Source organism: Acinetobacter gerneri DSM 14967 = CIP 107464 = MTCC 9824, from assembly GCF_000368565.1.
GTDB lineage: Bacteria > Pseudomonadota > Gammaproteobacteria > Pseudomonadales > Moraxellaceae > Acinetobacter > Acinetobacter gerneri.
On record NZ_KB849539.1, the window covers coordinates 115,362 to 230,704 of the forward strand.

Below are 115,343 nucleotides of genomic sequence, written 5' to 3' on the forward strand. Positions count from 1 at the left end.
CTGTTGATAATTACGATATTGGAGAGTTGATTAAATTTCCATCTAAAAAGATATTGGTTAAGGCACTTATTTTGTTCAAAAAAGAGCTGGTTAAAAATTTTTACCACTTTGGTTATGGTGAAAAAATAGCTCAAAAACCAGTCGAATTTTACTTAAATATTGGTGGTAAAAAATCTTTACTGGTTAAAAATTTTTACCACTTTAAAGCTGTGGATAACTTTCCAATGTGGTCAATTTTTTTTACCGCTAAAAATGGCAAGTGGTCAAATATTTTAACCACAGGTGGTAAAGATTTTTTACCTCAAGTGGTAAAGAATTTTAACCCACAAAGTAACACTATCAAAAGACACTATCAAAATAAAAAAAATTGGCTTTCTTTTGAAAATTTAAAATCTCAAATTATTTCTGCCAATACTTCGGTAAATGCTGACGAGATTTTGAACGCTTCGTGGTTTAAACGTGAGCTGGAACAATTTGAAAATTACAACGCTGAAAAGAATCATTCTGATGAAATGATGATTTACTTTTTTGCAGATTGGTTAATCAGAGCATATTTGAAATACGAAAAATATAATTCTGCGAATTCTCAAGGACAATTTTCAAAATCACCTGTAGGTGAATCAGTTGGTAATACCAATTCTGATTTTCTAGTTTTTGCATCACCAAGTCAGATGTACATGTTTGCGAACAAACTTGCTCGACATCCTGAAGTTATCAGCAAGTACAGCACTGCAGGTGAATCATATGAAAATCTTGCTGGCCGCATTGCTGCAAAACTATCAGATCCAGCAGAACGTCAAAACTGGAAATCATATCTTGCTGACGTAGGTTTTAAACCTAAGGGCAAGGGAGAGGCGGCATGAAATACGGTTCAGTATGCTCAGGAATTGAAGCTGCTACAGTCGCATGGCATGGGCTTGGATGGCAACCAGAATGGTTTGCAGAAATTGAAAAATTCCCTAGCCAAGTTTTAGCTCATCATTACCCTGAAACACCAAATTTAGGCGATATGACTGAAATTGCAAAAAAAGTAAAAAACAATGAAGTGGAAGCACCAGATATTTTAGTCGGCGGAACACCATGCCAGGCATTTTCTGTAGCAGGGTTAAGAAACTCATTAGATGACGATCGAGGACAATTAAGCCTTGAATTTGTGAGATTAGCGAATGAAATTGATTCAGCAAGACTTATTCGAGGACTTGAGCCAACCATTATCGTTTGGGAAAACGTCCCTGGTGTGCTTAACACCAAAGACAATGCTTTCGGATGTTTTTTGGGAGCATTGTCAGGCGAGGGGTGTGAGTTACAACCGACAGGGAAAAAGTGGCCAAACGCTGGTTGTGTGTTTGGACCACAACGACAAATCGCTTGGAGAGTCCTTGATGCTCAATATTTCGGACTCGCACAACGACGCAAGCGTGTGTTTGTTGTCGCAAGTGCTAGAACAGAATGTGTCGCCAAAATATTATTTGAGCGCAAAAGCATGTCTGGGGATATTGCGTCGCGCAGAAGCCAAAAAGAAAGTACTGCCAGAAGTGGTGTTTCAAACACTCTCAATGCAAGCAAAACTGTTAGCGGAAAGCGAATAGTACCGCCGTTGCTTGCATCGCATGGTCAAAAAATGTGGCTTGGCAATCAAGAGGCATTTTGTGGTGATTATTACATTAAACATGCAATCGGTGTGGGTGGATGCAATTCTAATGCAACAATAATACCTGAAACATCAGCAACACTTCTGAGTAATAACGATCGTGGTTATGTAATAAAAATTTTCGGCATCCAAGGCAATATCATTGGCAGAAACATCAATGCAGGCGGTAATGGTATTGGTTTTAAAGAAGAACAAGCACCAACACTCACATCCACGGATCGTCACGGTGTTGCACTATGTGGCACGTTCAATGATGCATTGCGTGATTTATCCGTAAATATCGCACCTACTTGTAGAAGTGGTGGCAAAGGTGGTGGACCTATAAGACACGCCGTGTTTGAACCTGCGTACGCAATGATAGCAGACACAACGCCCAAAATATCAAAAGAAATTAACGGCACTCTGCGCTCAAGCGGTGGCGGTGGAATAGTACCATCAAGCGTGACTTATCAATCAATTGCACGTTATTTAACTGAAATTGAATGTGAGCGTTTACAAGGCTTTCCAGATAACTACACAGGCATACCAGGTGCATCAAAAAGCAATCGTTACAAGGCATTAGGCAATTCTATGGCTGTTCCAGTTATGCAGTGGATTGGTAAGCGCATTAATGAATTTTTTGCAGACGTGGAAAGCGTAGGGGGTGGGGTGTGAATAAAGAAAAATTACTTTTCAACATTATGACTTATGAGGAAATGATGAGCCTGCGTAAAGCCTATAACTACGGTGTTAGAAATTTCAAAACACGTCAAGCCAACACAATTTACATGAAGTACAGAAAACAGCAGATGAAAAATAAGGTGGCTCTATGACAACGATAAATAACCTGATAGATCAAGTCGGCGGTATTGAGAAAGCGATAGAGATTGTGAGTGGGGCGCCTGATAAGACCGCTCTTTATTACAGTGATGAAGATGGAGACCTTGTTTATTTTAGAGATGGTGATTATTTCGATAATGATTACGGTGATTGGTTTGAAATTTATTTCATGATGCCTGAGTTGAAATCACTAAACGACCTCCGCACCGCCATTGCTTTACATGGTGAAGATCATGAATAACAAAGACTTTTTGATCTGTCTATTACTAAGCACTTTCGTATTTTTCGCAGTCAAGTTCTTTTGGAAGTGGGTGAATGGTGGCTTCAACAATATCGCTGTCAGAGAGTGGCTAAATCGCGGGTTTTTGTTTGGCCTTGGGTTTTCGATTGCCCTAGTTACTGTGATTTTGGTTTTTAAATTAATTGCAGGTAATTGATGACCAGTATCTCACTCGCTGACTACAAAGCGAAATATGCAAAACCACGGCGTAAAACAACACGCCGTGCATCAGTTAAAAAAGAACGTGTTGTAAGTGAAGGAGAGGCAACACTAATACAGCATTTACAAGCATATCGAATCGAATTTGAGCAAGAGTTTCAATTCAATAAGGGTCGCAAATGGAGAGCAGATTTTTATTTAGTTGGCACCAATATTTTAATTGAAGTTGAGGGTGGGATCTGGAGCAATGGTAGGCATACAAGGGGAAAAGGGTATTTAGGGGATATGGAGAAATATAACTCAGCAACGATGCTGGGTTATTCGGTGTATAGATATAGCACTGAGCAGGTTAAAAGCGGTAAAGCGATTGAAGAAATTAGACGGTTATTGGCAAGGTGATAGTTATGAATATGGCGGCAGATAAAAAACATTTTTCAGTTGCAATTAACTGGGCAGAAAAACCAATAGAATGGCATTTAGAGCAATACGGATCATGGTTGTTATTAGATGATCATTATATAGGCTGTTTAGGTGCATCTAGCGTATTAGGGCATCTAATTGATACGGCTAATGGTGTGGTAGTTGATAAGCGAGAGCGTGTTGCGCCGTTGTGTAAAATCAATGATTCTCATGCAGACGCAGTAAGTGATATGCTTGAAAATATTATAAAAAGTGAAAATTTAAAAGTAAGAAAGTGGTTAAGGATTGTAGTCATGTTTTATGTAGAATTTAAAACAGAACAAACCATAGCTAAAAAACTAGGTATCTCTGAATATGCGGTTACTCGAGATAAAATGCTTGGTTTGGTTCGACTGGCTACTAAGTATAAATTTAAAAGTCGTATCATAGGGGCTTGAAAGTCAGGGTGCATTATGGCATATTTCTGCTATAGTGGACGAAGTTATGGTAATCCACACAGTTTTTAAGAAGCGCAATATGGACTCACAAGACCTATTAAAGCAGTTAAATGATTTAGTAAAGCTTTCTGATGAGTTTCCAGAGCAGGCAATGGAACAAGTTGAGGACTTTAAAGTTCCCAAAGAGTTTGAACCAATCTTAAAGGCTGTTAAGGAATATGTTGAAGTGAAATATGGTGATCTTTATGAGTTTCTTGTAAACTTACATAAAGATCAGTAGTTGCTTTTCCTGCTTCACTCCAATGGGCAGGTTTTTTATTCAGTTTATATACCTGCAATTACCCCTTATTGTGGGTATTTTTTTGGAATATAAGATAGTTAAATGGTTAGAGTAAAACGATCAACAAATAATAAGCCTTTCTTAAGGAAAAGTGATCACTCATTTGTTTGGGTGGCTTCTTTTTTATCTTATGTACAAAAAAATAAAAGATGGGGTTATGCTAAAGTTCAAAAAATATTAGCAGATGCTTATTCAAAAGATCGTGAACATATGTATTCTACATTGCAGAAATATATGGATGAAGATTAATTGGTTTTGAATATGTTTAATTTTATATACCCACAACCCATAAGTGGGTATTTTTTTTGCATAAAGATGTTGAAAATATTAATTTTTTAGGTCAATATGAGAAACTTTCTCAATTGAAGTTTAATTGTGAATTTGTTGACAGCTCGGAAAGACGAGTAAAAGCTCACTTTTTAGTGGGCTTTTTTTGTTGCCTCAACCCTTGGCATTGGTTTACCACCAGCACATCATAGGGGCGTAAAGGGTTAGACTGGGTTTTATTAGCCTAATCACACATCCGCTTGTATGTGGTCGAGCACAAGCAAACAGAGTTACTTGTCAAGCTCTTAAATGTTGATAAGCGCTTTATTTGGTCAATAAAGTGATAGAAAGGGTGCGGAGTTTGATGTAAGCATAAACACTACCCTTGGATTGACCACCTAAAAAGAGGCGAGTATTTACTTGGGATTGGCGACCTCTTAACGCATACAGTAGCCATTACAAGAACCGTGTGTTACTCAGCCCAGCTATTCATTTTGGATGGTTGGGCTGTTTTAATTAGGTTAAATTTAACAGGTGATTTATGGAACATACAAAAACCCGGGTTTCTGTAGAGATAGATGATGATCTTCAGTATTCTTATTTTAAGAAATCTGGTGAAAAAGGCGGTGTTGCTTCGCTAGATTTAAAAGTATTAAAATATGTAGAAGCTCAACTGCAAGAATCGCTTCTACATATTCAAAGTCTAATTAACCACAAGTGAGCTCTTTGTTTAGGCTACTTATCACAGCATTCCAGCTTAATGTTCTAAAAAAAGGGTGCCATGGTTGTGGCGCTATAAAGTACATACTCCCACCATGTAGCCAAACTGGAACAACCGTTCCTGCTAAACCAGCACTTGATGCGCAAGATTGTAGTGCATTTTTGATTCCTGATTGTTCATCACTTGTCTTGTGATGAAAGCTACTATCCAGTGGGATAATAATCATTTGTTGCCCCTGTTCTTTAACATGTGCAATTTTATATTTACTCATTAACAAGCCTTTAATTTCTATGATGAAGATTGAAGTTTTTGCGAAGTTAAGTGAGCTGTCTATTAAACATTCTGGTAATTGTTTTTTAAACCGCCTCAACGGTGGTTTTTTAATGCCTAGAGGAGAGTGGGATGCAAAACCAACACCAAAAAATCAAAGGTTATCGTGACCTATCTCAAGAAGAAATCGACTTGATGAATGAGATCAAAGCAATTGGTCCACAAGTCCAAGCTGTTATTGAGAAAGTTCAAAACCACATTTCGACACAGCGTTATAACTGTAAGTGTGATGCTGGTCAGCAAGTTCATGATTTAGATGAATGGGATCGTCTTGAATCTGCAACACCTGAACGTTTTGCTGCTATGGCTAAGACAGATTTTCAAACAGGTTTAATGTATTTGGTTCGTGCGGTTGCTCAACCAACAACGTTCTAACCTTTCGTTACGTTTCCTTAGCCCCGAAAAAAAGGGGGGTATTTTGTCAGGTGAAATATGACAAACAGAGTTCAAGCAAAACAAGAATTAAAGCTCTGTACTGATGAGCTTTCTAAATATCAGATATTGAGTAGAACAGGATTGACTCGTAATGAGATGTTAGCAATAGATGGTATCATGATTAAGTTGAAAGAGCGTATCAAGAATTTGCGTGAAGCACTTTATGTTTGAGTCTCGTGCGACATTATTTAACGTAGCTTTCCTCGAAGTGAGTTACAAATTCTACTGGAATGTGGTAGATGAAAAACATTGACCGAAAAATAACAATCTAATATAGTTGCAATAAATGAGATGCTACTAGAATCAATTTATGAAACGATTGATTTAATTGAGAATATTATGCGTATTTATCCTGCATTGAAACAAATACCAGATTTTGTTCAAAAAAACGGGAAGAAAAATTTAACTCAAGCTACTATTAATGAGCTTAATGTTTTAATTCGTGATTTATGCAAAGTCAGTCCGCAGGATAAAGCACGCGCATTTAATAGGGTTGGTTTGATCTATACTTATCTTAATGATTTTGAAAAAGCTAAAGATTATTACTACGAATCATATAGCTTGGATCATGATGAAAATGTTTATGTGAATTACTTAATTACCCTGCAACGTTTAAATCAAATTTCTCTAGCATTTGATGAGGCTTTTTCCTTTCTGGATATGAATCTCAATAATAAGGTTGTTTTTAATTCACTACTACAAATGACTTGTAAGTATCCCTCTCAATTCCGATTGAATAAATTATATGAATACAGGAATTTTCAAACAGAAAGCTTGGATTTAAGTGAGCAATATGATCAGCTTCTCAACGGTTTAGTTGAGGATATTAGTGTACTCAGCAAATACGAAATTGATTTAGAATATTTTGAAAGATATATGACACTAGCTGTTGAAGTTGTTAATTCTGCATTTAAATGTAAATTAAATATAGAAACCTTTGATAATGAAGAAATTAATCAATTTGTTATTTGTGTAGGAAGCCAGTTTTTCAATATTGAAGATATAGTTTATTTAAACCAAAAATTTGAATCCAGTCTTCATATTTTGGTTAATGAGGAAGAGTTGAGTAAGGATCAATATTTCGATCATTTAACAAAAATATCCTTGGTTTTTGCTTCTATTCATCCTGACAGTATGGTGGCTGCCTAAATGGATCACAAAGATTTTTTTTATCAAGGGATTTCGATAAATTTAGATTGTAGCAATCCTCCTAAAGAGGTTGTTATTAGGAATGCTATTGGAAGGATGTATTATTATATCTATCACGAAGCCTTAGTTTTTATTCAAAATAATGATTTTTTATCTTCTATTTTTAACGATGAATTATTTAAAAATAAAAACCCAAGCTCACACATGCGCCTAGTGAATACCTTTTCTGAATACGCTAGAATTAGCCAAGATCTTAAGTATGGTTCCATCTCAAGGTATATTGGTAGTTTGCATTCATTGCGTTGTTTATCTGATTATAATTTAACTAAGGTAGTTAAAGAAAATGATTTCTTTAGTTTTTTAGCTAATTTAGAATCCTTGAAATTAGAAATTGCAAAAATTAATTCTGATTTCTTTAGAGTCGATACTAAGTTAAAGTCTGAAAGTATTACTCAAAGCACTACAAATATTGGACAAATTGTGGTTAAGAAAAAACCTTCCTTGCGAATACTCGAATAACTTTATAATTACCTCCCTCGGGAGGTTTTTTATTATTAGGTGAGCTATGGAAATTGACCAATACAAACAACTGACCAAGAAGTCTGAAATTAGAAGAAAGCCTAGAACTAAACCATTACCGAAAGCTACAGAAAAATATTTAGAAGCTGAAGAAACGTTGTTTCAAGAATTAGAAGAAAATCTCATCGGTTATCGCCGTAAATTTCAATTTGAATCTACAAGAAATTGGCGGTTTGATTTTTATATTGTGAAGTTAAATCTTCTTATTGAAATCGTGGGTAGCCCGTGGGCTGTTGGTCGTGGTGGCAAGAAGATAGCAAATTCTTTTAATAAATATGATTTGGCTGAAGATATGGGCTATAAGATTGAGCGGTTTCATCCGGATTCGATTCTTTCAGGTCATGTGATTAATTGGATTAAAGAACAATTAGAGAGTTCAGAAAATGGAACAGATCAGACCATTTCCACCAACAGACTTGATAGATCAAGCTGAGGAAGAGGAAGCGATTCGCTTGGCACCTGCAGCGGATCTAAAAGAATGGGTGATTGCGAATTGGCTTACTGTTGGTGGTCACTTACACAATCCTGATCATGACCATATTGCCGAGCTACTTCACGATGATGAAACCTTTTTATCATTTGCATGGGCATCGAGTGCCGCCGTGGCTAAAAAGAGAATGGTATTAGGTCAATGTGAAAAAGTGATGTTCAATCAAGGTGGATGGAAGAAAGCACGACAAGAACAACAGATGCGTGATTGGTTTGGGTTTGTACCAGTGTATCTCATTACAGTTAATGCGAGTTTCTGTGAAAACTCGAATGATGTTGAGTTTTGCCGTTTGATCGATCATGAGCTATACCACATTGGTGTAGAACGTGATGAAGATGGCGAAATCATTTATAGCGATCATACTGGCTTGCCTAAGCATTACTTGGCTGGCCATGACGTGGAAGTGTTCTTCGGTGAAACCAAGCGTTGGGGCGCAGATGCAAATGTTAAACGATTATTGGAAATCGCAAAGAATGCGCCGTTTGTATCTGAAAAAAATATTGCAGCGTGCTGTGGGAACTGTGTAATCAATTGAGCCAAAAGGCTCTTTTTTTTGCCTGCTTCCTTGATGGGCCTTGATGGATTTTGATTTATGGCAAAGCTAAGAAAAGCCGAGCAATTCTATATTATTCGGTCACTTGCACAGTTCATGACACCCACTGAGGTAGTAAAAGACATCAAGGAAAAATTTAACATTGATGTATCACCTCAGCAGGTCGAAGGGTATGACCCAACCAAGGTGGCAGGTCAGGACTTAAGGCAAGAGTTTAGAGAAGAATTTGAAAAGGCACGTGAAGAATATTTGCAGCAACCCATCCACAATATCAGCGGGGCAAACGATATTGTGCAGCTGAAGATTTTGAGCGATTTATTATTTCAGAAAAAAAACAACGTACCGATGACGATAAAGATCATCGATCAGATGCAAAAAATTGTGAAGGGCTTTTATGAGAAAAGAATCGAAATCACTGGTAAAAATGGTGGACCACTGGAATCGATTCAAACAGCGGTTTCTGTCTCTAAAGAGGAATATCTTAAAGCTCGTCAGGAGGTGGTGGATGACTACTGATTCTGCCCGTGACTTAGCGATTCAGATCGAAGCACAGCAGGATTTGTATTTCTTCACGCGCTATATGTTCAAGGAGCGCCGTGGTTATAAGTGGAAGCATAATTGGCACCACCGTGAAGTTTGTGATGCTCTGATGCGTGTTTATAACGGCGAAATTAAGCGTTTAATCATAAATATTCCGCCACGATATTCTAAGACCGAAATCGCCGTCATTAATTTTATGGCATGGGCATTAGGTAAAAATCCTGACTGTGAGTTTATTCATATCAGTTACTCGGCAATGTTAGCTGCGAATAATGCCTTTCAAACACGTAACTTAGTACAAGAAGAATCCTATAAAAAGGTATTCCCAGACTTAAAACTACGTGATGATAGTAAAGCAAAGGATAACTGGCGCACGGCGGATGGCGGTGTCTGCTATGCCACGGGTACTGGTGGTACGATCACAGGCTTTGGTGCGGGAAAAATGCGAGAGGGCTTTGGTGGATGCATTATTATTGATGACCCACATAAAGCCGATGAGGCATCATCTAAAACCATTCGTGAAGGCGTGATTGATTGGTTCCAAAATACGCTTGAATCACGTACCAACTCACCGGATACGCCAATCATTGTCATTATGCAGCGTTTGCATGAAGAGGATTTGGCGGGATGGTTGTTGGGAGATCGTAAAGACGGCGAACCAATTGCAGGTGGCAACGGTGAAATATGGGAGCACATTTGCTTGTCAGCGATTCAAGATGATGGCTCAGCGTTATGGCCAGCTAAGCACAATATCCAAAAGCTAACACTAATGGAAAAAGCTGCGCCGTATGTCTTTGCTGGTCAGTATCGTCAGCGTCCAGCGCCACCTGCGGGTGGTTTTTTTAAACCTGATGAAATTGAAATTGTAGATGCATTGCCTGCTGGCATTCTTAAAAAGACACGCGCATGGGATTTGGCAAGTTCAGAAGGTGAAGGTGCGTACACGGCGGGTGTGGGTATGGCAAGTGCTAGTGATGGTTATACATATATCTTTGGTGTTGAGCGTGAACAACTTGGTCCCGAAAACGTCAATAAGCGGATTAAGAGCACTGCTGATCTGGATGGCACGACGGTCACTATTCGATTGCCTCAAGATCCTGGTCAAGCTGGTAAATCTCAAGTCAAATCTTTCACCAAACTTTTAGCTGGTTATAACGTGGTTGCCTTACCTGTTTCAGGGGATAAGGTCACACGCGCACAGCCTTTTGCAGCACAAGTCAACGTCGGGAATGTACGAATGCTTCGTGGTGATTGGAATAAAGATTTCAAGGATGAGCTCAGAAACTTTCCCAATGGTAAATACAAAGACCAAGTGGATGCTGCTGCGGATGCTTTTAACGATTTATACGAAGGCTTTACGCCGTTCTTTCCTAAAATGGGGTTTGCTCGATGAGTGATGTAACCTTTAAACACCCTGAGTACGTCAAAAACTTTCACATGTGGGACAAGGTTGATGATGTATGCAAAGGGCAAGATGCGGTTAAAGCAAAAAGTACAGCTTATTTGCCGCGAAATAACCCGCATGATACTAGTCAAGAAGCCAATGGCTTTTATGATTCCTATCTAAAGCGTGCTGTGTTTTATGGTGTGACAGGTAAAACTTTGGGGAGTTTGGTAGGTGCTGCTTTTTCTACTGATCCAACCTTTAAATTTCCTAAAGATCTTGAGCACTTAGAACGTAATGCTAATGGTGCTGGTGTGAGTCTATACCAGCTATCACAATCAGCTTTACGGCATATCCTGAAGCATTATCGTTGTGCTTTATATGTAGACTTTCCTGATGTTGAACCATCGCGTAATCGTGCGGAGGAAAAAGCCAAACAAGCCTACCCAATGGTGCACTTACTTTCATCAAAAAGTGTTATCAACTGGGATACGATTACAGTTGGCAACCAAGTAAAGTTAAATTTAGTTGTGATTGAGGAGATTATCTCCGAGCGTGGTCAAGATGGCTTTAGTACCGAATCTAAGCAGCAGTACCGGGTACTACGTTTAGAGGATGTGGGGCACGGCGAGTTTGCTTATACCATTGAGGTTTACAGCAAATCGGATAAAGGCGTGTGGGTTGGCAGCGGTCGAAAGATGCCAACGGATTATAATGGCAACCCTTGGAGTTATATTCCATTCACCTTTGTTGGTGCGGTTGATAACTCAGCACAAATAGATAATTCGCCTTTGTTAGAGCTTGCCGACTTAAATCTTGCTCATTATCGGGATAGTGCAGACTTTCAGGAGTCGGTCTATTACATGGGGCAGCCACAGTATTATGTTACAGGTGTAGATTGGAATTGGTTTAAAGAGGCACGAAAGAACGGTGTTTATATCGGCTCTAAAACTTTAATGCCTATTCCTACTGATGGAACATTTGGGATTGCACAGGTTGAGCCTAATACACTGTCACGGGAAGCCATGAAAGATAAATGGCAGCAAATGAAAGAAATGGGGGCGCGCTTAGTCGAAAAAGGCTCAGCTAGTAAAACGGCGACCGAAGCTAAAAACGATGATGCAGTTCAACATTCAGTATTATCCCTGTGCACAGTCAATATCAATGAAGCGATTACGATGGCGCTGCGTTGGTGTGCCAAGTTTGTGATGCCAAATGTCGATATATTGACGAAAGATGATTTGCTCTATGAAATTAGTCAAGAGTTCAATAAACAAGGTTATTTAGCAGATTTATCTCGACAGTTATTTGAAAGCGCCGTGCAAGGTCATAGCTCGTTTAAATCATGGTGGGAATACAACCAGTCGGGCATGTTCCCTAAACAAAGCTATGATGAAGAGCAGAAAAATCTAGAGGCTGAGCAAGAAGGCAAACTTGATTTAACTGGTGAATAATATGGATGATAAAAAAGATGATTCATTGCTCAACTCAATCATTCGTCACCAATCTTATCTTTACCGTCTTTCATCGGGTGAGGTGATTGCGCTTTTAAAGCAATTTAACAGTGAATCAAGCTCAATGTTGAGCAAGCTTCGTGATTTACTAGATGAATTAAGTGATTCTGAAAGAGTTGCTTTATCTGGTGCGAGATATACCACGGCGAACTTAAAAGAAATAAAGCGCATTCTTGATGATTGGCAGAGCTTTGTTGTCACTGCACTACCTGAATCCTTTGCTGTTTCTGCGGTTGCATTGGCTGTGTATGAGTCTCAATATCAAGCTAAGACATTGGGTAAGAAAATCAAAGAGTCGAATGGTGAAAGCATTCTAAAGCAAGCCAAGCGTAAGCCATTTGCTGGCGGTATGCTCATTGATCACATGTTTAGTGATATGGCTGAAAGTACTCGTCGCCGTGTCGAATACGCAATTCGTGATGGTATTTCTATCGGGCAGACAAATCAGCAAATCATTCAGCATATCAAAGGAACTTCAAAGCTAAATTATGAAGATGGGATATTAAATCAGTCTCGACAGTCTATTGATATGATGGTGAGGACTGCGCGTAGTCATGTTAGCAATACTGCTTATGAGGAGACTTATAAAGCATTAGGTGTAAAGAAGCTTAAGGTGTCAGCAACTCTAGATAGTCGCACGTGTAAGTTTTGTGCATCTGAAGATGGCAATGTTTACGATATTGATGATCCGAACCGTCCACGCTTCCCAGTTCATCCACGTAATCGAACTGTTTATGTTCCTTATGTTGAAAATGAAGATGAAAAGTTTGCAGGGAAACGTCCTTTTGTTCGCTCTGCCGGTGATGCTGGTCAGGTGAGTGCCGATACAAATTATAAAAAATGGTTTGAAGAGCAGAGTGAAGATTATCAGCGTGAATGGCTTGGTAATAAGCGTTATGAGCTTTATAAAAATGGTGGCTATACGATTGATAAGTTTGTGGATCCTGAGCGTAAGCTATATACGTTGAAAGAGCTAAAGGCATTGGATGAAAAGACTTTTGTGGATTTAGGACTTTAACTAAATTTAAACCATGACCCGAAAGGGTATTTTTTTATGTGAGAAGAAAATGGAAAACCAAACAGCACCACGAGTTACCAAAGAGCAAATTGATACCTTATTGAATCGAGTTGAAGTACATACCACAACTTGCCAATACCCAACACCGCATGTAATGGCTATTGCGTGGCTTGATGGGAAATTCCATCTTGGAACAGCAATTTCAAAATCGGTTGATCCTGCGAACTTTAATGAAGAATTGGGAATTAAATATTCAACTGAAGATGTTTTAAAGACAGCAGAAAACAAACTTTGGGAACTAGAAGGTTATCGACTGTTTGCCAATATCTAAAACATTCAAAACTAAATTACAGCACCTTAGGTGCTTTTTTATTGCCTGAAATTCGGATGAATAGGGCGCAACGGGCGGATGCTCAATTAAATATAGGGTCGGATGACTTATGAAACTTAAAACACAAACAATCGATGGTAAGACTTATGCAGAAGTGAATGAACAGGGTTTTCCGATCTATGTTCATGATGATGGCAAAGAAGTAGCGCATGACGCAGCACAAACCGTGGCAACAATCACTCGTTTAAATGGCGAGGCAAAAACCAATCGAGAACGCTATGAAAAAGCCGAATCAACACTCCAAACATTTGCTGGTATTGATGATCCTGCTGCAGCTAAAAAAGCTTTAGAAACTCTGAAAAATTTCGATGATAAAAAACTGGTGGATGCTGGTGAAGTCGAAAAAGTCAAAGCTGAGGCGATTAAAGCGGTAGAGGATAAATACGCTCCAATTGTTCAAGAGCGTGATTCATTCCAAGCGCAACTACATAAAGAGCTTATCGGCGGTGGTTTTTCTCGTTCTAAGTTTATTCAAGACAAAATCGCCGTGCCAGTGGACATGCTTCAAGCCACTTTTGGTCAAAACTTTAAGATCGAAGATGGAAAGGTGGTGGCATACGGCGTAGATGGTCAAAAAATCTTTTCACGCTCTCGCCCAGGTGAAGTTGCTGAGTTTGATGAAGCCTTGGAACAGCTTGTAAGCAGCTACCAATTTAAAGATCAGATCTTAAAAGGTGGGCAGGGTAATGGTGGTGGTTTCGGAGGTCAAGGCAATCTAAACACTGGCCTAAAGCGCAGCCAGATGGATGCTAAGGCAAAATCTGAATACATCCAAGCACATGGCCAAGCAGCATTTTTAAAACTTGAAAAATAAGGAGTCATTATGACTACAACCGTAAACAGCGACATGATTATTTATAATCAATTAGCACAAACAGCATATTTAGAACGTCTTCAAGATAATTTAAACGTTTTTAACCAAGCATCTAATGGTGCAATCCGTTATTTAAATGAAATTATTCAAGGTGATTTTAATCAGCAATCCTTTTACCGTGTTGGTGGGAGTATTGAGCATCGTGATGTTAATTCCACGGCGAAAGTTACAAACAAGAAAATCGGTGCTGGTGAATCAGTGGGCGTTAAAATTCCATTTAAATATGGTCCATACACATCAACAGAAGAAGCTTTTAAACGCCGTGCACGTTCTCCTGAAGAATTTGCAGAAATTATCGGCTACGATTTGGCAGATGCATTGGTGGCTGGTCGATTGCAATACAGCTTAACAGCTCTCAAAGCTGCTATTACAAGTAATCCTGAAATGGTAGCTAAGGGCAGCATAGCTACTGATGGTCGCAAGGCGCTTACAAAAGGTATGCGTAAATTTGGTGATAAATTTGGTCGAATTGCACTTTGGGTTATGAATTCTGATACTTATTTCGATATCGTTGATGAAGCATTAACAAATCAAATTTATGGTGAATCTGAAATTGTGATTTATGGTGGTTTGCCAGGTACTTTAGGTAAACCTGTTTTAGTCACAGATCTTGTTGAAGATGATGATGCATTTGGTTTGCAAGCAGGTGCGGTAACTGTCACAGAATCACAAGCACCAGGTTTCCGAGCTTATGATATTAATGACGAAGAAAACCTTGCCATTGGTATGCGTGCTGAAGGAACTTTCAACCTTGACTTACTGGGTTACTCTTGGGATACATCCAAAGGTGCAAATCCAACATTGGCATTACTTGGTGCCGATGCGAATTGGAAAAAGTATGCTACTAGCAACAAAATGACTGCTGGTACATTGCTTGATTTAAGTGGTACACCTTAAGGTAGCTGATAACTTTACTATTAGAGAGGCTTAGGCCTCTTTTTTTGTGAGTAAAAAATGAAAATTATTTATGCAAAAAAAAGCACTGGTATCAATGAAGATGGCTCATTTCAAAATCCTAAATACTTTGATCATCCAGATAGTACTGCCACATCCGTAGTTATTTATGGTGATTATCCTGATATTAAGGATGCTTATGAAAAACTAGGTATTAGTGTTGAGGTTCGTAAAAATCCACATATGAAAGTTGAATCATTAACCATGAATGTTCAAGTCGGCGTTACGCCAGAACTTCAACAATTCATTGATGATGCAAAAGCTGAATGCGCAAAAGTGGTTGCTGAAAATACTGAGTTAAAAAACCAGATTTCAGTTTATGAGCAAGCGAATAAAGACCACTCTGAATTGCTTTCGGAAAACTCAAGGTTGAAAGATGCTTTGCTTATCCTGGAAAATCAGTGTGCTGAATTAAAAGCTCAATTGGCATTAGGTAATGAATCTCCTGCCTCCCGAGTTGAAACAACTGACACCAACTATGAAAGCTGGACAGTACCTCAAATTAAAGATTTCTTAGCATCAAAAGAAATCGGCTTTAAGTCATCTGCATCAAAAGATGAATTGTTAGCACTAATTCCAAAGGAATAAGATTATGAGCTTTATCACAATTGAACAAGCTGAAACGATTCTGGGTGCTAATTTCTCTGAAGATAGTGATAAAGCTCGTCTTATTTTGCTTGCTAATACATGGATGAAAAAGAATGCTGGACCAGCACCTGATCCAGTACCGCATGAGTTAAATGTGGCAGCATGTGAAATTATCAAAGGCATTATTGGTAAAGTAATTTATAACGGGCAAGCACAGGCTTTAAAGCGTGAGAAGGTTAAAGCAGACGGCGTTGAATCTGAAGAGGAATATCAAGATGGTAGTAGTAGTTTATCGAGCTATGAACAGATTGCTTTGGATATTATTGCAGCCATTGATGTTGATCAACCTAAAACGCCGTACGGTATTTATTTGACGCGGGTGTGATATGGGATTAAGAGATAAAATTCAATCCAAGCTATCCAAAGCATTTGATAATAAATTAGCTGACGCCGTGCACACCTTCACATGCCAGCGCATCACTTACAGTGGTAAATATGACCGGGTAACTGGTAAATATGAATTTGAGGAAGTGGTAAATTATTCAGGTCATGGTGTGCTTTTTGGTAGTTATAACCAGTATGAAGTTCAATCCTTAGGCGTATTGGCTACAGATAAAAAAGCGACATTGCTTCAAAACGAAGTAACGGCGAAACCACTGGTGAATGATGAGTGGATTACACCATCTGGAAAATTCAAAGTGATGTTTGTTGGTCAAGATCCTGCTAAAACGATTTGGAAAGTTCAACTAAGGTCTGTTTAATGATCAATAACAATTATGTTCCTGAGTGGTATGAAACACCATTTCAGCACCTTAACTACACGCTTGTTAGAAATCAAATCCAATTAGATATTTTGTTTGATACAGTGAAAGCACCATTTAAATTTCTAGATGGTGGAGCGGATGCGAGAGTTAATTTCACACAAGGGTACGCAATAGTTCAAATTGCTGAATCCAATCAATGGGATTTAATGCAAATACACGGGCTTTTACTTCACGAAGCCGTACATATTTGGCAAGAGATTAAGTTGTTAATGGGTGAGAATGATCCAAGTGTGGAGTTTGAGGCTTATTCCATTCAAGCTTTGGCTCAAGATTTATTTGAAATGTATGAGCAGAGCGAGATAAGTCATGAGCTGGACAAATAACCCTGTTAATTTTATCGCACAAATAGAAAAAGACTTATGCGACCATCAAAAGAAAATCGCTACAGATGCCTTGCGTGGTGTTATTGAGGCATCACCTGTGGATACAGGGGCGTTCAAGGGTAATCATCGGCTGAGCATCAATTCAAGAGATATGGGATTTGATGCGAATAGCAGTGATAAAACTGGATCAAGCACCCTAGCAAAAGGCTTAAGCATTCTTTCTCAGCTTGTACCATTCTCAAGAGTATATATTCAAAACAATGCGCCATATGGTCCCGCGCTCGAATACGGCGGATATTCAAATCCAGTGAAGAATGGTAGCTGGGTAAAAGGCAAAGGTCATGTGATTAAATCAGTAGGTGGCTTTAGTAAACAAGCACCGCTCGGAATATACGGCGTAACTTTCACATTGATTAAAGAGAAATATAAATGATGACTCATACTGAAGCGCGAGCAGCTTTTATGCGCTTAATCGATAGTTTTGATTATCTTGATCAATCTGTAATTTGTACGCAAAATCAAAAAGAGCATTCCAGTCAGCCGTTCGAGCCACCTGATCAGGGGCTTTGGTGTCGAGTATTTATTCGTAATGCTCCATCTTTCATTTCAGGCATGGCAGATGAACCATGTGTAAGAACGATGGGTAATCTCATCATTCAATGCTTTGATCGCCGTGGTAATGATACACTTGAATTAACAAATCTAGCTGACGCATGGATTCAACATCTTCAATTTAAACATGACAACCACTTAACAATTTTGACTGGGTCTGTAATTGATGTTGGTGAAATAGAAGATCTCTACCAAATGAATGTAGTTTTTGAATATCGGATAAATTGAGATGGATATTCGATATATGGCGAATACTCAAGAAATTTGATGATCTAATTAAACAACCCACCTCCTTAACGGAGGTTTTTTTATGTCTAAATTAAGGAGAACTCTATGAGTTCAGGTGCTAAACAGATTACACGCTACGGCATTGAAACAGCCGTTGGCACAATTGCAACAACTTGGAAAACACTTGCAAACAAATCAAACGGTTTAGATGCAAAAGCCAATACAACTGAATCACAAACTATTAAAGATTCTCGCATTGCTGCAGGAACGTTGGTAACTGGTATTGATGTAGCAGGTGATATCGAAACTGAATTTGCATATGGTATCCAAGATGATTTGCTTGAAGCAGTTGCATTTAATGCATGGACAGCCAATAAATTAACATTTGGCGGCACTACTCGCAAAACAATTAGTGTTGAGCGTGGATTTACAGATATTGATAACTATCAAGTGTTCACAGGCTGTCACCTCAATCAGTGGACTTTATCAATTCCTGACAGTGGGATTGTGACTTCTAAATTCTCAATTATGGGAATGAAGCGTACAGCTTATGAAGTGTCTAAAGCTTCAGGTGCTACGCCTGCAATTGATTCGCCATTATTCACTGCTCAGAGCGCTGGTGACATTCTAATTGATGGTGTAAAGAAAGCTGGTATGTGCGTAACACAACTTGATCTGACTATCGATAATTCAATGCAGGTTCAAAAGTGTTTAAATTTTGAAGATTCTATCGGTGCAATCCTTGAAACCATTATGAAAGGTACGGGAAATGCAACGATTGCTTGGTCTAAAAACACTGCTGAAATGTATGAAAAACAATTCTTAAATGAGCCAGTTGAAATTTCATATACATTGAAAGACTCATTAGGTAATAAATATATTTTAGATTTACCTAAAGTGCTTTTATCAGCTCCTCTACCAAGTGGTAGTGCAGGTGATATTCTAACTACGCAATTTTCGTTCGCTGTTGCTGATGTTGCGCCAACGATTACCCGCGTTCCAGTTGTAGCAGGTCCATAATGAAAATTGAAATTGAAGAACAAGAATCAGCAAAGATTCCAAGCAAGCTCGTTGAATATAAAGATGGGGCAAAGTTTCTAATTGCTGGCATTGAAAAGCCATCATTTAAGCATGCAATGGAGTTGCGAGGAACTCAGGTAAATCAAGAGATCGGAGGGTGGCGAGCAGTAACAGACGAATCAGCAAGTGAATTTGCACTCTCGTACCATAAAGCAGTCTCTCATTTAATCCTTAATTGGCAAGGCATTGAAGATAAAGATGGTGGACTATTTGAATACTCGAAGCAAAATGCCGAACTGCTTTGTACAAGTACAAAACATTCAATTGAAATAGTTGTGTGGGTGATAGATCAGGCTCAAAAAATTCAGACAGAAGCCGATTCTAAAAAGGCAGAAATTCTGGGAAAGTCATCCGACTCTACAAATACCGAAGCAAAAAGTGGGACACCGAAAAAGCCACGGAAATCTACAAAAAGTTAGGTCATAAAATCCCTGAGCATTACCAAGCGCCTGAATATTCATACACAGCAGAAGCAATTCTTTCAGCTTACTACATCATTGCTCGATCAAGACGATATGAACAATGCGTGCCTATGTCTTTATGCTTAGGCGAAGTGCACGAGTATTGCGAACAGTATGAATCGCCAGTGCCAAGGTGGATATTTAATGACTGTATTTTTGCGTTAGATAATTTGTTTTTAGAAGAAGCAAGCAAAAACGCTTAATTCCAACCCGCTTCCTGCGGGTTTTTTTACGCCCGTAGGAAAGCAAATGGCTGAATCAGTATTACGAATCACCATCGATTCAAGACAAGCATTAATCAATGCGCAAGCAGTAAATAAAGAACTCAATAGCATCGAAAAAAACGGTGATTTCGCATCAAAATCGATGGATTCATTGTCTGTCGCTACTCGAACCTTGGCGGGTCATATGGCGGGGTTGGTTACAGTTGGTGCTGCTGTTAGCAAGATGGATGCTTATACAGGTCTACAAAACCGCTTAAAACTGGTCACAAACTCTCAGGTCGAGCTTAACAAAGCAATGAGTGATACTTTTGCTATCGCTCAAAAAACACGTCAATCATGGGAAAGTGCGGCACAGGTTTATCAAGGGTTTGCAAATAATGCCAAAGCACTTGGCTTAACCATGTCACAAACAGCGCAATTGACTGAAACAGTATCTAAGGCTGTGGCGATTTCAGGTGGGAGCGCGGCAAGTTCTGAAGCTGCTTTGATTCAATTTAACCAAGCCCTCGGTGCTGGTGCATTACGTGGCGAAGAATTAAACAGTGTGATGGAACAAACCCCTGGTCTTGCAAAAGCAATTGCTGAAGGCATGGGGATTACTGTTGGTCAACTTCGTACCGTAGCGGCACAAGGGAAAATTACATCCGAAGAGTTGGTTAAGGCTCTTACCAAAGCAAAATCTTCGGTTGATGATTTATTTTCAAAAACCGACATCACAATCGGTCAATCAATCACTTTGCTAAATAACGAATTGAGTAAATTTGTAGGTGAAGCAGGGCAAAGCTCAGGTGCAGCTAAAACATTGGCTGATTCAATTCAAGTGTTGTCACAGAATATTGATTTAGCTACGAATGCCGTAATGATAGGTGGTGCTTATTGGGCTGGAACTTATATCCCAACTTTATATAGAGGAATAGCAGCAGGGATTGCACAAACAAAATCCTTAGCAGATCAAACTGCGATGCGGTTCGGTTTAATTCAAGCTGAACGTGCTGCAGCAGCACAAGAGGTTGCAAGTGCTACAGCTAAGTTAAACAGTGTTCAGTCTACTATGGCACTTGTTGCGGCAGAAAAAGCACTTGAATTACAAAGAACTAAAAATCAAATAAGTATGGTAGGTCAGGTTGCCACAGGGCAGCGTATGGCAGAACTTAGAAAAGTTGAAGCTCAAGTAACGGCAGAACTTACAGCAGCAGAAACAGCACTAACAGCAGCTAAAGCAAGATCAAGTGCGGCAGCTACTGCTAGCCTGGGAATTGGTTCAAAGTTGCTCGGAGTTCTAGGTGGCCCAGTAGGTATTGGATTTACTGTGGCAACCTTGGCAGCAAGCTATTTACTGATGCGAGATAACACAGCAAAGGCTACTGAAAAACTTGCCGAACAAACCGATGTTGCAAATAAAACCAAAGAAGAGTTACTTGCACTGCAAGGTGTTCAAAAGAAAGGAGCAATAAGCGATCTTGAGGATTCTTTCAAGGGTCAAAATGAAGCGCTGAAAAAACTAAATTACCAGTTCAATTCTCACGTAATTGCGCTTCAAAATGATTATAAGTCTAGCGTTGAAATAGCTGATATTTCTAATGATGTGCGGAAAGGCATAATCAGCCAAGAAGAGGCAATTAAGCGCTTAAATAAACTTAACTTTATAGATCCAGAGCAGCTTAAACAGCTTGAAAAAGACAATGAGCTTTATCGTGAAAAACTACCTATCGTTCAAAAAGTTCAGGAGGCTTTAAAAGTTTTTGGTGTGGATGCTGAGTTGGCTGGTAATAAAGCAACAAATGCATCGCATGGCATAAATGATATTGCAAAAGAAGCAATCACTACTTCTTCAAAAGTTAAAGATTTAAGCGCTGATATTCAAAAGTTCATCAATGATTCATTAAGTAATATCTCGACAGACTCTGAAGTACTCAAGCTCAGAGCACAAGGTATATCAAAAGAATATGCCGAAGCATATGTAAAGCTCAAAGCATCTCAAGGTTTGCTCGGAAAAGATCAACCCGTAGATATGGGGGCTTTTACTATTTTGATAAAAGAGATGAATCTAAAACAGCAGATTCAAAATCTTGATGAAAAAGATAGAAAAGCCGAACAGGAGAAAACCAAAGAGTTAGAAAAACAGCAAAAAATCAGAGAAAAAACAATTAAGTCGATGACTGTCGATTCAGTGATTGCTCGAGGTGAAGGTGGTTACAATTCTTTCAATAGAGGTAAAGCGGGCGATAGTATAGGATCAAAGCTTAATCTGGTTGATATGACTGTTGGTCAAATCAGAACTTTACAAAAAAATGGATCTATCTTTGCTGCTGGAAAATACCAAACAATCCCTAAAACACTCCAAGGCGCTATTGATGCTGGAATAGTTTCTTCTGCAGAAAAATTTACTGCAGAGGTTCAAGAGCGCATAGTTCAGCAATATTTACTTACCGCAAAAAAAGGGCGTGGAAGTATTGAAGATTACATCACAGGTAAGAGTGATAATTTAACTGCTGCAAATCTTGATTTAGCAAAAGAGTTTGCTTCTGTGGCAAGCCCATTGACTGGCAAATCTTATTACGATGGAGATAAGGCTAGCAATAAATCAAGCATTAGTGTTAAAGATGCGCAAAATGCATTAAAAGCTAGTCGTGAACTTTATGCCCAAGCGATTGCATCTGGCAAATCGGCTCAAGAAGCATGGAAAGCGGCATTTAACGGTTCTATTTCATTTGTTGATGGCTCTCAGACGCAAAAAGATCTGGATAAGTTTGTTCAGGAGGCTTTAAAAACCCAACAAGAGATTGATCAACTTAGGGCTAAATATGATTCTGATGCTATTACCAGAAACAAAGCTAGAATTAAGGAAATCTCAGACGCTGAAAAATTAGGTCAACTTGATTTAATCCCAAAAATTAAGGAACGATATGATGCTCAAGATGATCTAGCAAAACTCCAATTCAATGAAGAACTCAATGGATATAAGTGGAATGAGGTAGAGAAACTAGAGTACCAAAAAAGAGTTTTACAGGATCAGCTTAATATTTCTGGAAGATATGCTGAAGCTGAGTTAAAAATTTTAAAAAAAGCCATTGATGATAAGTATGCTTATCAAATAACTAAGGCAAAAATGGCTACGATTGCTGAACAAATGTCTATTTCCAAAAAAACTGGCGATGTGTATTGGGATGCTCGTCAACGAATGAATATGGCTCAAGGTAAAACTGGACTATGGAGCAAGTCAGACTTTCTTGATTATGCTAGTTTTTATGAAAAAAGTGCTAAATCACAAAGCCGCGTAGAGGAAGGTGATGCTATCGGTAGCATTATCAACAGCGGTTTAGATGATGATGAGAAACACCGTCAAATATTGGAAGCTCAGCAAGCATTTGAAGACCAAAGAACAGCAATAACTATGGAGGCTATTAAAAAGCGTCAAACTGCTGAAAGTGATGCTATAAGTGCGCAATTAAGCATAGCCAATCAAGGTTTAGGAAACTTTAGTGGGATCTGGTCAAATATGACTAGTATCATGAAAGATAGCGCAGGCGAGCAATCTGGTATTTATAAAACTATGTTCTTTATTCAGCAGCAAGTTGCCGTTGGTCAAGCTGTGATTCAGGCATTTTCTGCATATGGTAATGCATTGGCAAATATTCCAGCACCATATAATGTCCCTATGGCGAGTTCAATGTTGGCACTTGGATTAACAAATGCAGCCATGATAGAGGCGCAAGCTCTTACGGGTTTTGCAACTGGAGGATATACAGGGTTTGGTGGAAAGTATGTCCCTGCTGGTATCGTACACAAGGGTGAGGTAGTTTTTTCACAAGAAGACATTGCTCGTTGGGGTGGTGTGGCGAATGTTGAAGCAATGCGATTAAGTGGTAAAAAAGGATATTCTGATGGTGGGATAGTTGGTAATTCAAATCCAAACTTTGAAAGAAAACAGTTTGAATCAATCCAGAACTCCAAGTCTAATTCCTCGCAGGTATCTATTGAGCCTAAAATTGTGATTAATAACAATGGTTCTTCTAAAGTGACTGCTACAAGTGGTGCAGATGGAAAAATTTATGTCACTATTGATGAGGTTGAACAATTTGTTGCTAATTCAATGGCTCGACCAAATAGTAAAATCTCAAAGTCGGTACAGCAAAATACTACTGCTAGCAGAAGAAGATAAGTCACTTTCGAGTGGCTTTTCGTTAATTAACTTGATATTTTATAAGCACTTCAAGGAGTGCTTTAGAATGAAAAAATTATTATTGATTGGTGTTTTGGGTATTGGTGCAGTTTTGGGTGGGTGTGCAACTACACCACAACAACCAGTAGAACCAGTGAAATTTGAGAAAGTGTACCAAATTGATGGTTTAAATCAGGCTCAGATTTATGACGGTGCTCGTCAATGGTTTGCTACAGCTTTTCGTTCAGCAAATGCGGTTATTCAGTATGAAGATAAAGCAACTGGATCTATTATTGGGAAAGGAAACATGCCATATCGTTGTTCGGGTTTTGCTGATTGCATGACAATGACAAATGGGGATCGGGTAGACTTTACCGTTAGAGTTGACACTAAGGATGGAAGAATGCGTGTAAGTTACGATAATCTAACTCATTATCAACCTTCCCATATGAGCGGAAATGTAAGAATTCAAGAAAGCAATTATCCAATAACGGAAAGAACATCATCTGCTAAAATTACTTTGGATGCTTTAAATAAATCTGCTGATGAGATGGCGGAAAAGATTAAAACTCAGCAAAAAGTTAATTCCAACTGGTAAGGTTTAAAAATGAAAAAATTATTAATAGGGATTCTTTTGTTTTCAGGATTTGCTAATGCAGAAGCACCTTTCGGATTAAAAACAGGGATGTCCTTAGCTGACGTTAAAAAAGTTAGTGGTGTTGCAGAGGTTTTAGATAAGAATTATTACTCTTTTAAAAATGTTCCAAAGCCATACAAAGCCTTTAAAGATTATCTTATGCTTATCACACCGCAAAATGGATTGTGCAAAGTACTTGGTTGGGGGAAGCCGATTACAACAAATGTTTATGGGGATGGTATTAAGGATGAGTTTGCATCTCTTAAAGAGTCTCTTACAGAAAAATACGGTACCCCTGTTGGCGATTATAATTTTTTAAGGTCTGGAAGTATTTGGAAAGAACCTAACGACTGGACAATGGGGCTATATAAAGAAGAGCGAACGCTGGTAGCAGCATGGGAGCCAAATGAAGAAAATGGGGTTAAGAACATAATGCTTAAGGCGCGTGCTAATGGTCCAAATTCTGGACAAGTTACACTGTCGTATGAATTATCAAACTCACAAAGCTGTTTTAAAGAAAAAGATAGAAAAGATACAAGCGGTTTATGAATTCAAGCACCCTAGGGTGCTTTTTTTATTGCATGTGAATTGATGGCTATACGGGATGGTTCATTAAATCTTTAATCATTTTTTGAAGTTGATCGATTTGATCTTGTTGGTTTTTAATTACTTGCAAAACAAATCCTTTATCAAATTTCTCTGTATCTTCTTTTTCAAAACTCTTTTCAAGCCTTGCAACCATCTCAGCACTTTGAGAGCGATTATTCTTTTCTGCTGATTCTTCAATTTGTTTTTTTAGCTCAGGTGGAACACGAAGTCTTACGATTGTGTGGTCGCTTTGATTGCTCATAAATTCCTCATGCCACAAAAAGTGGCAAAATGTTGTCTTGATCTATTTACAATACCACAAAATGTGGCTATGCTAATTAAACGCCACAGAGTGTGGCAAAGTTGGAGGCAAGATGAAAAATCAAATTGTGTATGTGAAAGGTCGTTTAGAAAGTGACTTACATAAAGAACTTAAAGGGATTGCGGATTCAGAGAAACGCTCAATGGTGTTTCTTCTGAACGAGGCAGTTAAATTATTAATTGAAAAACACAAGAGTGCGAAAGCATGAAATCAACAGGCACAAAAAAAACCTTGCCCGACTACCAATCAATGCAAGGTTTAGTTGCCATCACTAAGGATGAACACCCACATGAACAGTTTACAACAAATAACCATACCTTTCCACAATGCTGAATTATTTTTAGTTGAGCATAATGGGCAACCTTATACACCAATGAAACCAATTGTTGATGGTATAGGTATGGATTGGGCATCACAATTTGTTAAGTTAAAACAACGATTTGCTTCAACTATTGTGGAAATCACAATAGTTGCAAATGATGGTAAAGAACGCTTGATGACTTGTTTACCAGTAAGAAAACTATTTGGTTGGCTAATGACAATCAGCCCAAACAAAGTAAAACCCGAACTTCGAGATACTGTAATTAAGTATCAAGAAGAATGTGATGATGTTTTATGGGATTACTGGACGAAAGGTCAAGCTATAAACCCTAGACCTAAAACCCACAAATCAGAACGCACGGCGTTACATGAAGCGCATGCCTTGTTAGTGACTAAGACCAAGCATCTAAATTCTAGTCAAGCATGGAAGTTAATCCATCAACGCTTTAATGTGAATGATGTTGCCGACATCCCATACGACGCTATTCCAGTCGCCGTGGAATATGTTCACCATTTGATTGCTTTGTATAGTAGTGCTGAAAGGAAACAGTTTAGTGAGGGTGATTTATGTAATTTGCATGCCTTGGTAATTCATATGATTTGGGCACGATCTTGGTGGCAAGAATTTAGTGATGTTATTAAGAAGCTAAACCCAACTATTTACAGTAGGGCGACTGATCATTTTATAAGTGGCTCAAGCCTTGCATGGCAGTTTGTTAAACCCGATCAGAAACTTGAATTGAGAGAATGTGTAGATAGTTTTGATTGGTTTACTGCGACTTATCAGCAAAAGCTACCAATTTAAATATCAGCAATTCTATAACCCACTTCGGTGGGTTTTTTAATGGAGCAACCATGCCAAATGTACTCTTAAAATGTGTGACTCAAAGTGGTTACTCCGTTGGATATAAAAGTGGAGTTATCTCACAAGAATTAGATGGTGGAGCACCACGTTATAGACGAAATATCAAGAACGCTTATCACACTGTAAATGTGCAATGGGTCGTGCAAGAGTCAGGATTTCAATACCTGGATGCTTTGTATAACGTCTGGTGCGAGAATCCTAACGAGTTTTTCTACGCTCCACTCAAAGTAAATGGCCCTGAATATAAGAACTATGAAAGCTATTTTGTTGAAGATTCATTTCAATTAAATAGTGTCGAAGGTCTTGTATTTACCTGCACGGCACAGCTTCGAGTTAAGCCAATTGTAGATAGTGAATTAAATAAGATTATTGTTGAATCTGGCTCGCAGGGTATTGATCTTTCAGATCTGTTTAATCCCCTTGAAAAGCTTGTCAATGTCGATCTTCCAAATGCCTTAAGGGGGTTAAATTGAGTGATTACACTTCGTTTTTCCTTGATTGTCAGGGCGGTGTTACTCAGCTTGAATGTGTTGAGATTTCTCATCCGATTTTTAGCAAAGTTTATCGATACACACTTAGTGATACAGAAGGCTTTACGGCAAATGGTTTGAGCTTTGAATACGCTCCAATGACAATCAAACGTAATAATGTGACGAATGATTTAGATCAGGCTATTTCAGTCACATTTGCTGATGTTGATGATGAGCTGATCGAAGAATTTATGAATATCTTAGATTCAGACGATCCGCTACTAAGACCGAGCTTTTTATACAAGATTTATCGTGACGATGATCTTTCTGCACCGATGCTGACATTGCAAACCTTAGAGATAGCAAAGGTTTCTAAAGATGGAAGTGGACTTGTGACTTTTGATGCTCAAGCACCTGATCTAAATAGTGTAGGTACAGGGCTTGTATATGATTTTACGAATTATCCGCTTTTGAGGGGGATTTGATGTCTATAGATAATCTCCTTGATCGAACGTGGTCCAAGCAATATACATGTAATGAGTTTGCTTGTGAGGCATGGAAGCAAATTACCGGTAAAGATCTATCAAAGCGTTTAAATAACTTCTTAAATGGAAAAGGAAAATTTAAACAACTCAGTGAACCTATTTCCCCCTGCATAGTTTTTTTCACAAATAACAACCGAAGCTCGACACATGTCGGGCTTTTTTATTGCGGCAAGCTTTTACACCTAACGCCGCAAGGCGTGCACTACATACCGCTTGAAATGGTTCGGATGAATTTCAGGGAAGTGAGATTTTATATATGAAGAAAGTCATTATTGTTCCTGATCTTTATGATAAATCTAAAAATGAGACTTTTGAAAATGTTGAGAAATTAGAGCCATTTTTAGTTGAGTATTTCAACCAAAAATGCCCTGAGAATCTTCATGTTTATCACGGTGAAATAGCTGAAAATCGGGATATAACACCAAAAAATAAGACAGATATTGAATATCTAGAAGTTCTTAATGGCGTTTTTTATGTAGTTATTTATCCATCAAACCCTTTTATGGTGGCATTTTGGATAGTGACTGGGATTATGGCTGCATTTAGTGTGTATTCAATACTCACAATGCCGAAAGCTAATACTTCACAGCTAAAATCATCTAACAATGAACTTGCCAATCGATCAAACCAAGCACGTGTAAAAGCTCGTATTCCAGACATTTACGGTCAAGTAAGGGCCTATGCTGATTTAATCGCTCAGCCTTATACTTTCTATGATGCAAGCACAGGCTTAGAGGTTGAATATACGCTCATGGTTATCGGGCGTGGCTACTATAAGATTCATGACTGCCAAGATGGTGAAACTGATATTGCAAATATTAATGGTTGTGCGGTTTCAATCTTCGATCCAAATGTTGATATTGTTTCTGGCACACCAATCTATCAAGTCGGATCTCGATTTACTGAAGCACCACTTTATACTAAAAAGTCATCTTCAATTAATGGCCAGACTTTAGAAAAGCCAAATGATGATGCAATAGAATCACAGTCAATCTACTTTGAAGCGCCAAATATCATTCGTACAACTTCAAGCAGTATTGATTTCACGAAGTATTTTTCAAATGGCGACAATGTTGCAATCCACAATGCACAATTTGGTACATTAGATCAGTCAATTAGCGGGGCAATCACAGCTCATTCAAATTTAACGATTTCAATTGTTTCTGATACTTATATTGATGATGTTGGCGGATTTAAAGCATTAAAACTTTCAGGGGTGAATGTCGCAGTAGTTACAACTTTAGGTGAAGGTGAAGAAGCTCAAACGCATACTGATTACTACGATATTTCAGGTGATTACGACATCTCAAGTGTTGGATATAGCGTAAGTGGTTCAACTTATACATACCTTTTGACACTGCAAAGCCCAAAAGTAGTGAATTACAACTGGAACTACATAACAGTAGATTCAGAAACAGTAAATGCATCTGCTACTTTTGCGAAAAATGAAAAAGGTGTTGATCTCAGTGGGACTTATACGATTACGAATGTATCGGGTTACAGCGCTGCAACAAGCACGACACCTGCATATTTTTCAGTTATTACGCTTACAAATCCTAGCGCTATCAATGACGACTGGGACCAGCTGACATATTTAAATGAAGGTACAACACTTGGACAAGTCAATGATGTGCAGCTCAATGTAATTTCAAATAAATGGGTCGGCTGGTTCGATGTAGAGTTCACAGAAGCTGAAGGGTTTTACGCAAATCTGTATTGGCAAACTGGACTATATTGGCAATCTAAATCTGGTCGACAAGATGCAACTCAAACACATGTCATAGTTGAATATCAGCAAATCGATGCTGTTACAAATCAGCCAATCGGACAAATTTATAAGAAAGAACTCTACTTCAAATCTAAAATATTGAATGATTTCGGTCGAACCTTAAATATTGATTTCTCTGATAAATTCATCGGCTCATTTAGATTTAGAATTTGTTTTGGAATGGCTACAGACTCTCAATATTACGGCATTCCTAAAGTCAAAGACGTTTATGCATTCACTAAATCAACTAAAACTGTTTATGAAAATGTCACAACATGGCTGATGAAAACGGTTGCAACAAGTGGTGCTCTATCTGTTAAAGAGCGTAAAGCAAATGCTTTAGTGACACGCAAATTAGAAGTTGATGGAACTGGCGAGTTAGTTGCAACTAAAGATGCAGGGCAAGCGCTCATTAATCTAGCTTTAGATAAATATGTTGGGCGCAGATCTATTGATGAAGTAGATATTGAGCAGATTAAGACTGAAATACTGGCTGTGAAAAACTATTTCAATAGCTCTGGTCCAACTGAATTTTCATATACGTTTGACGATGACTCACTGTCATTTGAAGAACAAGCTGGCATGATTGCTTCTGCTTGTTTCTGTCAAACAACACGTTTCGGCAACAAGCTAAGATTGAAATTTGAAAAGCCGCAAGAGAATTCTGTATTACTTTTTAATCATCGAAATAAAGTGCCAAGCTCTGAAAAGCGTACATATTCATTCGGAATTGAGAAAGATTATGACGGAATCGAACTCGAATATACATCACCAGATGATGATGCGCGTGTGACTTATACTATCCCTTCTGATAGCTCTGCGATCAATCCGATGAAGATTACCACTTCAGGTATTCGCAATGAAGCAGTTGCAAAAACAAGGGCATGGCGAGAATGGAATAAACTGAGATTTCAGAATGTTGCAGTTGAATTCGACGGATTAGATGAATCCAATTTGTTGATGATCAATGATCGTATTTTAGTTGCTGATAATACGATTTCAAGCACACAAGACGGTGAAGTTGAGTCAATAGATGCTTTAACTCTAACGCTTTCACAAGATGTTATCTTTGACGAAAGCTCGGCTTACTACTGTTATTTACAATTATCAGATGGCTCAGTTGACATGATTCAGTGTTTTAAAACTGAATATTCTAATGAGGTTCTATTGAGTAGGGCACCTAAAAAAGCTCTGGTTTTAGATCCAGATCGTTATGCAAAAACGACTTATTCAATTGTTAAATCACAAGAATCTAAAAAACAAGCATTTATGCTTTCTGAAATGTCTCCGAATGATGCAATGACGAACAAGCTTACATGTATTAATTACGATGATCGATATTACGAAATGGATCATTCATTTATCTAAATTTTATTGAAATACAAGGCACTCGAAAGAGTGCTTTTTTTATGCTTGGAGAAAAGTTAATGGTAGATCAGATCATTACAGCGCAAAAACTTATTGATGCTGACAAAGATGCGGACCGATTAAATACAGCAGTAAACGGCTCAAAAACGGATAATGTGACAACACGAAGCGGTAGTGAATATCCTTCACTCGCAAATGCAGTTTATCAAATCATGCAAACAGGCGGATTCGAGCCATTTTCTACAGAAAAAGAACTTCTTGCTAGTAAGCCAACTTTGCCGAAAAAAGCCGCTAAAGCTATGGATACTAAAAAAGTATGGCTTTGGATTCAGCATGCAGGAGAAAGCTCACCATCTTGGCACGACACGGGTTTGAGTGAACTGGATCAAGCAAAACAGTATGTTGATCTAAAATTAAAAAATAATGCTTTGGAAAGCTTATTTGATTTCAATGATTCGGAACAAAATACAGTAGCTAGAATTTTAAGTGACGGTGATATTGAAACAGCAAAATTTGGCAAACTTAGTAATTTGCCTAAATCAACTTTGGATCAAGCAAAACAGTATGTTGATTTCAAAACCAAATCTTTAGATGAAAACTCCTCACAAAGTCTCTTTGATTTTAGAGATAAAGACGAAAGTATTGTTGCTCAACTATTAGAAAACGGTGATTTAAACCTAGCTGCATTAGATGGTAAAGGTGTGGCGCAGTTTATTAAGCTGTTACTTTCTGTTTCAGCAGATTCTTCTGAAGATTCATCTATTTTCAAGCTACACGATGTAGAAGGTAATCTTGTTTTTGATTTTACAAATGACGGGGATGTGATTTTCGGTGGTGGTAGATCTTTAAAAGCTCTTGCTCATAAAGAGAGCAATTCGGTTATTGGCATTCCATCTTCTTATGAATTGCTTACTGATGATTTCAATTCATTGATATCAAGCTATCGCAATTTAAGTCATATTTCAGATTTACCAATACCGACAGGATTGTGTAGTCAAAAGTTTAAAATCAGCAATAAAGCTGAATTCCTAAGCTTAAAAATTTCACAAGCCGAAAGGATCAAAATTGATACACCTTACTATCAAGATGATCATGTTGTGCATCCATTTTTGTGTAATTTTTACAAAACGTTCCGTGGGTTTAAACACCTTCTGTTGTTAACGCCCTATCGAGACACGAAAGATTATTACGAAAACCCATGCGTTTACGGTTCAAATGATCTGGTGAATTTTGAGTTGTTGTCAGATATGCCTCAACCGCTTTATGAGCGTTATCCAGGCTCCTACAATTACAACTCTGATAATTTTGGTGTCTATGATCACACAACAGGTGAATTTTGTGTGTGTTGGCGAAATGGAGCAACAGCTTCTGGTTTTTCGTTGTGGATGAGTAGAACAAGTGATGGTATCAACTGGACCGAACGTGAAGCAATCACCCCGATATCATCTGAGTTATTACTCTCACCTAATATCTTGTTTAATCCTCTTCTTAATAAGTGGGTTATGTATTCAATATCTAATGATGTAATTCATGAGTCGTTTGATGGCAATAAATTTAATTATCGTTTATCAGATAGCTTGTATGGACCATGGTCTGAGCCAGTGTTTATTGATGCCCCATTTACTTCATGGCATCAAGAAACACGCTATTGTGGCAATCAATTTATAACGATTATCAATGATCAAAGAATCACAGGGCAATTGTTCCTCGGAATTAGTGATGATGGATTTTCTTGGCAATTTTCAGAGGTTGGAATGCTCGAAGGTGAGCATCTAAATACTTACAAAGCTTCAATTGTTCCGAATGTGACTGAGGACTCGGTTCATTTCGATATTTTTTGGACATCAAGCAATGTGGCTACAGGGGATAATCTTTGGCAGCTATTTCATGCAAAAACACAACTTATTCAAATTGAAGGAGTCTAAAAATGGCTTTATCTTTTACAAGCAATAAGAAAGCAACGAATGTAATTAGTGATGCATCAGGTTATAAAGGCCCACTTGACTATTTTTTGAGTGCCGATATTGCAAATGATGTGTACTTTATTCAATCCAACGGTAATAAGGAATATGCGCCAATGGATGAAGTTTTTCAAGTTGCGCGTTCTTCATCACGGGGGCGTGTGTTTGACGAGAATTTAAACATTAGCGAAGTAGGTGCTAACTTTCCGCGTAGATCGTATTTACCTGCTTATGATACTTTCGGGATTTTAATTGAAGAGGCTCGTTATAATTTTTTTGATCAGTCAACACTTGCTACAAAGAAAACAAACGCACTACCGTCTACAACAAATACTTTTGCTTGTTATGCGCTGGGGGGTTCAGCTAAAGCATCTGCAAGCGAGGTTGATATTATTGGGGGTACTGGTACATATAACGACCCGCAATTCTTTACTCTGAAGTCTGGTGGTACTTTAACACCAACTATCACTGTGTCTGGCAGTCCAAAAGCAATTCAAGTAGAGCAGCTAGTAGCAAAAACAAGTGCAAGTGCGGTCCCTAGTGTATCTGCTGCAACAAAGGCATCTGAAAGCATGTCTATTCCAGCGACGGACATTTTTACGTCAACACAAGGCTGTATTATATTAAATATCTTGGAGAACAAACCCAATATCAACAATGGTAAATCTGACTATATTCCATATGTACAAATTGGATTTGATAAAAATAACTATCTAGCAATGAATCGACGTGTTGAGCGAAATATATTAACACTCCGTTTATTCAAAGATGGTTCTGAAGTATTAGTGCCTCAAATCGCACTAACAACGCCAAAAAATCAAATTGCGATATCTTGGAATAATGGTGTTATTTCATATGCGGTAAATGGTAAAGCATACAGTGTTAATACAACAATGGATGCGAATTTCAAGGCCAATACGGTTCAACTACTATCTGCTGTTTCAGGGTGGGTGACTGCTGATGGTAATGCAGCTCTCTCAAACATGATTATTTATAACCGCGCGTTATCACTTACAGAGTTAGAAAAGGCTACAGCGAGCTGGTAAAACGACATAAGAATTTTCCACATTTTAATATTTAGTTATTTAGTCAACCTATGAAAAACCTTGAAGCAGTACAAGAGGCGCTTACATGGCTCGGTACACCTTACCATCACCAGGGGCGTGTCAAAGGCGTTGGGGTGGATTGTGGAACCTTGATTTGTGAGGTTTATGAAAAAGTTGGACTCATGGACCATTTAGATCCGCGTCCGTATCCGCCAGACTGGCACATGCATCAAATGGGTGAGCGATATCTTGAGCATATCCGGGGTGTCTGCTTTGAAGTGGACGGGCCACCAGAGCCGGGAGATATTGTGCTTTATAAAATTGGCAAATGCGTCAGCCATGGCGCAATTGTCGTCGAATGGCCAACGATCATTCATTCATATATCCATCTAGGAGTCATTCTTCAAGATGGGACCAAAGGAAGTTTAGCCCGGCGAATCGCCGGGTTTTTTCGTATGAAGAGGCTGAAAAAATAATGGGTGGAATATTTGGCAGTACCACGATTAGTACCTCGGATAAACGTATTAATTCAATGCGTATTCAGCAATCAGCATATGGTCTGACACAGCCATTGGTATACGGCAAAAATCGCGTTGCAGCAAATATGTTTTGGTATGGTGACTTTAAAGCCACCGCCCATACTACAACTACTAAATCTGGTGGTAAAGGTGGTAAAACCAAGACCAAAAACACTACATATACGTATTCTGCATCATTAATGTTGGGTCTTTGTGAAACCAAAATACGCGACATTGGCAATATCTGGCGAGACAAGGAGCAGATTGTTCCAAAGACTGAAGGCGGTGTGCAGCTCAAACCAATCGACCAGCTCGGATTTGAACTCTTTGACGGTGACCAAAACCCAGTGTGGGGTTATCTGGCATCCATGCATCCTGATCAGGCAGTACATTATCCATTTCTCGGCTATATCGCGTGTGCAAATTATGACTTAGGTGGTAGTGCATCATTATCGAATCATAACTTTGAAGTGATTAGCGACATCACGTTTTCTGACACAATTCATGATGCCAATCCAGCTGATGTGATTGAAGATTTCATCACAAATCCGCGGTACGGTGCAGCACCTAGTTTGAATATGGCAGATTTATCCGAATTTCGAACATATTGTGCAGCCACTAATTTGTTGATTAGTCCTGCTTTGACAGAACAGCGTGCCGCGCATGAAATCATTAATGAAATCGTTGAGGTGGTAAATTGTGCGATTGTACCCAGCCCGGATGGTTTAAAAATTCGGTCCTATGGTGACACTGCAGTATCAGGAAATGGAGTCACGTTTACACCGGATCTGACACCAGCCTATCATTTAACAGATGATGACTTCATTGGTGATGATCAGCCCGTTCGCGTGAAGCGTAGCCGTGACACAGATGCATTTAATCACTGTCAGATTGAGTACGTGAATCGCTTCAATCAGTACAATACCGAGACGGTCGAAGCGAAAGACCAAGCCAATATTGAAATGTTTGGACTACGTACACAAGATCCAGTGAAGTACGACTTCTTCTGTGAACCAAAAATTGCAAGACACGCCGTGCAATTATTGCTGCAGCGCAAACTTTACGTGCGCAATGAGTATGAATTTGATCTCGGCTGGAAGTACTGCCGACTCGAGCCGATGGACATAGTGACGCTGACAGATGAGTCCTTAGGTTTAGATCGCTTTCCCGTGCGTATCACCCGCATCGAGGAGGATCAGGACGGATTACTTACAGTGACCGCAGAAGAACTGGCCTTAGGCTCAAGATCAGCAGTTGAATACGACTTGCAGGCGTCAAATGGCTATCAGGGAGGTAATGAGGAACCAGGTAATGTTAATGCGCCGGTAATTTTTGAGCCTCCATTAGAACTGACTGATGGTAAAAATCAGATTTGGGTTGCGGCAAGCGGTGGTATCAATTGGGGGGGGTGTAACGTCTGGGCGAGTATAGATAACACGACTTATGAAATGATCGGGACAATCTATGGTTCAGCGCGTTACGGTACCTTAGTTTCGGCAATTGATGCAGATGACACATCTATGCAAGTCCAGTTGAATACATCATCTCAAATCTTTGGTGGTACGCTTGAAGATGCTGAAGTTGATGCAACCTTGTGTAAGGTGGGCGATGAATATATTAACTATGTTGATGCAACCTTGGATGGATCAGGGCGCTATACATTAAGTGGCATGCTTCGTGGGCGTTTTGATGATGCAAGCTCACACAATGCAGGTGAATCATTTGTTCGTATTGACCGTGCCATTTTTGAGTACGATTTTAATCCGAACATGATTGGCAAAGAGGTTTATTTGAAGTTCACCAGCTTTAATGGCCTTGAGCAAAAAGAAGAAACCTTGGATGAAGTGACTGCCTACAGTTACACCATCAATGGTGGACGTCCAGCTGGTGTCAAAGGCTTATCACTTCAGTCTGCATTTGAAGGAATGAGCTTTAAAGTCCAATGGCAAAGTGCAGCTGGTGCAACGGGTTATGTTGTTCAAATTTGGTCTAATGGTGTATTACTTCGAACAGTTGAAACGACGAATACAGATTATTCATACAGTATGGATGAAGCGAAAATCGACGGTATTCAACGTGCTTATACAGTACGTGTCACAAGTAAAAATGGTTCGATTATCAGCACATTTGCTGAGTTGAATATCAGTAATCCAGTGCCACCACAATTGTTGAACGTCTACACCTCTGCCACTGCAGATTCGATCACAGTGACTTGGATTCCAAGTGAAGTGCCGGATCTAAAAGATTACCAAGTGTGGATTAGTACCAATGCAATTTTTGATCCTGATACAACTGCAGCACGTTGGACAGGTACCGAAAATGCTTGCACGATTACAGGCTTGCAATCAACGACCACATATTATGTGCGTGTTGCAGCAAGGGACGTTTGGAAGCCGACTTCGTGGAACTATTCATCACGAATCACACAGGCAACTGCTGATAGTTAAAGTTTTCAACCATAAAGCATCTTTCGGGGTGCTTTTTTATTGCCAAAATTTGGAGGTTTTGTGGATAAAGAAACATTAAAAGAGATTGTTACTGGTCTCATTACTTACGGGTGGATGATTGCTTTAGCAATGCTAGGAGGATTAGTCGCCTTCATTCGCAGGCTAAATCAATCAAAAGAACCCAAGCCGTTGAAGGAGATATTTATGCGACTTTTCGGTGAGTTAATTGTCTCTGCATTCGCAGGAATTATCACAGTTCTATTGTGTATTTATTGGGATATGCCGTTGGTATTGATTGGAGTACTTGCAGGCATGGCAGGACATTTAGGTGGTAAAGCGATCGATACATTTGTGTTGATTTGGAAAGCAGTGATATCGGGAGGCAAGTTGCCGTGAAAACAAGTAATTTAGGAATCAACTTAATCAAAAGCTTTGAAGGCTTGCGACTCAAAGCTTATGACGACGGTGTGGGTGTATGGACCATTGGATTTGGCACAATCAAATATCCGAATGGCATTCGAGTTAAAAAAGGCGATGCTTGTACTGAGGCTCAAGCTGAACAATATCTTCGTAATGATTTAGTCACTTTTGAAAATGCTATCAATAAGCTGGTCAAAGTCTCACTCACACAAAATCAATTCGATGCTCTGGTTTCATTTACTTACAACTTGGGTGAAACGAACCTAGCAAGCTCAACGTTGCTCAAAAAACTAAATACCAAAGACTACAAAGGTACGGCTGCTGAATTTCCGCGTTGGAACAAAGCAGGGGGTAAAGTTCTCAATGGACTTGTAAAACGTCGCAAGGCTGAAATGGAGTTATTCTTAAAATGACCTATCTATATTTAGCTGTAAAAGCATGGCGAGAAATCTTAATCGGACTTCTCGCTTTTTTATTGCTTATTTGTATAGCTTTGCTGAATAACAAAACAGGGCAGATTGAAAAATTCAAACAAGCTGAAATTATTCAACAAGCAGAGATTGCTAAAGCCAAAGCCGATGCAGCAGTCAAAGAAAAACAATGGTCAGATCAACTTCTAAAAGCTGAGCAAAATTACAATGCTAAAATCAAACAAATTCAAATTGATGCTGATTCCGCTACTGCTAGTGCTAACAGCCTGTCAAAGCAACTCAAAATTGCAAACAGCCGTATGTCCACAGGTTCCCGAGAAACCATCATTGAGTACACCAATACCAACAATGACATACTCGAAAACTGCATCACAGAATATCGAACAGTGGCAAAAGCAGCTGATGAACACGCAGCTGATGCACGGCGATTAAGTGAGTCATGGTCCTCTAATTGATTGGCAAAATATTACTTGGCCAAACTTAAAAAATAAGAGTGGCCAAAATTTTTAAAAATAATAACTCAATGTTTTTGTTGTATTTAGTGTTTGGAGTGTATTGGCAAAATGTTACAAAAATAAAGCCCTCAAATGAGGGCTTTATTTTTTGATTAATTTATAGATTAATCTTCAACAGGCACTTCAAAACTCATAACAAAATTTTTATCAGACTTTTTATAAAAGGTTACATCTGTTCTGCCGTAATTTTCTAAATCACTCTTAGTTACAGGGTCAAATTGTCCGATATCCATTTTCTCTCTTATATACCGACCTAATAAAGATATATCACCAACTGTGGTGATGGCTTTTCCATCAGTTTGCTGTCGAACACAATTGAATACTTTATTATCAATTGTCGTAACAGTGAAATTTTCACCAGTGCTTGGGAAAAAACCTGTATTTTGTTCCCGTGAAGGTAACGGAATATACATTTCATCACCTTCACGATTATCTCTTTGTCCCCAGTTGGGTCCAGATTTTTCACCAGTTTCATCACCTGTCTGCTTAAGAAGGGTCAAAGTAAGTTGTGGATAATTATTAAAAAGGTTTTTTTCTTCCGGAGTCATAGTACTTCTCTTAATTAAATTAATGAATAAGAGGTTTTATACTACACTCAATTTTTTCATATTGTTCATTTGCCAAACACTTAAATAAACTTTCGATTATAATTTGCACACCTTTGCTTGGGACAGCCATACCAATTTGCTTTCTAACATTTTCTTTTGATCCCATGAATTTGAAATCATCAGGAAAAGTTTGCAATCTTGCCCGTTCTCTATTGGTTAAAGCTCGTGGCTCACTCCAGTGATACATATGAGTACCACCACCACCACTACCGGTTACTGTGTATGCTGGTTTATTTGGATCTAATCGTTTATAAATCTGGCTTATTTTTGCGCCTTTAACATTCAGTTGAAGATGTGATGGGATATCTGCTGTAAATGCATTTTCACCAGGCTTGATATATTTCAATCTTTCAATTACAGATTTTGTATGTGTTGTATACTCATTATTATTAGCAGACAAGGGGATTGGTGGGTTTTCAATTGCATTACGACAAGTTGTATCTATATTTGCAAATGATGCAGGTGATGGTGGGTAAAAACGGACATTAATATCTTTACGTATACCTATAATTATTATTCTTTTTCTTGCTTGAGGAACACCATATTTATCAAATGAATAAAGATGAGGATAAACTGAATACCCAGCTTCAAACAGATCCTGTAGAATTTTCTTTAAAGCACCTTCGTCATCAGATGATGATAATCCTTCAACATTTTCAGCTAAAAACCATTTAGGCTTAAATTCTTCAAGTACTTTAACACCATACTTGTAGAGTGCACCAAACTCACCATTGATACCTTTTTTCTGACCTACAGCACTATAATCATTACACGGGAAACCAAATGCCAATGCATCAATATCGGAAATAGACTTTAATTTTTCAATATCAAGTTTTCGAATATCTTCACATATAACAGATGACTTGTTTCCATCACATATATTTTCTGCATAAGTATTACAGGTATCAGCATCATAGTCTGTTGCCCATACATGCTTCACTTTAAATTTATTGTGAAGAGCTGATTTAGCACCAAGCGCGATTCCTCCTGGACCACAGAACAACTCACCTAGTTTGAAAGACTCAATGTTTTTCACAATCTGACCTAAAGTTTACCAAAAAATACAAAAGCAGCTTAGCAGCTTTTGATTAATCATGCAAACTATTTAATTTGTTTTGTAGTATACATAGTGCTGTCTGTATTGATGATGACGGCTTGCGCAACATCAACTCACTTATCACCGACGATTCTAGCTAATCTGATTGTACCTTGCCCTGAACTCTTAAAACATGAGTCAGGGCAGGGCAAAGAAATTACGCTATGGATTATTGATACAGTAGCCAAATTCAACGTGTGTAGTGCTTTGAATGATGTGAAGAATAAAGCTTTTAAACAAGGCTTTTCCTTAGGAATAATTTTGGAATAAAAACTATTAAAAAAGCAAAACCGTAATGACATTTTCGCCAAAACAATAATAAAAATTGCGCATCATGTATGAAAGTAGCTTTATATGAAGCAAAAAAAATCCCTGCACGAAGCAGGGAGCACTAAACATCCACCATCTTATTATCGATCACCCTTCTTCAAGTGATCAGCTACAGAATACATTAAAATTCACGTGAATAAAACACAGTAGATAGGTTGGGTATGTGGAATCATAAATCTCTCCACCCATCAACAATATCTGCCCAATCTTGCATCATCTTACGGCGTTGCTGAAGATGCTTCGAATGATCGTACGAGGCTTTAGTTTTATTAGATTCCGCATGAGCTAACTGTCTCTCAACCCATGCCTCTTCATATCCTTTCTCGTAGAGCGAAGTGGAGGCTGTGGCGCGGAAGTCATGTGCTGAAACATTATTCAACCCTACATATTCAAGCATCCTATTTAGAGTAGAGGCACTCAACATGCCTACAGATTTGTAAACTGCAGGAAAAACAAATTCTCGGTTATTTGAAATTTTATGTTGCCGTTGAAGAACCTCATAAACTTGAGAAGACATAGGTAAAATATGAATACGATTCTTTTTCATGGCATTCTTAGGAAAGGTAATTGTTTTTTCTTGGAAGTCTACCCATTCCCAGAGCAACCGTCTAATTTCGATTGTGCGTAACATTGCATATAAAAGTATCATTCCTGCATTTCTAACTGTCTCTGTTCCATTGTAGTTTTCAAGATTTGTTCTTACTTGCTTTTTCTCCTCTTTAGTAAGAGGTCTTGCATGTTCAATAGGTGGGCGCTTGATTACCCCAGTAACGGCTTGAGTAGGATCATACTCTGTACGTAAAGTCATAATTGCATAGCGGATCACAGCTCCAATAAATTGTTTATTTTGAAGTGCTGTAGACTCACCTGTGCCGTAATTTTTTTGTCTTTTTACTCGTTTAGTAGTGTTCTTTAGAATTAGAAGAATGTCGGCAGATGTAACAGTTCTAATATCCTTATCACCAATTACCTTATATACATCTTTTTGCATTGATGTATTAAACTGATTGATGTAGCGTTCTGATTTATTTTTTAAGTGCTCGTCTCTATATTCTTGAGCAATTGATTTAAAGGTTGTTATTTTTTCTGTATTTTCTTTAGATTTTTTTTCGCTTAACGGATTAACACCACTTAAAATAAGAGTTTTAGCATCATCTCGTTTTTTTCGAGCTTCAGCTAATAAAACATTAGGGTATTCACCGAGACCTAAAGTCGTAGATTTCTTTTCCCATTGGTAACGATATCTCCAATACTTTCGACCATTTGGGCGGACTTCAATACACAATCCCATTGAGTCAAGAACGCGATAAATTTTTTCAGCGGGCTTTAATGATTTTATTTTCGTATCACTTAACATTGAGTACACTTTGTTAAAAAAATAACTGTACTCAATATCGTACTCAAAGTGATGCGTTTTGCATAGTTTTATTAGATTTGGTTAGGTTTGTTAAATTATTAATATTAAAGAATTAAAGTAATTTTAAATTTTGCGTAATTTGTAAAGGTTTGTATTATGAATCTTTTCGATCATAAGAAGCATTTCGATTTTAACCTCTTGAAATTTATCCATAATATTTATTTAGTAAGCTGCTATACCAGTTTGAGTACAGGTTTTACTAAAACCACTTGAAAGCTTTGGAAATATTAAAGCTCAGCAAGTGCAGGCTATAATATCAGATTCTTGCTTGAATTCTTCAACTTTCTCTTTCACATCACTTTTGTATCTAAACTTAGGTTTTAAAAAGTCAGATTTAGTTTTTTGATTTTACATTTTTGATGATTAAGAAAAACAGTGCATGTTAGAGTGGTTTACTATTTTCACTACGACTCAAGAATGAGAAAAATAAATGAAGTTAATAATATTTATCTGTGCACTATTTGCCGTAAGTAATAGCTTTGCTGAATCAAATCCATCGTTTGAAGATCAATACTACCGATTATTAACAAAATATATTGAAGCACAAACTCAAGGCTCAGATGTGTATAGATATTCAGATGGGAGTGAGGTCACAAATCCAGCAGACAAAATCAAGATTCAAGCAGAAAGAGACTGCAAGACTTGGCGAGCCAATAAAGCATTTACTGCACATATCGTCGATAATTTTAAAGCATACGAAGCCTCGAAAGATAAACCATTTTTTATCAAGGCGAGTAAAGCTGAATGGACAAAGGATCTTAAAGATTTAGATGATAAATTGAATAATTCTGAAAATAGCTGCCAATAAAAAATATTGAATTTTAAGGTTGTAGCTAAAATTATCTCAGGCTTCGTTACGAAATTTGAAAATGGTCTCGCCATTCTCTGTATTTCGTGCCTTACCTGCTCAATTTTAGCTGACAACACAATTCAGTTGTGAAATGTCAACAGACCCTAATTATTTAGATCACTAAATTTCTCAATCTATGCCTCATCTCATTTAAAAAATCTTGCAGAACATACTCCTCACGTTGCAACCAATTTGAGATATCTACAGCTCCAATCTGTAATTAAATTATTTTTAACGTGATAAATCCTGTTTTTTGCTGATCTTTTGATCGAAATATTTGTTAATAATTATTAAGTAAAAGTAATACTAAATTTAACAAAAGCTTCATTATTTGAATATAATTTTAAGGATTATTAAGATTTATTAAATAATTTTATTTTATCCAGAAATCAATGCTCTCTCGGTGATCTCGTTGAAATATAAAATTTTTAGTCTTAATAAAATACTGTATATGTTTAATATTTAATTAATTACTAACAAAACCATATGTAGTCTATTTTTTTAAATTTATTGAAGGGTACATATAATGAAACTAAAACATAGTGCTTTTTTACTCACATCCATTTTCGGATTGCCAGCTATCTCTCAAGCGGGCAATGTGGATTATTATGCTCAGAATGGTCAGTCATATCCTGCCATTGTCATCAAGTATAATAAGACGGGTGGGAGGAATTACAGAACTGTAAATTCAAACAATTTAGTCGATCAAAACGGAAAGTTAATCGTATCAGAGAAGCTTTTTAAATCTAAAGCACAAACTAGATCACTGAATGTTGATGATGATCCAAATGGTCTGCAGCGTTATCATCACATCAAACTTCCAGCAGATAAACGGTCGGATAGTGTCTACATTAACAATCTCTTGAAAAATTTAGCTAAACACTCAGACATTGAATTGGTCTATCCAACGACAGATCCTGTGCCATTATCGGAAGGTGTTGCTCAGAGATCAGCATCGAGTCCTCGAGCAGCGACTTCCCAAAGAACACCAGATTTTACTTCTCAACAATATTATCTAAATGCACCGACACAAGCTCCCCAAGGTTATGTTTTGGGAGGAATAAATTGGCAGAATGTTCGCTATAATGTCGGTGCTCAAGGTGAAAATATCACTATTATTTCAGCTGAATCTTATCACTGGAATACTAATCATAGTGATCTTCCTGCATCTTTTCGAGATTTTGGTACTCCCCCAGCGATCAATTATCACGATACCAAATCAGTAGGAATTATGGGAGCAAAAGATAATGGTTTTGGAGTGACTGGTATAGCAAATAAAGCACGTTTTGGTCATCTATTAGCAAATCATTTTGACAGTTCTCTACCATCTATTATTGAAGCTGGTGATGCTTTACAAGCTGGTGATGTTATACAGGTGGGTATGCAAGTCCCTGCAACTGGTATAGCCGGTTGCGATAAACAGTGTTTAGTACCAATGGAATATCAACCTGCTTGGTATGATGCGATCAAAACTTTGACAGATAAGGGAATTATAGTCATTCAAGCAGCTGGTAATTCTAACGTTAATTTAGATATGGCTAGTTTTAATAGAAAATTTGACCGAAGTTTTCGTGATTCAGGGGCAATCATTGCTGGTGCACTCTGTGCTAAGGATGGTCAAAAAGCCAGTTTTTCTACATACGGAAAAAGTGTTACTTCTGCAAGTTGGGGCTGTTGGGATGTCGTCTCAACCACATCAAATAATGTAGCTGCAGATTTATATAATGGTGGTGATAATGATCAATATACTAAGTCTTTTGCAGGTACATCATCAGCAAACCCAATTATTGCTGGGGCAGCTGCTAGTTTGTCTGGTTATGCAAAGGCAAGAAGGCTGACCTTAACGCCGCGTGAAGTTCGAACAATTTTAGCAAGTACAGGGACTACATTAAAGGGATCTGAAGGGCGAGTTAGTGACTCAACTGTGGTCGGTACTCAACCTGATCTGGTACGTGCATTTGCGAGTGTAGATAAGAAACTTATATCGACACGATCTAAGTCACGTTAAACTCACTTATATATCAATTATTAAAATTCTTTAAAAACCTTGAGGAGTATACTCCTCAAGCTGAAAAGTATTGGCATATTATTCGGGGTGTTAACTTTATATAACTAAATTAGCTTGTTAGCTAAATAAGTAGATCAGAAACAAAATGTAGAAAATGGTGAGATCATCTTCAAATTTTAAACCTTTAAAATCAGAAGCTGCTAATCGTCTATTTTAATCTTGCTGATTAAAATTCAATTTTTTTCTACCTTGAAATAAAAATAGGATTTTGACATTAAAGTTTCAAAAAGTTTTTTTAAGATAACTGCTGTAAAGTTTGAAATATATTTTGCTTAACTTTGAGCTTAGTAGATCAAGCTTCCATACCTTTCCTCTCCCTCTTATTGAAAGGTATGGTATTTTCTTGAACTGATTTAAAGTATTAGATGATTTGAATACATTAAACTTGTGTTTAAGGTATTTATACTAAATCACAGCTTCAGTATTGTGGATCAACCATTCCAAAACCTCACCAGAGAGAGAGGGTGATAAACGTTCACGCACAGTGGCATGATATTGATTTAACCAAGCTTTTTCAGATTGATCTAGTATCTCGGGCACAATACATTCGCGGTTGATTGGACACAGTGTTAGTGTCTCAAATTCTAAAAATTCACCATAATTTGAAGATACACTATCAGTGCCATCATCGAATTGTTTAGTACGATTAACCACTAGATTTTCGATTCGAATGCCATATTTCCCTTCGTGATATAGTCCCGGTTCGTTCGATACGATCATGCCTTTATGCATTTTTGAATAAGCATGTATCGGTGCATAATACGATAAAACCTGTGGACCTTCATGCACATTGAGCGCAAAACCAACGCCGTGACCTGTGCCATGCCGATAATCTAAACCGTATTGCCACAGAGGCTGGCGGCAGATCGAGTCTAGTAACTGTGCAGCTATTCCTTCAGGAAAGACCGCTTGAGCCAGCGCAATATGACATTTTAGTACCAAGGTATAATCACGTTTTTGGTCCTGACTTGGCTGTCCAATTGGAACAACACGGGTAATATCGGTTGTACCGTCACGATATTGAGCTCCAGAGTCTATTAATAACAGTCCATTTCCCGTGATTTGTGAATAATGCTCAGGCGTTGCACGATAATGTGGCAATGCACCATTTTCATTAAAGCCTGCAATGGTTGAAAAACTTAAACCAATGAACCCTTGTTGTTGCTGGCGGAAGCCTGTGATTTTTTCATCAATGGTCAATTCAGAGATACTTTCTTGATTGGCTAATGCATTTTCTAACCAATGAAAGAAATGACATAGCGCAACACCATCTTTTTGCATGGCGTGGCGAATATGTGCGATTTCACTGTCTTGTTTACGTGATTTGAGTAATGTACTTGGATTGATGTCATGCATGATCTGACTTTGTTTAGAAATCGATTGTTCATGAAAAATAGACACTTTACTCGGATCCAGTAACAGACTTTGTTCAGAAATCTGCATTAAATACAAAGCTGTATCTTGATAGTCTTTGATCTGTATCCCATCATCATGGAATTGTTTACGAACTTCGGTATCTAGTTTTTGTTGATCTATAAACAGTACAACTTGCTCTTGATTGATAAAGAGATGAGCTAAAAATACAGGATTATAATCTACATCTTGTCCACGGCTATTTAAGATCCATGCGATATCATCGAGTGCAGATATAAAGTGTGAAGAAACTGACTTTTCATTTAATTTTTCACGGATAATTTCAATTTTTTCTTTACGTGATAAAGCATTGATTTCATCATCCATGATATAGATAGTTTTGGATGGCAGAGCAGGCTGATCTTGCCAGATTTGACTGATCAGATCGAGTTGGGTATTGATTTGAAAATCTTTTCGTTTCGCAAGTTGTTCAAGCGCTTGAAACTGAGCGACTGAAATCGTCTGTCCATTTACACAAACGCTTTGTTTTGCAGCAATGTTATTTTCAAGCCATGCTAAATGATTTGAACTCGGGTCTTGGGTCAGCTTTTGTAAAGTGATGCCCGTATTTTTGAGTTGTTGCTCTGCTTGCACCCAATAGCGTCCATCGACCCATAGCCCTGCAAAATCCTGAGTAATCACCAGTGTGCCTACAGAACCTGTAAATCCAGACAACCACTGCCTCATTTTCCAATATTCTGGGAGATATTCTGACATGTGCGGATCAGCACTCAATACAATATACGCGGTCATATTTTGAGTGTGCATCAATGCACGAAGTTGTTGTAACTTTTCAGGTACGCTTAAAAAACTCATAATGTTTCCATATTCGATTGAGGTGAGACAGACTCGGTTTTATTCATCAGTCTTTTGATTGGGGCTTTTAATAGCCATAAAACGATAGCACCAATCGCGAGCGCAATCACGCAGCGCATGAATAATGTCGGCAAATTGTCAATTTCATTGGCTGAAACATGTCCACCAATCAGACCTGCCATAAGGTTGCCTAGTGCAGAAGCCGTAAACCACAACCCCATGATCTGTCCGCGAATCACAGTCGGTGCAAGTTTGGTCATGGTGGATAAACCGACCGGACTTAAACAAAGCTCGCCTAATGTTAATAACAATAAACTTGTCACGATCCACAGTGGAGAAACCAGATCACCATTGCCTTTTGCCACCAAAGTGCTGGCAAATGCCATAACTAAAAATCCTGAAGCTGCCAGAACGAGCGCAATGATAAATTTGGAAATATAGCTTGGATCTTTATTTTTTTTGCCCAATTTGACCCAAAGCCATGCTGCAATTGGCGCGAAAATGATAATAAAGAGGGCATTGATCGACTGGAACCACACGGTCGGGATTTCAAAACCAAAGAAATGACGTTGCGTAAAATCATTGGCAAATAAGTTAAATGAAGTCGGCTTTTGTTCAAAGGCAGACCAAAATAGAGCTGCTGCAACAAGCAAGATAAAACAAATGATGATTTGGAACTTTTCCTGCTGATTTAAATGCATAAACAATAATAAATAAGCAAAATAAACCACGATGCAGATACAAATACTCATGGTTAAATATGTCACAACAGCCACAGGATGGATCGTAATGACACCAAAAGCAGTCAGAGCAACGAGTGCAGCAACGAGAGCAAGAAATCCAAATACGATTTTAGGTGCTTTTGTATTGATGACGACAGGTTTATTCCAAGTATTTTCTTGACCACGCAATGTATTGAACTGTCTAAGTGATGGAATCGCAGAGAAACGGAAAATGAGAAGTGCGATAAGCATACCGATTCCGCCGATACCAAAACCGAGATGCCAGCCATTATCTTTGATCAGCAGGCCTGTAATCAGTGGGGCAATAAATGATCCGATATTGATCCCCATATAAAAAATCGAAAAGCCTGCATCACGCCGCACATCTTTTTCTTTATAGAGCGTACCGACGATCACCGAAATACAGGTTTTAAACAGACCTGAACCAATAACGATCAGCACTAAGCCAAAATAAAAGAAAAAATGATCAATAATGTTGGTCAGCGCAATTGATAAATGCCCTAATGCAATAATCATCGAACCGTACCAAACAGATTTGGCTTGACCTAGCCAGTTATCTGCGACCCAGCCACCGAGCACGGTCATCAGGTACATAGAACCTGCAAATAAACCAACAATGGCTGCTGCCGTAGGACGGTCTAGGCCTAAGCCGCCATTTGCAACCATAGCGGACATATATAAAATGAGGAGAGGGCGAATGCCATAATAAGAAAAACGTTCCCAAAGCTCTGTGAAAAATAAACTTTTTAATGGTTTGGGATGACCTAAAAAAGCCTGATTCTGTGTTTCTAAATCATGTTGTTGCATCTTCAAATCCTTGAAAATGAAAGTTGAAAAAAATAAAACAAACTTTTAGTTTTGCTTAATATAAAAAAAAATTATGGATAAGAGTGTATATAATTTATGTAAAAATGAAAATTGATTTAAAAAATGATCAATAGATGCATTATTTAATCTATTGATATCTCTTAATAATGAAAAGTCTAATATACTACCGGGTATTGAATCTTCATTTGAATTTTAGTTTTCAGCAGTTGAAATTTATCGTTATATTTTTCAGCAGGATGCTTTACATCTAAAATTTAGACGATTTTCATGAAGATGTGATTTTTTTAAGCTATAAAAAAAGACATGTTGTGCTGAAACATAGTGCAAACACAAAATTGCCAAACTTAGCAATTTTGTGAAATTGATCAGCTAAAATTATTTAAAATGCCAATTATGCTCTATTAATAGGCGTAAAAGGCGTTTTTATAAAAATATGCACCATTTTAGAGCAGTCTAAATATGTTTTTGTTTAAAAGCTTAAGACGATGTCTGAATATGGTGCATTTAAAGTTGCACACAGTATAATAGGTGCAAACAACAGCCAGTATTGATTTATTTGTTATATAGAATTCAATATTTTAGCTTTTGTTTGAAAAGTTGGTACGGGATTTGCTTAGTAACGACCAACTACTAACACGCACGTAGCAAGTGCAACAAAAATTCATTGGAGCAAAATGAGCATGGCGAACAAGGTCCTTCAACTCATACAAGAAAGTGGCGCAAAATGGGTCGATTTTCGCTTTACTGATACTAAGGGTAAAGAGCAACACGTTACTTACCCATCTGACTCTATCGATGAAGATACATTCGAAGATGGTAAAATGTTCGATGGTTCTTCTATCGCAGGTTGGAAAGGCATCGAAGCTTCTGACATGATCTTACGTCCAGATGCTGAAACAGGTTTTATCGACCCGTTCTTTGCAGAGCCAACTGTTGTCGTGACTTGTGACGTTATTGAGCCATCGACTGGTCAAGGTTATGAACGTGACCCACGTTCAATCGCACGCCGTGCTGAAGAGTATTTAAAATCTACAGGTATCGGTGATACAGCGTTCTTTGGTCCAGAACCAGAATTCTTTGTTTTTGATGAAGTGAAATGGGACATCGACATGTCTGGCGCTCGTCATACATTGATCGCTGAAGAAGCTGCTTGGTCTACAGGTAAAGACTATGAAGCAGGTAACTCTGGTCACCGTCCACGCGTTAAAGGCGGTTACTTCCCAGTTCCACCTGTAGATTCTTCACAAGATATGCGTGCAGAAATGTGTGCAAAAATCGAAGACATCATGGGTCCTGGTCGTGTAGAAGTACATCACCATGAAGTTGCTTCTTGCCAATTAGAAATTGGTGTGAGCTTCAACACTATGGTTCGTAAAGCTGACGAAGTTCAACAATTCAAATATGCAGTTTGGAACGTTGCACATCAATACGCGAAAACAGCAACCTTTATGCCTAAACCAATGGTAGGTGATAACGGTTCTGGTATGCACGTTCATATGTCTATCTCTAAAGATGGCAAGAACTTGTTTGCTGGTGATGAATATGCAGGTTTGTCAGAAATGGCACTTTATTTCATCGGCGGTGTAATCAAACACGCACGTGCATTGAATGCGATTACTAACCCTTCTACAAACTCGTACAAGCGTTTAGTTCCACATTTCGAAGCACCAATTATGCTTGCTTACTCAGCGCGTAACCGTTCTGCTTCTATTCGTATTCCATACGTTTCAAGCCCTAAAGGCAAACGTATCGAAGCACGTTTCCCAGATCCAATGATGAACCCATACTTAGGTTTTGCTGCATTGTTGATGGCTGGTCTTGACGGTATCCAAAACAAGATCCACCCAGGTGAAGCTGCTGACAAAAACCTTTATGACTTACCTCCTGAAGAAGAAGCTAAAATCCCTACAGTTGCGCATAACCTAGAAATGGCGTTAGAAGCACTTGAAGCGGATCATGACTTCTTGTTGAAAGGTGGCGTGTTCACTAAAGAAATGCTTGAAGCATATATCGAACTTAAAACTGAAGAAGTTCGTCGTTTGAACACGACTACTCACCCAGTTGAGTTTGACATGTACTACAGCTTGTAATTTAAAGCTGTATGACGATATAGCCATGCTCGAAAAGCTCGCCTTGTGCGGGCTTTTTTATGCAGAAAATTTTTGAATATTATTTTTTGAGTATGATTTTTTGGAATAATTTTAAAATCGTGAAAAATGGATTGATCTATTTTTAAATCAATATTTTCAGATCAGTCCGCATGATTTATTTCATTGATCCGAATGAAAATATACGTACACAATCCAGCGACAACCATCAACGCAATAAAACTATAAATAATTGATGCAGAATAAAGATAGGTTGCAATGGCTGCAAATATTCCTAATATCAAGAATAAAAGTAAAAATAGAGACTGTGGAATAAAAGCAGGACTGTCTTGGATATGTGATGGATGTTCTCTTATTTGTTGCAATTCAGAACTTTGCGGAAAAACTTTGGCCTTGGCTCTCGAATAACCTCTCAGAAAATACTGCACTTCATGAGGATATTGATGTAAATCATTTAAAAAGCGTTTCCAAAATATTGGATTTTTTTGTAATGAATGACCTGTTCCCAAAGCTTCTAAGGGAATCATACTATTTTGTAGCCAATTTTCAGCTTGATTGATATCGGGTAAGCCTAATGTGCGTAGCAATACATGGTCTGGATAATATTTTTCGACCATGATTTCAAATTCATGATAAATATCAGTGTATTGATCACCTGTAATTTGTAAAAACTCAGCTTTTCGTTGCTTGAGGAGTTGTAAAGCAGATGCAGTATCGGTGATTAGATAGGGATATTCACTTTCTGTACCAAAATTTTCCAAACAGCTTTGCCTTTCAGCAGCAACATTTTCATCATCAATGTCAAAATCGTCAATAAAACGTGCCCATTGAATTTGATCTTGTTCAAACATCATCAGCCATAAAATGGGCAAAAAACTATTTGCTTCAAGCTCAGGACGAGGGACTTCCGCAAAAACTTTCCATTGATTGAGATGGCCTAATGGCATGTGGTCAAAAGGGCAACTCGTCAAAAATACTCGATGTGGCATATTTCGAATCTGAGAGGTGCTTTGAGATTTATTGTAGAGCATTAAAACAATCAAAAATTAATATTTTGTAAAAATTGACTATGCATACCATGAAAATAATTCAAATAGTCATCGTAAACTTTGCAAAAGAAGCTAAAGTAAATGCAACAAGTTGCAAAGCCAAACTTAAAAGGATTCATCATGACAACTAGCTATGCAAATATACTTAAACCCCTGCATTTAGGTTTTACGACGATAAAAAATAGAGTCGTGATGGGATCTATGCATACAGGATTGGAGGATAGATTTTATAATTATCCAAAACTTGCTGCATATTTTGGTGAACGTGCCAAAGGTGGTGTAGGGCTTATTATTACAGGTGGAATTTCACCAAATCGTCAGGGTTGGTTATTGCCAGCAGGCGGAACGATGAATCATTTGGGTGATATTGCACCGCATCGTTTAGTGACTCATGCCGTACATAAGCATGGCGCAAAAATTTTAATGCAAATCTTGCATGCAGGACGCTATGGTTATCAACCATTTGTTGTGTCAGCAAGCCCGATTAAATCGCCTATTTCACCATTTAAACCAAGACAAATGAGTGAAAAAAATATTTTACAGACCATTGATGACTATGCGCACACTGCAAGCCTAGCGCAAAAAGCTGGCTATGATGGCGTGGAAATCATGGGTTCAGAAGGTTATTTACTCAATCAGTTTTTGAGTCGCCATGTCAATCAGCGTGATGATCGCTGGGGCGGTGAGATTGAAAACCGTATGCGTTTTGCGGTGGAAATCGTAAAAGCAATTCGTCAAAAAGTGGGTGAAAAATTTATTATCTGTTTCCGTCTTTCGATGCTGGATTTAGTACATGACGGAAATACCATGGATGAAGTGATTATTGTTGCCAAGGCTTTGGAAAAAGCTGGCATCACTTTGCTCAATACAGGTATTGGTTGGCATGAAGCACGTATTCCAACCATCGTAACATCTGTACCTCGTGCAGCATTTGTTGACTATACTGCTGAAGTTAAAAAACATGTCAGTGTTCCTGTAATCGCGTCTAACCGTATCAATATGCCTGAAACTGCAGAAAAGATTTTGGCAGAAGGCAAAGCGGATATGGTGCAAATGGCACGACCATTGTTGGCTGATGCATTTTGGGTAAATAAAACCGCGACCAATCGTGTTGATGAAATCAATACGTGTATTGCCTGCAACCAAGCATGTTTAGATCATACCTTTAAAAATAAACGCGCGACTTGCCTCGTCAATCCACGTGCCGCTTATGAAACTGAATTGGTTTATATCAAAACCAAAAAAGTCAAAAAAATCGCGGTTGTTGGTGGTGGTGTTGCGGGTATGTCGGCAGCTACCGTGGCAGCAGAACGTGGTCATCAAGTGACATTATTTGAAGCTGCAAATGAAGTGGGTGGTCAGTTCAATTTGGCTAAGGTCGTACCTGGCAAAGAAGAATTCCATGAAACGATTCGATATTTTAAAGTACAAATCGAAAAGACAGGTGTAGAACTGCGTTTAAATACCAAAGTCAATCGTGAACAGCTTGAGCGTGAAGGTTTCGATGAAGTGATCGTTGCGACAGGAGTCATTCCTCGTGCCTTGAAAATCCAAGGCAGTGATGCACCACAAGTACTATCTTATGCAGAAGTTTTAAAAGGCGCTGCTGTCGGTCAAAAAGTTGCAGTGATTGGCGCAGGTGGGATAGGTTTTGACGTATCTGAATATTTACTCAAGCCTGAACATCAAGCTCAGCCACAAGATTTAAATGAGTGGAAACGTGAATGGGGCGTGGATCCTGTCGTAAATTATATGAGTGAAGGTGGTTTGGAACGACCTCAAGTCGATGCGCCGATTCGCGAAATATATTTGATGCAACGTAAGACTACACCGCTTGGTATTGGTCTTGGAAAAACCTCAGGCTGGGTACATCGTGCTCAATTGAAAAAGCATGCTGTAAAAATGATGCGTGGTGTCCAATATAAAGCAGTTACTGATGAAGGCTTATGGGTTGAAATGGATGGCCATGATCAATTGTTGCGTGTAGATACGATTGTGGTCTGTGCGGGACAGGAGTCGGTCAAAGATTTGATGCCGAAAGAAAGCGATAAAACATTAGCAAATTATCATATTATTGGTGGTGCTAAACTGGCTGCTGAGCTTGATGCTAAGCGTGCAATCCGTGAAGGTGCTGAATTAGCAGCCAAACTTTAAGGATTTGATGAAACATTATGCATTTGAATGCTTTGAGCGTAACTTTTACTTGTCTAATCAGGAAAAGCTTAGTATTCTTCTGCACATGGAAGCGTGGCAGAGCGGTTTAATGCACCGGTCTTGAAAACCGACGAGGGTTCACGCCCTCCGTGAGTTCGAATCTCACCGCTTCCGCCAAATTTTGAATTAAGCCCTTGTATTTACAAGGGCTTTTTTATTACATATGCTTTTGTCCCACATTGTAACCCACATAAAATTTTGGATTGGATTAATCAAAATAAGAATAATTCAGATGGCGTTAGATAATTGGTAAATTGAGTTTAAGTTGTCTATTACAGTACAAACCTAAACATAAAGGTTCTGCATACCTACTTTTAGTATCTGTTCTCATTGTTTCGAGTTGTGATGATCTTCTTTTTTGAGGTCATCTTGTTCTGCATTCGTTTCATTTGTTGGTTTACGGTTCGGATTACGAGCGGTAAGTGGTATTGAAACTTTTTTTACTGCCACTTTTGCTACTTGGGCTGTAGATTTTATTTGTCTTTTTAGATTTAGTAATTGTTCTCTTTCATCTTGGTTTGGTAAACGTGTGCCAATGAGTGCATCAGGATTTTGCTCAACCATTTCTTTTGTTTGTTTGATCCATCCAGTATCCACACTTTCTGATTTGGGTGAGGTCATTGCATTATAGATAGATTCTGTATAGTTAGAGTGGCTTTCAACCTCATTTACAGAGCTCGTTACTTTATTGATGTTTTGACATGACTCTAATCGGGCTTGATTATCCCTTTTATATTCCATTTGATTTTGAGACTCTATATTTTCATTACCATTACATTTTAGCTTTGCTTGTGCATTACCTTCGACTATTGGCGGTTGTATGGCAGGTTTTGAGGGTAAATTCTGTTGATATCTTGCAAACTCAGTAAGGTACATTTTTTCACGTTCATGAGCTAAGTTTAGCTGCGTTTGTAGCAAGATATTTTGTGAAATAAGTAAGTTTAAAATCTGTTTATAGTTTATTTCTTTATCTTTGTTTGATTTTTTATCGAGTAACTCGATAATGGCTGGCATAGCTTCATTTAAATCTATTTTACCATTGATTATATTGATTTTATTTTGACTTGCTAAATAATAAATTTGTGTTCTGGATAGTCCCGTTTGTTTGCTTAGCTGAAGTACAGTTAATTGTTTCATGTTTAAATCTGTTTAAAATGAGTGTATATGGTGTGTGATTATACTGATAAAGCGATTCAACTTTTAATTAAAAGTATTGAAAATGCGGTTTACGAGATGAGTTTTTTGAATTATAGATTGTGAAAAAATATGCTATTTTTTAATTTGTATTGATAAATGGTAGATAGAATGGGCCTTTGGGGGAAAGTTTTTAGATGAAACTATCGAATATTGAGTACACGCAGCGTATCCAAGAGATAAGAATTCTTTTGAATTTTTATCTGATGCAGATTGAGCCCATTAACATGCAGCAGATGGTGCTGCGTGATGAATATTATTCTGTAATGGCTTATCTGAAAAATGTTGTACAGTTTGAAAAACTCATTTTAAGTTTTGTGTATAACGGGAAATTAGAACGAAATGAAGAGCAAGATCTGTTTGACCTTTTACACGAAATATATAAACAAGGAATAGAGCGTTTTGAGCTAGAAGAAATGTCTGTTTTGGATGCAAAGCTGACAGAGTCGCAGGTGCAGGCGAAAAATGTTGTGCTATTTGGTCAACGTCATGGCATAGCTAAAGTAATACTTGACTCCAATTATGCGAAAGCGCTTTTTCAACTCTATTGGGTATCGCACGAAAAAATTAGATTTAAGTCTGATAAAGAAAGATTTACTGAATTCTATCAAAAAAGAAAAATAAATCTTTTGCAGAATAGTTTTTCTGTTTTTGAAAATTTTAAGTCGGATTTTTGGGCGTTACGAGATAAACGGACCACTAATTTACAATCTAAATTTGAACAAATGTTCGCCTCAAAAAATAGTGTAAAAGTACTTTGTGTTAATTTATTTGCACCTAAACTTTATGGTGAAATTCAAATTGAATTTTTAAATTCGGCTTTGAGAAAACTTTGTTGTGAGATGGAAAAGCTGGGGCACTACCGAGGTCTTTTTTATAAACTTGAATATGGTATTGATGGACAATTTTTTTACTTTTGTGTGGTGGTTTTTGAAAACTTAAAAAGCTTAGCGATTTTTGAATTATATAAAAATATTGCTACTGTTTGGCAAGCGATACAGACTGGTGGTCATCCTTTAGACAATCAAGCTTTGCTTCCTTCGGCAGAGTTTCTCAACACTAAGCTTTATCGCACAGAGGCTTTACAAGCTGGGGTTATTTCTAGAAACGGGCTAAGTTATGCACAATTTATAAGAACAACACTTGCTTATATTGCCAATGGACCAAGTCTCTTACAAATACTTTTAGGGACGGCCATTTGGGGTGAAGAGAAGCCGTATCACTGTATCGATAAGCCTAGAGAAATATCTAAAAAAGCCATTACTCCAAGAAAACCAAAAAAATTGGAACATCATCAGGAAAACGAATCTCTCCTACAAGCATTAAAATTAAAAAACGTGTTTAAGCCTTTGCAAAAGGATATTAAGGATATTGGGTTGTGTTACGAACACATTCCCTCTATTGATCAGTCATACGGACGGGATTTTCTGATTTTAAAATCTGCAATGATCCGGATGGAAGTTGCAGTAGTTTTAGCACCTGTCTGGAAAAGAGATCCAGTTACGATTGAAGGAAATGAGATTAAACAAAATGATTGGGGCGGTTTAATACAGGATGAGCTACAAGAACAAAAGAATATTCAAATATTACTTCAGTATGCTGATTTTATTGGGCCACGAGTTCTATGCTTTATCGCTGCATTTTTTATGGTCCCAAAACAATATTCTCCAGCCTATTCTTTTAGCGTATATAAAACCGCATTGCATCAGAAGATTCGGGAACTTATGGCGTTACCCCTTAAAATGTTCAAAGAGCAGATAAAAGGGTTGGTTGAAAAACGTTTGATGCCTTCAGGTGCTTTTACCAAATTAGAGACCCTGCTGACTAGCAGGCGGTTTCACACTGAATCATTAGAAGAGTGGTTAAAGGTGCAGGAGAGAGTCAAAAAAAGATCATTTCTAGCGATTGATAGCTATGTCAACAAATTAGAAAATAAACAAAATATTTACCGAGATGTAGAATTTACATTTACTGTGCAAAATTCCCAATCTTTAAAATCAATCGATACCCTTTTGAAAAGTGCTATTGATCATTTTAATAAAACACATAAGGAGCTCATGGGGTACGTTGGATATTGGAATTTTCAGCAGGTCAATGAGCAAAAGATTAAATATATTGCGACTCTGACATTTTATCTGGATGAACGATATATAGAATCAACAGGACCAGAAAGCTGGTTTGAAAAGCTCAAGCATCAGACGGATTTACGTCTGGATAAAAAGGCCAAAGATTTGAATATTGATGAAATCAAGGTGAAAAAAATTGACGACATCATGGAGTACATGAGGTCATTTCAGTCAAAATTTATTGAAAAAAAACGTTCGCGACGTTATACATCAAGTCTCTTATTTGCCTTAATCCATCGTGATTTATACTGGAAGAATACTGCCATCATCCAGAAACAAATTTTAATTCGCGGTCGAACTGGCTACAAAAAAAGAAACAGGAAAAAAGATTGAAAAACGGGCTTAACTTCCGCTTTAGGTAGAGCGACAAAAATGAAAGCTATTTCGAAGTTTTGTGCTAAAGACTACTCCAGTATACAAGCGTATTTTTTTGCTTAGGTACTGGGTAAATGATGTTATATCTATATATATATCTATATCATATCTAATACCTTTAAATATCTAATATTCTTAATATCTAACGCATATAATATCTTAATATTTATGTAGTCTATCTTAACTAGCCATACCATTTTAGGCCTCATCATAAGATCGAATATTTCCTATATTTCTATCTAGTCGTAAAAAAACGACAAGATAGTGAATGATGGATCTAGAACAATAGAAATTAAAAAAATATTTAGATGCGCTACCTATGAAACTCAATAGCATGGTAGGCAATCCAATGATAAATGAAATCGAAACACTCATTGCAATAGAGCAATTAATTCAAGAAGTGAGCCAGACGCTGGATAGTGGTTGCTGTTTAACTCAAAGACGAAATGAACAAAAACTAAGAGCTTATGCTCGGCGAGGTTGTGATTTGATTCCAGCCTTTAGACAGCTTATTTCTCAAGACATTCAATTAATGTTTCCAATAAACTGTTTTATGCGTGTTTTGGATATAGCCAAGAGAATAAATTTAAAATATGGTTTATCTGAGAATGATATTCCTTATACGGATCAGTATATAGAAATATGCGAAGCGATGCATGTATTTCCTGCTGCCTATCACAAGGATCAGCTTAAATTTTATAATCAAGAGTGTAAAAATAGATGTGAGCTTGAGAAATATTTGTACAATTTAATTCATAAGCATTGTAAAACTTTATGGGTGAGGGTTGAGCTTAAGTACTTTAGTGACAGCTTAGATGAGATTTCTATTCTAGATGTTGATCGGCACTTTAAAGCCTTTCGTAAACGCATATCAGATAAAGATACCTGTTTTAGAGATTTAGTTGGTTATGTCTGGGCATTGGAACAGGGAGGTGAAACAGGGGCTTATCATGTGCATTTGCTGCTTATTTACAATGGCTCCTTAAGGCAAGGGGAATGGAAGATCGGGAGTGAGGTTTGTGCTTTATGGGAAAACATGACCGAAGGGCTGGGTAAAGCATATAGCTTGCAGGATTCTAGACATAGGGAATCTTATCAAAAAGCTGGTAGGGATGGATTGGGCTTGGTTAGGCGAGAAGACGGAATGAAGGTTGAGAATGCTATTCGACTTGCTTTGTATTTCACAAAACCTGAAAAATACGAACAACGTTTAAGAATAAAAGTGCCAAGAATGAGAACATTTGCATGTGGGCAATTCAAACTTAGCCGTTATATGTTACGTCAATCTCGTATAGATCTGGATGATGTTGAATTGCCTTTTTAAACCATTTTACCTCATGTGTAGATCAGAGTGCTTTACTCCACTCTGATCTTACGTATTGTTATTTTTAAAATTGAGACTGAGAAATTATTTTTTGATTGAGTTGCACATGCTATGTGCAGAAAGCACGCCTTCATATCGAATAGGAATACAAAAGATGAACGCGTTAAATCCTCAAACCTTTCAAATCAATCAAATTTTAAATATCAAACAGGTAGTTCAGGTCACAGGGCTGAGTCGAGCAACGATTTATGCAATTCTCGATCCAAAATCTAAATATCATGATGCCACTTTTCCCAAACAAATAACACTCACGAGTAATCGTGTGGGATGGATCGCTCAGGAAATTAATGAATGGATTCAAATAAAAATTGCACAAAGAGTGTGTTAATTTACCAGTAATTGAATTGTTGTATATTAAAAAAATAAAAAATAATCGCGTTGGTCTTCCTATGAATGAATCAATAGGAAGACCATCATGCAATCAATCACAGTAACCCATCTTGAACATCATACTGCCCCTCGTTTGGAACATGATATCCACACGCTATTTTTAAATATTCGATATCAGCATGGAGATAAATATGATATTGATTATTGGCTTCACAGGCTTTCAGGTTATATTCAGGAGTGGAGTTTATTATTTATCACCAATGAATTTTATTTTGGCTTCTGGCTAGAGATATTCATGGGATGTTATCGGGCGAGTAAATTTGAACTGAATATTTTGGGGGTTAAAGATGAAGCGCAAGTTCAAAACCTTGTTAGTTTGATTCTAATTAAATTAGAGAAAATATTTCAAGGTGCGGAAATTTTAGAAGAAATTAAGAGAAAGAATGAAAAGCATCTGAAACAGATTGAACGATATCAAAAAGAATATGATCAAGTCACTGAGTATTGCTTTGATTTAAATAAAATCAATGTGGTTTGTGCATATCAGTCAGATACAGCCTGCCATATTTCTATATTGGACATGAATAAACATATTCAAATATTTAATAAGCATCTAAAATTAAAGAAATATTTTCCTATGCAATATTTATATTGGTACAGACGGGTTGTTCGTATCCCTGAAAAGAACCAATATGTCATGGTTTTATCTTTAACGGTTAATGCTCGGATTTACACCGATACCTCTTTTTATTTGGATCGGTTGAAAGAATTGTGGCAATTTGCAACAGGTTACGAAGGAATCGTAATTGATCTGCTGGATGGCGATAGCCAGAGTCATGAGTTGGTGAGCCAGATATTTACAGAATTTGACGATCAAGATGATGTGACAAGCTTGCTTGAACGGGATGTTGTAAATACAGATGAGTCTTCAAAAAGTGTACGAATTTGGCCAATTGGTTTTAAACACTTTATTGGTACATCTGGTAAGAATATTTGAGGGAGTAAGGTAAGGGTAGTATGAACTGCCTTTATCATTGTAGAAAAAAATGATGGAATCATAAGACCTAGGCAAAATAGATGTATTGGTTAGACGAATTTTACTATTACTGGTTCAGCGATTATTTTGCTTCTGGTCTTGTGCAAGTTGCATTTTTTAATGTGCATCTACATTTCTAATCTCGTGAAAAGTAATAAAAAAATATAGATCCGATAATAGCTTCAACATTGACACCTCAAGCCTTGCAGATTATTCTTGGCTTGCTGGCCTACATTGCCAGTCGGTTTTAGCAGACCGTTTTACCCAAAGCACATGAAAAAGTTTCTTTCTTTTTTGTGGGCATCCCTACGTGACCCCCTCTGCGGCGGAACGGGAGGGGGACATCTTTGGATGTGCTGATCTTTTTGGGTATCAGTCTGCTAACCCCTTTTCGTTTCGCCACCATTATTTAGCAGTGATGTGGTGAAACTTCTTTATACCCAAAGGAGTCCGCCATGCGTACTATTTTCACTGATTCTTTTTTACATCCCTGACTTCATTTAAGCATTGCTGGTTTTCGTGCTGAGCATGAATTTCTGCGACCCCAATAAAAACAACTTAAACTGAAGTGAGGCGAACATGACCCATGCCCGTATTTTGTCGGCATGTCTACTGCTGCCTTTGTGTATCAGTGCATGCTCAAAACAAGACCGCACCACCTATATTCCTGATAAAAAAGATCAACTGTCTAAACGGATTGATTTAAGTTCGGCTCAACGTCCGATTGTGATTCACGGTCAGTCTATTGCTGCTTTGGAGGGTGCTCCCTCTATTGACGAAACGATATTACAAGATTTTCAAAATTACATTGCAGATCGTAAAGGCGCAAAAGGTGCATTTCTTGATTTAAGAAAACAATTAAAGCTGCGACCCGATCAAATGCTTTTATTTGGTGTGAGATCTAAAGTCCAAAAAGACACACCATTTGTGGATTTGAGCAATACCGATTTATTTAGTCGTGCCAATACTTTGGCGATCGAGCATTTGGCATTGCTTAAACGTAGTTCTGTTCCTGAAAAAGATCCGTATGAAACCACAGCAGCTTATCAACAACGTGTGCTGGATGAACAGCAAAGGACACAGAGGCTCACCGCTAAAAGCAATGTTGACCTTGGCCGTATTGAAGATGCTTTAAATTTTAGTAGCCGTGGACTGGAATTCCCTGACAGTTTCGATGCACTCAGTCGAATTGACTATGATGCTGATCAAGCTCTTTTGACCGTACAAACCAGCGTTCCACAAGTCAGGGCAGTTGAACTTGAACGATATGATCCTGCCGCACAATTTCAATTGTTTAGTTTTAAAGTCAATGCATCTGCTGAGCAAGCCAAGGACATCATTAGGATTTTTGATGCACGTGGCTTAGCACCTGTCTATATTGCCTTTGTGCTGGATTATCAACCCAATGGTATCCAGATTAATCGCATTGTATTGATGGAATATTTAGGCATAGAGCAAGAGTTTAAACTTTTAGCACAATTGATGCCGAAGCAAATCAAAGTACAAACACTGAATACTCGTTTGGATGTTCTTCATGAGCAAAGCATCGCTCTACAGCATTTGATTCCTTTCCAATTTGGTTTGTCCGCACGAACGGCCCAATTAAAACATGGAGAAATATGATGCTGAAACACATCTTTCGACTGGGTATCACGCTTGTACTATTTGGCAGTTTATCAGGTTGTTTTGGCAATGGGGGGGCGCTGACACCTCCAAAAGCCGATGATATATTGCATGCCTTGAGGAAGCAAGATGATCGAATTGTACAGGTGCGTTTAAAGCAATGTAAACGTTCCAATGTTTATGAGGGTCAAGAGGGGGCACATCCATATTTTGATTTATATCACTGTGTAGTGACCATTGAGCGTTTTGACCCGATCCTCAATCAAAGCTTGCACCAAGATGAAAAGCATATATTGAGCTTATCTTCGGATGGTTGGACTACTGGTTCAGAATAAGGATAAACAACAATGACTTTACAACAACGATTGCACAACAGCCAATGGCGATCTTTACTCAGCGGAGCAGACAATATTTATTTTGCCCCGCATATCCCTATAAAAAAATTACAAGGTGCAATGACTTATATCTCAGCCGCAATCAGACCTCAAGACATTGTGATGTTGATTGATGATACGGTCTTTGGTAGTGCTAAGGATGGTTTATGTTTGACAGAAACCGAGCTATTTTTTAAAGAAGGATTTGGTGAGGCATACCAATTTCTGTTCATGCAAATCCAAAGGGTTGAGGCGGATTTAGGCATTATTAACCACGGATTACTCATCAATGGCACGCATACGCTCAATTTTTCCCAATTGGATAAAGGAACGGTTCGAGCCCTGGCAGGTTTACTCAATGAATTGTGTCAGCCATCTAAGCAACAACAGCAGACTCAGACACATCAGAAAGAGAAAGTTCAGCTGAATGTGATGCACTATCTCTTCGCTTATTTTATTACCTATCCTACAGGGAAATGGAGTGAAGCATCCCGAATGGCGCTTACGGATTATTTTGCCAAATTAAAAAATCCAGATGTTAATCAATCTATCGCCTATCTGATTCAACAGCCACTCTATACCGATTATGAAGATTTATTACATGGCTTAGCCGAACTGAAAGTTGAAATGTCTTATGAGGCACGGATGCAAATGATTGAAAGTTTGGTATATGTCATGGCCTTGGGGCAGATTGATCAGGAGCAAGCGCAACGCTTTATGATTCAATTATGCCGAGTGACGGGTGTTTCTCCAGCAGTATGGGCAGATCTCGTCGATGCGGTTTATGGTGGTATGCAGCAGGATGGGCAACATGCTGGTGTGCCATTAACAGATGAGCAGAACCAAGCCTGTAAGCTTCTTGATATTTCACCAGAACAATTGAGCGAACAATCATTGCAAACAGCGTATCGTAAAAAGATGGCTGAGTTTCATCCTGATCAATATCAACAATTGCCTGAAGCTGTACGCCAGTTGATTGAGCAACAAGCACAGCAGTTGAATCAAGCCAGAAGCATTTTAAAGGATTACCTAAACACATAATCGAAAATAAAAATATTTCAATTACACATCATGAGCTTGAAGCCTGATCCAGACGAGATCAGGGCAAACCCTATTTAACATTTTAACGAGGGATAATATGAAATTAGGTCCATGGCTTGTCATAAGTAGCTGCCTCATGCTGATGGCATGTAGCAGTTCATTTAAATCCGAATTTAAACAAGGTTGCCGAGAGTTAGGTGGGAATCGTAGTTTTTGCTCATGTAGCTATAAAAATGTTGAACAACATTATGGCAAGAAAACTCTTGAGCAGATTAAAACATCTGGGCTATTTCCATCCGATTGGGCTGAACAGGTGCAACGCGCAGGCATGGCATGTATGGCTGAATTAAAGTAAAGGGAAAACTGATGAAAAAAGCATTGATGTTGTATGTACTGATCACATTTGGTTATTGGGTCAAGCTGATTTGGACATTGCCTGTAGGTTATGCGAAATCATATTTACTTGGACGAGCAATCGTTTGGCCGTTTATTTTCTTGCAATGGATTTTCTCATGAATACATCACCATTAAAGTCAAAATCTACCTTTTCTCGTTATGGATTATGGGTGATTTTACTCATTGTTCTGATTGTCGTGGTTGGTGTGTTATTTAACCAACAGCAACAACGTCAAGCAGACCTTGAATTGGCTAAGCTTGCTTTAGAACAAAGTAAAATCAACAGCCCATCAGCTCAAGCAACGTCAACGCCTGCGACAACTGAATTGTCAGGCATTGAGGGTATGGGAATGGAAGGGCAAATACCAAGCCAAACATCGAGTCACATTGAAGACCCAGAGATTGCAGCCTCAGCAGAAAGTGCAGTAGCAGCCGTTCAAGCCGCCAAACAATCGGTTAAATTAAAGCTGAGTCAACAAATTGACGCTGAATATCATGATACCCAGAAGTTAAATTCAAGCTTATCGCACTATGGCTTAAAGCCGATGAGTAGTGCCCCTGCCGATCTGAAAGGCATTGTTAACTCTATCGATCAAATGTTGACAACACATTTAATGGAGGTTTGGGGGCGAGCAAGTGCAGATCAAGTGGCAAAACAACTAGAGGGATGGTCTGTACAAGGCAATGTTTTGACCTACCGTACAGCCTGGGATTCAGACCGCTCACAATGCACGTGGTATGTGGTGAGCTGGGATAAAAACAATCATCAAGTTCTCGATGAAGGCTATATGCCTTGTTTTAAATAAATTTTTAAATTGGAGAAAAACACATGAAAACTATGCAGCATATTGGAATTGGATTGTTGGGCTTGATTCTTTGCACGACTGCAATCGCTAAAACTGAACAGATTACTTTAAAAGGTAACGTCTATTATGGTGAAGAATCCGTGGTTTTTCCCACAACGAAAGGTGAAGTATTTCTAAATAGTTATGCGCTACCTGCACAAGTAGCGAAGCAGATTAAACCGTTTAAAAAGGGACAATGTCTAGAAATCCAATCCAAAAATGGCTTCTTCAACGATACTGGAGATGGACAATATATTCAAAGCATTCGTCCATGTAAGCAAGCTGCAAATAAGTCGACTTCATCTGGTTTATCTTTGCCAAAAGTTAAATCCTAAGTTGTATTCTTGCTAAAGATTTAAGCACCGCAAAACATTAAGCACCATACCTTTAAACCATGAGCCATTGCTCATGGTTTTTTTATGCCTTTGATTTGGAGAAAGTTGCAATGCAACAGTGTCCTCATTGCCATTCTGAACATGTGCAATTACTCAAACAAACCGAACAACGTCAGCACAGTCCACTGAGCCGACTTTCCACTTTTTCCCCGATGACTTTAGCCACAGTCGCCATGCAAATGTCAAAACGGATGCATATTCATCCGCTTTTCGGTGGCTGTATTGGTCTGGTGGTCGGGGGAATGTTTTTACTTTATGTCGAATACCAAAGCGAAATTACAGTGTTGCATTACCAATGTGAGCAATGTCAACAACATTTTGAGATTCGACAAGTCGATTAAAGCTTAACCTTCCATTTTATCTCAACTTTATTTCACTCTTCATTTTATCAATTGATAAGGAATATGATCATGGCACATCAACTTGAACAAATGGCTTACGTGGGGCAAACCCCTTGGCATGGGCTAGGAAACTCACTGGCCCAAAATCAACCGATTGAAGTCTGGGCAAAACAGGCAGGTATGGATTGGCAAATTGAATCTTCAAATATCAGCTATATGGCTAAAAATGATCGTGGACAAAGCATCATCATGCCCTATGAAGAACAACGCGTACTTTATCGTTCTGATACTCATGCACCACTTTCTGTGGTCAGTCAGCGTTATCAGGAAGTCCAACCAATGGAAATCCTAAATTTTTATAAAGACTTGACTGAACAATCGGGCTTTGAGCTAGAAACTGCGGGGGTGCTCAAAGGTGGTAAGAAATTCTGGGCATTGGCAAAAACTGGACAAAGCTCAGCACTCAAAGGTAAAGATGTCAGCAATGGCTATATTCTTTTAGCTACCGCCTGTGATGGCACGCTGGCAACCACCGCGCAATTTACCAGTATTCGTGTGGTATGCAATAACACCTTAGCGATTGCCTTGAAAGGACAAAACAGTGCTGCTGGTGTGGTGAAAGTGCCACACAGTACCAAGTTTGATGCCGAGAAAATTAAACAGCAGCTTGGCATCTCTGTACGGGCATGGGATCAGCACATGTATGAAATGAAACAACTGAGCCAACGTAAAGTGACCCAACAAGAAGCCGCAGCTTACTTTGATGCGGTATTTAACAATACCAGTTTAAGCTCAACAGAGCAGGATGAAGGCATTATTCAATATTATCGCAATATCGCATCGCAGCCGAACAATGTCTATAAAGCAGAACAGAAATCTGAACCCAATGGACGTGCCATGTCTAAAGTGATGACCATGTTTAATGGGCATGGACGTGGGGCAGAACTGAGTTCAGCCAAAGACACCTCTTATGGCTTGCTCTGTTCGGTCACTGAATTTTGTGATCACGAACGTCGAGCAATGAGTCAGGATCATCGTCTGGATTCAACCTGGTTTGGAACAGGTGCAGGCTTAAAGCAACGTGCCTTAGAACAAGCCCTAAATATGGTAATTTAGAGCGAAACATCATATGAATCATACCGCTAAAAATCACGCCATGAGCGTGATTTTTTATGCGTTCAATTTGAAAAAAATTTAATTTAAAAAAGGAAATATTGATGAATCATACTTATTCTATTCAGCCACAGCTTGCCAAGCATTTACCTTTACCGACCTATACAGGAACGTCACCAAGACATAGAACAAAAAATGGTCTTAAGCGTTACCAACCCAAACGCTTAGCAGAAACCAAGAAACTCACTCAAGCAGAATGGTTGGCGATTCGAAGACAAGGCATTGGAAGTAGTGATGCTGCGGCAGCGTGCGGACTGAATCCTTATATGTCGATGCTAGAACTGTGGATGATTAAAACAGGACGAATTAAACAAGCCATTGATGATGAAAGCGAAGGACATGCACCACTCTATTGGGGCAAGCGACTAGAACCTTTGGTGGCAGAATATTACAGCATGCACACTAACCATAAAGTCCGTCGCGTCAATGCGGTACTACAGCATCCTGACCCTGAATTACATTTCATGCTGGCAAACCTAGATTATGCTATTGTCGGCAATGATGAAGTGCAGGTTTTAGAGTGCAAAACTGCTGGAGAATATGGCGCGAAACTATGGAGAGATGGCGTCCCTCTTTATGTGCTGTGTCAAGTCCAACACCAATTGGCGGTGACAGGCAAAAAGGCAGCGCATATTTGTGTGTTGCTATGTGGGCATGAAACCAAAATCTTTAAAGTCACCCGTTCTGAATCGGTGATTCAACACATCGTCAATGCGGAGCGTTACTTCTGGGAATGCGTGGAAAAGGATATCCCACCTGAAGCCGATGCCAGTGAATCGGCAGCCAAAGCACTACAACTGCTTTATCCAGAACATGTGCCACTCTCTACCGCAGATCTATCTGAAGATGAGCAGGCCAATCAACAGTTTGAGCAACTGCTTCAAGCTCGCAGCCAAATTGACAAGCATCAGCAGCAGTTCGATCTGCTGAAGCATCAACTACAAGCCAAAATGCAGGAGGCTGAACGTGCCACCTTTAAAACTGGTTCAGTGACATGGAAAAAGTCGAAGGATTCAATCAGTTTAGACAGTAAGGCTTTACTCAAATCACACCCTGAGTATCTCAATCAATATCCACAAAGCAAGCAAGGTTCACGACGTTTCAACATCTATGCCGATGCTGATTGAAACAGATTTAGCCTAAGTTCAATTTACAAGTAGCGCTTCAAGCTCTACTCAAAAATCCCATGCCTCAATGCATGGGATTTTTTATGCCGATTTCATTTTTAACCAAGCATATCTAAACATTTAAGTAGAAGAGGAAAACACCATGATTAAAGGTCTAGCCATTACACCGCCCATTCTAGGGCGAATCAGTATCGGTAAGATGGTTGAAAAGAATGGCAAGCGCATCCCTGAAAAGGATGACCAATTCACCATTACCAGCCAAATCCAAAATAAGGATAGTGGTTGGGTGAAACATCCACTCGATGAACAACTTAGAGCCAAAGCCCCCAATCAAAAACTCCGTTCAATTCCAGTCCGTATGATCTTCAATGATCCTGAACTGAATCTACGAGCGGAATACAGTTTATTTGATCGTCAGACAGGACGTCCCGTTTGTGTAGGGAATGGTGAAACTTGTCAGCGACTGACCAATCAAGGTGTAGAACAACATCCATGCCCATCCCCTGATCTATGCCCAATGGCACAAGGGGGTAACTGCAAGCCTTATGGCCGTTTGCATGTCAATTTGGATGAGTCTGATGAACTCGGGACATTCATCTTTAGAACCACGGGCTTTAATAGTATTCGGACTTTGGCTGCTCGACTCAGTTATTACCATGCAGCATCGAATGGCTTGCTCTCATGTCTACCATTCCAACTCACCCTTCGAGGCAAGTCTACGACACAAAGTTATCGTACCCCTGTGTATTACGTGGATTTGACTTTACGAGACGGGATTCATTTGCAAGAAGCCATTCAAACGGCCAAGGAGATTGATCAGAAGAGTAAGTTATGTGGTTTTAATCAGGCTGCTTTAGATCAAATGGCACGGCAGGGTTATGGCAATGCACGATTTGAGGTGGATTCAGAGGAAGGACTGAATTTGGTGGAGGAGTTTTATGCGGATGAGGTTGTTGAGTCTGAGCAGACTCAGCTTGAGTCAAAGACTAAGCCTAAATTTCATCAGGGGGATGGCTTTGTACAGGATATTCAGCAAGGCTTGCAAAGTAGTGTGAGAGCGGTAAATTGAATAAAAGGTATCTTCGGATGCCTTTTAATAAAATCTAGATCTTAATTTTTTTGTTATTGATTTTGATAAGTAGTTTATTGAAGAGATTGATTGATTTCACATCATTAGTCTATTGTGCTACCCTAAGTGCTCTAAAAACCTAAACACTCTTTTCCTATATGACACCTACGCCACCTTAAGTTTATTTACCCCCTTTAATCAGTAAATAACTCATCACTGTCTAGTGATGTGGTGTAGTCGCTTGTGTGTTGTATATATCACATCACTAGCCTATCTAAAAAATTAAAAAACAGGCTATGTTTATGTTATCTAATGTACGAGAACAATGGTTCTCTAACATCCGTGTAGATGTACTTGCAGGACTTGTCGTCGGTCTTGCACTTATCCCTGAAGCTATCGCTTTTTCAATTATTGCTGGTGTAGATCCCAAAGTTGGACTATACGCATCCTTTTGTATCGCTGTTGTGATTTCATTTGTGGGTGGACGCCCAGCGATGATTTCAGCCGCAACAGGTGCTATGGCTTTACTCATGGTCACGCTCGTTAAAGAGCATGGATTACAATATTTGCTTGCAGCGACAATTTTAACTGGCGTGATCCAAATTTTAGCAGGTTACTTAAAGCTCGCTAAATTAATGCGATTTGTATCAAAATCAGTCGTTATTGGTTTTGTAAATGCTTTAGCTATCTTGATCTTTATGGCTCAACTTCCAGAGCTGATTAATGTGACATGGCATGTATACATTTTGGTTGCTTTAGGTTTGGCAATTATTTATCTGTTTCCATTAATTCCAGTAATAGGCAAATTACTTCCATCTCCACTTGTATGTATCATTATGATCACGCTTATTGCCATTTTTCTGGGTATTGATGTTAGGACTGTTGGCGATATGGGATCATTGCCTGATACTCTTCCTATATTTTTAATCCCTGATATTCCGTTAAATTTCGAAACACTGACTATTATTTTGCCTTATGCAATTGCTCTAGCAGCCGTGGGGTTACTTGAGTCAATGATGACTGCAACTATTGTTGATGAAATGACAGATACACCAAGCGATAAGCATCAGGAATGTAAAGGACAAGGTATTGCCAATATTGCCTCTGGCTTTATGGGAGGGATGGCAGGTTGTGCCATGATTGGTCAATCTATGATTAACGTGAAGTCAGGTGGTTTAACACGATTGTCCACGTTCTCTGCGGGTATTTTTCTTCTCATTCTGGTTGTGTTTATCAGTGATTGGCTCAAAGTTATTCCAATGGCAGCTTTAGTTGCTGTCATGATCATGGTTTCTATCAGTACTTTTGAATGGAGTTCAGTCACCCAATTAAAAGACAATCCTAAAAGTAGTAATGTCGTGATGATTGCAACCGTTATCGTTGTTGTCGCAACTCACAATCTAGCATTAGGCGTTTTAACAGGTGTTCTGTTATCAGCATTGTTCTTAGCGAATAAGTTAGAAAATGATATCCAAGTCATTGCTTCATTTGAAGGTGACACTCGTTTATATGATTTACACGGTCAAATATTTTTTAGTTCTTCTGAGAAATTCATGCAGGGTTTTGACTTTAAAGAAGATGTGAAAGATGTGGTGATTGACTTAACACATTCCCATATTTGGGATGTTACCTCAGTCGCTATGCTTGACTCTGTGGTAAACAAGTTCCAAAAAAATGGTGTGAATGTAACGGTGCGTGGGTTGAACGAAGCGAGTTCGATTATGATCGATAAATATGGAACACACGCAAGAATATAACTTAAGAATTTAATTAAGGTTTTAAAAAGCAGGTATTTAAGGTTCAGGTATCTGCTTTTTTCTAACCCTTAGAATTTATCTTGATAAGAATGTTTAGAACAAATATTTGTCAAAATTACTATCAGATTTAAGCTTTCTATCCTTGTGGATCTGTAAAATAAAACTCACTAACTCAAAAGCTAAAAATCATTTAGGTCTGACATGAAAAATTGGGTGGTTTTTGCTTTTATTTCAATGTTTTTCGCTGGATTTACTTCCGTAATCGCAAAACAACGACTTGTTGAAATTTCAGGAGAGCTTGGACTAACTATTCGAACACTCTTTGTTTGTTTTTTTGTCATGGCATTTGCAGTTTTTTTGTTTCAACCTATGAATTTCAGGCTGTAAGCTTTAAAAATTTGTTTTGATTAGGTTTATTAGGTGTGACAACTGCTTTATCGTGGGTGTATTACTATAGAGCATTAAAATTAGGAGATGCCTCGACCATTGCACTTATTGATAAAGGTAGTGCGGTTGTCGCAATTTTATTGGCTTGGCTGATTTTAAAAGAGGTGATCACAGTCAGAATGATCCTAGGTGCAGCATGTATTGTTTTAGGATTATTCATTATTTCAAAAAAATAGGGAGCTATTGATTGCTCCCTATTTAATGGTCAATGATGATCAGGATAGGCTTGTATTGAGCTTAAAATTTCTTCTCGTGCTTTTTCAACATTTCCCCAACCCTTAAGCTTTACCCACTTGCCTTCTTCCAAGTCTTTATAATGCTCAAAGAAATGATGGATCCGATTTAAACTAAGTTGATCTACATCATTAATATCTAGAATATGGTCATAAAGCTTTGATAGTTTAGTGTGAGGAACTGCAATAATTTTTGCATCGATGCCATGTTCATCTTCCATATACATTACACCCACAGGTCTACTTCTGATTACTGCACCAATTGCTACTGGATAAGGTGAGATAACCAATACATCTAAAGGGTCACCATCCTCACTCAATGTTCTAGGGATATAACCGTAGTTTGCAGGATAAAACATAGCTGTTGTTAAAAAACGGTCAATGAAAATAGAATTAAATTCCTTATTCATTTCATATTTAACTGGGTCAATATTTTGAGGAATTTCAATAATACTGTAGAAATCATCTGGTGGATTAATCCCAACAGGAACATCTTTGTAGCTCATCATTATTTTCCTTTTTGATTACCGACAGTACCGAACTGTACGGGAGTTTTTACGTAAAAAATTCTGACATCTTCTTGATTTAGATGTGTAAACAATTGTTCTGATTCTACTTCGCTCAGAGCAAGTTGAACTTGCACAGGCTGGTCAACTAATTCAAAAAAGTGAGCTGAATGTAATCGTCCTGTATGGTCAATACCTTCTGATCCTTGAATGACTGTAGCACCCTTAAATCCTAACTCTCTTGTTAGTTCTAAGAGCCATTCATGGATAGGGGTATTTTTATGCCTTTGGTTTATCTCGGTATAAAATGTGACTAAATATCCGTTCATTAAGTCCTACTCCTGACTAATGTATAGTCGTTAGTTGATAGGTAAATATGCCAAGCAAAGTAAATAGCAATGAACCTAAAACATGGACAGTAATTGTCAAAATGGCATATTCAAATTTGCCACTTTGAAGTAAAGAAACAACTTCCATTGAAAATGTTGAGAACGTAGTTAAAGCACCACAAAAACCAGTAATGAGGAATAACTTGTAATTAGGATTCAAAGAGCTACTGGCAAAAAAAGTGATTGCAAAGCCAATAACAAATGCGCCAATAAGATTCACTAGGACTGTGCCTAAAGGAATATTTGGAAAATAGTGATTAAATTGAAGACTAATTCCCCAACGTATCCAAGCACCTAAAACAGCACCAAGTCCTATTGAAAATAATGAGATGTACATACTTTTTCCCTGCTCGTTAAACAGAGAAAATTAAAAAATAAAGGGGAGTAGATTTAAGAATTTGATACGGCATAGCGCAGCTCCATTGAAAAAAGCAGAGCGCACAACTACGCACCCTGCATAAGGGTAACGTAGGTATCATCAGCCGTTAGTGGCGGTTTGTAGAAGGAAGATAGCCATTTCCTTTAATTTAATCTTAATACAAATTAATTAAAATGCAATTCTAGATTTTATAAAAACAAAATATGGAATTGCATATATATGATTATTCATATATAAGTATATTCAAAGATCCTGTTGAGTTTGAGCAAATGTCTGCTACTCCAAAAGTTAAGATTTATCACAACCCTGAATGTGGTACATCACGCAATACACTGGCGTTAATCCGTAATGCCAATATTGAACCTGAAGTGATTGAATATCTTAAAAATCCTCCATCTAAAAATGAACTGATCCAAATGATTGCGGATGCAGGTTTAACTGTGAGAGAGGCCATCCGTAAGAATGTTGATCCTTATCGTGATCTAGAGTTAGACCTTGAGGTTTGGACGGATGATAAACTGCTTAACTTTATGCTTCAGTACCCAATTTTGATTAACCGCCCATTCGTGGTGACTGAATTAGGAACTCGTTTAAGTCGTCCATCAGAACTGGTTTTAGAAATTCTACCTCTCCCACAAAAGGGTGCTTTCACTAAAGAAGACGGTGAACAAGTGCTGGATGCAAATGGGCAGCGATTGAAATAAAAATTTCATGGATATATGTGAATATTGATATATCCATATGTCAGAGTGAGTGAGAGTATGGATCAAATCAATTTCTTTAAATGTTTGGCTGATGAAACGCGATTCAATATCGTCATGTTGGTTCTTGGAAATAATGAACAGTGTGTTTGTGATTTGACTGAAAAACTACAACTCAGCCAACCCAAGATTTCGCGGCATTTAGCCTTACTGCGTTCTTTAGGTCTGTTACAAGATCGACGTCAAGGGCAATGGGTCTATTACAGTCTCAATCCAAATTTACCTACTTGGTGCTTAGAGGTACTTAGTACCCTTAAAAATGCCAATTTACAGCCAAAAGTTGCACCATCATTTCAGCAAATTAATAGTTATTGCGAGTAGAACAAGATGAAATTTCTTTTTTTGTGCACGGGAAATAGCTGTCGCAGCATCCTGTCAGAAGTGCTTTTTAACAGTCGTGCCCCAGAGGGTTGGAAAGCCTATAGTGCGGGCAGTAAGCCATCAGGGCAAGTACATCCATTGACTATTGAAACTCTGGAAAATTTAGGTCTTTCAACTGAAGGGTTGTGGAGTAAAACCATTGATGACTGCGAACAATATCAACCTGATGTGGTGATTACGGTTTGTGATTCAGCCGCTCAGGAAGCGTGTCCGCTTTATCTAGGTGGGGCAATCAAAGCACATTGGGGGCTGGCAGATCCTTCACATTTAGATTTACCCAAAGAAGAAAAACTCAAAGCATTCCAAGTTACCGTTGATCATATCAACCATCGCTTAGATGCATTGTTGGCACTCGATACAGCGCATATGTCTCGTCCTGAGTTGATAGCCGCGATTAATCAAATTTCGCATATTGAATGAGAATATCATGGCTCAACAAAGATTATCCTTTCTAGATCGTAACCTCACGCTATGGATTTTCATTGCCATGGCGTTAGGCATTGCGATCGGTGTGTTCTTTCCGCAAGCCTCAGTGGCTTTGGATAAAATGAGTGTGGATTCAGTCAATATTCCGATTGCAATCGGTTTGATTTTGATGATGTATCCACCTTTAGCAAAAGTGAACTATGCCACTTTGCCACAGGTATTCAAAGATAAGAAAACACTGACACTCTCCTTAGTACAAAACTGGCTTATCGCGCCTGTTTTGATGTTTGTTTTAGCGATCATCTTCCTGCATAACTATCCTGAATACATGACAGGCTTGATCTTGATTGGTTTAGCACGCTGTATTGCCATGGTTTTGGTTTGGAATGGTTTGGCCTGTGGTGATAACCAGTATGTTGCTGCATTGGTGGCTTTTAACAGTATCTTCCAGATTTTATTCTTCAGTACCTATGCTTGGTTGTTCCTGACCTTCCTACCACCCTATTTAGGTATTGCAGGACAGGTGATCAACGTTGATTTCTGGACCATTACCCATGCGGTACTGGTGTATTTAGGAATTCCATTTTTTCTTGGCTTTATGACCCGATTTATTTTGGTTCGTACTAAAGGTTTGGCTTGGTATCTAAATACCTTTTTACCTAAGATTAGTCCGCTGAGTTTACTGGCTTTATTATTCACGATTGTGGCGATGTTTAGCCTTAAAGGAAACGATGTAGTGAGCTTGCCGATGGATGTCTTGCGTATTGCGATTCCATTGACGATTTACTTTATTGTGATGTTTTTCATTAGCTTCTTTATGAGTAAGTGGATGGGGAACGACTATGCTAAAACCACAGCTATTTCATTTACTGCCGCGGGAAATAACTTTGAACTCGCTTTAGCTGTCGCGATTGCAACCTTTGGTTTGGCTTCACCTGTCGCATTCACGACGGTGATTGGTCCACTGGTTGAAGTACCTGTGTTGATTGCTTTAGTGAGCGTGTCATTGTGGCTCAGAAAAAAGTTTTTTAAAGCAGAGGTGTAATTTCTATGACTCTCCCAAATGTAGATATGAATCTTTTGGATCAACCTACTTTAGAAAAAGTACAGGCCAAAGCGCTAGATCATCCACCACGTATTTTACTGCTGTATGGTTCAAACCGTGAGCGTTCATACAGCCGATTGGCAGTGATGGAAGCAGGGCGTATCTTGGAGCAGTTTGGTGCCGAAGTAAAAATCTTTCATCCTAAAGGTTTACCTTTACCTGAAGATGCAGATATGGAACACCCAAAAGCCAAAGAACTACATGAGCTTTTGGCATGGTCGGAAGGCATGGTGTGGTGTTCACCTGAACGTCATGGTTCAATGAGTTCAATCTTTAAATCGCAGATTGATTGGATTCCATTGGCTGGTGGTGCGATTCGAGCAACACAAGGCAAGACTTTGGCCTTGATGCAGGTGAGTGGCGGTTCACAGTCTTTTAATAGCGTCAATCAAATGCGTATTTTAGGCCGTTGGATGCGCATGATCACCATTCCAAACCAATCCTCTATTCCTAAAGCTTTTTTAGAGTTTGAAGAAGATGGATGCATGAAACCCTCAGCTTTTTATGATCGAATTGTTGATGTCATGGAAGAGTTATATAAATTCACTTTGCTGACGCGTGGGCAGAGTCAGTACCTCACAAATCGTTATTCAGAACGAAAAGAGTCGGCAGAAGAATTATCTAAGCGTGTCAATCAACGTAGCTTATAAACTTTAGGTGATCAGAAATGCAAAAGAGACATTCTAAATTAGTGATCTTAGGTTCAGGGCCTGCGGGTTATAGTGCTGCTGTGTATGCAGCACGTGCAAACTTAAAACCTACATTGATTGCAGGTATACAACTTGGTGGTCAATTAACAACGACCACTGAGGTAGATAACTGGCCGGGCGACCCAGAAGGTTTAACTGGTCCTGTACTTATGGAACGAATGCAAGCCCATGCTGAACGCTTTGGCACAGAGATTGTGTATGACCACATCAATGAAGTTGATTTAAGTGTCCGTCCATTTGTACTAAAAGGCGACATGGAAGAATTTACTTGTGATGCACTGATTATTGCAACAGGTGCGACAGCACAATACTTGGGTCTTGAATCTGAAGCTAAATTCATGGGTCAAGGTGTCAGTGCATGTGCAACTTGTGATGGTTTCTTCTATAAGCACCAAAAAGTCATGGTCGTGGGTGGTGGTAACACAGCAGTTGAAGAAGCCCTTTATCTTTCTAATATCGCTGAACATGTCACTCTAGTTCACCGTAGAGACAATTTGCGTTCAGAGAAAATTCTACAAGATCATCTTTTTGCCAAAGAAAAAGAAGGCAAAATTAGTATTCTTTGGAACAATCAAGTTGATGAAGTCTTAGGTGATAATACTGGTGTTACTTCAGTTCGCTTGAAGTCAACTTTGGATGGAAGCACACAAGACGTTGAAGTTCAGGGCTTATTTGTTGCTATTGGTCACAAACCGAATACAGGTATGTTTGACGGCCAACTCAACCTACGTGATGGCTACATTCAAGTACAAAGTGGTACTTCAGGCAATGCAACAGCAACTTCTGTGGCAGGGGTATTTGCTGCGGGTGACGTTGCTGACAGCATTTATCGCCAAGCAATTACTTCGGCAGGCTCAGGCTGTATGGCAGCTTTGGATGCCGAAAAGTATCTTGATCAATTGAGCAATTGAAAGGCTCATTTAAATGCTTGAAAATTGTATGAAATACGCCCAGTCTGTTGAGCAGACTGGGCGTTATTTTGATGATGACAATAAAGAATGGGAGAGAAGCTTTGACTCAATTACAAGCAGAAGTCGATGTGGTCATTATTGGTGGTGGTCAGGCAGCCCTTGCTACAGCTTATTTCCTCAAACGTAAGAAAATTCCATTTATTATTCTGGATGACCAAGTTCAGGCAGGTGGTGCATGGCTCCATGCTTGGCAGTCGCTACGTCTTTTTTCTCCTAATACGTGGAGTTCGCTGTCGGGTTGGATGATGCCAACAACTGAACAAACCTACCCAACGCGAAATGAAGTGATTGACTACTTGTCGGCATACGAGCAACGCTATCAATTTCCGATTATTCGACCAGTTCATGTCGATCATATCGAACAAAAAGATGGCTATTTAGATGTGTATGCTGGCGATCAATATTGGCGAGCTAAAGCGGTGGTCAGTGCGACAGGGACATGGAGTCAGCCTTATATTCCGCATTATGAAGGACATGAACGATTTGAAGGATTACAAACGCATTCAGCACATTATGTAAATCCAGAGCCTTTTATAAATAAAAAAGTGATCGTGGTTGGTGGTGGTAACTCAGGGGCACAAATTTTTGCCGAAGTCTCAAAAGTTGCAGATACCACTTGGGTCACAGTAACACCACCTCAATTTTTATCGGATGATGTTGATGGGCGTGTTTTATTTCTTCGGGCAACTGAACGTTTAAAAGCTCAACAGGAAGGTCGTGTGATTGATCAACCCGTTGGTGGTCTGGGTGATATTGTCATGATAGACAGTGTCAAAGAGGCCCGCGAACGTGGCGTACTACATAGTCGAGAGCCTTTTACCTCATTTGAGGAGCATTCCGTTGTTTGGGCTAATGGTTCAACACAAGCTGTAGATGCTGTGATTTGGTGTACAGGGTTCAAAGCTTCACTGAATCATTTAAGAAGTCTTGATGTGGTAGAACCTGATCAGACGGTTGCAGTCAATGATGGACGCTCTATAAAAGTAAATAACCTTTGGTTGGTTGGCTATGGGGAGTGGACAGGCATGGCATCCGCTACACTCATTGGGATTTCTAGAACAGCAAGAGCAACGGTAGATCAAATAGCTGCTTACTTGGCTGAATCAAAGTTAAATTAATATAATATTTTTATTATTCAACTTAGGTACTCTTAAGATCTACAGTATAAGTCATACAAGGTTTGCATGATTTTTAATACACGTATATCCCTTAATTCATAAAAAATCTGTTTACCTTCTCGTCGTGTCGATACGAGCTTATTTTTTCTTAATACCGTAAGTTGTTGAGATAAGGTCGGTTGACTCACATTAGTGCGTATTTCAATTTGCTGCACATTCAATTCATCTTCTACCAAAACACATAAAATTTTAAGACGGTCAGGATTCGATAAGACCTTTAGGCAGTCAGTGACAAGATCGACTTTTGAAAGATCTATTTTCATTTGTAATTCATTGGTTTTCATAAGCGTATCCTAAAAATCATCTTATTATTATACAAAAAAATAAAGTATCACTTGTATATTATTTAATTATATAATATTAATTAGTATATTGTTTGTCGTGATTTGAATTGTATGTCTGACTATTTGACTTCCTTTATCGGTGGATTATTGCTAGGTGCCGCTGTAGTTGGCTACCTATATGTACATGGTCGTATTGCTGGAATTAGTGGATTAGTTGCACAAATTCTAAACCCTCAAACGATATTTAGGACACCTGCTATTTGGTTTATGTCAGGTTTGATCATTATACCCTTCATTTATGGGCGATTTGTTCAGCCAGAAATTGAATTGAATACCAGTCCGTTGATGATGATCATTGCTGGACTATTGGTGGGTTTTGGGACACGCCTAGGTTCAGGCTGTACCAGTGGTCATGGCATTTGTGGAATCAGCCGCTTATCTAAACGTTCGATCCTAGCCACCATGATTTTTATGTTCGCTGGATTTGTTACGGTTTACATGATTCGCCATGTCACAGGAGCTTTCTAAATGAAGAATTTTCTGGCTTTCATTTTCGGCGGTTTATTTTCTATAGGTTTGATGGTTTCTGGAATGTCTAATCCAGAAAAAGTTCTAAACTTCTTAGATTTGTTCGGTGATTGGGATGCGAGTCTAGCTTTCGTAATGATTGGAGCGATTATGGTTGCAATTATTCCTTTTCAAAAAGCAGTACGAAGTAAAGCACCCAAAACCGTATTTAATGAACCAATTGAATTACCAGGCAATCATGAAATTGATCCTAAACTGATCTCGGGCAGTCTTTTATTTGGTATTGGTTGGGGGATTGCTGGGATATGTCCTGCACCCAGTTTTACCTTGATTGGTCTTGGGCATTATCAGGTTCTGTATTTTATTGTCGCGATGCTTGCAGGCGTCTTGCTTCACCGTAAGTGGACAGGAGCTTAATCATGTCAAATTCCCCTGTTGTAAAAGATTTTTTTCATGAAGATACGAACACTTTCAGTTACGTGGTGAGTGATCCAGCTACCCAGTCATGTGCAATTATTGACAGTGTGCTGGACTATGATGCTGCATCAGCCACAACTTCTACCACACATGCCGATCAGATCATTACCTATGTCAAAGCGCAGGGTTTAACAGTCGGGTGGATTTTAGAAACCCATGTTCATGCCGATCATTTAACTGCTGCACAATATCTCAAAACCCAATTAGGCGGAAAAATCGCCATGAGTCAGAGAATTGCTGCGGTACAAGAGACCTTTGCTGCGATCTATCATTTGGATATCAAACAGTGGAATACCCAGCAATTATTTGATTATTTGTTTGATGATCATGAGCAATTTCTAATTGGTTCAATCGAAGCATATAACATTCCCACTCCTGGACATACACCAGCCTGCTTGAGTTATGTCATCGGTGATGCCGTGTTTGTGGGCGATACCTTGTTTATGCCGGATTATGGTACGGCACGCTGTGATTTCCCAAGGGGAAGCGCGTCAATTCTTTTTGATTCAATACAAAGCTTATATCAATTGCCTGAGAAAACACGTGTATTTCTCTGCCATGATTATTTGCCAGAAAAGCGCGATACCTATATGTGTGAAACGGATATTCAGACTCAAAAAAATCAGAACATCCATATTCACGATAGCACGACCAAAGATGATTTTGTTGAAATGCGTAATAAACGCGATGCGGGTTTAAGTATGCCCAAACTGATTTTACCTTCGATACAGATCAATATGAAAGCAGGACAATTCCCTGAACCAGAAGAGAATGGTGTTTCTTATTTAAAGCTTCCACTTAATTACTTCAAATAGGCAAATTTTAAAATTAAACCACAAGTTTTGTTTAATTGGTTTGGTAAGAGAGGGTGACAGTAGCGATGTGGATGCTAATACTTGAAGGCTTAGTCATCGGTGGTTTGCTAGGGTTAACAGGTGCCGGTGGTGGCATTCTGGCTGTACCCGCACTGATGGCAAGTCAAGGATGGACGGTCGCACAAGCTGCACCTGTTGGCTTGCTTGCAGTCACTTTATCTGCCTTGGTTGGAACATTTGAAGGCTTATTTAAGAAAATAGTACGCTATCGCGCTGCGCTTTGGATTGCACTGATCAGTATTCCTTCAGCACGTTATGGTGTGCATCTGGGAGGAATAATTTCTCCAGTATGGCTTACCTTGGCATTCAGTTTAGTCATGCTCGTGGTTGCTTACCGGATTTTTTTTAAAAAAGTGAATGACCATACAGGTGTGCTGTGTAAAGTTAACCAAACAACTGGCCGTCTGATTTGGAACATGAAAACTGCATTGTCTCTCGGCGCCATTGGTGTCGTGGCAGGTTTATTGACCGGTTTGCTTGGGGTAGGTGGGGGATTCGTGATTGTTCCAGCACTGAGTAAAGTAACTGATCTTGATATGCGCAGTATTGTTGCGACCTCGTTGATGCTTATTTTCCTGATAGGTGGTGTCAGCATTTCAGCTCATATTTTAGATGGTTTTCAATACCCCGTTTCGGTCACGCTGACTTTCGTTTTAGCTTGCATGGCTGGGATGTTGATTGGTCGAAGTTTGATGCCTTTAGTTAAGAATAGTCAAATCCAAAAGGTTTTTGCCATAACTGTCATAAGCGTAGCATTTTATTTAATTTCTACAGTCATCATAACTTAATACAAGCAAGAGATTAGAGCCAAATTTAAAAACTGCATTTTAAAGACATGAATATTTAATCAGAGACCAGATTTCTAAAGATCGGAAGAGGTAAAGAGTAATGAAAACAGCAGAACAATTAATTTCAATGGCAAAAAACCGAATTCAAGAAGTGACGGTCGCAGACTTACTTGAAGCTATGAAAAACCATAAAACCATTCTGATTGATGTTCGGGAACCAGATGAATTTCAGGCGGCAGCGATAGACCGAGCCGTGAATTATCCTCGTGGTGTTTTAGAAATGAGAATTCACCAGCATCCTGTGGCGAGCCATCATTGCGATACCTTGCAAGCACTAGAACATCTTAAAGATCAGCCGATTTATTTGATTTGTGGGACGGGTGGCCGATCAGCTCTGGCTACAGATACTTTACAGAATATGGGATTTACTCAGGTGAAATCTGTTCAGGGGGGATTCCAAGCATGGCTAGAGCAGGGTTATCCAGTAGAGAAATAACCAGATTTCTATTTTAAGTCTAACTTAAGTTTATGGACATTCAAGTGAGAAAATCATGAAGTACAAAGAATTAACTCAAAATATTTCAGGCAGTTTAAAGACATTAGCGCAGGATTCTCCTGATTTAATGAAAAGTTTTAATCAATTGTCACAAGTTGCAATGCGAGATGGTGTTATTGATCCTAAAACCAAAGAACTGATTGCCTTAGCGATTGGTGTTGCAGCACGATGTGATAGCTGTATCGGTTTTCATGTCAGAACTCTAGTCAAATTGGGGATGACATTACAAGAGTTGGAAGAAGTACTTGGGGTTGCAGTTTATATGGGGGGAGGTCCTTCATTGATGTATGCGGCTAATGCATTGGAAGCATTTAAAGAATTTACAGCTTAATTTTTTCAATCATTGGGAAAAGATATGAATCAGCATTGGGATAATCTTTATTCGCAAACACAGGATCTGTATGGCATTTCGCCCAATCATTTTATTCAACATATAGCAGATCAGGTTCCAGTTGTGGGAAAAACTCTTGCTATAGCAGAGGGTGAGGGGAGGAATATCCTTTATCTGGCTGATAAAGCGAAACAGCAAAATGATTCATTTTCGGCAGAAATATGGGATTACTCAAAAGTTGCTTTGCAGCACTTATCTGCAAAAGCCCAACAAGCTGGTTTTGACTTCACACTTAGAAATATTGATCTCAATGATGTCGAATGGCCAAGAGAGCATTATCAAAATGTAATGTGTGTGTATGGGCATTTTGACGAAAATACTCAATTCAATGTTCTCACTGGGATTCGTCAAGCATTGACAAACAATGGCTGGTTTATTGGAGAGCTTTATTCTAAAGAGCAGATTGATTATCAAACCGGTGGTCCGAAAGATATTAACTATTTGTACGATCCAATGTCGTTTCTTTCAGTATTTAAAAATGATCATCTTTATCATTTTTATGTGGGTGAGCAGGAACGTCATGAAGGCAAGTTACATAACGGAAAATGTCATGTAGTTCAATTTGCAATTCAAGTGAAGAAATAGAGCGTAAAACGGTTCAAGCACGAGCATGGCTCACATGTTCATTTTATAAAAAAGAGAGGTTTATGATGTCAACACGTTTTAATAATAAAGTGGCTTTAGTTACAGGTGCGGGTTCGGGTATTGGGCGAAGCACGGCATTGCTTCTTGCTAAGCAAGGGGCAAAAGTTGTTGTTTCAGATATTAATCTTGATGCAGCTGAGAAAGTTGCAGCTGAAATTATGACTGCTGGCGGTCATGCTGTTGCGAATAAAACAGATACATCTCATCCTGAGGAAATGAAGCAAGCTGTTGAGTTTGCCGTGGAAAGCTTTGGGGCTCTTCATTTAGCCTTTAATAATGCGGGTATCTTAGGTGACGTCAATCCGATTGCTGAGTTGAGTATAGAGGCTTGGCGTAGAGTCATCGATATTAATTTGAATGCTGTTTTCTATGGGCTGCATTATCAGATTCCAGCAATACTTAAGTCAGGTGGTGGAGCGATTGTTAACACCGCATCAATCTTAGGTTTAGTCGGGACAAAGAACATTTCAGGATATGTTGCGGCGAAACATGGTGTGACTGGTCTGACAAAGACTGCATCATTAGAGTATGCTGATCAAGGTATACGCATTAATTCAGTTCACCCTGGTTATATCCAAACCCCATTAATTGGAGAGTTTGAGGAATCAGAATTAGTGAAACTTCATCCAGTTGGCCGATTGGGTAAACCAGAAGAAGTTGCTCAAGTAGTGGCTTTTCTATTGTCTGATGAAGCTTCATTTGTGACCGGCAGTCAATATACTGTTGATGGTTCTTATACTTCACAATAATAAATTAAATAAGAAAACCCTGCAGATGCAGGGTTTTCTTATTTTGTTCATGATAAATTACAGCTTCAATCCAGAATTTTATTTGGCTGAAATTAAACTGCAGATAAATTGTTCTGGTTCAATTTCTGCCGTTACCATGACATGAACACCAATATTTCTGAGTTTTTCTCGTAATCGATCGCCCATTCCCGTAGTTACGAATATATCCATAGGCAGCAGTTTTTCGAGTACCTCTCCAGACTGGGAAAAGGATTGCTCCTTTTCAACTTCAATAAGTTGTTTGTCAGTCACTTCTCCATCTTTTAATTCATATTTCCAGAATTTCCGACATTTTCCCGCATGGGGCGTAATATGACGCCGGTTCTGAGATGTAATCACAATAAACATGAAAATTTCTCCAAACCGATACGGTTATCTTTTTGCAGGTTCGTATCGGTTCTTAACGATTTTTAAATCACTCAAAATATGGCTCAGGCTCTTCAGGAAAGATTTTCCAATACAAACTGAGGTGACTTTATAAGCAGTTTGATTAAAGCCTGTGCTGAACTTGATGGATGGCGAACTCCGCGTTCCCAACTTTCTAATGTGCGAGCCGAAATGCATAATTTAGCGGCCAGTTCTGTCTGGGAGATGTTTAGTTCCTGTCGGATCTGGACAATTTGCTGTGCTAAACCCAGATAATAGCCGCTAATAAATTCATTTTGATCAGGTTGAGTACGATCATTTTTAAATAGATTCATTATGGTCTCTTCCGTATCGATATATCGGAAAATAGTAATAACTCTTTAAAATATTCCGAAACTGATTGGAGGTGTTGGAGAGAACAAAACTAGTTTAGTTATACTAAGCCTCATAATTATCCACTCCTATTCGGGGTATCGTGACTAGAGATGTAGATATTGAGCTGTGTACTTGGTCTGCAAAGATAACTCTAATATAGCTTATGTCATTATGTGGTGACCCTAGTACACAACACAGAAAAAATACATTTCTAATTTATTGTGTAACTACTAAACAGGGGGAGCACGGCTTTCAGGAATCAGAAATTCAAGAGCATTTAGGGCAGGTTTATATAAAGTTGTTGTCTTAGATAGTAGAAGTAGAGTTTGTATTCTAATCAATACTGTTCTAAGTTTTGTATCAACTAGAGGCAGAGTAAAGCTATGTACTAAACAAAATTGACAATAGTCATCAATCTGTGAATCTTTATTCTGCTGATGGTGATTTTGTAAATTAATAAAGTGATGCGTATGAGTTTGTCTCATCCCATTAGTATGATCTTCATACAAACCTAGTTTGGTTAATGGAGATTGTTGAGTAGTATGAGCACCTTTTAAGTACAGTGCATTGACAACAGTATTACACACCCGAAAAACAGAGTATTTTTCGGGTAATAAAGGCTGTAGGAACACTGTAATCTGTAATAAGATTGCTATTAAACCAAGCAATTTTCCCAATTTGACGAGCACGTAAATACGCTTTAATCGAAATTACATTTTTATAAGGCGGATTCAAGCAGCAAGTGCAACAGTATAAAAACCAGCCATAACTTCACTTGGCGTATACCAGCCTAGTGTTTTTCTAGGACGATGGTTGAGTGAAAATTCTATCTGCTCTATTTCATCGTTTGACACGTCATCAAACGATGATGATTTTGGCAGATATTGCCGGATTAAACCATTCGTATTTTCATTTCTAGCTCGCTGAATAGACTTGTAAGGATCAGCAAAATAAGTATCTATGCCGACATCAGTAATTCTTTTGTGTTCGGCAAATTCCTTTCCATTATCAAATGTTACACTATAAGCATGGCTCATTCGTAAACGATCTAATGCACAAGTAATCGTTTTAGAGGATGCTCTCGTTGACCCTAAATGAACAATATGTACGTACAGGCTCTTTCGATCAACGAGGGTTAATAAAGCTCCTTTATGATGTTTACCAATCACCGTATCACCTTCGAAATCTCCTAAACGTTGTCGCTGATCAATGACCTGGTCTCGGCAATGAATACTTGTTTTATCAATGATTTGCCCTCTACGATCCGTGTTTTTGTAACCTCGTTTTCGATATTTCTTCTGATGCCTTAAGTGTAGATGGAGGTTACCTCCTTGTGATTTATCTTGATAAATGTGCTGGTAAATCCACTCATGTGAAGGTACATCCAGCCAACCGCGTTGTGTTAAAGCACCTGAAATTTGTTCTGGTGACCAGTCTAAGCCAATTAAGTAATCAATATAAGCGAAGGCAAATGCTGTCATGGATGATGAAGGATGGTACCGTCTTTGACTTGCAAATTTCGCTGCCTGTTGAGCTCTATATCCACGTTGCCCAGTATTTCTTTTTAACTCACGGTAGATGGTTGATCGTGAACGCCCTAACTCCCGAGCAAGGCTAGCGATTGAACTTTTACTTTTCAAAGTAGCATAAATTTCGTATCTTTCATCTTGAGAAAGTTGGGTGTATTTCTTCATTGTGTGCTTTCCAATTGCGAGTTGAAAAAGTCTAATGATTCTATGAATACACCTAACTTTTTCAACTAACTACAAGTGTGTTGCACTTGGGATTTGAATCTGCGTAATATATTAAAATGTATAATTTTAAAAATAAAATATGATGTAAGTTGTTGGTTAGAAGAGACAAACGTTGATTATCAATTTTAATTTACTCATCTTTAGATAAAGTACATTGCGAAGTTGACAGGAATTACAGCTTTTCAAAACTAGGAATATATTATATATTTGTATAATGAAAGTCTGAGTAAATAACTAAGGATTTATCTGTAAATTTCTTAATGTTTTTTTATTTAGCATCTCCCCCCTTGTGCAATTCTAGTCGAGAGAAAAATTGCTGAAGAGAAGTGGACTATTTATTGCGTTTGCAGTAATACTCTTGCAGATTGCAGTATATTTGCAACCTCTTTTGCCGGAAAAATTTCATATTGCTCCGGTATGTATGTCCATTACTCATAATCTTCTTTCACAAGCTAATCATAAGCATGTGCATTCAGTTTATCTTGAACTGCTACAAGATTTTGTACCTCAACATTCTCACGATCACAATGAACACCATCATCAATGTCAGTATTGCACTGTATATGGGGATTTAGTACTCCCATTTGACTTGAGAGTTGATCATGTTTTAGATCGTATTCAGGTGAAACTAAAGTTTTATCAGTCATTCTTCAAGCATGTCTATTTTAGCTTACAGAAGCTGTATTTGCAGCCACAAGGCAGAGCACCTCCTTTGACTCTTTAGAACACGATTGGTCATGACAAATAGTTAATCTGTTTGTACTAAACAATATTTTAAAGAGTTTTAATCATGAAAATTCAGTTTTCACTGTTTATTAACAGTGTAATGTATTCGTTCGTATTTAAAAATGTAGATAGAGTATCTAAGGTCTACAATTTATCTTTGTGCAAGGCGGAAAATATCTGGCTCGGCAGTTTCGTTAATCCAGTTAATGTAGCATTTCTACCGTATTCCCAATGTTCAATTTATCACTGGGAGGTGGTATGAGTTTAGGTTTGACAGCGTTAGAACTGGCGCGTATTCAGTTTGCATTTACTGTATCTTTTCATATCATTTTCCCCGCTATTTCAATCGGACTAGCTAGTTTTTTAGCTGTACTCGAATGGCGTTGGCTACGTACACAAAATCCTGTCTATAAAGATTTATTTAAATTTTGGATCAAAATTTTTGCAGTGGCCTTTGGGATGGGGGTTGTCTCTGGCGTGGTGATGAGCTACCAATTTGGAACCAATTGGAGTGAATTCTCTAGAATTGCAGGAAGTATCACAGGGCCATTATTAGCATATGAGGTTTTATCAGCATTTTTCTTAGAAGCTGGTTTTCTTGGAATTATGTTATTTGGTTGGGGGCGGGTTGGACCACGAGCACATTTTTTTGCCACTCTAATGGTTGCAATAGGAACCTGTATTTCAATGTTCTGGATTCTGTCTTCAAATAGTTGGATGCAGACGCCTACTGGTTTTACGATTGAGAATGGAATCATTATTCCACAAGATTGGTTAGCGATTGTTTTTAACCCCTCATTTGTTTATCGATTGTTTCATATGGCTGCTGCAGCTTTTCTCGTAACGTCACTTCTGGTTGCAGCAGTAGCAGCATTTCACCTATTAAAAGGCCGACGAGATGATTTGGTGAAAAAATCTTTTTCCATGGCATTGTGGATGCTTTTATTCCTTGCGCCTGCTCAAATTTTAATTGGTGATATGCATGGTTTGAATACCTTACATCATCAGCCAGCAAAATTAGCTGCAATTGAAGGGCATTGGGAAACAAACACAGATGAGGGCATGCCTTTATATTTGTTTGGAATGCCAGATATGGAGGAAGAGCGAACAAAATATGCAATTGGAATTCCAAATCTTGGCAGTTTAATCATGACGCATAGTCTAGATGGACAAGTTAAAGGTCTAAAAGAGTTTGCACCTGAAGATCGACCGAATTCACTCGTGATTTTTTGGAGTTTCAGAATCATGGTAGGTTTAGGCGTATTGATGGTTTTACTTGCACTTGCAACGCTTATATTGCGTAAAGGCGGAAAACTTTATGAGCATAAGTTACTACAACGATTTGCTCTTTTAATGGGGCCAACTGGATTTATAGCTTTATTAGCAGGTTGGTTTACCACAGAAGTTGGCAGACAGCCTTGGGTGGTTTATGGGGTTTTGCGAACCAAAGATGCATTATCGCCTGTTTCTGCTGAACAGGTTGGCCTATCCCTTGTTCTCTTTGTATTTGTTTATTTTATCGTTTTTGGTATCGGAATCTATTACATGTTGAAGCTCATGCATAAAGGTCCTGAGTTTATCTATTCTAATCAAGATCATACCGATATTGCAGTTCTGCAAGCTTCAAAAAGACCATTAAGTAGTATTGATGATGCAATAGAGCAAATAGAAATAGAGAATAAACAACGAGGAGATAAACACAATGATTGATTTATCTTTAATTTGGATTGTGATAATTGCCATTGGTGTTTTTGTTTATGTGGTTTTAGATGGGTTTGATTTAGGCATTGGAATTTTATTTCCTTTCATAACCTCGAAAGAGGAACGTGATGTCATGATGAACACCGTTGCACCTGTATGGGATGGCAATGAGACATGGATGGTTTTAGGAGGAGCTGCACTCTATGCTGCATTCCCAGTAGTGTATTCTGTAGTTTTATCGGCTTTATATATGCCAATTATTTTAATGCTGATCGCTTTAATTTTTCGTGGCGTCGCATTCGAATTTCGCTTTAAAGCAAATAAGACCAAAAAATTATGGGATAAAGCCTTCATTTATGGGTCAATATTAGCAAGTTTTTTTCAAGGTGTGATTTTAGGTGCATATATACAAGGTATTAAGGTAGAAAATCATATTTATGCTGGAGGAGGTTTAGACTGGTTAACACCTTTTTCAATTTTTACAGGTATAGGCGTTGTGGTTCTATATGCGGCACTAGGGTGTGGTTGGTTAATCTTTAAAACGGAATTAGATTTACAGGCTAAAATGTATGATCTCATGCCAAAATTAATTTCCGTTCTTTTTTTAATTTTTGGTGCGGTTAGTATTTATACACCATTAACTCAACCAGAGATAGCAACTCGATGGTTTAGCCAACCTCAACTGCTTTATTTTAGCCCTGTTCCAGTTTTGGTTGTTGTGCTAACGGGACTAATATTACGTGCTTGCAAAAAACGTTATGAGCTTGCACCATTTATTTACAGTCTCGCATTGGTATTTTTAGCTTATACAGGATTCATTATCAGCTTATGGCCAAATGTCATTCCTCCATCAATAAGTATCTGGGATGCAGCTGCTCCTGAAAGTAGTCAATTATTTGCTTTAATTGGAGCGCTAATTCTCATCCCGATTATTCTTGTTTATACAGGTCTATCATATTGGGTATTTAGAGACAAAGTACGTGTTGGCGATGAGGGGTATCATTAATAATGAAAGAGATATATACGAAAAAAGACAGTAGACTTTCTCAATTGAAATGGTTTTTTCTATTGTATTTACTCGGTTTTTTAATTTTATTTGTCATTGCTGGAGTTTTTAGAGCTTTATTACATCTGGCTTATTAAATCTTTAATATTAATCACTCGAAGTGGTTTATAAAAAGTAAACCACTTCGTCTAATGTTTAAACCAATTTATTTATACAGCATATTATTGACTATCTTTCTCAATAAGATAGTCAATAATTTCAGCCGTATTTACTTTAGTACCTTGAACTAAGTACTTACCATTTATAACAATGCTAGGTACACCCGTTAATTGATATAGCTTTGCCAACTGGTTTGACTGTTCAATTTTTTTAGAGATGGTTGGGGAATTAAATAATTGATTAAATTGATTCAAGTTTGCTCCGTATTGACCATAAAATTTAGCTAGAGATTTCTGATCAAATAATGGCTTATGCTGAAGTTGAATTTCATTGAAAAGGGCTATATGAGTTTTTTGCCGTATTCCTAAAGATTCCGAGGTATAATAACCACGTGCACTTTGTTCCCAAGTTGGATTCATTGCGGCTGGTGTACGAATAAAATAGACATTTTTGGGTAAACCCTTTTTTAACCATGGTTGTAATTGTTTTTCTAAAGCAAAACAATGAGAGCAGCCATAAGAAAAGAACTCTCGAACTTCTATTTTTGATGGATAATCAGTTTTCCCTTGATGAGCTAAAACAATATAGTCTTGACCTTCTACGATTTTCTCTGTTGCCATTGCGGTTTGGTTGAAACAGAAGATTAAAATAAGAGTATGGAAGAAATTGAGTTTTTTCATTTATATAACCTGTTATGAAAGAGGATTTTTAACTTACATAGTAGTAATCTGAAAATTTTGTTCACTAATCTTAGGCTAGGTGAGAATTTCTTTCTTTTTAGTTTTATAATTCAACCAGAATAATGAGAATGTTGATAAGCATAGCCATGGGAAGAGGGCGATATTCATGGTTTTCCAGCCAATTATATCCAGCAATGCGCCTGCACTAAAGGAACAGATTAATCCAACGATGAAAACGGTCATGTCATTAATAGCCTGAGCCTTTGCCTTTTCTTCTTGGGTGTAAGTGCCAGTAAGTAATGAAGTACTACCGATAAATAGAAAATTCCAACCCACGCCCAATAGAATTAGGGAAATGGCAAATGAATGGAATTGCAAACCTGATAAAGCAAAAGCGATATAACAGGCAAATAATAGTATCCCTGAAAACATGATTTTTAATACTCCAAACCGAGCAATCAAGTTACCTGTAAAAAATGAGGGTAAAAACATGCCCAAAACATGTAGTTGAATAACAGTTGTAATAGTCCCTAATTCATGGTGAGCATGACGCATAGCAATTGGAGTTGCTGTCATACCTAAAATCATGATGCCGTAACCTGTAACGGAACCAAACAAAGCAACTAAATAAGTAGGCTGTATTACAATTTCATACCATGGTCTGCCTGCACCAAAGTTAGATTTTACTTCAACGCTATCGGGGATTTTTAGACTTGATATGATACCCATAGCAAGCAATGAAATAATTGTAATAATTAAAAAGGATCCAACATATTCAAGATGATTAAATACGGGACCTCCTATGCGAGCTAGTGTAGGTCCAATCAATGCTGCTACAACTCCGCCTGCCATAACAAAAGAAATTGCTTTAGAACGAAATGCTTCATCAGCGACTTCGCTAGCTGCGAAACGATAAAATTGAGCAAACGACTGATAAGCTCCTACACAAAATGTTCCGAATGCTAATAAATATAAGGAGTTATAAAAAATACCAATAGAAGCAATGATACCCCCTAATACCCCTAAGAGTGCACCGCAAAGAAAACCATTTCGACGACCTACATGCGACATCCACATTGATGCAGGAAACATCATTGTAGCTGTTCCTAAAAACATAGCTGCGATTGGGAGTGTCGCCAGTGTAGGCGAATCAGCAATATTTGCCCCAGCCAATCCGCCAATAGTCATTATCATCACGGATACGGTTTGGAAAAGTGACTGTGAACTTGCCAATATTAGGACTTGACGGTGCATTGAATTCTTAAGCATTTAGGCTTATCCAACATGAATCATAAAAAGTAAATTAATAAGAAGTTCTTTCATCAAAGGATTTCGATGTGTGCTAAATCATTTGTTGATTAAAATTTTTAATGTCTTTAGTTAAAGACGTTCTATGGCTATTTGAATCCCTAATGTTGCTGATTCAATTGCGCCTGCTAGGTATCCTTGATGATTTGGTGAAAACTCACTGGAAATAGCTACAATTGAGTTTTGCCAATCACCATAAGGTGGAGTTGAGTCAGGTATACCATTTGAGATTAAACTAGCGACTTCATCAGCAGAGGTTGCTGTCAAAGGATCTAGTGTCCAGTCATGAATAAATTCTTTGATTGGAAAATTAGCTTCTTTCCCAAATAATCGGACCAGTTGCTTGCGACACAATAAAGATAATTGTTCATTGCTTAACTGATTGCGAGCACTTACGGGGGCACCTATAAAGCCGAATAATGCTGCAAAACCATCAGTACTTGAAGCATCATGAATTTCAAATAATGGTGTAACAGTGCCATGAACTGCACCTGATAAATTTTGATCTCGCCAAAATGCTTTTGGGTAGACGGCAAAATATTTAGCATGTGCCGCCATCCATGTATTGGTTTGTTGCCATTGTTGTGTAAATTGTTCAGGTAAAGAAGGGTGAAAACTGATTGTATTTAATGATATTCTTGGCGGAACTGCGAGCAAGATTTGCGAAGATTTAAGAATCAAAGATTGATCCATCTGATTGATCAACTCAACGTCTATTTCATCATTGCTTCTAGACAAAGATTTGACTTGATGACCAAGTAAAATCTTTTCTGGCGGGATATAAGAAGCGATTTTTTCAATCAGTTGATACATACCTCCCTGAAGCCTCCTTGCAGGTGATGTTTGAACCCCTTGCAAACGTAAAGCTTCACGAGATGAAGTTCTGTCGATTAAGAGATCGCCTTCCTCATACTGATAAAAACTTTCTAGTCCAAATTTATTAATTAAATGAGTTAGTTCTGGTTGTTGTTTTTCCCAAAACCAAGTAGCACCCATATCAAAGGCTTCATTCTTAGATTTTGCTTCATCTATGACAATGGAATGTACACGTCCACCTAAACGATCTCGAGCCTCTACAACAAGATAATCTTTAATTCCTTGTAGTTCGAGTAAATATGCAGCGTAAAGTCCGCTGAGACCAGCACCAATAATAACGATTTTAGATTGAGTCATTAAAGAATCCTAATTTCAAACTGTTTGGAAATTAATGGGCGAAATGTGACGTTGTAAGTACTGCTCTAAATTCGACTTTACCAGTACGAACTTTTGTATAAGCTTCATGTGCTTGTTCAAGTGGATATGTTTCAATCATTGCGCGCACATCTGTAAGAAGGCTAAAGTTTAAAGTTTTCTCAACTTCATAAGGTGTGCCTGTAATACTTCCTTGAACCGTTCGTTCTCCACCTACAAGTAAAGGAGAAGAAATTACTAGAGGCTCCTTACCAACACCAACTACAATCAATTTTCCTTGAGGTATTAATCCTGCAAAAAGTGCAGATGAAATTTCTCCATTAGTAATGGTACTCAAGATTACTTGAGCTTTTCCTAACTCCTTAAGACGATCCACAGCATTTTCTAATTGGGTATCAATATAAATATGTGCCCCTAAATCATGCGTCAGTTCAGCAATATCTTGTCCACGACCTATAGCAACTACTCTAAATCCCATTCTTCTTGCATACTGAATTGCAAGATGTCCTAAGCCACCTATGCCGAATATCGCAACCGTATCTCCTGCTTGGGCACCAGATTTCTTAAGTGCATTAAACGTTGCGATACCTGCGCAAAGTAAAGGTGCGGCTTCTACTGAACTCAGTTCATCTGGAATAGAGACTAAACCTGTTTGTTTAGCCATCATCATTTCGGCATAGCCACCATCATGGGTGCTGCCCATGATGGGTTGGTTATTACATAAGTTAAATAGACCCTGACGACATTCATCGCACAGGTTACAGTGCCCACCTAGACGTCCAACTCCAACACGTTGTCCAATTTTCCAATAGTTGGAATCTGGGTTGCCAATTGCAACAATACGTCCAACCACTTCATGGCCAGGAATACGAGGGAAGCTATCAGGATTTGGGTTCTCAATGGTCATAGCATCAGCCCCACAGATTCCACAAGCCTCGACGGCGATTAAAACCTCATCTTTGTTTGGAGTGGGTACGGTACGCACAACAAGCTCTAATTTTCCTAAAGCACTGGCTTGTATTGCTTGATATGAATTTTTCATACTTAGATCTCACGTAGTTTTTGATGATCATTAGAGTTTAAAATTTGTTTAATCCCCATTTCTGCGGCATCTACAGCACCTGCTAGGTATCCCGAATATTTTTTTGACCATTCACTTGAGATACCGATGATGCGATTCTGCCAAATAGATTGGTTAGGAGTATTTTCAGGTGCAATACCATGAAATAGGGTTGGAGTTTTCCAATCTGACTCTATGGCAATACATTCATCTTCAGTCCAATCTTTGAGATATTCTGATTGAGGAATCGCTGCTAAAGATCCAAATAGGCGGACCAATTGTGCCCGACAATGAGCCATTAACGTTGTTGGTTCAATTTCTTTACGTATGGTGTAAGGAATACTGAAGAATCCGAAAAGGGCAGCATGTTGATGGGATGTTGAGGCATCATGAATTTCACCTAATGGACCTGCATAGCTTCGAGCTTGGCCTGAAAGACCTTGTTGCTTCCAGAATGCCTCAGGATAAATTGCTACATATTTGGCATGAGGAGCCATCCATGTAGGTGTATTCATCCAATGTGTTAGCGTCGTGGCTGGTAAAGGAGGATTAAATGCAAATTCATTAGCAGATAGTCGTGGCGGAGCTGCTAATAGAATTTGATCACAACAAAATTGTGTTGTTGATCCATGAGAATGCTGAATTTTCAACCCCAAAGATTGATCTTCTAAATAAGTTATTTCAGTGACTTGATGCCCAAGTAAAATACGATCAACTGAAATACCTTTGGTTAAAGCTAGAATTAAACTTTGCATACCTCCTTCAAGCCGAATTGAAGATGTTTCCCATGAGGCACCAGAAATACGTACAGCAGGCTGATCACGTTGTTTTTCAAATATAAGTTCGCCAGAAGTATGTTGATAGAAATAGGGGAGGGATAATTGATGTATCAATTTCATCAATTCAGGATTGAGGTCGGGCCAAATCCATGTTGCACCAAGATCAATTTGTTCCTTTGAGTAGACTCGACCTCCAAGATGATCTTTTGCTTCAAGCAGTAGATAATCTTTAAATCCAGCTTGTTCTAGTAGATAAGCAGCATATAAACCACTTAGACCGCCGCCAATGATTAGAATTGAGGTTTTAAGCATTTTAATCATTCCAATTTTTCTGAGCATGAAGCAGATGTTGAGTTTTTACGTATAAAGTGGTATCGGTTTTATTAACTGTAAGCACAGCATGTTGTTTTGGCGGGAAACGAATCCATGAACCAGTTGGATAGATTTGATCCTCTTTTTGAAGTTGACCTGATACTATAAATATTTCAATACCTTGGTCAGACCTGTTAATAAATAATTGGTCAGGATTAAGTTTTTCTAAATAGGTATATTCGAAATCTGATTCATATAACGGGCATATTTTTTTATTGCCTGTAACAATCCAGTTTGTAGAATCATTCGTGTTGATTCTTACTTCTTTAGATTCATATATAGACATTTGCATTAGTTTAACGAAAATTAAAGAACCTTCTTTACTTGAAACTTGATGATTGGAATTATGAGGATTTCTTAAGTACCAACCACTTGGGAAATGATCTATACCATTTTCTGTAAATACACCAGATAGAACGAGTATCTCTTCACCAAGTGGATGTTGATGTTTAGGAAAATTGGAGTTTTGAGAGAATTTGACTAAACTTGTTGCACGAGCTTGTTCTTTACCAATACGATCAAACATCACTCGTTCTACTTCGCCATGAGGAGAGCGTACCCAGTGGTAATCTTCAGGTTTGACAATAGCAATTTCTGAAAAATCAGCACGAATTAGCATAATATGTTTTCAACTTATCAATAAATTTAAAATTACTGCACTGCCATAAATACCCAGTCCAAAAACGGTATGTCCTGCAATGCTAATTAATCTTGTTTTAATTGGACTTGGTGTGTTAGCCCCTGCAACACCAGCACCCATACAAGGCATCATAATGAAAAAAGGAGCAATTAATAAAAACCAAGATATAACTAGAGGTGGGAAAACAGTAGGTTGCGAAAGCCATGCTTTCCCTTCAAATGCGATAAGTACTAAGATATAGCTAATACCAATGAGATAGTGTGCCAACCAACCTAGTCCAAGCTCATAATCAAGTGATGGAGCTTTGTTAAGCTGTTTTTGAACTAATTCTCCTTTTGGTATATGACCTAGCCATCGACCTACCATAGCCCAATTAGTAATGGGTATTCGGAAAAATTTATTTAAAAATAACGCCCATAGATCTAGGATAATTGTTGCACCAACACCAATAAGTATGATTTTTAAGAATAGTTGTATATTTACTAACATATTAAATACCTGAGCAATTTTCTAATAGATTCAAGATGCTTTGATAAAAAGCATTGCAAATCGCTTTGCTAGAGGGAGTACAAAAAAAGCTGTGGGGAAGGCAATGACCCAAGAGCAAAGCCAAGATTTAATCCAATGGCTCAGCTCCCAATGGATAAGTCTAAGGCTTTGCAATGTGCTCACAAAAGAAATAACACCACTCATGATGAATGTTAGGAACTAAGGAACAAGAAAAATTAATGCTCTCGATGACAATTTCCAATCATTCAAGATATTGTTCATAGATAGTAATTTCTCAAAGTTATTTAATCTGCGTTTGTCTAATATTTATAGACTTTTGACATCTTGAGAAGTCAAAAGTCTAAAGATGAAAAATCTAAACAGACTGGTATATACGAATATCTGGATCTGCTACAAACAAGGGTTTTAATTCACATACAACATCGTTATTAAATAGTTCACTTTGGAGATAACTTTCCGCATTACTCAAGGTTTCAAAACCATGTAGAACTTGAACATCTTTTTCACGGATTAACAGTTCTTTTGATACGGCACCATCAACAGTATTGAGAAAAGGAAGTTTATACTTTTGATAAATCTCTGCTGCTGCAGGACGATTATCTAAAGGGATAGTCATTGTGATTTGTAGATATACCATGAGTTTTTCTCCATCAGATGAATAGAAAAAGTAAAGATATAGCTTTTTACTTTTAAGCATATTTTATTGAGTAGTTGACTTTAAAAACAAATGAGATAATCTTGTGATTATTGAAAGAAAAACTATCTATAAAATGGAAACACCTATTTACTTGAATGCTTTAAAAGCATTTGAAGCAAGTGCACGTAATAAAAGTTTTTCTGCGGCGGCTAGAGAGTTGAATGTCACACCAGCAGCGGTAGGGCAATTGGTTAGAGGCTTAGAAGATCACTTAGGAATAATATTATTTCATCGACAATCAGGTGGAAAAAAACGACTGGTTCCAACAGCATTAGCTGAGTCTGTATTACCAGAAATTCGTGCTGGATTTGATAAGCTAAGCGTTGGGCTAGAAAAATTAAAAAGAGGTAATACAACAAATATTTTGACGGTAACTGTTAGTCCCGCCTTTGCTGCAAAATGGTTATTACCTAAAATAGATAAATTTCAATCACTTTTTCCTGAAATTGCTGTACGTTTAGATACTAACTTGAGACCTATCGATTTTATTGAAAATGGTATAGATATCGGAGTGCGATATGGTGAAGGTCATTGGGAAGGTTTAGAGGCAATTAAACTAATGGAGGAAGATATTTTTCCTGTATGTTCACCGACTTTTTTAGCAAATAAGTCTGATTTATCAATCAACACTATTTTACAGGCAACATTGATTCATGACCTAACTATGGAAGCTCATAAATCGTTTCCGACTTGGACGAAATGGTTGGAGTATGTTGGGCTGGAAAACTCAGGGATTAAAAGTGGATTACAAATCAATAATTCAGCATCTGTTTTACAAGCTGCTTTAGACGGTCAAGGCATAGCTTTAGCTAGGAGTGTAATGGCTAAAGAGGATATTAAGGCGGGACGGTTAATTCATCTATTTGAGCATGTAGAGTACAAGTCCCCATTGGCTTATTATATTGTATATCGTCCGGAGTGTTTAAATATGTCGAAAATTTTAGAGTTTAAAAAGTGGTTAATAATTGAAGCTAAAAGCTTAATAGATTAATTTTACATTAGAAAGGTAATTTAAAAAAAAATCAGACTCATTCATGATTAAATGTAATCTATAAAAAAGTGCCAAGATATTGATTTTTTTTACATTTATGAGGCTTTGTTGCACAAACCTACCGTTAAAGGCTTATTCAACATTATAATTCTCAAATGAATAAGCCCACACCTAAAATCTATCGTACAACCAATTGGTCTTTTTATAACAAAGCATTAATAAATCGAGGAAATATCTCTATTTGGTTTGATCCCAAAACTCAATGGTATGCTCAACCAAAAGGTAAACATGGTCGAAATCAAACCTATTCTGATGCAGCTATCCAATGCTGTCTGATGATTAAATCCTTATTCCGTCTGTCTTTACGTATGGTCACTGGCTTTGTGCAAAGCCTGATTAAGCTTTGTGGTTTAGATTGGACAGCACCAGATTATTCCACTATTTGTAGAAGACAAAAGCATATTGATATTGCAATTAACTATCAAAAAAGCAGTAATTGTCCCCACCTACTCGTCGATTCTACTGGCTTAAAGTTTTTAGGTGAAGGAGAATGGAAACGTAAGAAACATCAGCCTGAATATCGTCGCCAATGGCGTAAACTACATATTGGTATCGATGCTGAAACCCTGCAAATACGTGCTATTCAGCTCACAACCAACAATGTGAGTGATTCACAGGTGCTTGGTGACTTACTTGATCAGATTCCACAAGAAGAACAGATTGACTCCGTCTATACTGATGGGGCTTATGACACCAAGCAATGTCGTGAGGTAATCGCAGACCGACAAGCGCATGCGGTGATTCCGCCAAGAAAAAATGCGAAACCTTGGAAAGATACAAAGATCAGCTCGCTAGAGCGAAATGAATTACTTCGAACAGTTAAACGTTTAGGCAGGGCACTATGGAAGAAATGGTCAGGTTATCATCGACGAAGTTTGGTCGAAACCAAAATGCATTGCATTAAATTATTAGGCGATAAGTTGTCAGCTAGGCATTTTTCAAGTCAAGTAAATGAAATACATGCCCGTATAGCCGTACTGAATAAATTTACGGAATTAGGTCGACCTCATACCCGAGTTGTAACTTAAATTTGGTAGTACTGGGTAAAATAGGTCTTTGAAATGTTTGTGCAACCAAGCCATCACATTCTAATAGTCAAATTTTTATCTAATTTAAAGCGACTGAGTCTGTCGCAGTGTCCATAGTTTGATCTTTCTAAAATGGTTTTAAAGAGATAGCATCATTAAATGGATATCTTTTAGGAATAAGAGCAAAATGTTGAGTTCATTTGATGATGTTGGGTTTTCACAATTATTAAGGGCAGAGACTACAAACCAGAATTACAAAGTTCTCCTTTTTGCTAATAAATTCTATGCAAAGCTATATTTATCTGATGATGGGGCTTCCGACTGGAGAGGGTTGGGAGAGGGAGAAATTGGTGATCAAACCCGAGAGGAATTAAAAAAGTTTACTCGAAACCATAGACTATTTTTTATAGCTACTGAAGAAAAAGACCTTTCAGAGATCCAACCTAATTTTAGTCAAGCACAATTAATATCCAAAATTTCTTTATTGGATAATTGGTTAAAAGAATCCAAAGATTTAACTACGGGGCGGAAAGGTGAGGTTTCAGAAGCTACTAAATTTAAAGTTGCATGTTCTGCTGCTTGGAGATGTCAGTTTGAGGGTTGTGGTGAAGATCTTAGACAACATTTAACACCAAGTATGAGTGGTAATTATAGTTATTTTGCACATATTGTTGCTTCTTCAAAAGAAGGACCTCGTGGAAATGAGCAGTCCGAAGCTTTGGCTGATGATCCTAGTAATATCATGTTGTTATGTGATAAGTGCCATCGCTTAATTGATCGAATAGCACCAAATGAATATGATGCAGATAGATTAAGAAATATGCTTCAAAAAAATATTCAAGAAGTAAATCGCTTATTAGAATGCTTAAAAATGCCAAACGCTGAAATGATAGTGATTGGAGGTGCGATTGAAGGTCAGGCTTTCCGTTTTGATCCAAAAGCAGCAGAAGAAGCCATGTGGTTGAGAAACATTAAAAGCTCTAACCCAGCAGAATATTTTGTCAACAATGCTTTATATTTTAGTGCATCCAATAACAATAATTATTGGGCTAATGCTTTTCATCTTTTGAAAAGTACTGATTTATCAAGGTTAAAAAGTTTTTTACGAGAGACTGGACGTGATGGACAATTGAGATCTTTAGCAATATTTGCTTTACATGGATCATCAATTCTAGTGCTGAGTGGAAGATTGATAGGCGATTCTAGTCCTGTCCATCTTTTTCAATTTCATCGCCAACAAATAGAAGGTAAAGGTCGACAATGGGCTTGGCCTTCTGATGTGGATGAACCATTATCAGGTAAATTTAAGATTAATATTCTTAAAGAGCCTGTTTCTACAGATTCTGAAATGGTACTACAAATTAATTTAACAGCCAAAATTCCACCTGAAGATTTACCAGTACATTTTTTTAAGAACAATGATTTCAAATTCCCAACAGTGGAACTAACAACAGATAACTGTAATTTTAGTGTCATTAGCCATCCAAAAGATTTAGAGCTTTTAGGAAATGCCATCGATAGTATCTATCGTAAAATACAAGATGAATGGCGCATCAGAAAAGTTCACCTATTTATTATTGCACCTACTACAGCATGTATACGTATTGGGCAAAAAATGCAAGCACGACATCATTCTGATTTCACTATTTATGAACGAAAACCAAGTATTGGAGGTGTTCGTGGAGGTTTTGAGGCTACGATTCAAATTAGTTCAACCAAAGTTACTTTAGTATCAAATAGTGAGCAACTCGAAATAGATTAAAAAAATACTATATTTTAATGGAGTAGGAACCATGGTTGAAAAGAAGGAAATCTTTATTTCTGTGGATATTGAAACATCAGGACCAATTCCTGGTGAATATGATTTACTGTCTATTGGTGCATGTTTTATTGATAGTCCCAATGAAACTTTCTATTGTGAATTAAAGCCTGTATCAAATAATGCAGATCCAGAAGCTCTATCTGTTACAGGTTTCAATCTAGAAAAACTAGCTGAAGATGGGCTAAATCCTATTTTAGCGATGAAAGAATTTGGTATTTGGATTAATGACCATATAAATGAGAATGAAATACCAATATTTGTTGGATTCAATGCAAGTTTTGATTGGTCGTTTATAAACTACTATTTTCATAAATATCTTGGAAAGAACCCTTTTGGGTTTAGTGCACTTGATGTTAAGTCTTTGTATATGGGGCGTTTTTGTTGTAAATGGACTGATACTAAGTCTAGTATGATTTCTAAGAAACTTAGTCCATTGTTAAAAGGGAATCATAATGCATTGCAGGATGCATTATTCCAAGCAGAATTATTTCGTTTAGTCCAAAAAACGTTACATATTGGTTCTTAGTATTTTATTTATACGATATATTTTTCAGGAGTAAATATGACTTTATTAGCGCAAGCCCCATCACAAATTGATAGTTGGGAGCTATTATTATTTAAGACAGCACATCGGATTTCATTATCAGAAAGCCAATATGAGGTAATTAATAGTCGCTATAGTCAACTTCAAAAGATACTTGATGTAGCCAATGAAGAAATATTGCAAGATGCCCATATCTTTGTTCAGGGTTCAATCGGCCTCAAGACAACAATTAAACCAGCATCTGAAGCAGAAGGTGATATGGCAACAATAGATGCAGATGCTATTGTATTACTACCCTATGCGAGGAATGCTACTTCTGAAGAAGTGTTAGCAACTTTACAGAAACGTTTTATGATAGGAAGTCGTGTTAGTACGCCAATTCAACAATTACGAAGGGGTATTCGTATAATTTATGCGGATGAGAATCCGGGCTTTCATATTGATGTCACACCAGCGCGATGTGCTAAATATAATAACGAGTTTAGAGGATATGGTTATCTGGAAGTACCTGATAGACATATTGGTTGGAAATGTAGTAGTCCGCGTGAATATTCAAAATGGTTAGAAGATATATCACAAAGAGAGATTAAAATAATTAAAAGTTTAAATGAACGCTCTATTATCATGGATAGTGCTAGTCAGGAACCAATACCGTTATATGGTGATTATATAAATCATAATCCGTTGAGAGCTACGATTAAGTTATTGAAACGACATCGTGATGAATGGGCTATATCTACAGAAAATGAAGATGTTAGACCAATTTCTGCAATTATTACAACCTTAGCAGCACAAGCATATGAAAAGGTTGTTGAAGAATCGCTATTTCAAGCACTACGACCAATTGAAGCTATGATAAAGATTGTTGATTATATGCCACGATTTGTTTCTAATAATGATGAGGGATATGCTGTCTTGAACCCAAAAGATGCAGGGGAAAATTTTGCTGAAAAATGGAATCGTCCTAATGGAGAAGGGATAAATTATATTCGAGCATTTCATAATTGGCATATACATGCATTAGAAAGTATGAAACTTGGTTTAAATGATTTAAAGAGCAGTAATGCTGTTGAAGATGCAATCATGGAGCGCTTTGGTCTTAATAGAGCCTTTACTAAAGAGTTGATTAATGAGACTCCAAGAAATTGGACTTTACCAGGTCGCAGTGCGAATACAACGCTTAATTCTTTGAGCTTAGCCACTTTTGCTGGTATTTCAACAAGTGCTGCTGTAGCTTCTCAAGAAATAATTAAACCGGTAGATCGTCTTGGCTGATATTAATAATTTTATTACACCAGAAATCTCAAAAGGAATTGAGTTTCTGTACCAATATTTAGGTGAGGATGGAAAGAGTTTATTAAGAGAAGTGCCATCTAAGAATGGTGAAATAATCTGTTTTGAGTTTCCATTACCCGAAGATTACTTAGGTATAGAGCGTACTTTATGTCTAGGATTTGATAAAGGTTTTCCAAATACGGGACTGAAATTACAAATTCAACCATCAGCATGGCTTGAATGGCCTCACGTAATGCAAAAATCATTATGTTTATATGGGTTTGGAAACCAACCTGCTGGGAATTCTCCTGAATTTGTTATACGTGATACTTTTAGAAGATTATCCAAGTTGATAAATCTAGTGCTTCCTGATTCAGACCAAGACATAAGAAAAAATGAGTTTTTCAGAGAGATTACACCATATTGGAGAATGCAATTAGCAAGGAATAGACAACAATTAATTTTATTACAACAACCCACAAATACATGTGAGTTATTTGTACTTACTGATCAACGACAAAACTTCAAGAATAATAAGATTATTTGGGTAGCAGAAGATGTCTTGACTCTAGAAAATCATTTATTTAGGCTTTTTAATAGAATACCAAAAATTTCTGAACCAGCAAATGCAGGTTTTTTTATTCGTCTAAAAACATGTCCTGATGTGAAAGTTCCATCTCAAGATAATATTATTTCTTGGTTATCTGGACATATTTCAAAAGAAGATAAATTATTGTTGTCTGAGTGGAAGTTAAAAAGTTCACGCTATCCAATTAGATGGTTATTATTAGAGGTGCCTAATACTAATCCACCGATTATTCAATCTATTATTCTTAGACATAAAGGAGTCAAAGATGGCAGTTACCAGATATATGGTAAACGCGCAGCACGTAGATGGGAGATTCCAAAAACTCTTTCACCCTTAACATCATTGGAATATTGTCCAGTTCACCTAATTTCAAGATCTACTATTCATTCACGAGATACTATATTAATTAATGAAGATTTAGGTAATAAAAAAGTTGCAATTATTGGGATCGGTTCATTAGGCAGTTCTGTTGCCGTGCAATTGGCTCGTGCAGGAGTTAGTAATCTTATGCTCATTGATCCAGATAAATTTGAAAGTGCAAATATAGGTAGACATGTTTTAGGTATGGATGATCTTGGACACTATAAGACTGATGCCTTAAAAGAGCGTATTCAAAAGGACATACCATTTTCAGATATTAAATCTATACCAGGGTTTATCCAATATGAATTAATAGATCAGATCTCTTTATTAGATGATGTAGATGCTGTGGTTATTACATCCGCAAATTGGTTATCGGAGGAATTACTTTGGTTTTTTCGTGGATTGTGCAGGAAAAAATGGATATTTATTCAGGGGTGGACAGAGCCTCATGCAATTATAGGTCATATTTTGGTTTCCCCATTAAACAGTGATATCGATGGACGCTATATGTTTGACCACAATGGAAATTTTAAATATAGCTTTACTAGTTGGTCTGATAAGGGCTTGATTCCTCTTCATGGATGTGGTGATGGCTTTATTCCAGGAGGATTGATTGGAATTAGTTCAATAGCAAATTTGATAGCACAAACTACAATTGATACGCTGACTGGGAAAATTAACAAAGAAACATGGATCAGTAGTATCGGTGATATTGAAAAAATAATAGATACCAATGGGATATATAATGGTCCAAATATTCCTTCTGGTTGTAAACAGATGGTGATTTCAAGAGATTGGCCATTAATGGAAGATTTTAATGAATCATGAATTAGCTTGGGTATGGAAATGGGACAAGCTAGAAGTAGAATTGAATGTATCATCCACTGTCGCAGACTTTTTTAATGAATATAGGCAAAAAAAAGGTGAGCATGAGCGAGGAGGGCAGTTATTTGTTGATGTGAATTCTGAGGATGGTTTATGGCTTTCTGAAGCGACTTCGCCCCATAAAGATGATTTTGCAGGACCAACTTGGCTTCACTTAGATCCTAAGAGATGTAAAAAAGAAATATTAACAGCAAACCAACAAGGTTTAATATTAGTTGGATATTGGCACACACATCCAGAATCTATTCCAAGTTTATCTCCACAGGATATTAGTAGCTTTCGTAAATTTTCTTTAAAAAATGTTGAATATTTATCATGTCCATTAGCTGTTATTGTAGGTAATGGGCAAAATGCTGATTCAATTCGTGCATGGTCTTTACAAAGCAATGATTTCATTTTAGGTTCAATAATAAAAAATAATTTTAATAAATGAGCTAATTATGGATATTCCAATAAACTCAACCCCACATCTACATGATGTGTGCTGAAATAGCAGAAGACTACTATTTGGATATTCAGATAGTTAACTATAAAAACTACTGCGATTTTTTTAGGTTTTAGGGTATAGAGAATTCTTTATTGTGTGAAGGGCAGGCAAAATACAGCCCAATCAGCCATTAAAGATTTACGTTTTTCAAGATAGGCTCCACGTAAATAGGCGGCTTCGACTTCATCTGGGAGTTTATGGGCAAGGACATGTTCACAAACTTCTCGAGGATAATCGGTCATATCAGCAGACCAGTCACGAAATGTCGATCTAAAACCATGCGTTGTAATCACTCGGTTTTGTTTGGGGTCAATATAGCCAATGCCATTTTCTTTAACTTTTTGTTCATGCATACGCTTAATCAAAGCAGTTAAGGACATGTCTGAAAGCATGTTGCCAGTGCGAGGTGCAGGGAAAATATAACTTTGAGGTTCAATATCAGTTTGAATTGATTTTAATAATTCAATTGCTGGTTCTGAAAGTGGAACACGATGCTCTTTTTCAGCTTTCATGCGCTCTTTAGGAATAGTCCAGACTTTATTTTCAAAATCAATTTCTTGCCAAATTGCCCCAAAGATTTCACCAGAACGACAAGCCGTTAAAATTGCAAATTCCAGTGCCTTTGGAGAAATACCATCTTTTTGACGAAGGTGCTGAATGAATGTAGAGACTTGATCATAAGGTAAAGAAGGGTGAGGGCGTGATTCCTGCTTTAAGTTACCTAATATAGGTTCAAGATTACCTTTCCATTCAGCAGGGTTGTCACCTTCAAAATACTCCATAGCCTTTGCATAATCAAAAATAGTCTCAATACGACCACGAATACGTTTAGCTGTTTCGTTCTTCTCAATCCAGATAGGTCTAAGAACTTCAGCAATATCAACTTTAGTAATTGTGCCAATATTAATATCACCAAGAGTAGGATAGATATAAGTTTCTAATGTGGTAGACCATTGAGCAATATGCTTCTGATTCTTTAATTCACGAGATTTATTGGCAATCACAATCTGAGCACATTCACGAAAAGAACGATTACGAAGTTTTTGAGTACGTAAAGCTTGAAGTTGATCTTGTTTTTGTTGGATAGGATCATTCCCATTTCGGATTTGGGCTTTCATTTCATGAGCTTTAGCCCTTGCTTCTGCTAGTGACACTTCTGGGTAAGAGCCCAATCCAATATCACGGCGATGAAGTTGCTGTTTGCCATTTTCATCAAAGCGCTGACCTACAACAACACGTAGAACCCAAGCACGAGAGTCATTCACGATACGCAGGTGCAAACCATTGACACCGCCTACAGCATGCCTGCCATTTCCTTTGATTTTTGCTACACTGAGCGCAGAGAGTTCTTTGGCTTTCTTCGGCATAGGCTTGTTCTTGTCCCACATAAAAACCCACATAGAATATTAGAAATGATTGGGTTTTGCAAGACGTGGTTGGATTGACATTTACATAAGTTATTGAAAAATATATTTATGCTGGATTGGGTTGGACGGCATAATACTGGTGTTATACGGACACCGCTTCCGCCAAATATCTTAAAAAGCCCTGAATTTTTTCAGGGCTTTTTTTGTTTCTGGGATTGATTTTTTTGAAGATATCTTTCAAATTTAATATTTATTGGGTTTATGAAATATAATTCGATTATGAATAAAGCTTAAAAATATAAAAATGTTTTGAAGAGTTTTTAATGAATAAATTTATTGATTTCTTTAATTGTGCGTTTTAAGACAAATAAATAGTCTTAAATTGATATTTACAAAACTTAACGTTTTGGTAATAATTTAATGTGAGATATATCACATTTTACATAAAATGAATTCAAAAAAATCAAATAAAAGTCACATATTTATATTCATGAGCTTATTGGGAACGACTGTATATGCGGCTGATCCCCAAAATCCAGAATTGGAACGTGCGATTCAAGCTGATCAAAGTATTCGACAGCAACAACGAGATTTGTCTTTAGAACAAAAGTTTCAACCTGAGGCGAATGTTAATCTGGGATTGGAAAATAAGCTCCAAAAGCCATCCCAACTGCAATATTTAAATTCCAATAGTGAAACACCTTGTTTTGAAATTAAAAATATTGAACTGCAAGGGGAAGAAGCCAAACATTTTCAATTTGCCTTAAAAGCGATTACGCGTGGGGAACACAACATCGTAGGGCGTTGTCTTGGGGTACAGGGTTTAAACCAAGCACTGGATCTGGTGCAAAATAAAATTATTAGTCGTGGTTATGTCACGACACGGGTACTTTTAGCACCGCAAAATATTGCATCAGGCAAAGTAATTTTAACTGTCATTCCTGGGCGCGTAGATCAAATTAAATTCGCAGAGGGTACGTCTAAACGTGCACATCAATTCAATGCATTGCCTGTATCCAAAGGTGATTTACTGAATATTCGAGACATCGAACAAGGCTTAGAAAATTTTAAACGTGTTCCAACGGTAGAAGCCGATTTTAAAATTGAACCTTCAGCTACAAATACCACACCAGGCTATAGTGATCTCGTATTGGCTTGGCAGCAATCCAAACCTTACCGCTTACATTTAGGGATTGATGATTCAGGTTCTGATTCCACAGGTAAATATCAAGGCACTGCGACCTTATCTTTAGATCATCTTTTGACGTTAAATGATTTATTTTATGCCAGTTATAACCATGACTTAGGTGGTGGGGACTCAGGTAAACGTGGTACAGATGGTTACTATATTAGCTATAGTATTCCGTTTGGTTATTGGCTATTCAATACGAATTTTAGCCGCTCTAATTATAACCAAAATGTCGCAGGAGCAAATCAAAGCTATAACTATAGTGGTGAAAGCAAACTGATTAATGCTGATTTATCCCGTGTGATTTATCGCGATTCACATCGAAAAACCTCTGCCTCATTTGGGGGGTGGTATAGAGAGTCACGTAACTTTATTGAAGATGTTGAAGTTGAAGTACAACGCCGAAAAACAGGCGGTTGGAAAGCCAGTTTAGATCATACTGAATATTTAGCTCATGCAACTTTAAGTAGCAATATTACTTATAAACGCGGTACTGGTGCATTTGATGCAATGCGAGCACCAGAGGAACAGTATGGTGAAGCCTACACCCATGTCGGGATTTTACAAGCCAATGCCAGTCTACAAGTGCCTTTTAAAGTTGGACAGCAAAACCTGCAATACCTTGCTGAATGGCGCATGCAGTCGACCAATAAAGCATTAACCCCACAAGACCGTTTTTCAATTGGCAACCGTTATACCGTGCGCGGTTTTGATGGTGAGCAAACCTTGATGGGAGATCAAGGTTTCTTAGTACGCAATGAGTTCAGTGGATCAATTCCTAAGTTCCCGATGCAATGGTATGCCGGTATCGATTATGGAGAAGTGGGAGGACGTAGCACACGTGAGCCGAATCCTTTACTTGGAACAAGCTTACTCGGTTCAGTTGTTGGACTACGTGGACAAGTTCTGAAATCTGTCAGTTATGACCTATTTGTTGGTGCGCCACTGAAAAAACCGAAGGGCTTTGAAACAGATGATGTGACTACGGGTTTTAGTCTGAACTGGATGTATTAGTTTTAATTTTTAATATCAAGCTTTTAAAAAAATATAAAGAATTTAGGTGAATTGTTATGAATAAAAATCGTTATCGCGTTATTTTTAGTCAGGCTCGTGGGGTATTTATTGCGGTTGCGGAAATTGTAAAAAGCCGAACAAAAACAGTAGGGCAAAGCAGCGCAACAGAGATATATGATGATGCATCACAAATCACACTAAATTCTTATAAAAAATTAAATCCGCTCAATTTTGCGGTCATTGCTGTACTCGGTGCAGTGGTTTATAGCCTGCCATTAAATAGTATCGCCAATACACAAATTATTGCAGATAAATCTGCGCCGAATTCACAACAAGCGACGATTTTAAATAGTAGTAATGGGTTAACCCAAGTCAATATTCAAACACCAAGTGCGGGTGGTGTATCACGTAACACCTATACTCAATTTGATGTAGGTCAAGAAGGTGCAATTTTAAACAACTCACGCAACAATACCCAAACTCAGCTCGGTGGTTGGGTGCAAGGTAACCCTTGGTTGGCCAATGGTGAAGCGAAAGTCATTCTAAATGAAGTGAATAGCAGTAATCCGAGTCAATTAAAAGGCTACTTAGAGGTTGCTGGAAAATCTGCTCAGGTGGTGATAGCCAACCCATCAGGCTTGGTGTGTGATGGCTGTGGTGTGATCAACGCGGATCGTTTTACCTTAACTTCTGGTCAGGCTGTGATGAATCAAGGCTATCTTGAGTCATTTCGTGTACGTGATGGTCAGGTGACCATTGAAGGTAAAGGTTTGGATGGTAGCTTGACGCCTTATACCGATATTTATACCCGAGCTTTAAATGTCAATGCTGGATTGTATGCAAATAATTTGAATGTGGCTTTGGGACAAAATGATATCAATGTTAAAGACCAAGCTACGCCTCAGATCAATACGGCAACAGCAAATCTCAGTACTAATCCAAACAAACCGAATTTTGCCTTGGATGTTGGGCAACTCGGCGGGATGTATGCAGGCAAGATTTTCCTTGTTGGAAATGAAAATGGTTTAGGGGTGCGAAATGCTGGGTCGATTAATGCAACGACTGATCAACTGACGCTAATGACCAATGGTGATTTGGTTAACGCTGGCAATATGATTGCCAATAAAGACCAAGTTCAGCTTCAGGCCCAAAATATCCAAAACTCAGGCAATATCAGTAGTGCGACATCACAAGTCACCATTCAAAGCCAAAACTTAGATAACTCAGGCTTGATCAGCAGTGCAGATGAATTACATCTTCAAAACCAAAATGCATTAACAAATACAGGTAAGTTGAATGCAGCTCGAATTGTTTTAGATTCGGATAGTTTAAAAAATAGTGGCTCAATTGAGCAAACAGGTTTAGAAGCACTGGATTTAAAAGCAGGGCAAATGAGTAATGCTGGCGGTAAAATCGGTGTGCCAAAAATACCTGAAGGAGGCAGCACTGGAGAACCTAGCGGTGGTGAAGGTACTACGGAACCGACTGTACCTACAGATCCTTCTAAAGATGGCGGAAGCCTAGAAGCTGCGACACCGACAGAGACCACACCTAAGACCTATGATGCAGGTTATATTCATGTCAAAAATACCTTTAATAACGACCAAGGTGCGATTGTTGCTAATGGTGGTGTCGATTTAGAAAGTAACAATGGCTTAAATAATCAGGGCGGTCAGCTCAATTTAGGCACGGTCAATGTTAAAGGGGATAGTTTTAATAATGATCAGGGTAAGTTGACGGTTAAACAAGCCGACATACAAACCTCTGGCTTTAGTAACCAACAAGGTGAGTTAGCATCTAATCAAAAGTTGAATATCCAAAGCCAAACTGCTAATAACCAACAAGGTAAAATCCAATCTGTTGATCAACTGGATCTAAATATAGCCAATGAACTGAATAATACAGAAGGACAAATTGCCAGCAATGCTACGGTAAATGTCAATGCGGATAATATCAATAACCAGTCTGGTGTGATTTACTCAGAACAACAAGCTGTCAATGTTCAAGCAAAACAAGCGATTGATAATACATCGGGTTTGATACAAGCAAAAACCGATTTAAATTTGAGTAGTCAAAGTTTAAATAACACTTCGGGTCAAATTCTTGCAGATCAAATTGTTCAGCAACATGGTTTAGTGAACAATACTCAAGGGACGATTGCAGCCAATAAAAACTTAAAAAGTACAGTTGGACAGTTTGATAATATTCAAGGTCAAGTTCAGGCTCAAAATCTTCAATTACAACATCAACAATTAAATAATACGGGTAGTATTTACGCGGATCAAAACCTAAGTTTAACTGGGCAAGACCTTAAAAATGCAGGTTCTTTGGCCGCAGGCCAAAATATTCAAATCACCAGTTCAAGTTTAAATCAAACGGCTGATGGATTGATTGCAGCAGGATTAGATCGAGAGGGCAAGCTGACAGATAAAGGTGATTTAAGTATTCAAGCGGATCAGGCCGAATTACATGGACAGAGCTTCGCTGGAAATCAACTTAACGTACAAGCAAAAAATGATATCGATGCGAGTCAAGGGCAGCTACAAGCCAAAAATATTGTTTTAGAAAGTCAAACAGGCAATATTTCGACACAAGCTGCAACAGTGGTTGCACAAGATCAATTAAAACTCACTAGCCAGAATGTGATCAATAATCATCAAGGGCAATTGAGTGCAAAAGATCTATTACTTAACGCTAAACAACTCGACAATAGCCAAGGTAAAATCCATCAAGTTGGAAGTAATGATCTGAACTTAAATTTTACCAATGGTTTAAATAACCAATCAGGTGAAATCCAGTCTAATGCTTCATCGATCAACTTAACCACATCAAATTTAAATAATGAATCAGGCAAATTGATTCACGCGGGTGATCGAAACTTCAAAATATCAGCGACTGATATACAAGGTACGGATGGTCAAATCCTAAGTAATGGCACATTGGCAATTGATGCTGGTCAACTTGTATTGGATGGAGCAACCACATCGGCAGATCAGATCACGATAAATGCAGATCGTTTGAGTCATCAAAAAGGACAAATGATTCAAAGTGGTCAAACGAGTCCATTAAGTTTAACGATCAAACAAGATTTAAATAATCAACAAGGTATCATCGCAGGACAAAATGGTTTAAATATCAGTGCGGATTCAGCCAATAACCAAGCAGGACAATTACTTTCAGGGATTGGTGATTTAAGTCTAAATGTTCAAAATGCACTGGACAATCGTCAAGCTGGACAGATTGTGAGTGGTGCAAATTCTAGCTTACAAGTGGGTTCGCTGAGTAATAGTGAAAAAGGCCAGATCAGTGCACAAAATGCATTAACAATACAAAGTCTAGGATTGATCGACAATCAAATGGGTCAAATCGTTGCCAATCAAAACGTATTGATTCAATCAGAAGGATTGGATAATGCTTCAGGACAAATTGGCACCAGCCAAGGCAAATTAGAGATTGATACAGGTTCGGCAGAACTTAAAAATGATTCAGGTACGATTCAAGCTGAAAAAACTTTGACCATTGATGCAAATCGTATCAGCAACCAATCAGGTCTGATCAATAGCCAAGATTCACTCAAGCTTAGCAGCCAAAAAGATATTGATAATACAGCTGGACAAATCATTTCCAATCAAAATGTTAGCCTACAAAGCCAAGGTTTGAAAAATGATGCAGGGCAAATCGGCTCAGTTCATGGCGACGTTGTTCTAGATGCAGGCACAGCAGATTTAAGTAACCAATCTGGAAAAATCCAATCCTCTCAGGATTTAACATTAAAAGCCCAAAATATCCAAAACCAATCTGGCTTAATTTCTGCTCAAAACCATTTGGATTTACATACTCAAAATTTAGAGAATCAAAAAGGTCAAATTCAAAGTGGTGATGCGATTGATATTGCAGGACAGCACTTAAATAACCAAGGCGGTTCAATTCTAACCAATTCATCTTTAACATTAAATATTGATGGATTACTGGATAATAGCCAAGCAGGTACTTTATCGAGTGGATTATCTGCGGATATCAAAGCAGGATCATTAGATAATAGTGGCAAAGGTCAGATTAATGCGCAAGACAGCCTAAATATTACATCTAAGCAATCGTTGAATAACCAGACTGGTAACATTGTAGCAAATAATCATGTCTCAATTTCTAGCCAAGGTTTAGATAATACTCAAGGACAAATTGGTAGTGTTAAAGGTCAGCTTGACTTAGATGTTGGACAAGGTGAATTCAAAAATATTTCAGGTTCATTGCAAGCAGGCAGCCATTTAAATTTCAACAGCAATGGTCTAAATAATGATGCAGGTCAGATCATTGCATTAGGTGATAGTTATATCAACAGTACAGGTGATCTAAGTAACAAGTCTGGACAAATACTTGCGAATGGCACAGCGAATATCAGCAGTCAAAACCTGAATAACCAAGCGGGTCAAATTCAATCAGGTGAGAAATCAAATCTGACTTTAACCATAAATGACAAGTTGGATAATAGTCAAAAAGGACAAATTCATAGTGGGAATGACTTAAATATCCAAAGTCAGCAGTTGGATAATAGCCAACAAGGACAAATTTCTGCACAAAATGCATTAGAGATAAAAAATGCAGGACAGCTGAGTAATCAATCGGGTCAAATCCTTGCGAATGAAAGCGTTCATATTCAAAGCCAAGGTTTAAACAATACTCAAGGGCAGATTGCCAGTATCCAAAGTAATGTTGATGTAGATGCAGGTAATGCGGCGTTGTCGAATCAATCTGGATTATTACAAGCTAAAACAGATTTAATCGCCAAAGCTGGAAATATTGATAACAGTGCTGGACAAATCAGCGGTCAAGGTAAAGTTGATTTAAATAGCCAGCAAGCCATCAATAACCAAAAGGGTGTGATTGCAGGTGATGAAAGTATCAACGTTTCTAGTCAGGGGTTAAATAACAACCAAGGGCAGATTGGAACACAGGGTAACTTAACGGTTAATGCAGGAACTCAAATATTACAAAATCAAACTGGAGTTATCCAGTCAGGGCAAGACATCCAGATTAATGCAGGCAATTTAGATAACACAGCTTCTGGACAAATCAGTGCGCAGGGGGCTTTAAATGCAGCCATTGATGCGGAGATTAATAATACCACGGGTCTTATTGCAGCCAACCAGAACGTCTCATTAAATAGCCAAGGCTTAAACAATACCGAAGGGAAGATTGGGAGTGTCAATGGTGATTTGCTTGTCAATACAGGGAGTAGGGAGCTCAATAACCAATCGGGATCTCTACAGTCCTCTCACTTGGTCAATATCAAAGCCAATGGAATAAACAACCAATCGGGTCAAATTGTTGGATTAAAAGAAGTCGGCCTTGACAGCCAAGCACAACAATTGAGTAACCAACAAGGTGTGATCAGCTCAGATCAGATTGATATTTCATCTGGTCAGCTTAATAACGATCAAGGGTTAATCCAAGCCAATTATGGAATAAATATTGATACACATCATCAAGATTTGATCAATACCCAGAGTGGAAAACAAGGCGGTATTTTAAGTCAGGGGAATGTGACATTAAACAATGTTGCAAGATTGGATAATACACAAGGCTACATCGCAAGTGGAAATGTCTTGGCTATCAATGCGAATCAAATCCAAAATAAATCAGGATTGGTGACCGCCGCTGAAAATGTCAAAATACAGGGCATAGGACAAAATCAAGTCCTCAATAACCAATCTGGGCAAATCAGCTCGATGGGCAATATGCAGTTGAATATTGACCAAATCAATAATCAGGGCAAACAGAATACCACAGATGCCAATAGCCAAATTATTGCCAGCAAAACATTAACCATTCAGACCAAGCAGTTAGATAATCAAAATAGCCAGAGCAATGATGCCGAAGTACAAGGGATCAATGCGGGTAATTTGGATCTAACAGCCAACATCGTCAATAACCAAGCAGGTGAGATCCGTAGCAGTCAAGATGCTCATCTAAATATAAGCACTCAGTTCAACAACCAAGCAGGTCAGGTGAGTGCCGTAAGTGCTTTAAATATCAAAGGTGATTCACTCAATATAGACAATGCACAAGGGCAAATGCTGGCGGGTGAAAATTTAAACCTTACTGCACAAAGTCTTACAGGCAATGGCAAAGTTTTAAGCTTGGGTGATGCCAAAATTGAGCTTAAACAAGGATATCAACTTGCTGCGGGTGGACAGATACAAGCCAATCATAATTTAAGTCTAAGTACAGAGGAAGATATCGAGAATGATGGCAAAATTACAGCTAGTAATACATTATCACTGACAGCAAAAAATATAAATAATAGTCTCGATGCAAGTATTGAAAGTCATGATACAAATCTCACAGCAAGTCAGCAAATTAATAATACTGGTTTGATCAATGGGGATTACACCACCTTAAAAGCAGACACAATCAATAACCAAGGCACAGGTCGTATTTATGGTACTGATTTAGCTATTGAAGCAAATACTCTCAACAATTTGCCAGATACGAGTGGAAAAGCACCGATCATTGCATCACGTGGTGATATGAATCTCGGTGTGAAAACGCTCAATAATCTAGCGAATACGACCGATTATACAAGTCAAGCACAGATCTTTAGTGCAGGTGGTTTATATCTGGGTGGTGCATTGGATGAAAATCGCAAAGCCATTGGTCAAGCAGATGTAATTAATAATGAAAGTGCGACGATTGAATCACTAGGTGATATGCAATTGTCGGCAAAACAGATTAATAATATTCGCAGATTCAAATCCCAAGTGCAACACACTTGTAGTTAGTTGAAAAAGTTAGGTGTATTCATAGAATCATTAGACTTTTTCAACTCGCAATTGGAAAGCACACAATGAAGAAATACACCCAACTTTCTCAAGATGAAAGATACGAAATTTATGCTACTTTGAAAAGTAAAAGTTCAATCGCTAGCCTTGCTCGGGAGTTAGGGCGTTCACGATCAACCATCTACCGTGAGTTAAAAAGAAATACTGGGCAACGTGGATATAGAGCTCAACAGGCAGCGAAATTTGCAAGTCAAAGACGGTACCATCCTTCATCATCCATGACAGCATTTGCCTTCGCTTATATTGATTACTTAATTGGCTTAGACTGGTCACCAGAACAAATTTCAGGTGCTTTAACACAACGCGGTTGGCTGGATGTACCTTCACATGAGTGGATTTACCAGCACATTTATCAAGATAAATCACAAGGAGGTAACCTCCATCTACACTTAAGGCATCAGAAGAAATATCGAAAACGAGGTTACAAAAACACGGATCGTAGAGGGCAAATCATTGATAAAACAAGTATTCATTGCCGAGACCAGGTCATTGATCAGCGACAACGTTTAGGAGATTTCGAAGGTGATACGGTGATTGGTAAACATCATAAAGGAGCTTTATTAACCCTCGTTGATCGAAAGAGCCTGTACGTA

General features: G+C 38.1%; 124 protein-coding genes, 1 tRNA gene and 1 riboswitch (2 of these 126 cut by a window edge). Of the genes, 99 read left to right on the top strand and 26 right to left on the bottom strand.

Annotated features, from left to right (window positions below):
• From F960_RS04935 to F960_RS04975, 10 genes are all read left to right on the top strand, one after another.
• Window positions 1-863, top strand: partial view of a replication protein gene (locus F960_RS04935; RefSeq protein ID WP_004859206.1) — the 3' portion only. 271 nt of this gene lie to the left of the window's left edge; 863 of the gene's 1,134 nt are visible here — the last part of the coding sequence; its start codon lies beyond the left edge, outside the window; it ends in the stop codon at window positions 861-863.
• The gene (locus tag F960_RS04940) at window positions 860-2,305 is read left to right on the top strand and encodes a DNA cytosine methyltransferase (RefSeq protein WP_004859207.1); all 1,446 of its coding nucleotides are present in this window, start codon (window positions 860-862) and stop codon (window positions 2,303-2,305) included. The genes F960_RS04935 and F960_RS04940 overlap by 4 nt, the downstream gene beginning before the upstream one ends.
• Window positions 2,302-2,463 carry a hypothetical protein gene (locus tag F960_RS22235; protein WP_020846860.1) on the top strand — a complete coding sequence of 54 codons (162 nt, stop codon included), beginning with the start codon at window positions 2,302-2,304 and terminating at the stop codon, window positions 2,461-2,463. The genes F960_RS04940 and F960_RS22235 overlap by 4 nt, the downstream gene beginning before the upstream one ends.
• Window positions 2,460-2,711 (top strand): hypothetical protein, encoded by a 252-nt coding sequence (locus tag F960_RS04945; RefSeq protein ID WP_004859209.1) that lies wholly within the window; start codon window positions 2,460-2,462, stop codon window positions 2,709-2,711. The genes F960_RS22235 and F960_RS04945 overlap by 4 nt, the downstream gene beginning before the upstream one ends.
• Window positions 2,704-2,907 (top strand): hypothetical protein, encoded by a 204-nt coding sequence (locus F960_RS22805; RefSeq protein ID WP_035373580.1) that lies wholly within the window; start codon window positions 2,704-2,706, stop codon window positions 2,905-2,907. Before F960_RS04945 ends, F960_RS22805 begins: the two co-directional genes overlap by 8 nt.
• Complete coding sequence (locus F960_RS04955; RefSeq protein WP_004859211.1) at window positions 2,907-3,308, top strand: putative endonuclease domain-containing protein; 402 nt, start codon at window positions 2,907-2,909, stop codon at window positions 3,306-3,308. Before F960_RS22805 ends, F960_RS04955 begins: the two co-directional genes overlap by 1 nt.
• Before the next feature lie 5 nt (window positions 3,309-3,313).
• Window positions 3,314-3,766 carry a hypothetical protein gene (locus F960_RS04960; protein WP_004859214.1) on the top strand — a complete coding sequence of 151 codons (453 nt, stop codon included), beginning with the start codon at window positions 3,314-3,316 and terminating at the stop codon, window positions 3,764-3,766.
• A 46-nt stretch (window positions 3,767-3,812) separates the two neighbouring features.
• Window positions 3,813-4,046 (top strand): hypothetical protein, encoded by a 234-nt coding sequence (locus F960_RS04965; protein WP_004859216.1) that lies wholly within the window; start codon window positions 3,813-3,815, stop codon window positions 4,044-4,046.
• 102 nt (window positions 4,047-4,148) lie between these two features.
• Window positions 4,149-4,355, top strand: coding sequence for a hypothetical protein (locus tag F960_RS04970; RefSeq protein WP_004859219.1), 207 nt, complete (start codon window positions 4,149-4,151; stop codon window positions 4,353-4,355).
• 559 nt (window positions 4,356-4,914) lie between these two features.
• Entirely contained in the window at window positions 4,915-5,094 is a 180-nt protein-coding gene (locus F960_RS04975) for a hypothetical protein (protein WP_004859221.1), read from the top strand.
• Here F960_RS04975 and F960_RS04980 read toward each other — a convergent pair.
• Entirely contained in the window at window positions 5,081-5,365 is a 285-nt protein-coding gene (locus tag F960_RS04980; RefSeq protein WP_004859223.1) for a hypothetical protein, read from the bottom strand. The two genes, F960_RS04975 and F960_RS04980, sit on opposite strands and share 14 nt — an antisense overlap.
• A gap of 131 nt (window positions 5,366-5,496) precedes the next feature.
• Between F960_RS04980 and F960_RS04985 the strand changes: the two genes are divergently transcribed.
• The 24 genes from F960_RS04985 to F960_RS05095 all read left to right on the top strand — a co-directional run bounded on the left by F960_RS04985 (window position 5,497) and on the right by F960_RS05095 (window position 24,993).
• Window positions 5,497-5,799, top strand: a complete 303-nt coding sequence (locus tag F960_RS04985) for an Acb2/Tad1 domain-containing protein (RefSeq protein ID WP_004859226.1) — start codon at window positions 5,497-5,499, stop codon at window positions 5,797-5,799.
• A 57-nt stretch (window positions 5,800-5,856) separates the two neighbouring features.
• A complete protein-coding gene (locus F960_RS22590; RefSeq protein ID WP_004859229.1) occupies window positions 5,857-6,030 on the top strand; it encodes a hypothetical protein in 174 nt (57 codons plus the stop codon).
• Window positions 6,031-6,198: 168 nt separating this feature from the next.
• Complete coding sequence (locus F960_RS04990) at window positions 6,199-7,008, top strand: tetratricopeptide repeat protein (protein ID WP_020846856.1); 810 nt, start codon at window positions 6,199-6,201, stop codon at window positions 7,006-7,008.
• On the top strand, window positions 7,009-7,527 hold the full coding sequence (locus F960_RS04995) for a hypothetical protein (protein ID WP_004859234.1): 519 nt from the start codon (window positions 7,009-7,011) through the stop codon (window positions 7,525-7,527).
• Window positions 7,528-7,573: 46 nt separating this feature from the next.
• Entirely contained in the window at window positions 7,574-8,020 is a 447-nt protein-coding gene (locus F960_RS05000) for a hypothetical protein (protein WP_004859238.1), read from the top strand.
• Window positions 7,971-8,612, top strand: coding sequence for a putative metallopeptidase (locus tag F960_RS05005; RefSeq protein ID WP_004859241.1), 642 nt, complete (start codon window positions 7,971-7,973; stop codon window positions 8,610-8,612). Before F960_RS05000 ends, F960_RS05005 begins: the two co-directional genes overlap by 50 nt.
• Window positions 8,613-8,669: 57 nt before the next feature.
• A complete protein-coding gene (locus tag F960_RS05010; protein WP_004859244.1) occupies window positions 8,670-9,146 on the top strand; it encodes a DUF2280 domain-containing protein in 477 nt (158 codons plus the stop codon).
• On the top strand, window positions 9,136-10,563 hold the full coding sequence (gene terL / locus F960_RS05015; protein ID WP_004859247.1) for a phage terminase large subunit: 1,428 nt from the start codon (window positions 9,136-9,138) through the stop codon (window positions 10,561-10,563). The genes F960_RS05010 and terL overlap by 11 nt, the downstream gene beginning before the upstream one ends.
• Window positions 10,560-12,008, top strand: a complete 1,449-nt coding sequence (locus tag F960_RS05020) for a DUF4055 domain-containing protein (protein ID WP_004859251.1) — start codon at window positions 10,560-10,562, stop codon at window positions 12,006-12,008. The genes terL and F960_RS05020 overlap by 4 nt, the downstream gene beginning before the upstream one ends.
• Before the next feature lies 1 nt (window position 12,009).
• Entirely contained in the window at window positions 12,010-13,086 is a 1,077-nt protein-coding gene (locus tag F960_RS05025) for a minor capsid protein (protein WP_004859256.1), read from the top strand.
• Between the two features lie 49 nt (window positions 13,087-13,135).
• Window positions 13,136-13,417 carry a Gp49 family protein gene (locus tag F960_RS05030; protein ID WP_004859257.1) on the top strand — a complete coding sequence of 94 codons (282 nt, stop codon included), beginning with the start codon at window positions 13,136-13,138 and terminating at the stop codon, window positions 13,415-13,417.
• 109 nt (window positions 13,418-13,526) lie between these two features.
• A complete protein-coding gene (locus F960_RS05035; protein ID WP_004859259.1) occupies window positions 13,527-14,291 on the top strand; it encodes a DUF6651 domain-containing protein in 765 nt (254 codons plus the stop codon).
• Window positions 14,292-14,300: 9 nt separating this feature from the next.
• On the top strand, window positions 14,301-15,248 hold the full coding sequence (locus tag F960_RS05040) for a major capsid protein (protein WP_004859263.1): 948 nt from the start codon (window positions 14,301-14,303) through the stop codon (window positions 15,246-15,248).
• Between the two features lie 57 nt (window positions 15,249-15,305).
• Window positions 15,306-15,893: a hypothetical protein gene (locus F960_RS05045; protein WP_004859264.1), complete on the top strand. Its 588-nt coding sequence runs from the start codon at window positions 15,306-15,308 to the stop codon at window positions 15,891-15,893.
• 4 nt (window positions 15,894-15,897) lie between these two features.
• Window positions 15,898-16,278: a hypothetical protein gene (locus F960_RS05050; protein WP_004859269.1), complete on the top strand. Its 381-nt coding sequence runs from the start codon at window positions 15,898-15,900 to the stop codon at window positions 16,276-16,278.
• Window position 16,279: 1 nt separating this feature from the next.
• The gene (locus tag F960_RS05055) at window positions 16,280-16,654 is read left to right on the top strand and encodes a hypothetical protein (protein ID WP_004859273.1); all 375 of its coding nucleotides are present in this window, start codon (window positions 16,280-16,282) and stop codon (window positions 16,652-16,654) included.
• Complete coding sequence (locus F960_RS05060) at window positions 16,654-17,040, top strand: hypothetical protein (RefSeq protein ID WP_004859276.1); 387 nt, start codon at window positions 16,654-16,656, stop codon at window positions 17,038-17,040. Before F960_RS05055 ends, F960_RS05060 begins: the two co-directional genes overlap by 1 nt.
• Window positions 17,024-17,473 (top strand): hypothetical protein, encoded by a 450-nt coding sequence (locus F960_RS05065; RefSeq protein WP_004859279.1) that lies wholly within the window; start codon window positions 17,024-17,026, stop codon window positions 17,471-17,473. The genes F960_RS05060 and F960_RS05065 overlap by 17 nt, the downstream gene beginning before the upstream one ends.
• On the top strand, window positions 17,470-17,880 hold the full coding sequence (locus F960_RS05070; protein WP_004859282.1) for a hypothetical protein: 411 nt from the start codon (window positions 17,470-17,472) through the stop codon (window positions 17,878-17,880). Before F960_RS05065 ends, F960_RS05070 begins: the two co-directional genes overlap by 4 nt.
• A 105-nt stretch (window positions 17,881-17,985) precedes the next feature.
• The gene (locus F960_RS05075) at window positions 17,986-18,900 is read left to right on the top strand and encodes a phage tail tube protein (protein ID WP_004859283.1); all 915 of its coding nucleotides are present in this window, start codon (window positions 17,986-17,988) and stop codon (window positions 18,898-18,900) included.
• Window positions 18,900-19,379, top strand: a complete 480-nt coding sequence (locus F960_RS05080) for a phage-derived protein YdaY family protein (protein ID WP_004859285.1) — start codon at window positions 18,900-18,902, stop codon at window positions 19,377-19,379. The genes F960_RS05075 and F960_RS05080 overlap by 1 nt, the downstream gene beginning before the upstream one ends.
• A 291-nt stretch (window positions 19,380-19,670) precedes the next feature.
• Window positions 19,671-23,807, top strand: coding sequence for a tape measure protein (locus F960_RS05085; RefSeq protein ID WP_004859287.1), 4,137 nt, complete (start codon window positions 19,671-19,673; stop codon window positions 23,805-23,807).
• 67 nt (window positions 23,808-23,874) lie between these two features.
• Window positions 23,875-24,405, top strand: a complete 531-nt coding sequence (locus F960_RS05090; RefSeq protein WP_004859290.1) for a DUF4468 domain-containing protein — start codon at window positions 23,875-23,877, stop codon at window positions 24,403-24,405.
• Between the two features lie 9 nt (window positions 24,406-24,414).
• Window positions 24,415-24,993 (top strand): hypothetical protein, encoded by a 579-nt coding sequence (locus tag F960_RS05095; protein WP_004859291.1) that lies wholly within the window; start codon window positions 24,415-24,417, stop codon window positions 24,991-24,993.
• A gap of 46 nt (window positions 24,994-25,039) precedes the next feature.
• On the opposite strand, the gene F960_RS05100 is transcribed toward F960_RS05095, so the two are convergent.
• On the bottom strand, window positions 25,040-25,294 hold the full coding sequence (locus F960_RS05100) for an Arc family DNA-binding protein (RefSeq protein WP_004859294.1): 255 nt from the start codon (window positions 25,292-25,294) through the stop codon (window positions 25,040-25,042).
• 112 nt (window positions 25,295-25,406) lie between these two features.
• On the opposite strand from F960_RS05100, the gene F960_RS22595 reads away from it, so the two are divergent.
• The 13 genes from F960_RS22595 (at window position 25,407) to F960_RS05160 (ending at window position 37,969) form a co-directional block, all read left to right on the top strand.
• Window positions 25,407-25,562 carry a hypothetical protein gene (locus tag F960_RS22595; RefSeq protein ID WP_004859300.1) on the top strand — a complete coding sequence of 52 codons (156 nt, stop codon included), beginning with the start codon at window positions 25,407-25,409 and terminating at the stop codon, window positions 25,560-25,562.
• Window positions 25,563-25,643: 81 nt separating this feature from the next.
• Window positions 25,644-26,480, top strand: coding sequence for a phage antirepressor N-terminal domain-containing protein (locus F960_RS05105; RefSeq protein WP_004859305.1), 837 nt, complete (start codon window positions 25,644-25,646; stop codon window positions 26,478-26,480).
• 50 nt (window positions 26,481-26,530) lie between these two features.
• The gene (locus tag F960_RS05110; protein WP_004859307.1) at window positions 26,531-27,013 is read left to right on the top strand and encodes a hypothetical protein; all 483 of its coding nucleotides are present in this window, start codon (window positions 26,531-26,533) and stop codon (window positions 27,011-27,013) included.
• Window positions 27,010-27,495, top strand: coding sequence for a hypothetical protein (locus tag F960_RS05115; protein WP_004859309.1), 486 nt, complete (start codon window positions 27,010-27,012; stop codon window positions 27,493-27,495). The genes F960_RS05110 and F960_RS05115 overlap by 4 nt, the downstream gene beginning before the upstream one ends.
• On the top strand, window positions 27,495-27,815 hold the full coding sequence (locus F960_RS05120; protein WP_004859312.1) for a hypothetical protein: 321 nt from the start codon (window positions 27,495-27,497) through the stop codon (window positions 27,813-27,815). The genes F960_RS05115 and F960_RS05120 overlap by 1 nt, the downstream gene beginning before the upstream one ends.
• Complete coding sequence (locus F960_RS05125; RefSeq protein ID WP_004859315.1) at window positions 27,812-30,691, top strand: host specificity factor TipJ family phage tail protein; 2,880 nt, start codon at window positions 27,812-27,814, stop codon at window positions 30,689-30,691. Before F960_RS05120 ends, F960_RS05125 begins: the two co-directional genes overlap by 4 nt.
• Window positions 30,692-30,732: 41 nt before the next feature.
• Window positions 30,733-32,616, top strand: coding sequence for a glycoside hydrolase family protein (locus tag F960_RS05130; RefSeq protein WP_004859318.1), 1,884 nt, complete (start codon window positions 30,733-30,735; stop codon window positions 32,614-32,616).
• A 2-nt stretch (window positions 32,617-32,618) separates the two neighbouring features.
• Window positions 32,619-33,698: a LamG-like jellyroll fold domain-containing protein gene (locus F960_RS05135; protein ID WP_004859321.1), complete on the top strand. Its 1,080-nt coding sequence runs from the start codon at window positions 32,619-32,621 to the stop codon at window positions 33,696-33,698.
• A 50-nt stretch (window positions 33,699-33,748) separates the two neighbouring features.
• Window positions 33,749-34,174, top strand: a complete 426-nt coding sequence (locus F960_RS05140) for an NlpC/P60 family protein (RefSeq protein ID WP_004859325.1) — start codon at window positions 33,749-33,751, stop codon at window positions 34,172-34,174.
• Window positions 34,174-36,663: a phage tail protein gene (locus F960_RS05145; protein WP_004859328.1), complete on the top strand. Its 2,490-nt coding sequence runs from the start codon at window positions 34,174-34,176 to the stop codon at window positions 36,661-36,663. Before F960_RS05140 ends, F960_RS05145 begins: the two co-directional genes overlap by 1 nt.
• 60 nt (window positions 36,664-36,723) lie before the next feature.
• Window positions 36,724-37,059 carry a phage holin family protein gene (locus F960_RS05150; protein ID WP_004859331.1) on the top strand — a complete coding sequence of 112 codons (336 nt, stop codon included), beginning with the start codon at window positions 36,724-36,726 and terminating at the stop codon, window positions 37,057-37,059.
• The gene (locus F960_RS05155; RefSeq protein ID WP_004859334.1) at window positions 37,056-37,496 is read left to right on the top strand and encodes a lysozyme; all 441 of its coding nucleotides are present in this window, start codon (window positions 37,056-37,058) and stop codon (window positions 37,494-37,496) included. Before F960_RS05150 ends, F960_RS05155 begins: the two co-directional genes overlap by 4 nt.
• Window positions 37,493-37,969, top strand: a complete 477-nt coding sequence (locus tag F960_RS05160) for a hypothetical protein (protein ID WP_004859337.1) — start codon at window positions 37,493-37,495, stop codon at window positions 37,967-37,969. The genes F960_RS05155 and F960_RS05160 overlap by 4 nt, the downstream gene beginning before the upstream one ends.
• A 164-nt stretch (window positions 37,970-38,133) precedes the next feature.
• Here the strand turns inward: F960_RS05160 and F960_RS05165 are convergent, their stop codons facing one another.
• The gene (locus F960_RS05165; RefSeq protein ID WP_004859339.1) at window positions 38,134-38,577 is read right to left on the bottom strand and encodes a phospholipase D-like domain-containing protein; all 444 of its coding nucleotides are present in this window, start codon (window positions 38,575-38,577) and stop codon (window positions 38,134-38,136) included.
• A 19-nt stretch (window positions 38,578-38,596) separates the two neighbouring features.
• Entirely contained in the window at window positions 38,597-39,673 is a 1,077-nt protein-coding gene (locus F960_RS05170; protein ID WP_004859342.1) for a DNA cytosine methyltransferase, read from the bottom strand.
• A gap of 108 nt (window positions 39,674-39,781) precedes the next feature.
• Between F960_RS05170 and F960_RS05175 the strand changes: the two genes are divergently transcribed.
• Complete coding sequence (locus F960_RS05175; protein WP_004859344.1) at window positions 39,782-40,003, top strand: hypothetical protein; 222 nt, start codon at window positions 39,782-39,784, stop codon at window positions 40,001-40,003.
• 229 nt (window positions 40,004-40,232) lie between these two features.
• On the opposite strand, the gene F960_RS05180 is transcribed toward F960_RS05175, so the two are convergent.
• Complete coding sequence (locus F960_RS05180; RefSeq protein ID WP_004859349.1) at window positions 40,233-41,420, bottom strand: tyrosine-type recombinase/integrase; 1,188 nt, start codon at window positions 41,418-41,420, stop codon at window positions 40,233-40,235.
• A gap of 490 nt (window positions 41,421-41,910) precedes the next feature.
• Between F960_RS05180 and F960_RS05185 the strand changes: the two genes are divergently transcribed.
• Together F960_RS05185 and F960_RS05190 are read left to right on the top strand one after the other, a co-directional pair.
• Window positions 41,911-42,288: a hypothetical protein gene (locus tag F960_RS05185; RefSeq protein WP_004859352.1), complete on the top strand. Its 378-nt coding sequence runs from the start codon at window positions 41,911-41,913 to the stop codon at window positions 42,286-42,288.
• A gap of 568 nt (window positions 42,289-42,856) precedes the next feature.
• A complete protein-coding gene (locus tag F960_RS05190; RefSeq protein ID WP_004859355.1) occupies window positions 42,857-44,338 on the top strand; it encodes a S8 family serine peptidase in 1,482 nt (493 codons plus the stop codon).
• Window positions 44,339-44,803: 465 nt separating this feature from the next.
• On the opposite strand, the gene F960_RS05195 is transcribed toward F960_RS05190, so the two are convergent.
• Both F960_RS05195 and F960_RS05200 read right to left on the bottom strand, forming a co-directional pair.
• Window positions 44,804-46,627 (bottom strand): aminopeptidase P family protein, encoded by a 1,824-nt coding sequence (locus F960_RS05195; protein WP_004859358.1) that lies wholly within the window; start codon window positions 46,625-46,627, stop codon window positions 44,804-44,806.
• On the bottom strand, window positions 46,624-48,195 hold the full coding sequence (locus F960_RS05200; RefSeq protein WP_085945814.1) for a peptide MFS transporter: 1,572 nt from the start codon (window positions 48,193-48,195) through the stop codon (window positions 46,624-46,626). Before F960_RS05200 ends, F960_RS05195 begins: the two co-directional genes overlap by 4 nt.
• A gap of 677 nt (window positions 48,196-48,872) precedes the next feature.
• On the opposite strand from F960_RS05200, the gene glnA reads away from it, so the two are divergent.
• A complete protein-coding gene (gene glnA / locus F960_RS05205; protein WP_020846470.1) occupies window positions 48,873-50,288 on the top strand; it encodes a type I glutamate--ammonia ligase in 1,416 nt (471 codons plus the stop codon).
• Between the two features lie 161 nt (window positions 50,289-50,449).
• Here the strand turns inward: glnA and F960_RS21440 are convergent, their stop codons facing one another.
• On the bottom strand, window positions 50,450-51,337 hold the full coding sequence (locus F960_RS21440; protein WP_004859367.1) for a hypothetical protein: 888 nt from the start codon (window positions 51,335-51,337) through the stop codon (window positions 50,450-50,452).
• Window positions 51,338-51,475: 138 nt separating this feature from the next.
• On the opposite strand from F960_RS21440, the gene F960_RS05215 reads away from it, so the two are divergent.
• Window positions 51,476-53,509, top strand: a complete 2,034-nt coding sequence (locus F960_RS05215; RefSeq protein WP_004859370.1) for an NADPH-dependent 2,4-dienoyl-CoA reductase — start codon at window positions 51,476-51,478, stop codon at window positions 53,507-53,509.
• Between the two features lie 87 nt (window positions 53,510-53,596).
• Window positions 53,597-53,686, top strand: a tRNA-Ser gene (locus tag F960_RS05220).
• 210 nt (window positions 53,687-53,896) lie between these two features.
• Here F960_RS05220 and F960_RS05225 read toward each other — a convergent pair.
• The gene (locus F960_RS05225) at window positions 53,897-54,706 is read right to left on the bottom strand and encodes a hypothetical protein (RefSeq protein WP_004859372.1); all 810 of its coding nucleotides are present in this window, start codon (window positions 54,704-54,706) and stop codon (window positions 53,897-53,899) included.
• 194 nt (window positions 54,707-54,900) lie between these two features.
• On the opposite strand from F960_RS05225, the gene F960_RS05230 reads away from it, so the two are divergent.
• The 18 genes from F960_RS05230 (at window position 54,901) to F960_RS22900 (ending at window position 70,778) form a co-directional block, all read left to right on the top strand.
• Window positions 54,901-57,222 carry a hypothetical protein gene (locus F960_RS05230; protein ID WP_035372892.1) on the top strand — a complete coding sequence of 774 codons (2,322 nt, stop codon included), beginning with the start codon at window positions 54,901-54,903 and terminating at the stop codon, window positions 57,220-57,222.
• A gap of 361 nt (window positions 57,223-57,583) precedes the next feature.
• A complete protein-coding gene (locus tag F960_RS05235; protein ID WP_004859380.1) occupies window positions 57,584-58,588 on the top strand; it encodes a YagK/YfjJ domain-containing protein in 1,005 nt (334 codons plus the stop codon).
• Window positions 58,589-58,742: 154 nt separating this feature from the next.
• Complete coding sequence (locus F960_RS05240) at window positions 58,743-58,976, top strand: AlpA family phage regulatory protein (protein ID WP_004859382.1); 234 nt, start codon at window positions 58,743-58,745, stop codon at window positions 58,974-58,976.
• A gap of 87 nt (window positions 58,977-59,063) precedes the next feature.
• Window positions 59,064-59,975 carry a hypothetical protein gene (locus F960_RS05245; RefSeq protein WP_004859386.1) on the top strand — a complete coding sequence of 304 codons (912 nt, stop codon included), beginning with the start codon at window positions 59,064-59,066 and terminating at the stop codon, window positions 59,973-59,975.
• Window positions 59,976-60,593: 618 nt separating this feature from the next.
• On the top strand, window positions 60,594-61,637 hold the full coding sequence (locus F960_RS05250) for a hypothetical protein (RefSeq protein WP_004859388.1): 1,044 nt from the start codon (window positions 60,594-60,596) through the stop codon (window positions 61,635-61,637).
• Window positions 61,637-61,972 carry a hypothetical protein gene (locus tag F960_RS05255; RefSeq protein WP_004859392.1) on the top strand — a complete coding sequence of 112 codons (336 nt, stop codon included), beginning with the start codon at window positions 61,637-61,639 and terminating at the stop codon, window positions 61,970-61,972. The genes F960_RS05250 and F960_RS05255 overlap by 1 nt, the downstream gene beginning before the upstream one ends.
• 12 nt (window positions 61,973-61,984) lie before the next feature.
• Window positions 61,985-63,052: a J domain-containing protein gene (locus F960_RS05260; protein ID WP_004859394.1), complete on the top strand. Its 1,068-nt coding sequence runs from the start codon at window positions 61,985-61,987 to the stop codon at window positions 63,050-63,052.
• A gap of 97 nt (window positions 63,053-63,149) precedes the next feature.
• Complete coding sequence (locus F960_RS05265) at window positions 63,150-63,407, top strand: hypothetical protein (protein WP_004859397.1); 258 nt, start codon at window positions 63,150-63,152, stop codon at window positions 63,405-63,407.
• An 11-nt stretch (window positions 63,408-63,418) separates the two neighbouring features.
• Complete coding sequence (locus F960_RS22600) at window positions 63,419-63,568, top strand: hypothetical protein (RefSeq protein WP_004859400.1); 150 nt, start codon at window positions 63,419-63,421, stop codon at window positions 63,566-63,568.
• Complete coding sequence (locus F960_RS05270) at window positions 63,565-64,254, top strand: hypothetical protein (protein ID WP_004859403.1); 690 nt, start codon at window positions 63,565-63,567, stop codon at window positions 64,252-64,254. The genes F960_RS22600 and F960_RS05270 overlap by 4 nt, the downstream gene beginning before the upstream one ends.
• Before the next feature lie 23 nt (window positions 64,255-64,277).
• Window positions 64,278-64,628 carry a hypothetical protein gene (locus F960_RS05275; RefSeq protein WP_004859406.1) on the top strand — a complete coding sequence of 117 codons (351 nt, stop codon included), beginning with the start codon at window positions 64,278-64,280 and terminating at the stop codon, window positions 64,626-64,628.
• A gap of 110 nt (window positions 64,629-64,738) precedes the next feature.
• A complete protein-coding gene (locus F960_RS05280; RefSeq protein WP_004859409.1) occupies window positions 64,739-65,029 on the top strand; it encodes a hypothetical protein in 291 nt (96 codons plus the stop codon).
• Window positions 65,030-65,098: 69 nt separating this feature from the next.
• Entirely contained in the window at window positions 65,099-66,145 is a 1,047-nt protein-coding gene (locus tag F960_RS05285; protein WP_004859412.1) for a DUF932 domain-containing protein, read from the top strand.
• Window positions 66,146-66,246: 101 nt separating this feature from the next.
• A complete protein-coding gene (locus F960_RS05290; RefSeq protein ID WP_004859414.1) occupies window positions 66,247-67,329 on the top strand; it encodes a YqaJ viral recombinase family nuclease in 1,083 nt (360 codons plus the stop codon).
• Between the two features lie 142 nt (window positions 67,330-67,471).
• Window positions 67,472-68,398: a recombination directionality factor gene (locus F960_RS05295; RefSeq protein ID WP_004859417.1), complete on the top strand. Its 927-nt coding sequence runs from the start codon at window positions 67,472-67,474 to the stop codon at window positions 68,396-68,398.
• A gap of 302 nt (window positions 68,399-68,700) precedes the next feature.
• Window positions 68,701-70,155: a SulP family inorganic anion transporter gene (locus F960_RS05300; protein ID WP_004859421.1), complete on the top strand. Its 1,455-nt coding sequence runs from the start codon at window positions 68,701-68,703 to the stop codon at window positions 70,153-70,155.
• 201 nt (window positions 70,156-70,356) lie between these two features.
• Window positions 70,357-70,542 carry a DMT family transporter gene (locus F960_RS22895; RefSeq protein WP_004859423.1) on the top strand — a complete coding sequence of 62 codons (186 nt, stop codon included), beginning with the start codon at window positions 70,357-70,359 and terminating at the stop codon, window positions 70,540-70,542.
• Between the two features lie 35 nt (window positions 70,543-70,577).
• On the top strand, window positions 70,578-70,778 hold the full coding sequence (locus tag F960_RS22900) for an EamA family transporter (protein WP_004859425.1): 201 nt from the start codon (window positions 70,578-70,580) through the stop codon (window positions 70,776-70,778).
• Window positions 70,779-70,807: 29 nt separating this feature from the next.
• Here the strand turns inward: F960_RS22900 and ppa are convergent, their stop codons facing one another.
• Genes ppa through crcB form a run of 3 tightly spaced genes read right to left on the bottom strand, consistent with a single transcriptional unit; the run spans window position 70,808 to window position 72,067 of the window.
• Window positions 70,808-71,341, bottom strand: a complete 534-nt coding sequence (ppa, locus tag F960_RS05310; protein ID WP_179943805.1) for an inorganic diphosphatase — start codon at window positions 71,339-71,341, stop codon at window positions 70,808-70,810.
• A 2-nt stretch (window positions 71,342-71,343) separates the two neighbouring features.
• Window positions 71,344-71,670: a DUF190 domain-containing protein gene (locus F960_RS05315; RefSeq protein ID WP_004859430.1), complete on the bottom strand. Its 327-nt coding sequence runs from the start codon at window positions 71,668-71,670 to the stop codon at window positions 71,344-71,346.
• Between the two features lie 16 nt (window positions 71,671-71,686).
• On the bottom strand, window positions 71,687-72,067 hold the full coding sequence (gene crcB, locus F960_RS05320) for a fluoride efflux transporter CrcB (RefSeq protein ID WP_004859432.1): 381 nt from the start codon (window positions 72,065-72,067) through the stop codon (window positions 71,687-71,689).
• 125 nt (window positions 72,068-72,192) lie between these two features.
• Window positions 72,193-72,260: riboswitch (Fluoride riboswitch) on the bottom strand.
• Between the two features lie 118 nt (window positions 72,261-72,378).
• Here crcB and arsC point away from each other — a divergent pair.
• From arsC to F960_RS05355, 7 genes are all read left to right on the top strand, one after another.
• Complete coding sequence (gene arsC / locus F960_RS05325) at window positions 72,379-72,813, top strand: arsenate reductase (glutaredoxin) (protein ID WP_020846463.1); 435 nt, start codon at window positions 72,379-72,381, stop codon at window positions 72,811-72,813.
• A 57-nt stretch (window positions 72,814-72,870) separates the two neighbouring features.
• Complete coding sequence (locus F960_RS05330) at window positions 72,871-73,191, top strand: metalloregulator ArsR/SmtB family transcription factor (protein WP_004859437.1); 321 nt, start codon at window positions 72,871-72,873, stop codon at window positions 73,189-73,191.
• A gap of 6 nt (window positions 73,192-73,197) precedes the next feature.
• Window positions 73,198-73,671, top strand: coding sequence for an arsenate reductase ArsC (locus tag F960_RS05335; RefSeq protein ID WP_004859439.1), 474 nt, complete (start codon window positions 73,198-73,200; stop codon window positions 73,669-73,671).
• 7 nt (window positions 73,672-73,678) lie between these two features.
• A complete protein-coding gene (gene arsB / locus F960_RS05340) occupies window positions 73,679-74,722 on the top strand; it encodes an ACR3 family arsenite efflux transporter (RefSeq protein ID WP_004859442.1) in 1,044 nt (347 codons plus the stop codon).
• A gap of 5 nt (window positions 74,723-74,727) precedes the next feature.
• Window positions 74,728-75,432: an arsenical resistance protein ArsH gene (gene arsH, locus F960_RS05345; RefSeq protein WP_004859446.1), complete on the top strand. Its 705-nt coding sequence runs from the start codon at window positions 74,728-74,730 to the stop codon at window positions 75,430-75,432.
• Between the two features lie 17 nt (window positions 75,433-75,449).
• Window positions 75,450-76,403: a thioredoxin-disulfide reductase gene (trxB, locus tag F960_RS05350; protein ID WP_004859450.1), complete on the top strand. Its 954-nt coding sequence runs from the start codon at window positions 75,450-75,452 to the stop codon at window positions 76,401-76,403.
• Between the two features lie 101 nt (window positions 76,404-76,504).
• A complete protein-coding gene (locus F960_RS05355; protein WP_004859452.1) occupies window positions 76,505-77,581 on the top strand; it encodes an ArsO family NAD(P)H-dependent flavin-containing monooxygenase in 1,077 nt (358 codons plus the stop codon).
• A 32-nt stretch (window positions 77,582-77,613) separates the two neighbouring features.
• Here F960_RS05355 and F960_RS05360 read toward each other — a convergent pair whose 3' ends face one another.
• Complete coding sequence (locus tag F960_RS05360) at window positions 77,614-77,925, bottom strand: ArsR/SmtB family transcription factor (protein ID WP_004859455.1); 312 nt, start codon at window positions 77,923-77,925, stop codon at window positions 77,614-77,616.
• Window positions 77,926-78,036: 111 nt separating this feature from the next.
• Here F960_RS05360 and F960_RS05365 point away from each other — a divergent pair, with 111 nt between their 5' ends.
• From F960_RS05365 to F960_RS05400, 8 genes are all read left to right on the top strand, one after another.
• Entirely contained in the window at window positions 78,037-78,453 is a 417-nt protein-coding gene (locus tag F960_RS05365; RefSeq protein ID WP_004859457.1) for a YeeE/YedE family protein, read from the top strand.
• Window positions 78,454-78,870: a YeeE/YedE family protein gene (locus tag F960_RS05370; protein ID WP_004859462.1), complete on the top strand. Its 417-nt coding sequence runs from the start codon at window positions 78,454-78,456 to the stop codon at window positions 78,868-78,870.
• A 2-nt stretch (window positions 78,871-78,872) separates the two neighbouring features.
• Window positions 78,873-79,745: an MBL fold metallo-hydrolase gene (locus F960_RS05375; protein WP_004859464.1), complete on the top strand. Its 873-nt coding sequence runs from the start codon at window positions 78,873-78,875 to the stop codon at window positions 79,743-79,745.
• Window positions 79,746-79,810: 65 nt separating this feature from the next.
• Window positions 79,811-80,593 (top strand): sulfite exporter TauE/SafE family protein, encoded by a 783-nt coding sequence (locus tag F960_RS05380; RefSeq protein WP_004859469.1) that lies wholly within the window; start codon window positions 79,811-79,813, stop codon window positions 80,591-80,593.
• 100 nt (window positions 80,594-80,693) lie between these two features.
• Window positions 80,694-81,089, top strand: a complete 396-nt coding sequence (locus F960_RS05385) for a rhodanese-like domain-containing protein (RefSeq protein WP_004859470.1) — start codon at window positions 80,694-80,696, stop codon at window positions 81,087-81,089.
• Window positions 81,090-81,144: 55 nt separating this feature from the next.
• Entirely contained in the window at window positions 81,145-81,480 is a 336-nt protein-coding gene (locus tag F960_RS05390) for a carboxymuconolactone decarboxylase family protein (protein WP_004859473.1), read from the top strand.
• Between the two features lie 24 nt (window positions 81,481-81,504).
• Window positions 81,505-82,125 (top strand): methyltransferase domain-containing protein, encoded by a 621-nt coding sequence (locus tag F960_RS05395; protein ID WP_004859475.1) that lies wholly within the window; start codon window positions 81,505-81,507, stop codon window positions 82,123-82,125.
• Window positions 82,126-82,190: 65 nt separating this feature from the next.
• Window positions 82,191-82,934: an SDR family NAD(P)-dependent oxidoreductase gene (locus tag F960_RS05400; RefSeq protein WP_004859478.1), complete on the top strand. Its 744-nt coding sequence runs from the start codon at window positions 82,191-82,193 to the stop codon at window positions 82,932-82,934.
• A 78-nt stretch (window positions 82,935-83,012) separates the two neighbouring features.
• Here F960_RS05400 and F960_RS05405 read toward each other — a convergent pair whose 3' ends face one another.
• The 3 genes from F960_RS05405 to F960_RS05420 all read right to left on the bottom strand — a co-directional run bounded on the left by F960_RS05405 (window position 83,013) and on the right by F960_RS05420 (window position 85,408).
• Entirely contained in the window at window positions 83,013-83,321 is a 309-nt protein-coding gene (locus F960_RS05405; RefSeq protein ID WP_004859482.1) for a NifB/NifX family molybdenum-iron cluster-binding protein, read from the bottom strand.
• Window positions 83,322-83,413: 92 nt separating this feature from the next.
• A complete protein-coding gene (locus F960_RS05410; protein WP_004859483.1) occupies window positions 83,414-83,674 on the bottom strand; it encodes a helix-turn-helix domain-containing protein in 261 nt (86 codons plus the stop codon).
• Window positions 83,675-84,445: 771 nt separating this feature from the next.
• Window positions 84,446-85,408: an IS30 family transposase gene (locus tag F960_RS05420; RefSeq protein WP_004854881.1), complete on the bottom strand. Its 963-nt coding sequence runs from the start codon at window positions 85,406-85,408 to the stop codon at window positions 84,446-84,448.
• Between the two features lie 373 nt (window positions 85,409-85,781).
• Here F960_RS05420 and F960_RS22905 point away from each other — a divergent pair, with 373 nt between their 5' ends.
• The 3 genes from F960_RS22905 to cydB all read left to right on the top strand — a co-directional run bounded on the left by F960_RS22905 (window position 85,782) and on the right by cydB (window position 88,901).
• Window positions 85,782-86,192 (top strand): DUF2946 domain-containing protein, encoded by a 411-nt coding sequence (locus tag F960_RS22905; protein ID WP_081401779.1) that lies wholly within the window; start codon window positions 85,782-85,784, stop codon window positions 86,190-86,192.
• A 260-nt stretch (window positions 86,193-86,452) separates the two neighbouring features.
• Window positions 86,453-87,904 (top strand): cytochrome ubiquinol oxidase subunit I, encoded by a 1,452-nt coding sequence (locus F960_RS05435; protein ID WP_004859492.1) that lies wholly within the window; start codon window positions 86,453-86,455, stop codon window positions 87,902-87,904.
• On the top strand, window positions 87,897-88,901 hold the full coding sequence (gene cydB, locus F960_RS05440) for a cytochrome d ubiquinol oxidase subunit II (protein WP_004859495.1): 1,005 nt from the start codon (window positions 87,897-87,899) through the stop codon (window positions 88,899-88,901). Before F960_RS05435 ends, cydB begins: the two co-directional genes overlap by 8 nt.
• Window positions 88,902-89,122: 221 nt before the next feature.
• On the opposite strand, the gene F960_RS05445 is transcribed toward cydB, so the two are convergent.
• The 9 genes from F960_RS05445 to F960_RS05480 form a co-directional block, all read right to left on the bottom strand.
• Complete coding sequence (locus F960_RS05445) at window positions 89,123-89,740, bottom strand: thiol:disulfide interchange protein DsbA/DsbL (RefSeq protein WP_004859499.1); 618 nt, start codon at window positions 89,738-89,740, stop codon at window positions 89,123-89,125.
• Window positions 89,741-89,815: 75 nt separating this feature from the next.
• Window positions 89,816-91,009, bottom strand: coding sequence for an MFS transporter (locus F960_RS05450; protein WP_004859501.1), 1,194 nt, complete (start codon window positions 91,007-91,009; stop codon window positions 89,816-89,818).
• Between the two features lie 111 nt (window positions 91,010-91,120).
• Window positions 91,121-92,221, bottom strand: a complete 1,101-nt coding sequence (locus F960_RS05455) for a flavin monoamine oxidase family protein (RefSeq protein ID WP_004859504.1) — start codon at window positions 92,219-92,221, stop codon at window positions 91,121-91,123.
• Window positions 92,222-92,252: 31 nt separating this feature from the next.
• Window positions 92,253-93,281 carry an alcohol dehydrogenase gene (locus tag F960_RS05460; protein ID WP_004859508.1) on the bottom strand — a complete coding sequence of 343 codons (1,029 nt, stop codon included), beginning with the start codon at window positions 93,279-93,281 and terminating at the stop codon, window positions 92,253-92,255.
• Between the two features lie 2 nt (window positions 93,282-93,283).
• Entirely contained in the window at window positions 93,284-94,390 is a 1,107-nt protein-coding gene (locus F960_RS05465; RefSeq protein WP_004859512.1) for a flavin monoamine oxidase family protein, read from the bottom strand.
• Window position 94,391: 1 nt separating this feature from the next.
• On the bottom strand, window positions 94,392-95,069 hold the full coding sequence (locus tag F960_RS05470) for a cupin domain-containing protein (protein ID WP_004859515.1): 678 nt from the start codon (window positions 95,067-95,069) through the stop codon (window positions 94,392-94,394).
• Window positions 95,070-95,078: 9 nt separating this feature from the next.
• Entirely contained in the window at window positions 95,079-95,579 is a 501-nt protein-coding gene (locus F960_RS05475) for a DUF2938 domain-containing protein (RefSeq protein WP_004859518.1), read from the bottom strand.
• 30 nt (window positions 95,580-95,609) lie between these two features.
• Entirely contained in the window at window positions 95,610-95,783 is a 174-nt protein-coding gene (locus tag F960_RS23205; protein ID WP_198488225.1) for a DUF2798 domain-containing protein, read from the bottom strand.
• A 172-nt stretch (window positions 95,784-95,955) separates the two neighbouring features.
• Window positions 95,956-96,237, bottom strand: coding sequence for a hypothetical protein (locus F960_RS05480; RefSeq protein ID WP_004859524.1), 282 nt, complete (start codon window positions 96,235-96,237; stop codon window positions 95,956-95,958).
• 133 nt (window positions 96,238-96,370) lie between these two features.
• Here F960_RS05480 and F960_RS05485 point away from each other — a divergent pair, with 133 nt between their 5' ends.
• From F960_RS05485 to F960_RS05515, 7 genes are all read left to right on the top strand, one after another.
• Window positions 96,371-97,288: a LysR substrate-binding domain-containing protein gene (locus F960_RS05485; RefSeq protein ID WP_035373038.1), complete on the top strand. Its 918-nt coding sequence runs from the start codon at window positions 96,371-96,373 to the stop codon at window positions 97,286-97,288.
• Window positions 97,289-97,443: 155 nt separating this feature from the next.
• Entirely contained in the window at window positions 97,444-98,376 is a 933-nt protein-coding gene (locus F960_RS05490) for an IS5 family transposase (protein WP_004859529.1), read from the top strand.
• Between the two features lie 187 nt (window positions 98,377-98,563).
• Window positions 98,564-100,138, top strand: a complete 1,575-nt coding sequence (locus F960_RS05495; protein ID WP_004859532.1) for an HNH endonuclease — start codon at window positions 98,564-98,566, stop codon at window positions 100,136-100,138.
• 31 nt (window positions 100,139-100,169) lie between these two features.
• Window positions 100,170-100,724, top strand: a complete 555-nt coding sequence (locus F960_RS05500) for a 3'-5' exonuclease (RefSeq protein WP_004859533.1) — start codon at window positions 100,170-100,172, stop codon at window positions 100,722-100,724.
• A 36-nt stretch (window positions 100,725-100,760) separates the two neighbouring features.
• Window positions 100,761-102,017 carry a nucleotidyltransferase domain-containing protein gene (locus F960_RS05505; protein WP_004859535.1) on the top strand — a complete coding sequence of 419 codons (1,257 nt, stop codon included), beginning with the start codon at window positions 100,761-100,763 and terminating at the stop codon, window positions 102,015-102,017.
• Entirely contained in the window at window positions 102,010-103,797 is a 1,788-nt protein-coding gene (locus tag F960_RS05510; RefSeq protein ID WP_004859538.1) for a ThiF family adenylyltransferase, read from the top strand. The genes F960_RS05505 and F960_RS05510 overlap by 8 nt, the downstream gene beginning before the upstream one ends.
• Window positions 103,787-104,287 carry a Mov34/MPN/PAD-1 family protein gene (locus tag F960_RS05515; RefSeq protein ID WP_004859540.1) on the top strand — a complete coding sequence of 167 codons (501 nt, stop codon included), beginning with the start codon at window positions 103,787-103,789 and terminating at the stop codon, window positions 104,285-104,287. Before F960_RS05510 ends, F960_RS05515 begins: the two co-directional genes overlap by 11 nt.
• Before the next feature lie 143 nt (window positions 104,288-104,430).
• Here the strand turns inward: F960_RS05515 and F960_RS05520 are convergent, their stop codons facing one another.
• Window positions 104,431-105,708 carry a tyrosine-type recombinase/integrase gene (locus F960_RS05520; RefSeq protein WP_020846594.1) on the bottom strand — a complete coding sequence of 426 codons (1,278 nt, stop codon included), beginning with the start codon at window positions 105,706-105,708 and terminating at the stop codon, window positions 104,431-104,433.
• Between the two features lie 490 nt (window positions 105,709-106,198).
• Between F960_RS05520 and F960_RS05525 the strand changes: the two genes are divergently transcribed.
• The 3 genes from F960_RS05525 to F960_RS05535 form a co-directional block, all read left to right on the top strand.
• A complete protein-coding gene (locus F960_RS05525) occupies window positions 106,199-107,911 on the top strand; it encodes a ShlB/FhaC/HecB family hemolysin secretion/activation protein (RefSeq protein ID WP_004859546.1) in 1,713 nt (570 codons plus the stop codon).
• A gap of 56 nt (window positions 107,912-107,967) precedes the next feature.
• Window positions 107,968-114,690 carry a two-partner secretion domain-containing protein gene (locus F960_RS05530; RefSeq protein ID WP_004859548.1) on the top strand — a complete coding sequence of 2,241 codons (6,723 nt, stop codon included), beginning with the start codon at window positions 107,968-107,970 and terminating at the stop codon, window positions 114,688-114,690.
• Between the two features lie 65 nt (window positions 114,691-114,755).
• Window positions 114,756-115,343 carry the 5' portion of an IS30 family transposase gene (locus tag F960_RS05535; RefSeq protein ID WP_004854881.1) on the top strand. The gene runs 375 nt beyond the window's last position, so only the first 588 of its 963 coding nucleotides appear in the window; it begins with the start codon at window positions 114,756-114,758; the stop codon falls past the right edge of the window.

Excerpts from the sequence above, each read along its gene's own strand:
- F960_RS05290 (WP_004859414.1), top strand. The coding sequence starts at position 66,247 with ATGAATCATACTTATTCTATTCAGCCACAGCTTGCCAAGCATTTACCT.
- F960_RS05065 (WP_004859279.1), top strand. The coding sequence starts at position 17,024 with ATGAGCTGGACAAATAACCCTGTTAATTTTATCGCACAAATAGAAAAA.
- F960_RS04960 (WP_004859214.1), top strand. The coding sequence starts at position 3,314 with ATGAATATGGCGGCAGATAAAAAACATTTTTCAGTTGCAATTAACTGG.
- F960_RS05300 (WP_004859421.1), top strand. The coding sequence starts at position 68,701 with ATGTTATCTAATGTACGAGAACAATGGTTCTCTAACATCCGTGTAGAT.
- F960_RS05255 (WP_004859392.1), top strand. The coding sequence starts at position 61,637 with ATGCTGAAACACATCTTTCGACTGGGTATCACGCTTGTACTATTTGGC.
- F960_RS05005 (WP_004859241.1), top strand. The coding sequence starts at position 7,971 with ATGGAACAGATCAGACCATTTCCACCAACAGACTTGATAGATCAAGCT.
- trxB (WP_004859450.1), top strand. The coding sequence starts at position 75,450 with ATGCAAAAGAGACATTCTAAATTAGTGATCTTAGGTTCAGGGCCTGCG.
- F960_RS05405 (WP_004859482.1), bottom strand. The coding sequence starts at position 83,321 with ATGTTTATTGTGATTACATCTCAGAACCGGCGTCATATTACGCCCCAT.
- F960_RS05080 (WP_004859285.1), top strand. The coding sequence starts at position 18,900 with ATGAAAATTGAAATTGAAGAACAAGAATCAGCAAAGATTCCAAGCAAG.
- F960_RS05530 (WP_004859548.1), top strand. The coding sequence starts at position 107,968 with ATGAATAAAAATCGTTATCGCGTTATTTTTAGTCAGGCTCGTGGGGTA.
- F960_RS05500 (WP_004859533.1), top strand. The coding sequence starts at position 100,170 with ATGGTTGAAAAGAAGGAAATCTTTATTTCTGTGGATATTGAAACATCA.
- arsB (WP_004859442.1), top strand. The coding sequence starts at position 73,679 with ATGGCTCAACAAAGATTATCCTTTCTAGATCGTAACCTCACGCTATGG.
- F960_RS04975 (WP_004859221.1), top strand. The coding sequence starts at position 4,915 with ATGGAACATACAAAAACCCGGGTTTCTGTAGAGATAGATGATGATCTT.
- F960_RS05190 (WP_004859355.1), top strand. The coding sequence starts at position 42,857 with ATGAAACTAAAACATAGTGCTTTTTTACTCACATCCATTTTCGGATTG.
- F960_RS05165 (WP_004859339.1), bottom strand. The coding sequence starts at position 38,577 with ATGACTCCGGAAGAAAAAAACCTTTTTAATAATTATCCACAACTTACT.
- F960_RS22895 (WP_004859423.1), top strand. The coding sequence starts at position 70,357 with ATGAAAAATTGGGTGGTTTTTGCTTTTATTTCAATGTTTTTCGCTGGA.
- F960_RS05360 (WP_004859455.1), bottom strand. The coding sequence starts at position 77,925 with ATGAAAACCAATGAATTACAAATGAAAATAGATCTTTCAAAAGTCGAT.
- F960_RS05250 (WP_004859388.1), top strand. The coding sequence starts at position 60,594 with ATGACCCATGCCCGTATTTTGTCGGCATGTCTACTGCTGCCTTTGTGT.
- F960_RS05125 (WP_004859315.1), top strand. The coding sequence starts at position 27,812 with ATGAAGAAAGTCATTATTGTTCCTGATCTTTATGATAAATCTAAAAAT.
- F960_RS05285 (WP_004859412.1), top strand. The coding sequence starts at position 65,099 with ATGGCACATCAACTTGAACAAATGGCTTACGTGGGGCAAACCCCTTGG.
- F960_RS04955 (WP_004859211.1), top strand. The coding sequence starts at position 2,907 with ATGACCAGTATCTCACTCGCTGACTACAAAGCGAAATATGCAAAACCA.
- arsC (WP_020846463.1), top strand. The coding sequence starts at position 72,379 with ATGTCTGCTACTCCAAAAGTTAAGATTTATCACAACCCTGAATGTGGT.
- F960_RS05070 (WP_004859282.1), top strand. The coding sequence starts at position 17,470 with ATGATGACTCATACTGAAGCGCGAGCAGCTTTTATGCGCTTAATCGAT.
- F960_RS05185 (WP_004859352.1), top strand. The coding sequence starts at position 41,911 with ATGAAGTTAATAATATTTATCTGTGCACTATTTGCCGTAAGTAATAGC.
- F960_RS05075 (WP_004859283.1), top strand. The coding sequence starts at position 17,986 with ATGAGTTCAGGTGCTAAACAGATTACACGCTACGGCATTGAAACAGCC.
- F960_RS05230 (WP_035372892.1), top strand. The coding sequence starts at position 54,901 with ATGAAACTATCGAATATTGAGTACACGCAGCGTATCCAAGAGATAAGA.
- F960_RS05235 (WP_004859380.1), top strand. The coding sequence starts at position 57,584 with ATGAAACTCAATAGCATGGTAGGCAATCCAATGATAAATGAAATCGAA.
- F960_RS05010 (WP_004859244.1), top strand. The coding sequence starts at position 8,670 with ATGGCAAAGCTAAGAAAAGCCGAGCAATTCTATATTATTCGGTCACTT.
- F960_RS05525 (WP_004859546.1), top strand. The coding sequence starts at position 106,199 with ATGAGCTTATTGGGAACGACTGTATATGCGGCTGATCCCCAAAATCCA.
- F960_RS05335 (WP_004859439.1), top strand. The coding sequence starts at position 73,198 with ATGAAATTTCTTTTTTTGTGCACGGGAAATAGCTGTCGCAGCATCCTG.
- F960_RS04965 (WP_004859216.1), top strand. The coding sequence starts at position 3,813 with ATGGTAATCCACACAGTTTTTAAGAAGCGCAATATGGACTCACAAGAC.
- F960_RS05105 (WP_004859305.1), top strand. The coding sequence starts at position 25,644 with ATGAACAGTTTACAACAAATAACCATACCTTTCCACAATGCTGAATTA.
- F960_RS05130 (WP_004859318.1), top strand. The coding sequence starts at position 30,733 with ATGCTTGGAGAAAAGTTAATGGTAGATCAGATCATTACAGCGCAAAAA.
- F960_RS05020 (WP_004859251.1), top strand. The coding sequence starts at position 10,560 with ATGAGTGATGTAACCTTTAAACACCCTGAGTACGTCAAAAACTTTCAC.
- F960_RS05465 (WP_004859512.1), bottom strand. The coding sequence starts at position 94,390 with ATGCTTAAAACCTCAATTCTAATCATTGGCGGCGGTCTAAGTGGTTTA.
- F960_RS05245 (WP_004859386.1), top strand. The coding sequence starts at position 59,064 with ATGCAATCAATCACAGTAACCCATCTTGAACATCATACTGCCCCTCGT.
- F960_RS05175 (WP_004859344.1), top strand. The coding sequence starts at position 39,782 with ATGATGACGGCTTGCGCAACATCAACTCACTTATCACCGACGATTCTA.
- F960_RS05370 (WP_004859462.1), top strand. The coding sequence starts at position 78,454 with ATGAAGAATTTTCTGGCTTTCATTTTCGGCGGTTTATTTTCTATAGGT.
- F960_RS05085 (WP_004859287.1), top strand. The coding sequence starts at position 19,671 with ATGGCTGAATCAGTATTACGAATCACCATCGATTCAAGACAAGCATTA.
- F960_RS05040 (WP_004859263.1), top strand. The coding sequence starts at position 14,301 with ATGACTACAACCGTAAACAGCGACATGATTATTTATAATCAATTAGCA.
- F960_RS05240 (WP_004859382.1), top strand. The coding sequence starts at position 58,743 with ATGAACGCGTTAAATCCTCAAACCTTTCAAATCAATCAAATTTTAAAT.
- F960_RS05050 (WP_004859269.1), top strand. The coding sequence starts at position 15,898 with ATGAGCTTTATCACAATTGAACAAGCTGAAACGATTCTGGGTGCTAAT.
- F960_RS05410 (WP_004859483.1), bottom strand. The coding sequence starts at position 83,674 with ATGAATCTATTTAAAAATGATCGTACTCAACCTGATCAAAATGAATTT.
- F960_RS05390 (WP_004859473.1), top strand. The coding sequence starts at position 81,145 with ATGAAGTACAAAGAATTAACTCAAAATATTTCAGGCAGTTTAAAGACA.
- F960_RS05330 (WP_004859437.1), top strand. The coding sequence starts at position 72,871 with ATGGATCAAATCAATTTCTTTAAATGTTTGGCTGATGAAACGCGATTC.
- F960_RS05265 (WP_004859397.1), top strand. The coding sequence starts at position 63,150 with ATGAAATTAGGTCCATGGCTTGTCATAAGTAGCTGCCTCATGCTGATG.
- F960_RS05030 (WP_004859257.1), top strand. The coding sequence starts at position 13,136 with ATGGAAAACCAAACAGCACCACGAGTTACCAAAGAGCAAATTGATACC.
- F960_RS05100 (WP_004859294.1), bottom strand. The coding sequence starts at position 25,294 with ATGAGCAATCAAAGCGACCACACAATCGTAAGACTTCGTGTTCCACCT.
- F960_RS05160 (WP_004859337.1), top strand. The coding sequence starts at position 37,493 with ATGACCTATCTATATTTAGCTGTAAAAGCATGGCGAGAAATCTTAATC.
- F960_RS04995 (WP_004859234.1), top strand. The coding sequence starts at position 7,009 with ATGGATCACAAAGATTTTTTTTATCAAGGGATTTCGATAAATTTAGAT.
- F960_RS05400 (WP_004859478.1), top strand. The coding sequence starts at position 82,191 with ATGTCAACACGTTTTAATAATAAAGTGGCTTTAGTTACAGGTGCGGGT.
- F960_RS05450 (WP_004859501.1), bottom strand. The coding sequence starts at position 91,009 with ATGCTTAAGAATTCAATGCACCGTCAAGTCCTAATATTGGCAAGTTCA.
- F960_RS05215 (WP_004859370.1), top strand. The coding sequence starts at position 51,476 with ATGACAACTAGCTATGCAAATATACTTAAACCCCTGCATTTAGGTTTT.
- glnA (WP_020846470.1), top strand. The coding sequence starts at position 48,873 with ATGAGCATGGCGAACAAGGTCCTTCAACTCATACAAGAAAGTGGCGCA.
- F960_RS22590 (WP_004859229.1), top strand. The coding sequence starts at position 5,857 with ATGACAAACAGAGTTCAAGCAAAACAAGAATTAAAGCTCTGTACTGAT.
- F960_RS05315 (WP_004859430.1), bottom strand. The coding sequence starts at position 71,670 with ATGAACGGATATTTAGTCACATTTTATACCGAGATAAACCAAAGGCAT.
- F960_RS05140 (WP_004859325.1), top strand. The coding sequence starts at position 33,749 with ATGAAAAACCTTGAAGCAGTACAAGAGGCGCTTACATGGCTCGGTACA.
- F960_RS22600 (WP_004859400.1), top strand. The coding sequence starts at position 63,419 with ATGAAAAAAGCATTGATGTTGTATGTACTGATCACATTTGGTTATTGG.
- F960_RS05365 (WP_004859457.1), top strand. The coding sequence starts at position 78,037 with ATGTCTGACTATTTGACTTCCTTTATCGGTGGATTATTGCTAGGTGCC.
- F960_RS05470 (WP_004859515.1), bottom strand. The coding sequence starts at position 95,069 with ATGCTAATTCGTGCTGATTTTTCAGAAATTGCTATTGTCAAACCTGAA.
- F960_RS05295 (WP_004859417.1), top strand. The coding sequence starts at position 67,472 with ATGATTAAAGGTCTAGCCATTACACCGCCCATTCTAGGGCGAATCAGT.
- arsH (WP_004859446.1), top strand. The coding sequence starts at position 74,728 with ATGACTCTCCCAAATGTAGATATGAATCTTTTGGATCAACCTACTTTA.
- F960_RS05420 (WP_004854881.1), bottom strand. The coding sequence starts at position 85,408 with ATGAAGAAATACACCCAACTTTCTCAAGATGAAAGATACGAAATTTAT.
- F960_RS05045 (WP_004859264.1), top strand. The coding sequence starts at position 15,306 with ATGAAAATTATTTATGCAAAAAAAAGCACTGGTATCAATGAAGATGGC.
- F960_RS23205 (WP_198488225.1), bottom strand. The coding sequence starts at position 95,783 with ATGAGTGGTGTTATTTCTTTTGTGAGCACATTGCAAAGCCTTAGACTT.
- F960_RS05460 (WP_004859508.1), bottom strand. The coding sequence starts at position 93,281 with ATGAAAAATTCATATCAAGCAATACAAGCCAGTGCTTTAGGAAAATTA.
- F960_RS05515 (WP_004859540.1), top strand. The coding sequence starts at position 103,787 with ATGAATCATGAATTAGCTTGGGTATGGAAATGGGACAAGCTAGAAGTA.
- F960_RS05110 (WP_004859307.1), top strand. The coding sequence starts at position 26,531 with ATGCCAAATGTACTCTTAAAATGTGTGACTCAAAGTGGTTACTCCGTT.
- F960_RS04945 (WP_004859209.1), top strand. The coding sequence starts at position 2,460 with ATGACAACGATAAATAACCTGATAGATCAAGTCGGCGGTATTGAGAAA.
- crcB (WP_004859432.1), bottom strand. The coding sequence starts at position 72,067 with ATGTACATCTCATTATTTTCAATAGGACTTGGTGCTGTTTTAGGTGCT.
- F960_RS05520 (WP_020846594.1), bottom strand. The coding sequence starts at position 105,708 with ATGCCGAAGAAAGCCAAAGAACTCTCTGCGCTCAGTGTAGCAAAAATC.
- F960_RS05025 (WP_004859256.1), top strand. The coding sequence starts at position 12,010 with ATGGATGATAAAAAAGATGATTCATTGCTCAACTCAATCATTCGTCAC.
- F960_RS22595 (WP_004859300.1), top strand. The coding sequence starts at position 25,407 with ATGAAAAATCAAATTGTGTATGTGAAAGGTCGTTTAGAAAGTGACTTA.
- F960_RS05000 (WP_004859238.1), top strand. The coding sequence starts at position 7,574 with ATGGAAATTGACCAATACAAACAACTGACCAAGAAGTCTGAAATTAGA.
- F960_RS04985 (WP_004859226.1), top strand. The coding sequence starts at position 5,497 with ATGCAAAACCAACACCAAAAAATCAAAGGTTATCGTGACCTATCTCAA.
- F960_RS05490 (WP_004859529.1), top strand. The coding sequence starts at position 97,444 with ATGAATAAGCCCACACCTAAAATCTATCGTACAACCAATTGGTCTTTT.
- F960_RS05455 (WP_004859504.1), bottom strand. The coding sequence starts at position 92,221 with ATGACTCAATCTAAAATCGTTATTATTGGTGCTGGTCTCAGCGGACTT.
- F960_RS04970 (WP_004859219.1), top strand. The coding sequence starts at position 4,149 with ATGGTTAGAGTAAAACGATCAACAAATAATAAGCCTTTCTTAAGGAAA.
- F960_RS05505 (WP_004859535.1), top strand. The coding sequence starts at position 100,761 with ATGACTTTATTAGCGCAAGCCCCATCACAAATTGATAGTTGGGAGCTA.
- F960_RS04940 (WP_004859207.1), top strand. The coding sequence starts at position 860 with ATGAAATACGGTTCAGTATGCTCAGGAATTGAAGCTGCTACAGTCGCA.
- F960_RS05095 (WP_004859291.1), top strand. The coding sequence starts at position 24,415 with ATGAAAAAATTATTAATAGGGATTCTTTTGTTTTCAGGATTTGCTAAT.
- F960_RS05475 (WP_004859518.1), bottom strand. The coding sequence starts at position 95,579 with ATGTTAGTAAATATACAACTATTCTTAAAAATCATACTTATTGGTGTT.
- F960_RS05380 (WP_004859469.1), top strand. The coding sequence starts at position 79,811 with ATGTGGATGCTAATACTTGAAGGCTTAGTCATCGGTGGTTTGCTAGGG.
- F960_RS05145 (WP_004859328.1), top strand. The coding sequence starts at position 34,174 with ATGGGTGGAATATTTGGCAGTACCACGATTAGTACCTCGGATAAACGT.
- F960_RS21440 (WP_004859367.1), bottom strand. The coding sequence starts at position 51,337 with ATGCTCTACAATAAATCTCAAAGCACCTCTCAGATTCGAAATATGCCA.
- F960_RS05480 (WP_004859524.1), bottom strand. The coding sequence starts at position 96,237 with ATGGTATATCTACAAATCACAATGACTATCCCTTTAGATAATCGTCCT.
- F960_RS05225 (WP_004859372.1), bottom strand. The coding sequence starts at position 54,706 with ATGAAACAATTAACTGTACTTCAGCTAAGCAAACAAACGGGACTATCC.
- F960_RS05445 (WP_004859499.1), bottom strand. The coding sequence starts at position 89,740 with ATGAAAAAACTCAATTTCTTCCATACTCTTATTTTAATCTTCTGTTTC.
- F960_RS05060 (WP_004859276.1), top strand. The coding sequence starts at position 16,654 with ATGATCAATAACAATTATGTTCCTGAGTGGTATGAAACACCATTTCAG.
- F960_RS05395 (WP_004859475.1), top strand. The coding sequence starts at position 81,505 with ATGAATCAGCATTGGGATAATCTTTATTCGCAAACACAGGATCTGTAT.
- F960_RS05435 (WP_004859492.1), top strand. The coding sequence starts at position 86,453 with ATGAGTTTAGGTTTGACAGCGTTAGAACTGGCGCGTATTCAGTTTGCA.
- F960_RS05375 (WP_004859464.1), top strand. The coding sequence starts at position 78,873 with ATGTCAAATTCCCCTGTTGTAAAAGATTTTTTTCATGAAGATACGAAC.
- F960_RS05055 (WP_004859273.1), top strand. The coding sequence starts at position 16,280 with ATGGGATTAAGAGATAAAATTCAATCCAAGCTATCCAAAGCATTTGAT.
- F960_RS05260 (WP_004859394.1), top strand. The coding sequence starts at position 61,985 with ATGACTTTACAACAACGATTGCACAACAGCCAATGGCGATCTTTACTC.
- F960_RS05120 (WP_004859312.1), top strand. The coding sequence starts at position 27,495 with ATGTCTATAGATAATCTCCTTGATCGAACGTGGTCCAAGCAATATACA.
- cydB (WP_004859495.1), top strand. The coding sequence starts at position 87,897 with ATGATTGATTTATCTTTAATTTGGATTGTGATAATTGCCATTGGTGTT.
- F960_RS05385 (WP_004859470.1), top strand. The coding sequence starts at position 80,694 with ATGAAAACAGCAGAACAATTAATTTCAATGGCAAAAAACCGAATTCAA.
- F960_RS22805 (WP_035373580.1), top strand. The coding sequence starts at position 2,704 with ATGAATAACAAAGACTTTTTGATCTGTCTATTACTAAGCACTTTCGTA.
- F960_RS05275 (WP_004859406.1), top strand. The coding sequence starts at position 64,278 with ATGAAAACTATGCAGCATATTGGAATTGGATTGTTGGGCTTGATTCTT.
- terL (WP_004859247.1), top strand. The coding sequence starts at position 9,136 with ATGACTACTGATTCTGCCCGTGACTTAGCGATTCAGATCGAAGCACAG.
- F960_RS05035 (WP_004859259.1), top strand. The coding sequence starts at position 13,527 with ATGAAACTTAAAACACAAACAATCGATGGTAAGACTTATGCAGAAGTG.
- F960_RS04980 (WP_004859223.1), bottom strand. The coding sequence starts at position 5,365 with ATGAGTAAATATAAAATTGCACATGTTAAAGAACAGGGGCAACAAATG.
- F960_RS05180 (WP_004859349.1), bottom strand. The coding sequence starts at position 41,420 with ATGTTAAGTGATACGAAAATAAAATCATTAAAGCCCGCTGAAAAAATT.
- F960_RS05280 (WP_004859409.1), top strand. The coding sequence starts at position 64,739 with ATGCAACAGTGTCCTCATTGCCATTCTGAACATGTGCAATTACTCAAA.
- F960_RS05090 (WP_004859290.1), top strand. The coding sequence starts at position 23,875 with ATGAAAAAATTATTATTGATTGGTGTTTTGGGTATTGGTGCAGTTTTG.
- F960_RS05485 (WP_035373038.1), top strand. The coding sequence starts at position 96,371 with ATGGAAACACCTATTTACTTGAATGCTTTAAAAGCATTTGAAGCAAGT.
- F960_RS05270 (WP_004859403.1), top strand. The coding sequence starts at position 63,565 with ATGAATACATCACCATTAAAGTCAAAATCTACCTTTTCTCGTTATGGA.
- ppa (WP_179943805.1), bottom strand. The coding sequence starts at position 71,341 with ATGAGCTACAAAGATGTTCCTGTTGGGATTAATCCACCAGATGATTTC.
- F960_RS05135 (WP_004859321.1), top strand. The coding sequence starts at position 32,619 with ATGGCTTTATCTTTTACAAGCAATAAGAAAGCAACGAATGTAATTAGT.
- F960_RS04990 (WP_020846856.1), top strand. The coding sequence starts at position 6,199 with ATGCGTATTTATCCTGCATTGAAACAAATACCAGATTTTGTTCAAAAA.
- F960_RS05495 (WP_004859532.1), top strand. The coding sequence starts at position 98,564 with ATGTTGAGTTCATTTGATGATGTTGGGTTTTCACAATTATTAAGGGCA.
- F960_RS05195 (WP_004859358.1), bottom strand. The coding sequence starts at position 46,627 with ATGAGTTTTTTAAGCGTACCTGAAAAGTTACAACAACTTCGTGCATTG.